Below are 115,343 nucleotides of genomic sequence, written 5' to 3' on the forward strand. Positions count from 1 at the left end.
AGTCGAACCCCTGTTTGCGGACTGAGAATCCGATGTCCTGGGCCACTAGACGAAGGGGGCGCAAACATGACGCTCGTAATTTATCGGCCGTAACTTCTTCGGAAAAGACCTGATCGCGAGATTGTTCTGTAAGTCCCTGATCCGACGGGCCTTGCGGTTTTCGCCCGCGATCGAGCCTCCCAGGAATCGACGGTGCGAATCGCCGGCTGGTTCGCGCGGAGCGCCGAAAGATCTACGGGGCGATCTGGTTTCCCCACCCGCAGGGGCCGGCGGGCGTGCGCGAGAGAACCAGGTCCTCGACCACCCGCCCTCCCAGAAGATGCTCGTCCACGATCCTGTCGAGATTGGCGGGCGACGCGGCGCCGTACCAGATGCCGTCAGGATAGACGAGCACGATCGGCCCCCCTTTGCAGACGTCGACGCAGTAGGTCGGCGTCGCGAGGGTCTTCAGATCGCTCTCGCGGCGTAGTTCCTTCAGACGTTTCTTGAGATGCTTCCAGCTTTCCAGCATCTCCCGCTTGCCGGCACACTTCGCCCGCTTGAGATCGCCGCAGAAGAAGAGGTGCCGTCGAGCGTCCGGTACGCCGAGCTTCTCCGCTTCGCGACGCGCCTTCTTCAGGCCGCCCGCTCCATGATCGTCGTGATCGCTCACGGAGTCTCCTCCCGACCCACTTCCAGCTGCGCGGGCGCTTCCTGATCCTGCTGGCTCGAAACGCCGGTCGGCTTCTTCGGAGCCCGGCCCTTCTTCTCCGCCCAGTCGAGGTTCGGTTCGATCTGATCCCTCTCGTTCTTGGAGAAGAACATCAAGTGCTGCCAGGGGAGCCGATCGAACTCCTTGACCAGGTAGAGCCCGTTCGCCTGGTACTCCTTCACGATCTGTTTCTTGGTCATCTTGTGCAGCGGCTTGATCGGCACCTCGGGATCTTCCGCTCGGTACTCCGCGAGCGCGATCAGTCCGTCCGCCTTGAGCGCGTTCCGCATCCCGGCGAGCATCGATACCGGGTGCGAAAATTCGTGATAGACGTCGACCAGCAGGATCAGATCCTGGGAGTCCGGCGGAAGCTGCGGGTCGTGGAACTTCCCCTGGATCGTGACGATGTTGTCGACCTTCTCTTCTTTCGCCCTTTGCAGAAGGAACTGCAGCATCTCGGGCTGGACGTCGACCGCGTAGACCTTCCCTTCCTCGCCGATCAGCTTGGCGATCTTCAGCGAGTAGTAGCCGTTTCCGCAGCCCATGTCGCAGACGGTCATGCCCTTCTTCAGGCCCAGGTTCGTCAGTAACAGCGAGCAGCGTTCCTCCCGCTCGCGCGAATCGCGAATCAGCCACTCCGCGCCCTGCCAGTGCATGGTTTGCGCGATCGGGCGGCCCATATACTCCGTCAGCGCGGGCGGCGCGTCGTCGGCCTCCTGAGCTCGCAGCGTCGGAGCGAAGGCCAGAGCCGTCGCGAGAACGGCGAAAACGACGAAACCGCCGGCGAGCCGCGTCCGGCGCAACAGGTCGATGAGAGTCATCAGGCAGGCTTTCTTGAGGCAGGAGCGCTGGAAGCTTCGAGTTACTTCACCATCTCGAGCGCTTCGTACATCGGTCCCAGGTAGGCGACCCAGAAGAGCCGGAAGATCAGCACGACGATCATCGCCGCGACGAGCGCCCAGACGACGAACGCCGCGATGACCGAGGCGACGCGAACGGCGGTCTTCCACCGTTCATGATACTCGCGGGAAACCTCCCGCATCGATTCGGGCACGCGTCCGGTCATCTCTCCCTGATCGAGCGCGATCAGCAGATCGTCGGAGAAGCGACCCGTGCTCGCGAGCGCGTCGTGAAAGGAGCTTCCGTTCTGGATCTGGCGGGCGATGTCGCGTTCGAGCGGCATCCAGAGCGGCTGTCGCGACGATCGCAGCGCCAGGCTCATCGCGTCCCTGGCGTCGAGACCCGCGTCGATGCCGGCGGAAAGCGTCCAGGAGAAACGCGAGACCGCCCCGCTGAGCGCTAATTCCTTCAGGCCCGGAACCCGACCCGCCACCGCGATCGGCAGCGGTCCCAGCCAGCCCCGCAGTACGGCCACCACGGGAAGCACGATCGCGGTCGTCAGCAGGCCGACGACGAGCAGGAACAGGCCTGCCGCGGAGAAGCCGTAAATGCCGAGGCCGGAAATATCGATCTTCCCCGGGGCGATGAACTCCAGCAGGATCAGCAGCCCGCTGACGATGACCAGCGCGGCGAAGAACTGGATCAAGGGCCAGGCGAGCGCGACCAGGAATTCTCGCCGCGTCCGGACGAGCATCTCGTAATAGTCGGCCAGTTGCAGCAGGGCCTCGTCCAGCCGTCCGCTGCGCTCGCCGACCTCGACCATCTCGCCGAGCAGCGGGGGAAACCAGTCTCCCTGCCCCCGCACGGCTTCCGCGAACGTGTCGCCCGCCATCAGACGGTCGTACAGGTTCGCCATCCGTTGACGATAGGTCGGCGAGACCCGGGTCGATTCGCGCTGCAGGAACGAGCGCAGATCGACGCCCGCCTTCAGCGATTCGCCGAGTCGGCGGCAGAGCGACGCCAGCGATGAATGCCCGATGCTCATGGCTGGGGTCCGCTACGCTTTCGCCGCGAGGTTCTGCGATTCCAGCGAATCGATCCAGGCGGCGAACGTTCGGGAAGCCTCGGCGAACGACGCCGCATCGTGAGATTCGCAGATCGTCTCGCGTCCGTGCCGGACCGCGATCTTCGCGTTCAGGTCCACCCTGTCCGGACCCTTCGGCAGCGACGGCTCGCGATCGAAGCTCTCCCGCGCGCGAGCGACCGCCTCCTCCACGCTTCGATTGACGCGATTCGCCAGCGGAACGGCGCTGGGCTGATCGCCGGTCAGACGCGAGACGTAATCGAAGAAGTTGTAGCGGTTGCCGGGCTTCCAGTATGCGTCGCGCAAATCGGGCCCGATCCGCGGATTGTCGAGGAGGTACCCGTCCCGGCGGAGGAAGTAATCCCGCGTCTGCTCGACCGCCATGTTGGCCATGACGTAGCCGTGGTAGTAGGCGCTCGACTCGCCTGCGAGCAGGTGCGGCACCGACAGGACGGGCCGGGGCGATCCGTCTTCGAGTCCGAGGATGCGGGTCTCGACCTGGCGGATCTCGTGCAGAATCCGCTCCGCCGTCAGTTCGTCGTCGGGAATCTCGTAGATCGCCTTCTCCGCGAACGGCACGACGAGCATCGCGCGGAGGCTCCATGCGGCGAAGGGCTGCCGCAGGCGAATCGTCTTCTCGATCAGCTCCCAGGGAACCTCGCGTTCGTCCTCGGTCCGGGCGTAGCGGCGTTGCCAGTCGGCGTCGTCGAGCATGCCGTCGAAGAACATGCTCTGCACCTCGGCGAACGCGACGGAGGTCGGGGCGAACTCCTGCGCGAAGCAGGGGGAGGGCATGTCGATGTTCGCGAAGTGAATCGCGTGGCCGCCCTCGTGGAAGAAGGTTTCCGTCGCCCGGCGTCCCGAGCCGGCGAGCCCCGGGATGGCGTTCGCCGTGAATTGAATCCGGGCCGGGTTCCACGTGCCCCGGTCGGTCCAGGCCGGCTCGGGTCCGTGCATGAAGCCGTTTTCGTACTTCCCCTTCCGGTCGACCAGATCGAGCGCCATCGCGGCGCCGCGGTAGTCGAGTCCCATCGCGGCGAACGCGCGGCCCCAGCGCTCCAGCGATTTGCTGAACGGGAAGTAGCGGTCGAATTCGTTCGAGACCTCGCCCGAGATCGCGTACGAAGCGTTCCACGGCGTCGCGGCGCTCTCCGACCCGGCGTCGCCGACCGACCGCGATCGAAGAAGTTCCACCGCCTGATCGCCTGCTTCGCGAGTTCGCTCCTCCAGATCGCCCAGCAGTTCGAAGATCTGGGCCTTGGAGACCCCCTCAGCCTGCTTCGCCTTCCAGTCGTAGTAATCCTCGCCGCCGAGCGAGCGACCGAGCTGGTTACGTTTGCGGACCAGTTCGACGAACCCGTTGTTCAGTGCGCAGGTCTCGATCGAACGGAGTCCCTTCCACGCCGCTTTGCGAAGCGCCGGGTCGGGATCGTTGCGGACCAGCAGTCCCAGCCGGACGGAGCTCGCCGGGACGAACTTCCCGCTGGCGTCTTCATAGCCCAGGTTCATCGACGACCGGGCGCGTGCGAGGCTTCCCTCGTCATGCACGATCTCTTCGGCGAGAGCCCTGGCTTCGGCAGACGGGATGACGTTCGCGGAGAAGGTCCGCTCCCAGCCCTCCAGCGCCAGTCGCTCTTCCGGGGTCAGGCCCGCGGCGAGTCCGGCGTCGCCGCCGTCGCCCGATAAACGGGCGGTCCAGCCTTGAGCCGTTTCGAGCTGCGTCGGATCCTGCAGCCAGCTCTTCAGGGCGATTTCGCGGCGGTCGAGTTCCGCTCGCGCCGCCGTCGCATCGTCGGCCAGCCCCATGTAGGCCGTCCAGAAGGCGTCTTCCTTCGCGACGTGCAGCGCCACGTAGTCGCGATTCCAGCGCTCGATCAGCGCCTTCAGTTCGTTCGCCCCTTCGCTCACCGCGCTCTCCCGCTCAGGTGTTCCGGCTCCCGCTTCGTTCGACGAGCGCATTGTATCGATCGCGGGAATGTCGCTGCGCGCGGCGACCGACATCGAAGTACAGCGACTCGCCTGAACGTGTGGGGCGCCGAAGGGGACCGGGTGCCACTCAACGCCGTGCGTCAGATGCGTAGGCGGAGCGGCTTTAGTCGCGTGGCCAGTTGAAGTTGTCTCGCGCTGGGCGGCTGGATTCCAGGCGGCTGAGGAGGGCGGTGACGTTTCTTTCGCGGGTAGGGTCGCGTCGCTTTCGGGCGCAGCCGGACGTACCGGTCCTTCTTGCAGTCGGCGAAGACGCCCGCGCAGCTTCGGCGATCGCGACAGGCTCTTCGAGGCGGAGCGGCCTTGTGCTTCCTCGGCGGCGAGCCTGCCCGAAACGTGCGTCGCACGACCTGCATCGCCGCGGCGTAAGAGACTTCCGCGGGATCGTCGCCGGCAGCGGACAGATCGCGGGCCGCCATCAGCCCCAGCAGCCAGACCCCCAGCACGCACCACGTCAGTTCCAGTTCGCATCGCGACGGCGTGCGGCTGCGCAGCGTGCGACGCTCGAGCGTCTGCTTCGTCGTGCGATAGAAGACCTCCACGCCCCAGCGCCGGTCGTAGAACGCTTCGGCCTCGGCGTCCGACACCCGGTCGTCGTCCGGCACGCTCGTCACGAGATAAATCGGAAGCTTGCCCGGCTTCCGAACGACGATCAGACGCAACTCGATCGGCGGCAGGCCGGCGTCCTGCTTGTCGGCAGGCCAGAGATAGACCGTGCGACCGGGAACGTCGCCCGGATAACGCAGGCCGTCGATCAGTCGCACGTTGCCGCCGACCCGCATCAGGAAATGGCGTCCCTTCGCCAGCAGCGCGGCGCAGAGGTCGTAGCCGACGAAGCCGGCGTCGGCGACGACGAGCGCATCGCCGGGGAGTTCGTCGACCATGTCGAGCAGATGCGTCCGTTCGCCCGCCGTCCCCGGTCCCGTGCGAAACGCCCAGGGAAGTCCCAGCCGCAGATGATAAAGAACCGTCAGCGACATCTGCGGCATGCCGTCGGGCTTTCCGACGTCGCCCAGCGCCCGCTGGTTGGCCGGCGTGCGAGGACAGGCGAGTCGACTGCCGTCGACCGCGAAAGGCTCCCAGCGTTTCTGCCGACGACCGGCTCGCGAAGCGCCTGCTTCGTCCGAAATCCCGAGCATGACCTCGCGCAAGCGGGCGACGACGCGAGGCACGAGACGCTCCCTTTCACGAGCCAGGGCGTCCATCCAGGCGTTGTACGAGTTCGCCTTTCGCCAGGCGGGACGGATCGTGCGCAGAAACGTTTCGACGACGCGAAAGCGCTCGACCGCTTCCTTCGGCTCGGCCCAGGCCATGAACAGGCCCGACCAGACCAGACGATGCGGCGTCCAGACCGAGCCGCCATGCACGATCAACGCTGAAAAAGCCGCACAGGCAGGACCTCGCGCATCGCCGCGGCCAGTCGCTCGGGATACGATGCAATCATGTTGGGGCCTCTCGATCGGATCGGAACTTTAAGCGGAACCGATGATGACCGGAGGCCCCAACTCTTCCTAGAGCAATGCCTTACCGACCCGCCCCGAGCCCTCTTCCGCACGGCGTTGGGTGCCACTGGCTCCGCCAGTGCCGCGTCTGGATCGATCGTCCAACAGGTCCAACCGAGCCGTTCGTTCCAGCACTGGCAAAGCCAGTGGCACCCTCTTGAGACTCACGATCTAAAGCGAGTGGCTGTACTACGACGAAGTCTCGTCAGCTCAGGATCTCCCGTTTCCGCTCGACGTAATCCCACAGCACGAAGCGGTCGAGATCCTTCCCGGCGGTGAAGAAGACGCGGCCCTTCGTCGACTCGGCCAATCGATAGGCGAAGCGAACGTCTTCCTCCGACTGCGACCAGCTCGGGATCAGGAACAGGTTGATCGTGATCCCTTCGCGGGCGCACAGGCGGCCCTCGCGGAGCGTCGCCTCTTCCGTGCGGGGATCCGCCGGATAGAGAAGATAAAGCTGCGTCCCCTCGAAGTGCGCCGTCGGCAGGCCGTCGGTGATCAGCACGATCTGCTTATTAGGCGTGTCCTGCGCGGCCAGCATCCTGCGCGAAAGCTGGAGCGCGTGCTGGATGTTCGTGAAGTGAGGGGGAATCGCCGACTCCGTGATGTTGGGGTCGGCCATGTCGGCCCTCAGACGCACGACCGGATCGTACAGCGTCACGGGCTTGGGCATCAGTTCCACGATCTTGTCGTTCGCGCAGGGTTTGGCGAACGAGTACATCTCCAGGAACGACAGCCGATCGCCCGGATACTCCCGGCGGATCAGCCCTTCGAGCGCGAGCGCCATGCGTTTCACGTTGACGTACTGGCCGTCGTACCGCATCGAGCCGCTCATATCCATCACCACGCAGGTCGCCGCCTTCGGCGTGTTGCGCGTGACATGGATTTCGATATCGTCCGGCGTCAGACGGATGGGAGACTTCGCACCCGGCTCGCGGATGAGCGAGTTGATGAACGACTGCGGAATGTCCATCTGGGAGACGCTGTCGCCGAACTCATAGGCCTTCGACTTCTGCGTCTCGACGGCGCCCTCGCCTTTGACGTCGTTGCGATGACGGCCCGTGCGCGAAGGCTTCAGCGCCGCGAAGATCCGTTCGAGCAGTTTGCTCTGAAAGACGCGCATCGCCTTGGGCGTCACTTCCAGGCGACCGTTCTTGTTCTCGATGCCCGCCTGCTCCAGCGCTTCGCGCTGATACTGCTCGACGATCCGTTGCAGCTCCCGCAGATGGTCGACGTCCGCCTGTTCGACGAACTCGGCCAGCGCCTCCATATCGATGATCGCGATCTGCGCGTTCTTCTCCGCCTCTTTCAACTGCTCCAGCAGGCGATCGATCTCTTCCAGTTCTTCCTTGACCTCGAGCGCCTTCTCGACCGACATCGCCTGGCGGCCGGTGAAGTCGTACTTCGCGATCAGTTCTTCCACCTGATAGACGTCGCCCAGGCGCTGCATCAGATGGAGCAGCGTCTTCGCGAAGGCGGGCTCGCTGCGATCGGCGGCATACCACAGGCGCTCGACGTCGCGATACTGCCGGGACGAAGTCGCCTTCTGAAAAGCTTCGCGCAGCTTCTTCGGCGGCTTCGTATTCTCCGCGATCTTGCTGTAGCGGGATTCGGCTTCCCCCGCTGCCGCGGACGTTTCGTACGTCTCGAGGATCTTCTTCTTCCGCTCTTCGAGCAGCTTTCGAAGCGCCTCCAGGCTGGGCCCCAGTCCCTGGATCATCGAGGGATCGATATGGATCGCCCGGGCGAGTTCTTCGGGCGTCAGCCGTCGCGTCGAGCCGTACTGGAGCAGGTGCTCCATCGCCGGCGAGACGACGTCGGAGGGAGGCTGCGTCGGGGGCGGGAAGTTCCTGGGATCGAACTTCTGATAGGTATGGACGACGCCGCCGACGGGTAGATTCTTCGAGGAAGTCATGGCCTTGTTCCTGTAGGGCAGGCGCCCCGCCTGCCGATCCGAACCACCGATCGATTCCATGGCAGGCGGGGCGCCTGCCCTACAGGAAAGGCGAACTCATTCGATCTCGTAGGAGATCCGTCCCTGCTGCTGACGACGCGAGATGCGATCGCTGGCGTAGAGTCCTGCGAGAACGAACTCGATGCACGAGGCACGCACGGCAGGATCGTCCAGTCGATTGACCTCGAACGCCTTCTCCCAGACTTCCGGCACGATCTTCGCGCGATCGGCGTAAGAGGAGGAGGGAAGCAGGTCGCCCACCTCGATCCGCACGCCCTTCGAGAAAGCGTCGGCGATCTGATCCAGGCCGTGGCGTTCGACGTACTCTTCGAACACGACGCGAATCGCCTCGGCCATGATCGCGTCGAGCGCCTGACGTTCGCTCACCTGGCTCGATCCCATGAGATCGAGTTCCAGCTTTCCCAGCGACGAGGCATACAGATGGCCCAGGTCGCTGATCCGCGGCACCGCGGGCTTCTCGCCATGCAGCACGGCCCGCTGGCGCGCGGAGGCGACCATCGTGCGATAGTTCGACATGCTGAACCTCGCGGAGACGCCGGACTGATGATCGACGTACCGCGACTTCCGCGCTTCGATCGTGATCTGCGCCACGATCTCCTTCATGAAGTAGGGCACCTGCACCGGATACTCGCCGTCGAGCGAGATGCCCGCTTCCTGTTCGACGATCTGAATGCCCGCGTCGCGCGTCTTGGGATAGTGCGTATGAATGACCGATCCGATGCGATCCTTGAGTTGCGGAATGACCTTTCCGCTGCGGTTGTAAGTCGACGGATTGGCGGAGAAGAGAATCGCCAGGTCGAGATCGAATCGGATCGGATATCCGCGGATCTGAACGTCGCGCTCTTCGAGAATGTTGAAGAGGCCGACCTGAATCAGTTCGTCCAGTTCGGGAATCTCGTTCATCGCGAAGATGCCGCGATGCATTCGCGGAATGAGACCGAAGTGCAGCGCCTCCTCCGCGGAGAGGCTCACCCCCTGGGACAGTTTGGCGGGGTCGATCTCTCCCAGCACGTCGGCGAACTTCGTGCCCGGCGCCAGGCGTTCCGCATACCGGTCCTCGGCCTTCCACCAGCCGATTCGGATTTGCGATGGCGACGCCTCCGCCAGACGGTCCCTGCCGAACTTCGTAATGGGCTTGAGAGGATCTTCGTGTACCGGACATCCCGCGATGTCGAGATACGGTAGCTCCGGATCGAGAAAGGTCGTGAGCCTGCGCATCAGGCGGGACTTGGCCTGTCCCTTCTCGCCCATGAAGAGCAGGTCATGCCCCGCGATGAGCGCGATGTTGAGCTCCGGGATGACGGTATCTTCGTACCCCACGAGGCCGGGGTAGAGATTCTCGCCCGAGGCGAGCCGGCGGAGCAGGTTCTCGCGCATCTCCTCTTTGACCGTTCGCGAACGCCAGCCGCTGTCGATCAGATCTTGCAACGTCTCAGGTCGGGACATCCGGTTTCGTTCCTGCGGGCTTCGGTCGTAACGGTCGCGTCGGGCGGGGCAGCGGCATTATACGGGCGCGTTCGAGCGGACCAGCGAAATGCCTCGGCAGCCCGACCTTCGACTTTTGCATCGGTCGAAGTCGATCCAGGCGCCGGGCACGCGCCGCCTCATCCATCTCGCAACCGCGTCAGCGTCTCACGCACAACGCCTCTTATCGCCGCGACCGGAGGAAGATCGATCCGCGCGATATGCGATCGATCGCGCGTCCCTTCGGCGCTCCGTCGTACTGAACAAGATGCCGTTCGGGCGGGCGCCTGCATGAATTTCCGCTCGAACAGGAAGGCGCTATCGAATAGTCGCCGGGCGCTTCGCCCATACTCTCTGGAATGCTGATACGCGCGTTCAGTCAGCGAATCTATTGCAGAATTAGCGCTTGCGTCGACTTTGCAAGCTGTATTCTGGGGGTTAAGTTCTCTAGTCGAGACCTATATTGCGTCTCGGCGATTCAGGGCGATTACGATCCCGTCGAGGTCGACGACAGCCGGCTCGCCTTTATCAGGAAAGCGAAACGATGGCGAAGAAGAGGGGCAACGGCGCGAACAAGTCCGAACTGATCCGTCAGGCGATGGACGCCGGGATCAACAGCCCGCGCGAGATCTCGGTCTATCTGAAGGATCAGCACGGCATCGAGGCGACGCCGGCTTACGTGTCGACCATCAAGTCGAACATGAAGCGCAAGAGCGGCGCGCCGTCGAAGACCCGCGGACCCCGCGTCCGGAAGGCTGCCGCTCAGATGTCGGACAACGGCCTGACCTCGGGCATCGAATTCATTCGCGCCGTCGGCGGTCTGGAGAACGCCCGCAAGGCGCTCGACCTGATCGAAGAAATCAAGCGGATGTAAGTCGCCGCGGAGGCGATCAGATCTCGAACGCCGTGCGAACGCGAATCCTGCGGGCGCGCGGCGTTCAACGCTTCCGGTCGCGACGTAAGGCGAGCCGGGCTCGGCAGCGCCTCTGTCTTTTCAAGGCGCGATGATGCCTTACGACGGAACGATGCGTCCGTCATGCAGCGCCGATCCGACGAGGACCGCGTCGCAGCCTGCTTTCCGTGCGGCGACCAGATCTTCCCGCGAGCGTATGCCGCCGCCCGAGATCTTGCGCCGGAAGTCAAAGAAGGGCTTCGACCCTTCCAGGCCGGCGGGCCAGGCGAACCCCCGGTCGCTGCCGACCTGGTCCAGATCGAGCGCGACGACCGAGTCGACGTTCGCCGTCTGAGCCGCGCTGATCCAATCGTCCGGCGCCGCTGCGCCGGCTGACGCCGAAGCGACAGAACCCTGCTTCGTGCGGAAGCGTCCGCGAAGGTAGTCGAGTCCCAGGACGACGCGTTCGGGCGAATCGAACGCCGCCAGGCATTCGCAGAACGTTTCGACGTCCGGCGACGTTTCAGTCGCGAGTACGAAGCGGAACCTCGACGCAGGCAGTTCCCGCCTCGCTCGCTCGACGTGCTCGGGCGCGCCGATCCCTAGGTCGAGCAGTACCCTGACGGGCAAATCCGTAATGCGGCGCAGGAGGTCGAAGTGCGGCGCCCGTTCCTGCAACGCGTCCAAGTCGGCCGCATAGATCTCGTCGAAACCGAAGCGTTCGAAGAGTTCGGCCGCGATTTCGAGGGGATGGCGCCCTCGCACGAGGACGCTTTCGAGCGGCTGGTACTCGCTTCGATTTCCTCGCACGGCCCGCACTGCCCGTCCGTCGAGCAGATCGATCACCGGAATGACGGGACAGGTCGAATCGTCGGCAGGGGGCTCACGCATGGTTGGGTTCGCCTCCCGAAGCGACCGCCCGACCGCGATCGAACCTGACGGCAATCTGTCTTAACGACGCGAGCCGCGTCGGGGAGACGCGGCTCGCGAGTCGATCAGCGGTCTGCAGGATTCGGGGGCTCTACAGCGCGAAGTCCTGCTCCGCGGCCTGCGACTTGTAAATCGGCATGTGGCGGTAGTAGACCTCGAGAATCATCGTCGCGAGGGCCGTCGAGTAGAGTCGCCCGCCGCGTTCGCTGCCATGTTCGCCGGCGACGAACCAGCTGCCCGCTTCCGGTCCGGTCTGCCCCTGACCGTCGACGAGCGCCTTGCTCATCCGGGCGTTCCACTTGTCCCACTCGGGACCGCCGTACTGCCGCAGAACCTGCGTGGCGTAGTAGTTGTAGTACATGTTCCCGTTCTGGGCCTTGGCGTCGATGATCGGGCCCGTATCGGAGAGGAACTTGACGCCGCGCATCAGAGCCGGGTTGTCTTTCTTCCAGCCGAGGTACATGCGGCAGAGCAAGCCGATGCTCGTCGTTCCGGGAGCTTTGCCGGGATCGGTGTATCCGTAATAGGCGCCCGATTCCGCCGAGACGCCGTCAAGGAACTTGATCGCTCCGCGAATCGTCGGCTCCGGCACTTCGAGGTAGCCGAGGTGACCCGACTTGAGCGCCATGATCTGCCAGCCGACGGCGGAGGTGTCGCCGGGCTGACGGGGCTGATAGCGCCAGCCGCCGCCGACCGGGTCCTGGGCGGTGACGATGAAGTTCAGCGCCAGTTGGGCCGGCTTGGCCAGTTCCTTGTCCTGCGTCATCGCATAGGCTTCGCAGAGGCAGATCGCCGCGAGACCGTGCGAGTACATGCTGCCGCCCCCTTCGTGGTACGACAGGGCGTTGCCGCGGAACTTGCCGTTCTGGAGCAGGAACTGCAGGCCGCGTCCGACGGTCTCTTTGTATTCGCCTTCGCGATGCGTCATGCCGGCGCCGAGGAACGGCAGCAGCGCCATCGCGGTGGCGCCGTTACGCGCCGTGGTCAGGTTGCCAGGGTCCGAGGACGTCCGGACGCCGGGGCCCTGGGTGTGATCGAAGTTCCACCCGCCGTCGGGAAGCTGATGCGCGGCGAGCCACTTGAGGGCCAGACCGACCGCACGCTCCGTCGCGTCGGAACCGCCCCCCTCCTTGAGCATGTTCCCTTTGACTTTGGCGTTGCTGCGTCCGCCGCCGAGGCCCGTTCCGCCGATTCCGACGCCCTGGTACAGCATGCTGGCGTCGACGGTGTTGTCGGAGAAATCGAGCAGGTCCTGCTCGATGTTGCCCGCGTCCAGCATGTCGGTGTTCGTGATCTCGATCGGATCGAGCGTCGGGTTCGTGACAGCGGCGATCTCCAGCGCCTGCTCCATGTTTTCCAGCTCTTTGACTTCCTCGAGCTGCAGCGGAATTTCGATATCCTGCAACTCCTCGACCTCTTCCTCTTCCGGTCGCTGCACGATGATCTCGCGCACGTCTTCCGAGCGAGGCTCTGGCGATCCGATCAGCGCGAGCGCAATGAGCAGGAAGAAGTGAAAGACGAGGCTGACGATCCAGCTCGGGACGGCGTTGAAAAAGATGAAGCGTCCCATCCCCCGCTTGTCCTCTTCGGGGACGTACGAAGCGCCCGGATCGGCGCCTCCTTCATCCTGGACGTGGAGGGGATCGCTCATCGGAGCGGCGTTCCGCGGATCGAAATTGGCCATAGGTCGTCGGCTCCCCGACCGTCGTAGAAACGACGTTTAGATAAGACTCGTCGGCGGCTTCCCGGCGATCGACGAGGGACTCTCGCGACGCGAACGCGTCGCGAGAGAAACGAACGGACTAGCGGCAACGTACTCACGACAATGGTAACGAGCGCTTTCGGGGGGCGCCCGGCCCCAGCGTCGCCGATCGCTGCATCCTCGGGGACCGGCGTGCGGACCGGCCCTCAACTCTTTCGACCGACGATAGTTCGGTCGCATTATTAAACCCCGCGAGCCGGGAAAAATAAAGAAGCGAGGCGCCCCGATTTTCGCCGGGAGAGCGTCTTGCCGGTCTCTCGCCGGGGGCAGTATACTACGCGGCTTTCCCGTGACGTTCGGAAGACTGCCTCAGGACCGGCCCCCAGTGCGGATCGGCCAGGGGTAGCGTGCAATTGCCGACCGGCGAGCGACGTGCAGTAAAATGGCCAAGAGCAAGAAAAAGGTCGAAGTCGTGTTCCTCGTCTGCGAGGAGACGGGCGACTACAACTACACGATCCGGCGGAAGTCGGGCGGAGAGAAGCTCCGTCTCTCCAAGTACTGCCCCCGCCTGCGGAAGCACACGCTTCACGTCGAGAAGAAGAAGTAATCTCGGCGACGTTCGGCCTGTCCGACTGGACAGGTTCGTCCCGATCGCGCCTGCCGGCCTGAGTGGCGGAGCGCCGCAGCGGACTGCCGCTGCTTGACGGATTGCTTCGTTCGCCGGAGAGGAACGGCTGTTGGCGGCGCTTCGCTGGAGAGTCGCCGCCCATGACGCGGCACGCATCGCCGCTCTGGAACGGGCGGCCCGCGTTTCCCCGCTCGTCGCTCAGATTCTGCTCGCTCGGCAGATCTCGTCGCCTGAGGAAGTTCGCGCGTTCCTCGAGCCGAAGATGGCCGACCTGCGGGAGCCGGAGTCGCTCCCGGGCATAACGCAGGCCGTCGAACGCATCATGCGATCGGTCGATGCGGGCGAGCGAATCGCCGTTTACGGCGACTACGACGCCGACGGCATGACCGCGGCCGCGATGCTGTTCGCGTGTCTGAAAAAGCTCGGCGCCGAGGCCCGGTATCACGTTCCCAGTCGGCTCGACGACGGATACGGGCTCAATTCCGAGGCGATCGAGAAGCTGGCGGCGAAGGGCGTGCGCCTGATCGTCACCGTCGACTGCGGCATCAACAGCTTGACGGAGGCTCGTCGGGCGAAGGAACTGGGCGTCGGTCTGGTCGTCACCGACCACCACGAACCGGGCGCCGAGCTGCCCGACGTCGATGCGATCGTCCATCCGCGGCTGCCTGGAGCCGATCCCGCGGTCGCCCATCTGTGCGGCGCGGCGGTCGCGTTCAAGCTCTGCTGGGCGCTCTGTCAGGAACGATCGAAGGCCAAAAAGGTATCGCCCGAGCTCCGAACGTTCCTGCTCCAGGCGCTCGGGATGGCGGCGCTCGGCACGATCGCCGACTGCATGCCGCTCGTCGGCGAAAACCGGACGCTCGTGCGGCACGGACTGACCAGCCTGAAGCATCATCCCGGCGTCGGCCTGGAGGCGCTGATGCGGGTGACGAAACTTTGCGACAAGAGCGCCCTGCAAAGCGAGGACGTCGCCTTCATGCTCGCGCCGCGGCTCAATGCGGCGGGTCGTCTCGGACAGGCGCTGCTGGGGGTGGAACTGCTGGCGACCGATTCGCCCGACCGCGCGGCGGAACTCGCCTCGTGCCTCGACGACTTCAATCGCCAGCGCGAGACGCTCGAACGCCGCGTCCACCTCTCGGCGACGAAACAACTCAAGGCTTCTTTCGATCCGGAGAACGATCCGGCGATCGTGCTGGCGGATCCGGAATGGCACCCCGGCGTGATCGGCATCGTCGCGGCGAAGCTGGCCGAGCGTTACGGTCGACCGACGCTTCTGATCGCGCTCGATCCGCTGGGCGTGAAGCCGGGACAGGGCTCGGGGCGGACGGTGCCCGACGTGGCGCTCCATCAGGCGCTGCTTGCCTGCACGGAGCATCTCGCCGGACACGGCGGTCACGCCGCCGCGGCGGGCTTTCAGATTAAAGAGTCGTGCGTCGACGCCTTTCGCCAGGCGTTTTTCGAGTACGTCGCCGGATGTCGCGACGGCTCGGGCGCCGGCGGCGATCTGGAAGTCGAGGTCGAAGCCTGCCTCGCGCAGCTCGACGTTCCGACGATTCGTGCGATCGATTCCCTGGCCCCGTTCGGCGAAGGGAATCCTCGCCCGCTCTTCTGTTCCCGCGGCGTGCGACTGGCCGAGGATCCCCGGCTGATCGGCAAGGGAGAGAATCACCTCTCCGCCTTGCTGGTGCAGGACGGCATCCGGCAGCGAGCGATCGCCTTCGGCAAAGCCGACTGGCTGCAGCCGCTCAAGGAGGCGGGGGAGTTCTCGATCGTCTATCGCCCTTCGCTGAACGAATTCCGCGGACGCGTGACGGTCGACCTGCATCTGGTCGATTGGCGCGTCGAAACGCCGTCGCCCGCCGTCATGGCCTCGCATCGCTGATCGCGTTGCGTGGGGGTAGGTCAGGCATTGCCAGACGACGCGGAAGAAGCGTTCCGCGCGACGGTCTCGGGTCGTGGGACGATGAACGCCGCAGCGCAGACTTGTCCGAAGTAGCCGTCAGGCAATGCCTGACCCACAAGACTGCAGGACTCGATCCGGCGAGTCCGGGTCCGCCTTCGTTACGTGGAAGCGGGCCCTCGATATAATGGCCCGTTCGCCTTGCCGAGTCCGCCGCCCCGCCGAAGCCCGATGTTGAAGATCGTCCATTATCCGCACCCGATTCTGAAGCGTCCTTCGAAGCCGCTGCGACGCGTCGACGACGATCTGCGGGGACTCGTCCGCGAGATGTTCGACCTGATGTACAAGGCCAAGGGGATCGGCCTGGCCGCGAATCAGGTCGACCTCCCTCTGCGACTGTTCATCGTTAATACCGAAGGCGACCCGGCCAAAGGCCAGGAACTGGTCTTCATCAACCCGGTCATCACGCGCCCTCACGGCACGGCCGAGGCTGAAGAAGGATGCCTGAGCATCCCCAGCGTCTACGGCCAGGTGAAGCGACCGAAGGAGGTCGACATCCAGGCGTACGACCTTCAGGGAAACGAAATCACGGCCAGCCTCTCGGGCATGATGGCGCGCGTGGTCCAGCATGAACTGGATCATCTCGACGGAACGCTGTTCGTCGAACGGATGTCCGAAGCGGGAAGGATGACCGTCGATCCGGAACTCGACGAGTTCCGCTGGGAATTCCAGAATCTCCGTGCGACCGGCGGCATTCCGTCCGATGCGGAACTCGCCGCGAAGTGGGCGGAGTGGGAAGCGAAGTACTGCTGAGCGGTTCGGCGCTCTTCCGTAGGGCTGGCGCCCTCGCCTGCCATCGCTGCGGGTACACGGTTCCTGGCAGGCGAGGGCGTCAGCCCTACAAAAATGCAGAGGCGACTCTTGAAGCTCGCGATGATGGGAACGGGGCCGTTCGCGGCGCCGACGTTCGCGCACCTGCTGGACGGGCCGCATGAGGTCGTCGCGGCGTTCTGCCAGCCGGAGCGTCCCGTCGTCGGCAAAAAGGCGCCGCCGGAAAGTCCGATCGCGCTGCTCGCGAAGGAGCGCGACGTACCGCTCTATCGCCCCGCTTCGATCAACTCGCCCGAGGCTCAGGAGATATTAAAGCAGCTCGATGTCGACCTCTTCGTCGTCTGCGACTACGGGCAGATTCTGTCGTCGGAGACGCTCTCGCTCGCGAAGAAGGGGGGCATCAATCTCCACGGCTCGCTGCTGCCGCGGCATCGCGGATCGGCGCCCGTGCAGTGGGCCATCTATCGCGGGGACGAGATCACCGGCGTCACGGTCATTCACATGACGCCGAAGCTCGACGGCGGGCCGATGCTGGTCGTCGAGAAGCGTCCGATCGCGCCGCGCGAGACGGCCGACCGACTGGAGCAGCGCCTCTCTTTCCTGGGGCCAGCCGCGGTCGACCAGGCGCTGGCGATGCTCGAGACGTGGGACGGCGATTCGCCGATCGGCGAACTGCAAGACCAGTCGCTTTCCACCAAGGCGCCTCGTCTGAAACGCGAGGACGGTCGCATCGACTGGTCGCGAAGCGCGGCCGAAATCGAGCGTCAGTTTCGCGCCTTTCAGCCCTGGCCGGGCGTTTTTTCCTGGGTGCGACTCTCCGACGGGCGAATCTTGCGGGCGATTCTGAACGACGTGCGACTTGACGACGTGCAACCGGACGACGGCGTCGAAGCGCCGAAGCCAGGCGCGGTCGTTTACGAGGATCGCGAGCGGATACGCGTGCGGACGGGGGAGGGAACGGTCTCGATCCGTTCGATTCAGCCTGCCGGAAAGCGATCGCTCACGCCGGCGGAGTTTCTGAACGGTTATCCGCTCAAGCCGGGCGACACGTTTCTCTCCGACGACCCGGATTCGCCTTCGGCGAATAGAGAGGAGAAGGGGACAAAGTAGAAAGTAGACGGAAAATATCGACTGCTTTCGTTCCTCTACTTTCTACTCTCTATTCCCTCCTTTCTCTCGAGGCCGGCTCGCGTTCATGGTCGTCCCGCTCCTTATCGCCTATTCGCTGGCGATCTTCTTCGTCTCGGTCGTCGGCGGAACGATTCCGCGCTGGATCGAGCTGACGCACGCGCGGATGCAGTCGCTGATCAGCCTGATCGCGGGGCTGATGCTGGGGGTCGCTTCGTTTCACCTGCTGCCGCATGCGGTGGGAGCGCTGGGGAGCCCCTTCTGGGCCTGCGTCGCGATGATGGCGGGCCTGCTGACGACGTTCATGCTGCTGCGGGCGTTCCACTTTCATCACCACGAGCCGGCGAACGTCGAACTGCGACCGGCGCACGATCCGCATCTGTCCGTTCATGAGGCGGTCGAATCGGCGTCAGCGCCCGCGACCGCCTACGCCTGCGAACATGATCACGATCACGCCGGCCATCATCATCATGGCCACGGACACGGCCATGGCGAGCACGCGCACGCCCATGGATTCGGCGGGCCTGGGTGGTCCTGGCTCGGCATCGCGCTCGGTCTGGCGATTCACACGCTGCTCGACGGCGTGGCGCTCGGATCCAGCGTCCTGATCGAGGGCGGCCCCTCAAGCTGGAATCTTCCCGCGGGCCTCGCGACCTTCCTGGCGATCATTCTGCACAAGCCGCTCGACGCGCTGTCGATCGCTTCGGTGATGAAGCGCGACCGCTGGAGCTACGCGGCGCAGAACGGGGTCAACCTGCTCTTCGCGGTGCTCTGCCCCATCGGCGCGTTCGCCTTTCTCGTCGGCATTCAGGCGGTCGAAGAGTATGCGGGACCGCTGATCGGCATTGCGCTCGCGTTCTCGTCGGGCGTGTTCCTGTGCATCTCGCTCAGCGATCTACTGCCCGAGGTGCAGTTCCATCACCACGATCGCGTGCGGCTGACCGCCCTGCTGCTGCTCGGCGTCGGCATCGCACTGGGCCTCGAAGCGCTGCATGGCAGCGCCCATCTGCCCAAGGCCCCGGAGTCCGACGCTACGGCGGACGAGACGCCCGATGCGGGCGACCCGACAAGCTAACGCACCGAGGGCGCTCCGACGGGCGGGAGCGAGCGAGGACGTTCCGCAGGCGCGGCGGCCATCATCGGCGCCGGCGGAAGCTTGAGTTCGTAGTGCTCCGGCAGCGGCGCGTCCGGCGCCGAGACCGCACGCTGGTTGAGTCGAAAGACGTCCGTCCATCGACTCGCGTCGCCGAGCTGCGTCTGGGCGACCGAGAGAGCCGTGTCGCCACGCTTCGTCCGGTAGCTGCGCAAACGAGCGACGTCCGTCGACGACGCGTCGGTCGGTACGTCCTCGGGAAAGAGTTCTCTTAACGTCGCCACCGGAGGGATCTCCAGAGACCGACCGACCGGCAGCCGATCGGGCTCCGCGATCGACGATTCATGAAAACGATAGAGCGCCTTGAAGTAGGCGCCGGTGCCGTACGCCCGCTCGGAGATCAGCCAGAAGCTGTCGCCGGGGCGGATCTCGATCGCCGTCGGGCCGTCCTTGTCTGCATACGCTGCGGTCGCGAAGCTCGCGCCGTAGTCGCCGGCTGGGCCGTTCTCCTCGTACGAGCCAGCGCTCGCGGAGACCTGCGGCGGAAGCGGAAGCCGTCCCGTCGTACCGACGCCTGCGGGGCCTGCGTCGGCAAGCGGCGGCGCCGAATGGGATCCGTCGAGCGATCGAGGCAGACCGTGAGTCGACGCGACCGACGAAGCATCCGTCGAGACGCCGGTCGGCGCAGGAGCCCAGGGGTCGTCGTTCGCGCGACCGATCTGCGGAACCGCGTAGATCGCTTCCGGAGGATGCGTCGTCGATGAAGCCGCGACGGACGGAGGAGCGGGGCCCCCTGCGACCGGCGTCGAGCCGAGGTACTTCGATTCCACGAAGCGCCAGCCGACGACCGCAACGCAGAGCGCCGCGAGCGCTCCGAGCACGCCTGCCGAGATCTTCGCGTCGGTCGTCCACCCGCCAGAGCGCCGGGGCTCGAACTGTTCGCGAGTTCTTTCGCTCGTGCGCGTCCGTTCGCCCGTGCGGGGGCGTTCGTCTCTCGATCGTCTGCCTTGCGACTGCACGACGATACCGTTCGGTAATCGGAAGAAGCCCGCAGCGCGAAGACGCTTCCGTCCGTCCGGCAAGCGGACGAACGCTAACGACGCGCGGCGACACGGAGCTTGGCGCTCCGCGAACGCGGGTTTCTACCGATTTCCTGGTCCGACGGCGAGATCGGTTTTTTGGTGAGATTCTCCCACCGATCGCGATCGCGGAAGGCGTTTTTTACCGGGCGATCTTCCAGCGAGTGAAAGCTGATCACGGCCAGGCGTCCGCCCGGCTTCAGCAGCGCGTGGAATCGCTCGAGCGCGAACTCGACCCATTCCAGTTCGCGGTTCACGGCGATGCGGAGCGCCTGAAAGGTTCGCGTCGCCGGATGGATCGGACGGCGGTCCCCCTTCGCGACACGGGCGCGGGGGACGCAGGACGCGACCAGGTCCGCCAGCGCTTTCGGCGTCTTGATCGGCGAACGCCGGCGCGTCTCGACGATCTTCCGCGCGATGCGCCGGCTGAAGCGTTCTTCGCCGTATTCGTAGATCAGGTTCGCCAGGTTCTCTTCCCGCATCTTCTCGATCAGGCGCCACGCGGGCTCGCCTTCCTCGGGATCGAACCGCAGGTCCAGCGATCCCTCCGAGGTATAGCTGAACCCTCGCTCTTCGTCCGCGAGCTGATCGCTCGAAAGACCCAGGTCGAGCAGAATGCCGTCGAGCGGGGGAAGCGAAAGTTCGTCCGCCAGGTCGGGCAGATCGGCGTAGTTCGCATGCACGACCTCGACCGGCAGTCCGGCCAGCGTCGTGCGCAGTCGCTCGGCAGCCGCGGGATCGCGATCGAGGGCGATCAGCTTTCCGCCGGGAGCGATCCGCTCGGCGATCGCGCGGGCGTGCCCTCCTCCGCCTGCCGTTCCGTCGACGATCGTCATGCCCGGACGCGGCTCGAGGCCGGCGAGCACCTCGTCCATCAGGACGGGAACGTGAACGGTGGCGTCCGACATCGCAGGGGGCAAGGGCTCAGAGGGCGAGGGAGTTCGTCGAACCTCGCATTGTCGCTGAAATCGCGTCGCTGCGGAGCGTCCGTCAGCTTGCCGATCTTTGTGCGTGTCGCACGGACCTGTAGCGTGCACGGCGCTCTGGATCAGGGCGAAACGAAAAGAGGCCGCGGCAGAACGTTCCATGTCTGCCGCGGCCTCGCAATCTGTCGCGACGGGGAAGAGCCCTCCACGCCCGGCTCCCGTCCCGTCTCTGTACCTGACGATGTCCTTGTCGCCTGGCTTGCAGGCGAACCTGCAATCCTGCCGAGTCCCGTCCTCCGCGAAGCGCTTCCGTGGCTCCGGCTTCCTGTTGGTCTCGACAAGTTGTCAACACCTTAACGGGATCATCCGGCCTTGCAAGCGCTTTTACCGGAAGAATCCCTAATCTCTATCGTAAGTTTCGACGGTTACGGAAGCTGAGCGAAGCCTCGCTCCGTGGAGAACTCGTCGGCATGTCTTCGCGCTACGATCAGGAGCCTGCGAGCGACCGATAGAGCCGGCTATAGCGCTCGACGACGACGGCAGGGCTGAAGCGCTCGATCATCCGCTGACGATTCGCGTCGCCCAGTCTTCTTCGCAAATCTCCATCGGAAACGAGCGCCGCGATTCTGGCGCTCGCCGCGAAGTAATCGTCGCCCGCGACCATCTGGCTCGCTGCGTCATCGCCCAGCGTTTCGGCGACTCCTTCAACGTCGCTGGCGACGGCCGGGAGTCCGGCCGCGAACGCCTCCAGCAGAGCGTTGGGCATCCCTTCCCACCGCGAAGGGAGCAGGAACAGATCGCTCGCCGCCAGCCATGCGGGGACGTCGCTCCGCCAGCCGACGAAGTGAACGCGGTCCGCGACGCCGAGTTCGTTCGCGAGTCGTTCCAGGCGCCGACGTTCGGGACCGTCGCCGACGATCGTCCAGTCGAGATTGGCGCCCATGTCGAGCGCTTTCGCCACCCATCGCATCCCCTGATCGAGGCCCTTCTGGGGATGGAGCCTGCCGACGGAGATCGCGCGCATTCGATCGACCGGGGCGGAGGGATAGTCCGCGGGCCGCTCCGATGTCCAGGGATCGGGAACGTCGACGGCGTTCGGAATCACGAGCAACCGCTCCGGCGGAAAGCGTCGCCGCTCGACGTAGAACTTCCGCACCGACTCGCTGACGCAGACCGCTCGATCGGCCCGTTCGAGAGAACGTCGTTCGAGCGTCGTCCGCCACCCTCGCGGGTCGGCCACGCGATAACCGGCGACCAGTTGCACGTCTCTTCCGCGCGCTGCCCAGGCGCCCAGGACGTTCGCATGAAACAGGAAGGTCTGCATCGCGTCGGGTCGCAACTTGTCGAGCAGTCGCTTCAGCCGACGCATCGCGGAGAAGACGTGCGACGCCCCGGGCGCCTCCAGCGAATGGACCGCGACTCCCGAACTCTCCAGCCGCTTCACGAGTTCGCGGCGTTCTTGCGGCAGCGGGGCGATCGAACAGACGATGGGCTCGAAGCGATCGCGATCGAGCCCGGTCGCGATCCGCGTCAGGTTCTTCTCCGCCCCGCCGTAGCCGAGTTCGGTCGCGAGAAAGAGAACGCGGATCGGCTGCGGCACGTCGGTCGAATCTCCCGGCGATCGGAGCTCGGAGCGCGCCTTGCGGTTCGCGCGCATGAGCCTGGGTGGCCCGGATTGCTTGCAATCCGGGTCGAACGAAGTTCGACAAGAGGATCCAAGGCCGGCCGCGGATCTTGATTCCGACCGCCGCTGACGGCCTCGTGCGGCTGACGCCGCCCGGATTGACGAGCAATCCGGGCCACCCTGACGATGCGGTTCGCCGAAACGGACGATCCGTCGTGAAATGACTCTGTACTACACGCGAACTCCGATGCGGTTCGCAAACCGCAAGGTGCGCTCGGCGCTCTGACAGCGTCTCCCGCCATTGGTCGAAGTTCGGCGGAATTGTAGCATGAGCGCCCGCGGTTCGACCGCGACCCTTCCGCTGACGACGATAGGCCGATGACACGGGATGCCGCCGAGGACTGGGACGACGTTCGCGCCTACGACTACGATCTTCCGCCGCGACTGATCGCGCAGCATCCGCTGGAGGACCGGACGTCGGCCCGGATGCTGGTCGTTCCGCGAGGCGACGGCAGCGTCGCGCATCGACACGTCCGCGACCTTCCGACCTACGTGCGTCCGGGCGACGCGATCGTGCTGAACGACACCCGCGTCGTTCCTGCGCGGCTGGTGGGGCGCCGCGCCTCGACCGGCGGGAAATGGCAGGGCCTGTTCCTCGAAGCCGACCCGGGCGGCTTCTGGCGGATTCTGTCCAAGACCCGCGGAAGAATGACGGCGGGAGAGCGGATCGTCCTGTTCGATCGCCAGGCGGAAGACGCGATCGAACTGGAGACCGTCGAGCGCCGCGATCGGGGCGAGTGGATCGTCCTGCCGGTCAGCGACCGTTCGGCGTGGGAGATCCTGGCCGATGTCGGGCGCGTACCGCTCCCGGGATACATTCGCGGCGGGGAGATGGGGCCCGGCGACGAGCAGCGTTACCAGACCGTCTACGGTCGTCGCGACGGCGCCGTCGCCGCTCCGACCGCGGGTCTGCACTTCACGGAGAACCTGCTGGCCGAGCTGCTCGGCCAGGGCGTCGCGATCGAGCATGTCACGCTGCACGTCGGAGTCGGCACGTTCCGACCCGTGGAGGCTCCGCGACTTTCCGAACATGCGATGCACTTCGAACGAGCGGAGTTGACGGCGGAGACGGCCGAGCGTCTGAACGCCGCGCGCGCGCTTGGCGGTCGGATCATCGCGGTCGGCACGACCAGCGTCCGTACGCTCGAAACGGCTGCCGCATCGGGGACACCTGCTTCAGGAACACTGGCCGCGTGGTCGGGCGAGACGAACCTCTTCATCCGCCCGCCGTACGAGTTCCGCGCCTGCGACGCGATCCTGACCAACTTCCACCTGCCCCGCAGCACGCTGCTGGCGCTGGTCTACGCCTTCGGCGGACCCGCTCGCATGCGAGCCGCCTACGCGACCGCCATCGCCGAGCGCTATCGCTTCTACAGCTACGGCGACTGCATGCTGATCGGGTGAGCGTTCGTGCTTCTCGTAGTTCGTAGGGTGGGTCATTGACCCACCTGCTTGAAGGAAGGGTCCGCGCCATGGTGGGTCAATGACCCACCCTACGGGTTATCGAGTCGGATTGACGGGACCGCGCGATCTGGCGAGGTTCTCGCGTGCGTCCAGGATGCTCTCAGGCCAACAGCCGCGCGATTTCGGATGTCGTAGCCCGTTGTCGAGATCGACGAACGAAGTGTGAGGCGCAAGTCGCTCCTCGAAGATCTGATCGTCCACCGCATTCACGGTCAGGTCGACGACTCGCCATTTCGTCAGCACGTGTCGCGTCTCGCTCTTCTCTTCGTCTTCGCCACGCTGCGGCAGCCAGACTCCCGGCGCGACTTCCTTGAAGTCTTCGTTGCGATGTTCGTACAGACTTCCTGGAAGTTCTTCGGCCGTAATCGTCCATGATCGAACTGCGAAGCTCATTTCAGCGTCGAGAACGATTATCTCCGTCGGAATCGGAGCGTCGGCGGGAATCGCAAGTCCGACTCTTTCCGCCGTATCGCGCGGCGGAGTGGGGTCGCCCTGTAGCGTGACGAACCGCCCCTCAGTACTCGCGATCCGATACTTCGGGTTCCTGAGCACGACTTCCAGATCGTGATGCGTCAGCATCTGACGCTGGAATTCATCGATGTTCGTGGGATCGGGAACCGCCCATCGCACGATGCTTCCGTATTGAGCGAGCGAAAACGCGAACTCGAAACAAGTCTCGCGGCGTCCGAACGACTTATGAGCGCCGTCCGTCATCCGTTGATGTCCGTGCGATCCCAGGATCGTAATGTCGTGACTCGCGGGCGACCGATCGGGAGCGAAGTTCCACTGTTCGATCCGCCGGTTCTCTCCCTTGAAGGCGAACCGCTCCACGCGAGGCTTGGCTTCTACCTTCTTCTCCGGTGCCGCGAGGTCGTGATCGACGTACTCGACTCGTACGTCGAGCGACTGGATTGCCTCGCGCGAGCGGCGAACCGCCTGACGAATCTCTTCGAGACTCTGCGCGTGGACGGCCGGGCCGGCGGCGCAAACCCCCGCGATCAGCATCGTCACGACGCCGAGACTTGACGGCGCTTTGCTCGAACCGGACATCGACGCTCCTCTTCTATCAAAAGTACAAATCCAGAAACGGATCCTGGCCCAGCGCTTTCTGCGTCTCGGCGCGCCAGCGTTCGGCGGCGAGCAATTCCTTGCGATTGCGCGTTCCGCGTCGTTCGAGCAGGCGCTGCGCCTTCGCGAAGAGGGCGGGCCAATGAGACGGCACGGTCCGCTTCGCCGCGATGCGATCCGCCTTCGCCGGTCCGAACGCCAGGGCGAGCACTTCGTCCTGGAGCGAGTGAAAGAACTGGTACGAGCCGGGATCGCCCTGGCGCCCGCAACGTCCGACCAGTTGGCGATCGATGCGAGGCGATTCGTTTCGCTCCGCGATCAGGACGTGCAGTCCGCCCGCCGCGTGTGCCCGTTCGTCGAGACGGATGTCCGTGCCGCGGCCTGCCATATTCGTGGCCACGGTCACGCGTCCCGCCTGACCTGCCTGTGCGACGACCTCCGCCTCTTCTTCCAGGCGCCGCGCGTTGATCGTGCGGGATTCGATGCCGAGTTCGGTAAGCAAGTCGGCCAGACGTTCCGAGAGCTCGATCGATCGGACGCCGACCAGGACCGGACGCCCCTGCTCGCGAAGCTCTTGAACGGACGCCGCGATCGCGTCGAGCTTCTCGCGCTCCGTCGCATAGCAGCGAGGCGGAAGCTCCACCTTTCGATTCGGACGATTCGGCGCGAGCGACGTCGTGCGCAGCTTGTAGATCGATCGAAGCTCGACCGCGGCGGATCTCGCCGTGCCAGTCATGCCGCTCAGTCGCGGGTAGCGCAGGAAGAAATCCTGCACCGAAACGCGGGCCGCCGCGCCGAGCGGGGCGCTGATCTCAAGGCCGTCGCGCGCTTCGATCGCCTGCTGAATCCCGTCTTGCCACTTCCGACCCTCGGCGAGCCGGCCCGTCGATTCGTCGACGATCACCAGTTCGCCGTCGCGGACGACGTAGCTCTTCTCCGGCAGAAAACGCCGATCGACGAACAGCGCCCGTTCGATCGCTTCGTAGAGATCCGCGACGGAGAACCGGGAGAGTTCCTGCGACGAGGGAAGCGTCCTCGCCTTCTGTCGTCCGGCGAATGTCAGCGCCGCGGAGCCCGACGTTTCGTCGATCTCGTAGTGCTCCTTCGCCGCGAAGCTGAGCCGGACGTCGGCTGCCCAGCGATAGAGAGCCTCGCGGGAGAGCGTCCGTTCGGAGGGAGGCAGGCTGATCACCAGCGGCGTTCGCGCATCGTCGATGAGCAGACTGTCCGCCTCGTCGACCAGCATCGAATGGAGCGGTCGTTGCGTCGTCGGCTGAGCGTCGGTCCAGGCATCCTGCGCCAGCGGATCCCCCTTCGCGACGGCGCCGCACAGGGCACAACCCGCTTCCGCCAGTCGATCGCGTAGGAAGTCGAAGCCGAATTCTTTCGCCGATCCGTAGGTGACGTCGCAGAGATAGGCCTGCCGTCGAGAGCGCGGCGGGGTCGCCCCTTCGATCACGCCGACCGTCAGGCCCAGCGTTTCGAAGACGGGCTTCATCGTTTCCGCGTCGCGTGCGGCGAGATAATCGTTCGCCGTCGCGAGATGAGCGCCCTTGCCGTAGAGCGCCTCCAGCGCCAGCGGCGCGACGGCGACCAAGGTCTTCCCCTCGCCCGTCTGCATCTCGACGATCGTCCGCCGCACGAGCCCGATTCCGCCGAGCAACTGCACGGGAAACTGCTGCATGCCGAGACGTCGTCGGCTCGCTTCGCGGACGAGCGCGAAGGTCTCCTCGATCAGCGAATGCGCGCTCGCGCCGCCCGCCGCGCGGTACTTCAGCGAGCGAATCTCGCGGCGGAGCGTTTCGTCGGGTTCGTCCGTCCAGAGACGTTGCCGCTCGACGATGCTTGCGATCAGCTTCGCGTCCGAACGCCATAGCTGAGCGCCGAAGCGCACGACCGGCGCCAGTCGATCGAGAGTGAGCATGAGCTGGCTACCGATCCGTCTATCGCTGAATGTCATGTTCTCCTCCGGGTGCCACTGGCTCCGCCAGCGCTTTTCCGGAGGCCGAATCGCTCGTGTTGGATGATCCTTCAAGATGCAGCACTTGCGGAGCCAGTGGCACCCGAAACGCTTCGATCAACCTGACAGAGAACGATAGACGAACTACTAGGTAACGCGGCGCCCATGCAGGAGAGCGCCGCGCGCCATCGGCCTTAACGGGCGCGCCATTGCAGCGAGTCGACGCTCGAGGTCGACGAAGAAGCGCCGCCCGTCCACGTCGAAGGAACGCCGCTCGCGGTCGGCAGCGAAGGTTGCGTCGCCGCGGCGTTCGTCGAAGGCTGTCCGTAATTGCCGCTGCCGTAGGTCGGCTGACCGTACGGGGCGGCGTTCGCTCCTGCGGCGCTCGCGGCGGCGCCGTAGTAGGTCGGCTGGCCTGTGCCGGCGGCGGGCAGATTCGGGTTCGCGATCGGCTGGTCGTAACCGACGGTGGCGACGCCTCCCTGCGGAGAGAAGCCGGCCACCGGCGATCCGTACGCCGTGCCAGGCGAAGCGAACGATCCGCCGACGCCGAACGACCCGCTGGGGCTCACGCCTGCCATGGGAGCGCCGGCGGGAAGCGGCTGCGCGGCGATGCCCGCGGCGCTCGATCCGTTCGCCGTGGAGGAAGTGCCGGGGTTGTAGTAGGCGTCGTTGCCAGTCGGGGGAAGCGTCGGAGGAACGGCTGACGACCCGCCCAGTCCGGCGCCGACGGCAGGCGTTCCGGCGGGCGCCGCTGCGGCGGGTGCGGTCGCTCCCGCGCCGGTCGGCCAACTCGGAGGGACGGTCGATCCTCCCGGGGTTCCGACGCCTGCGGCGCTCGCGCTCTTCGCCATGCCGTAGCTGCCGGTCGTCGGTGGGGCGAGACGCGTCGGCTGGAACGCGGCGTAGGGAGAGCCGGCCGGCTGCGTCTGCTGACAGCCGACGACGGCGATCGCCAGAACGGCTATTGCCCAGCGATTCATGAAGACTCTCCCTCTACCCACGAAAAAGAATGCGTGCGAGGGAGATAGCGATCGATGGCTAGCGCCGCAAGGGCGATTCGCCGGCCGGCTCTTGTAGGGCAGGCGCCCCGCCTGCCTTTGCAGCGCTAACGAGCGTCGATGGCAGGCGGGGCGCCTGCCCTACAAGACTCGTTCAATTCTCGCCTTGTAACTTTGGACGCCTGTCGTGTAATTTTTCCAATCGAGCGGCGCCTCGTCGTCTCCTTCGGCCTGACGCCGTCGATGTCGGCTGTCGTCGGAATCTCCGCGACGGTCGCGATAATCGGCTATTGGGAAAGGAATCCCATGCCCGCCTATACGGTGGAAGAACTGTCTCGGCTCGTCAGCGGACGAGTCCTCGGCGATCCGAACGTCTCCGTGACCGGAGCGGCGACGCTTCGCGAAGCGGTCGCCGGACAGATCACGTTCATTGACGACGCGAAGCGCCTGCTGGAACTGCGGGCCTGCTCCGCTTCCGCGGTCGTCGTCCCGCGCGGCGTCGTCTGCGACGATCGGCCCTGTATCGAGGTCGAAAGCGTCCATGCCGCGTTCGCCGCGATTCACGGCGCCTTCGCGCCCGTGCGGCCGCTTCCGCGTCCGGGCGTCAGCCCCGCCGCGCATGTCGACCCGACGGCGACGATCGGCGCGAACGTACAGATTCATCCGGGCGTCTACGTCGGTCCGCGTTGCGAGATCGCGCATGACGCGATCCTGCATCCGAACGTCGTGCTGCTGGGCGATTGTCACGTCGGTCCGCAGACGGTAATCTTTCCGAACGTCGTCCTGTACGAAGGGACGGTCGTCGGCGCCCGATGCCTGATCCACGCCGGCGCTTCGATCGGCGCGTACGGCTTCGGGTACTCCACGAAGCAGGGCAAGCACGTTCTCTCTGCGCAGCTCGGCAACGTCGTTCTCGAAGACGACGTCGAGATCGGCGCCTGCTCGACCGTCGATCGCGGAACCTACGGTTCGACGCTGATCGGCGCGGGATCGAAAATCGATAACCAGGTGCAGATCGCCCACAACGTCCGGATCGGACGCGGGAACATCATCTGCTCCCAGGTCGGCATCGCGGGCAGCTCCTCGACCGGCGACTATGTCGTCCTGGCGGGTCAGGCCGGCGTCAAGGATCACGTTCATCTGGGGCATCGCGTCACCGTCGGCGCCCAGTCGGGCGTGATGACCGACGTTCCCGACCAGGCCGTCTACGTCGGATCGCCCGCGCGTCCGGAGCGAGAGCACATGCAGATGCTCGCCGCGTCGCTGCGACTGCCGGAGATGCGCAAAGAGTTCAAGCGTCTGCTTCGCGAACTTCAGGCCGCGCAGGCGTGCGAAGTCGCTGCTTCCTCCCGCGAAGCGGCATGAGCCTGACCGCCGTCCTCTCGACGAACGCTTCCGTGTCCGCATCGCATGACATGACCCGCGGCGAATTGCCCGAACCCGAACTGCCGGGGCCGGGCGACCGGGTCGGCCTGATCGCCGGGTGGGGGCGCTTCCCGATCGTGGTCGCGCAGGCGCTGAAGGCTCGCGGCTGCGAAGTCTATTGCGTCGGGATCTTCGGACATTGCGACACCGAGCTGCGGACGCTCTGCGACGACTACGTCGAAATGGGCCCCGCGAAGCTGGGCGCTCAAATGCGGTGGTTCCGTCAGCGCGGCGTCTCGTGCGCCACGATGGCGGGCAAGCTCTTCAAGACGCAGATCTTCAAACACCGCCACTGGCTCTTTCATCTCCCGGACTGGGAGACGATCCGCTCGTTCTATCCGCACTTCGTGTTGAAGTCGCGCGACCTGAAGGACGACACGATCCTGCTGACCGTCATCGAAACGTTCGCTCGCAAGCAGATCCGCTTCGAGCCGGCGGTCCGCTTCGCCCCGGAGCTGCTCGTGAAGTACGGCTGCCTGACCCGCAAGGGTCTCAACGACGCTCAACGGAAGGACGTCGAGTTCGGCTGGACCGTCGCGAAAGCGCTCGGCGGACATGACATCGGCCAAAGCGTCGCCGTCCGTCACGGCACGATCCTGGCCGTCGAAGCGGTCGAAGGGACCGACGCCTGCATCCGCCGCGCGGGCGAGCTCTGCAAGATGGGCGGGTTCTCGCTCGTGAAGACGGCCAAGCCGCAGCAGGACATGCGGTTCGACGTTCCGACCGTCGGGCTCGGTACGATCGAGACCCTCCGCGCGGCCGGCGGAAAGGCGCTGGCCGTGGAGGCCGACCGCACGATCTTCCTCGACTATGACGAGACGGTCGCCTTCGCCGAGCGTCACGGCATCGCCATCGTCGCCGTCGAAGCTGGCGAGAGAGAACTTTCCATCCCCGCCGCCAATCCGGAAACCGTCGCTGCCGACGACGACGGATCCATCGAGTCGGCTGCGTGAGCGGTCGGAAAATCCTGCCGCTGAAGCGATCCTCTCCGTCCGTTCAGGCCTCTAAAGAGAGAAGAGCGCGGCGGCCCGCCTGTCCTCGCCTGATCTGAGTGAACCGGAGATCTTTCGGGGGGCGTCCGCGCTCCCTTCAAGTCCTTGCTTCAGCGAACTTTACGCTCGCAGGAACTTGTCGCGACGAAGGCGATTTTCTCTCACGATCCCCCTTGCAGCTAACCGATACAACCAATACTTTTGAACGAATCGTTACGGCGTCGTAGCCAAGTGGCTAAGGCAACGGATTGCAAATCCGTCATGCGTGGGTTCGACTCCCACCGACGCCTCTTGCGAATCAGTTGATTCGCGACGATTGACGAAAAACGCCCTTCGCTGATCGCGAAGGGCGTTTTTTCGTTTCAGGGCCTGCCGACCGTGCCGTCTCACGGCGGAGAGATGGGACGCTGGTCGCGTGATCGCTACGGCATCGACGCCGTAGCGTCGCCTTCGGGTTCCTCCAGCCGGACGAAGAGCCAGCTTTCGGTCCGTTCGGTTCCGAAGTGGGCGAACACCGGGGCCTCGTCCTGGGTCAGGTTGTAGAGCCCCGTTTCGAGTACGAAGGTCTCGCTTTCTCCGACGCGGATGGCGACCCGCTGCGTCTCGCGATCGACCTGCCCCTGCACCGCGTAGGCCTCGTCGGTCGCCTCGTTGAACATCGTCCCGCTGACGATGCCTTCGCGATCGACGGCAAGCTGGATCACTCGCGTGGGATCGACGTCGTGCTCTTCCGTCGAGACGGCGAACGTGCCGAGCGACATCCATTCCGCCTGCATCGCCTGTTCTTCGCTCTCCGGCGGCGGAACGGTCGCGAGATCCATCGCGCTCTGCACGAACTCTTCAGAGGTCGCGATCTTGGCCCCGTTCATGAACACGGCGTCGCCTTCGAAGTAGAGGTTCCCGCCCGGGCCGTAGTCGAAAAAGACAGGCTGCTGCCAGACGGTCGTGTGCTGCGGCGCCCAGACGAACCAGTTGCGGACCGAGACGAAGTTCGGCGTGCTCCACCAGAAGCTCCACGGCTGAACGGGAAACCAAATCTGATGCCGCCAGACCGGCTGGAAGTGCGGGTGACGATGCCACCAAGTCGGCGACGACCAGACGCTCGAACGGCGCGACCAGTGCACGCGGACAGAGTTGCCCCAGCCGCGTCGGACGTCGATGCGGTGGCGATGATCGACCTGCCAGTTCCGGACGCCTCCGACCTGGACGTTGATGTTGTTGCGGATCTGCGTGTTGCGACTGTTGTCGATGTTCACCCACGTCGGTCGCACGTTGATGTTCGTATTCCGCCGCGTGACGCCCGGGTTGATGGGACGTCCCATTCCCAGGAAGTCGCCTAGATCGCCGGTCGAGGGCCGTCCGCCAGAACCGGGACGATTCGGAAGGGGCGCACCGCCGGGGCCCCCCAGCGAGGGCCAACTGGGACGGTTCGGAGCGGTAATCCCTGAGCCCGGTCGGTCCGGGCGAGTGATGCCGGGACGCTCGGGAAGCGTAGTTCCGCCGCCGATGCCCGGTCGGTCCGGACGATTCACGCCGGGCCGGTTTAAGTCAGGCCGGTTCAAATCAGGCCTAGATAAGTCCGGCCGATTCACGCCGGGCCGGTTCAGGTCAGGTCGAGTCAAGTCAGGTCGATTGTCGCCGGGCCGGTTCAAGTCGGGCCGGTTGACGCCCGGCCGATCGGGCAGGGCGATGCCGCCCCCTGCGCCGGGTCGGTTCGGCAAGTTGATTCCGCTGCCGGCGCCAGGCCGGTTCGGCGCATTGCCGCCGCCGATGCCCGGTCGATCGGGCAGGGTCACGGCCCCGCCGGCGCCAGGCCGATTCGGCAGATTGGCGCCGCCGCCTGCGCCGGGACGATTCGGCGCGTTGCCGCCGCCGATACCTGGCCGCTCGGGAGCGTTGTTGCCGCCGCCTGCGCCGGGCCGATTGGGAACGTTTCCGCCGCCTCCGCCTGTCCCGGGCCGATTGGGTAGGTTCCCGCCGCCGACGTCTGGTCGATTCGGCGCGTTGCCTGCGCCGGCGCCAGGTCGGTTGGGGACATTGATTCCGCCGCCGCCCACGCCGGGTCGGTTCGGAGCGTTGCCGCCTCCTCCGCCAGTTCCCGCCCCGGGCCGATTGGGTAGATTCCCGCCGCCGCCAGGTTGGTTCGGCGCATTGCCGGCGCCGGGTCGATTCGGAACGTTGATTCCGCCTGCACCCGCGCCGGGTCGGTTCGGCAGGTTGCCAGCTCCCGCTCCGGGTCGATTCGGCACGTTTCCTGCGCCGGGACGATTGGGAACGTTGATCCCGCCGCCGCCGACTCCTGGTCGATTCGGCGCATTGCCCGCGCCTGCGCCCGGTCGATTGGGAACGTTGATCCCGCCGCCGCCGCCGGGACGGTTCGCTCCGCCCCCCGCGTTAGGACGATTGGGAGCGTTGCCGCCGCCGCCTCCTGCGCCGGGTCGATTGGCTCCAGCCCGAGAGGCAGCGGCCCGTCCGGCGGCGCCGTCCAGCCGTGCCTCCGCGAGCGGCGCGAACGCCAGCGAAAGGCCTATCGCCGCCAGTCCGATCGCGAACGTGAGTTTTCTCATTGCCCTTCCCCTTCTTCGAGAGCGCTCGGGGCGGGCGATTCTTCCGACGGCATCGCTTCCGATTCTTCGATCGCAGTTCCTGCTTCGGAACCGGCCTGCTCCTGAACGCGACGCATGGTGACCGCGTCGCGAGTCGGTTGCGGTTCGCCGTCGATCTCGTGGCCGATCAGTCGGAGCGTCGCCGTATCGTCCTCGATGCGGGTCAGCACGAACGTTCCTGAAGCGTGGCGCCCGTCGCTGAGGGTCTGGCTCGACCGGATGGTCCAGTCGTCGCCGCTGCGGATCCAGGTTCCGTCGCCGAAGCTTCCGTCGGCGTCGAACGTCCAGGAGCGAATCTGCCCCGCGCGAGGGTCCCAGCCGATGATCTGCGTTCCGCGGCGGAGCGCTTCGTCGCCGATCTGCGTCTGAAACGTCCGCAAGAGGAAGGCGCCGTCGTCGGACCATCGAAAGGCGCTTTCGATCCGCGCCTCGTCCGAATCGTCGACCCAGGTTCCGACGAGCCACTCCAGATCGCTCAGGCGATCCGTCGGCGCCGGCGCGGGATCCGTACGTTCCGTGATCGAATCGATCTGCCAGGCGCCGTCGCGCAGCACGAGCGCGGCGGAAAAGAGCGACGCGGAGGGCTCTTCGCCCGGATGCTCGATGGTCGAGCGACCGCTGACGAGCGCCGCCTCGGGCGTGAGCATGCGGATCGAATCGATTTCGCCGGAGAGCCGAGCTTCCGGACGAGTCTCGAACGCCGTCGCGAGGCCCGCGGCGATCGCCTGGCGACCCTCTTTTCGTTCGCCCGTGTCCTGGTCGACGTGTACGGCCGTTTCAGCCCACGTGGCCGCCGCCGCGGACAGGTCGTGCGCGTTGAAGGCCTCGACGTACGACGACAGCGCGGCGCGGATCGCCGGTTCGTCGCCGCGGGCGAGAGAGTGCGTCGCCAAACAGGCGGCGAACGCGAAAGCGAGCCAGCGATTCATGCCTTCCCGATCAGAAGAGGAATGCGAGCCGGGGTCCGTCCCGACGATCCGCCAGGCGGCGGACCTTCGGATCGAACCTCTGCAGCGTGCTCAGGATGCGTCGATCGATCAAGCGAACGTGCGAACAGCGTTTCGCCGGCCGCACGTTCTGTCGCGACGTCCTGCGGCGTCGCGACGCGTTCAACTCTACGTCACGGCGTCGAGGTCGTCGTCGCATCCTCAGCCGGCGGTTCCTCCAGCCGGACGAAGAGCCAGTTCTCAGTCCGCTCGGTTCCGTAGTGGGCGAGGACAGGAGCCTCGTTCTGAGTCAGGTTGTAGAGGCCCGCTTCGAGAACGAGCGATTCGCTGTCGCCGACCCGGAACGCGACGCGCTGGGTCTCCTTGTCGACCTGACCCTGGACGGCGTAGGACTGGTCCGTGCTTTCGTTGTACATCGTCCCGCTGACGATGCCCTGCTTGTCGACGGCAAGCTGAATCACCCGCGTCGGATCGACGTCTTTCTCTTCCGTCGAAACGGCGAACGTTCCCAGCGGCAGCCATTCCGCCTGCTGGGCCTGCTCCTCGGTCGCGGGAGGCGGAACCGTCGCGAGAGCCATCGCGCTCTGGGCGTATTCGTCCGCCGAAGCGATCTGCTCTCCGTTCACGTAGACGACGTCGTTGTCGTAGTAGACGTTCCCGCCCTGACCGTAGTCATAGTAGGCAGGCTCCTGCCAGACCGGAGACGTGTTCGACCAACTGAACCAGCTCGTGCATGCGGCGAACGTCGGAACGGTCCACCAGTAAGACCATCCACGGTTCGCGAAGCTGTGGCCGTAGCTCCATCCTGCCCAACTGTGATTGTGGTTGTTCCACCAGTTCGGCCCGAAACAGTCATTGCGGCGATAGTTCCAGTTGCCGCGCACGTCGTTCCCCCAGACGCCGCGGTTCGCGATGCGATTCGCGTTACCGTTCTGCCAGGTCCGCATGCCGCCGATCTGATTGCCGATGCGGTTGTCGATGTCGGCCACGCGGCTGTTGTCGATGTTCGCCCAGCTAGGCCTGTTGTTGATGACGTTGTTCTTGCGAACGTTGACGTTGTTGACGTTGATCGGTCGGTTGCGATCGGCCAGACCGACGCCCGGACCGCCTGGACGGTTGGGGCCAGGTCCGCCCGGGGTTCGATCGCCGGGACGAACGACGTCGCCAGGTCGATTCGGTCCCGGTCCGCCGGGCGTGCGATCGCCGGGACGAACGAGGTCGCCAGGTCGATTGGGAAAGTCTCCGCCGGGACGATTCGGGCCGAGTCCTCCTCCTCCGCCGGGTCGATTGGGCAGATCGATCTGCGTGCCGGCGCCTCCTTGTCCGGGCCGCATCGGACGATCGAGGCCCAGGAAGTCGCCCACGTCGCCGGGCGACGGTCGGCCCCCGCCGCCTGCGCCGGGGCGATTCGGTAGATTGCCGCCCGCACCCCCTCCAGGGCGATTCGCAAAGTCGATGCCGCCGCCGGGACGATTTCCGCCTGGCCCGCTTCCGCCCGGTCGATCGGGCAAGTCAAGTCCGCCGCCCGGACGATTGGGCAGGTTGCCGACGCCGGGACGATTTCCGCCCGGACCTTCGCCGCCGGGACGCTTCGGAAGATCGATGCCTCCGCCCGGGCGGTCGTTTCCGCCTGGCCGATTGGCGAGATTACCGCCGCCAGGACGGTTGCCGCCGCCGGCTCCGCCGCCGCCTAGCGAAGGAAGGCTCGGTCGGTTGCCGGGCGAGTTTCCGCCGCCGATGTTCGGACGATTGCCGCCGCCGGCTCCGACGCCCACATTCGGACGGTTGCCGCTACCGCCTGGCTTGAGACCGCCGCCGCCCTGACCCGGATTCGGCCGAGAAGGCGTCGACGGTCGATTCACCTGGGGCCGGCTCGCCGCCGGTCGGTTCATGTTCGGAGCGGAGGCGTGTCCTCCGCCTCCGAGGCTGCCCATGCTGGGGCGATGGGCTGCCCCTCCTCCTCCGCCGACGTTCGGCCGTCCGCCGCCGCCGCCTCCCGGTCGCGCCCCTCCGCCTCCTGCTGGTCGAGCGCCGCCGCCGGCATGCGAGCCGCCGCCGCCGCCTCGCAGGCTTGCGTCAGCGGATGAGACGAGAACCAGCGACACCAGAACTGCCGCCGAGCCGATCGCGTACGAAAGTCGTTTCATCGCTGGTTCCTCCCCGCACGAGGAGCCGGCGCCGGTATCGCTGCCGGACGAAGACCGGGAACGACCGGCGCCGGGCGCACTGCCGGGGCAGGCGCGATTTGCGGTTGCGGTAGCGGCGCCGCCGCAGGAATCGGCGCGGCCGCGGGAGCCGCTTCCGAAGCCGGCGCGACTCCCGACGGATCGCCGGAAGTCGCGTCCGTCGAAGCTTCGTCCGTCTGAACCCGTCGCATCGTCACGGGCTCGCCGGAGGCTTGCGGTTCGCCTTCGATTTCATGCCCGATCAGGCGCAGCGTCGCGGTCTGATCGTCGACGCGCGCGAGGACGAACGTGCCGGAGGCGGCGCTTCCGTCGCTGAGCGTCTGGTTCGAGCGGATGATCCATTCGCTGCCGCTCTTGCTCCACACGGCTTCGCCGAACGAGCCGTCCGAGTCGAACGTCCACGATCGGATCTGTTGTCCGCGAGGATCCCAACCGATCACCTGCGTGCCGCGGCGAGCGATCTCGTCGCCGACCTGGGCATCGAACGATCGCAGCAGAAAGGCGCCGTCGTCGGTCCAGCGGAATTTCGTGACGATCCGGACGTCCTCCGATTCGTCGACCCAGGAGCCGACGAGCCATTCCAGTTCTCGCAAAGCGGTCGCCGCCGTCGGTACGGGAGCCGCGCGCTCGGTGATCGAGTCGATCAGCCAGGCGCCTTCCTGCCGCACCAGCGTCGCCGAGAACAACGAAACGACGGGTTCCTCGCCCGGCGTTTCGATCATGGAACGCCCGGTGACCGCGGCCACGTCAGGCGTCACCATTCGAACGGTCTCGACCTCGCCGACAAGCTTCGCCTGGGGGCGTCGCTCCATCGCGGCAGAGATGTCCGCGGCGATCGCCTCGCGACCCTCGGTCGTTTTGCCCAGATCGTCGTCGACATGAACGGCCGACGGCGACCAGGTCGCGGTCACCTTCGGAAGGTCGTGCGCATTGAACGCGTCGACGTACTGCTTGATCGCAGCACGTACGGTCGGCTCGTCGGCGAATGCCGCGCCGGTCGCAGCCGCGAGGGAAACGGCGAATGCCAAAACGAAGTGGCGACTCATGCAGTCTGACTCCTGAAATGCCAACCAGCGAGACGATCGAGAGACCCTCGACCGACGCGGATTCACTCGCGGAAAAGACGTTACGAATCCGTGACGAGCGTCGCCACGAATCGGGGATCGTCGAACGACGCAGAAAGGACGAGATCGCAGAGGAGGAGCGTGATCGCGTTTCGTCGAAAACTTGTCGCGATCGTACCCGCCTTCGAATCAGCATCGCGGTCCGTCGGTGCGGAATCTACGCGCCGTCGGCAAGATTCGACGATTTTTCACGCACGGCCAATCCGTCGCTCTCGCAGGAAGCTGCGGCTCACGGGTTCGACGCAGACTCAGATCGAGCTGCCATCGACGCACTCGGCGTAGATCGATCGACCGCCATCGACCGGCAGCGCGACGCCGGTGAGGAAAGGGCCTTCGGCCAGGAAGAGGACGGCGTCGGCCACGTCCTCGGGCGTCCCTTCGCGCTTGAGCAACGACTGGCGGACGACGGCCTGACGAAGGCTTTCGTCGGCATCCTCGGGCAGCAGCGTCGGGCCCGGGAGGACAGCGTTCACGCGGACGCGAGGATTCCGGGATGCGAGTTCGACCGCCAGGCTGCGCGTGGTCGCGATCACGGCGCCCTTGGACGGAAAGTAGGCGGCGTAATCGAGGTAGGGTCGGACCGTCGCCCAGTCGCCGAAATTGACGATCGCTCCGCCCGTCGGCTGGGCGACCATCGTCAGGCCGAACGCCCGGCAGCAGAGAAACGTTCCGAGCGCGTTGATCTCGAAATGGCGACGCACGTCCTCGGGCGTGACGTCCTCGAGCTTCTGCGACTCCCAGATCGCGGCACAGTTGACGAGAACGTCCGCTCGACCGAAGCGACTCAGGACGTCGTCATGAAACGCGGCGATCTGCGCCGCATCGGCCAGGTCGGCGGCGAAGGCATCGGCGTCGATGCCTTCCGCCTGAAGCTGCTCCGCCGTTTCCCGGGCAGGATCGAGCGAACGATTCGCATGCAGCGCGACGCGATACCCGCGCGCCGCGAAACGCAGAGCGACCGTCCTTCCGAGGCGGTCCGCGCCGCTGCCGGTGATCACGGCGACGGGGGACGTCGTCCCGAAGAGCGACGTCAGGCGCTGCGGAATCGACGGTTCTACGGTCATGACGAGCGGGCGGGTGAGCGGCGAAAGACGGATCGCTCTCTAACCGCAATCGGGGCGTTGCAAGTTAACGCGTAGCAGCCGGCTTCATGATCGCAGAAGCGCGCTCACGCCTTCGGCGCCGCGTAGAACTCCTGGATCCGGTCCCACGCCTCGGCCGCGGTATCCGCGAACTCCATCAGCTCGAGGTGGGAGTCGCGGATGACCCCTTCGTCGGCGAGGTACTGGAAGTTGACCACGTTCTCCCAGTACTCGCGACCGACGAGGATGATGGGGATGACCGGCATGCGGCCCGTCTGGGTCAGCGTGAGGACCTCGAACAGTTCGTCGAGCGTGCCGTATCCGCCCGGGAACACCACCAGCGCCTTCGCTCGCAACAGGAAGTGCATCTTCCTAAGCGCGAAGTAGTGGAACTGGAAGCAGAGCTCGGGCGTGATGTACGGGTTGGGGTGCTGCTCTTCCGGAAGGACGATGTTCAGGCCGATCGACTTCGCGCCGACGTCCATGGCGCCGCGATTGGCGGCCTCCATCGCTCCGGGACCGCCGCCCGTGATGATCACGTATTCCTTCGGGTGATCGTGGAGATGGGCCTTCGAGACCAGTCGCCCGAATTCGCGGGCTTCGTCGTAATAACGGCTCTTCGCCAGGATGCGTTCGGCCTTCAGCAGTTCCCGCTGCGCGAGGAAGTCCTCCGGCGCTTTCTCGATCGCTGCGCGAGCGCGTTCCAGGCGCGTCTCCGCATCCGCTCGCTCGACGACCTGGGTGCCGCCGAACACGACGATCGTGGAGTGGATTTCCTGTTCCGTCAGCGCCAGTTCGACCTTCAGCAGTTCGAGCTGCAGCCGAACGGGGCGAAGGCCTTCGCGGTGGAGGAAATCGACGTCCTTGTAGGCGACACGGTAGCTGGGCGAGGCGATGATCGCCTTCAGGTTCGCCTGCTCCTCCGGCGTGAGCGTCCCGACCGCCGGGTCGGTCGGATAGGATCCGTCCGAAAAACCGGGTTCTGCGTTCGGGACCGTCGGCGACGGTTCTTCGGGCAGGTCGATGCCGTCGCGGCCCACCGCCTCGATATCGGAGATCGAATCGGATTCGCGTTTCGGGTCGGAACGATCTTCCATGAGCGGCAGATCCTTCTCTGGTTCGGGTAGGAGAGATTCAGCAAAGTGTAGGACGACCCGGCCCAGGAGCAGAGCGGCCGCGAAGGAAATCCACGCGATCCACCCGGGCAGATCCTCCAATCGGCGCCACGCGTCGTTCGCGAACGGCAGCGCGGCGAAGCCGACCGCCGCGGTCGCGTACCACGTCAGCGTCTGGCCGAACGGTCGCTTCGCCTCCGTCGCGCGGGCGACGAACGAGGCGACGATCTGCACCAGAATCGCCAGCAGGATCACGAGAGCCGCCGCCTGCCAGCCGCAGATCACCCCCAGCGTCGCGGCGCCGAGCGAGAAGCTTCGATCGCGTTGACCGTCGGACGGGAAGCGCGCGATGCGCGCGGCGACCGTCGCGAGCCCCCCGCCGATGCAGACGGCCAGGAACCGGTCCGCCTGCGGCAGGGGCGACGAGAATCCGAAGTCGAGCGCCTGAATCCTCGGATCCCATGCGACGGCGACGACTGCGGCCAGGAGTATCGGAATCCAGATCCATGCGGAGGCGAACTTGCCGTCCCGGCGGATCATGCCGACCGAGAATGCCGTCGCAAGCCATCCCAGGTGTAGAAGACCGCCTGCCCAGAGCATCGCGAGCGGCAGCCGAGTCCTTTCGTTCCCCAATGTCATCAGCGGCTGATCCGCGACGATTTCTACGCCGGCCACGATCGCGAACGTCAGCGCCAGGATCGCTTCGACGATCGGGTAACGCGGCGAGATCTCGAGGCCGCAGTCGCGACAACTTCCGTGCAAACGTATCCAGCCGAGAATCGGAACGTTATCCGAAAGCCGGATGCGATGTTCGCACTTCGGACAACGGGAAGGCGGATAGAAGAGATTCAGGCCTGCCGGAACGCGGTAGATCACCACGTTCAGAAAGCTGCCGATGCAGGCTCCGAGACAGAAAAACCAGAAGACGAAAAACGTCGGGAGCGCGTACGGAACGGTCAGTTCCAGCCAGCGCGCGAGTTGGACGTCGTCGGGGAAGAACATGAACGCGAAGCGAGGCGGACAGACGCGGAGCGAGAGCGGCGCGTCCTCGAAAGCGGTCAGTATAGAGGGATGCCGCCGCTCCAAGTCTGACCGAGACTTCCGTGCGCGACCGCTCGAACGCTAGTCAGTTCGCTCGACGACAAGTTCCCGGGGATCGATGCAGCGATCATGCGGGTTTTGCGGCCGAGCGACGACTTGTGTGCCATGGCTGACCTGGCCAGCCGTGCCGAATTGCAAGCACGGCTGGACGAGCAGCCATGGCACACGCGAAGAAGCCAGGGCGGTCTCAGTTGGCCGCGGTTTCTTCCGCGTCGAGTTCGGAGATTGCCAACTCCGCCGACCCCTCCAGATCGAATGACAGCGTCGTCGCCTGGCGTTCGATCATCTGGCGATAGACGCCGCGGCGGGCCATCAGGTCCCGATGCGTCCCCTGCTCGACGATGCGACCACGATCGAGCACGAGGATTCGGTCGGCGTGCAGGATCGTGCTCAGACGATGGGCGATAACGAAGCTCGTCCGACCCTGCATGAGCGTCTTCATGCTCTCCTGAATCGCCCGTTCGCTCTCGGTATCGAGATTGCTTGTCGCCTCGTCCAGGATCAGGATCCGCGGGTCGGCGAGGATCGCCCGAGCGATCGCCAGCCGCTGACGCTGCCCCCCGGAAAGGCGCACGCCCCGCTCGCCGATGACGGTGTCGTATCCCTCGGGCAACTCCCGAATGAACTCGTCGGCGTAGGCGGCTTCGGCGGCGACGACGACTTCGCTTCGCGTCGCGCTCCGCGCGGCGTACTTGATGTTGTCCTCGATCGTTCCGTCGAAGAGAAAGACGTCCTGTTCGACGACGCCGAGCAGCCGGCGGAACGACGCCAGGTCGATTTCCTTCAGCGACGTGCCGTCGAGTTCGACGACGCCGGACGTCGGATCGTGAAAGCGGGTCGCCAGGTTGCAGAGCGTGCTTTTGCCCGCGCCGCTGCGCCCGACGAGCGCGATCATCTGCCCCGGCTCGGCGCGAAGGTTGATGTCCTCGAGCACGAGCTGTTCTTGCCCGGGATAGCGGAACGAAACGTCGCGGAAGACGATCTCGCCCGCCACCTCCGTAGGCCGAAGCACGCGTCCGCCCGTTTCGCCCTGGAACTCCTGATCCTCTTCGAGCAGATCGAGCACGCGATCGAGCGCGGCGAGCTGCGTTTGGAACGAGGCGGCGCTCGCCGCGAGGGTCGCCAGCGGTCCCAGCAGCATGCCGAGATAGACCAGGAACATCGCCAGCTCGCCCAGCGTCAGTTCGCCCTTGAGGACCAGCGTCCCGCCGTAGATCAGCAGCGCGATCGACGCCGCGGGAACGACCGTCTCCCACACCAGTTCGATCAGTCGCGACCACCACCAGGCCAGCAGTTGCTGGCGGACCATCACGTGGTTGCCGGTGACGAAGCGGTTGCGTTCGCTGGTCTCGCGACCGAAGGCGCGGACCACTCGCATGCCGGCGAAGGCTTCGGTCGCGTTGCCGTCGACCTGCTCGCGTTTGGCTTTGATGCGGCGATGGACGGGGCGAATCCGGGCGATCCAGGTGCGATGCGAGAAGTAGACGATCGGCAGGAGCGCGATGCCCCCGACGAGCAGGCGCCAGTCGACGATCGCCAGCACGATCATCGACCCGACGAGCTGAATCACCGCTCGCCAGGGATTGTAGATCATGCTGAAAATCAGCTCGGCGACGCTGCCGGCGTCTTCGCGCAGCAGCGACGCCACGCCGCCCGACTTGATCTGGGAGATCTTGTGCAGCGGCAGACGCATGGCGTGATCGAACGCTCGCTTGCGGAGCGCGACGGTCACCTTGTTCGTCAGCAGCGTCGCATGCCAGCGACCCCACAAGCCGACGCCGATGCCGAGGAACGTCACCAGCGCCGTGACCGCCCCGATCTGCCAGAGCTGCGTCGTCGGGTCGGAGGAGATCGGCAGCCGGCGAATCAAGTCCGGGAACGGCTGGTCGCCCAGGACGTTGTCGATCGCCAGCTTCGTCGCATAAGGCGGAACGAGGCCGATGACCGTGGCGACGGTCAACGCCGCCAGCGTCGCCGCCATGGCGCCGCGAAAGCCCCGAAGCTGTCCCCAGAACTCCGCGAGGAGTTGCTTGATCGAGCGATGTCGACGCAAACGACGGTTCGGATCGTCCCCCTTCTTGGCCGAGCCGTGGCCCGAATGGCCAGAAACGTCGAGCGGCGCGGCATGAGGAGAGCCGCCGGGGCGAAGCTTCGCCTCCTTGCGGACTTCCTCCAGGAAGCGGCGGAACTGGGACTTGCTGCTGGTTCGCTGCATCGACACGCAAGGCGAAGGGGGAGATCACGATCCGTGCAGGGTCGTAAACTCGACTCGCCCGCCGCGGCGCAGGATTATACGCGGCAGTCCTGCTTTCGGACGAAAATCCGCCGTAACGTTCGGAACGGAAAGCGATTCGGGCGACGCTGACTCTTCGTCTGACTCGTCGATCCTTCTGAGCGGGGGGTGTGAACTCCCCGAATTCCGGTCGATCGGTCGCTTGAAGACTCGGGGGGTTCACACCCCCCGCTCAGAACGAAGATGCAGCCGCTCACATCGAGCCGGCGACTCCGCTGCGCCCTTCGGCGCCGAGGGCGAAGCGAATCCAGGAACTGATCGCCCCGGCCGTCCACGCCGGCGCCTGTCGATCGCCGACCAGCAGGTGGTCGGCGCCCTCCAGCGTGAACAGCGATTTCGACCCGCCCGCCGCGTCGAACAGCTTGAGCGCGTGTTCGTAGTCGACCGTCTCGTCGCTCGGCGAATGAAGGACCAGGAGGGGCCGCTGAAAAGCGCTCAGCGACGCCAGCAGATCGTGCCGGCCCAGATCCTCGAAAAATTCGTCGCGAAGGCGATACGCGATGCCGCCCACCTCGATCTGCCAGAGCCCCTCGCCCGCCGGTTTCCGCAGGGAGACCTGAAACCGCTGGAGCGCCGTCGTCGTGCTCGGCGCGGCGAGCGTGATCAGACCGCGGACGTCGTCGTTCGTAGAAGCCGTCAGAATCGATGCGGCTCCGCCCAGGCTATGCCCCAGCAGGAAGAGAGGCGCGTCGACCAGCGATCGGGCGTAAGCGATCGCCCGGGAAAGATCCTGCACGTTCGTCGACAGCGACGTCCGCGAGAAGTCGCCGCGACTTTCGGCCAGACCTGTCATGTCGAAGCGGAAAGCCGCGATGCCGGCGTTCGCGAGTTCCGCGGCTATCCGCTTGATCGCCTTGTAGTCCTTCGAGCAGGTGAAGCAGTGGGAGATGACGACCAGCGCCGCCGGGTCTCCCTCTTCCGGCGTCTCCAGCCGCGCAGCCAGCAGCGAGTCCTGATGGCCGGTGAAGAACTCGCGGCGACTGAGGTGGGGCATTCCTACCGACTTCCCGCGGTCGACTCTTCGCGGCGCTTCAGCATGGCATCACGGAATTGACGGAAGAGGTAGCGGCTGTCGTGCGGGCCGGCAGAACTCTCGGGGTGGTACTGCACGCTGAAGGCAGGCAGTTCGCGATGGCACAGGCCCGCGACGGTGTCGTCGTTCAGATGCCGATGCGTCACGCGGAGCTCGGGCGGCAGCGTCGCTTCGTCGACCGCGAAACCGTGATTCTGCGCGGTGATCTCGACCTTCCCCGAATCGAGATTCTGAACCGGCTGATTCGCTCCGCGGTGACCGAACTTCAACTTGAACGTCTTGGCGCCGCAGGCCAGGCCGAACAACTGATGCCCGAGACAGATGCCGAAGATCGGCTGTCTGGGCAAAAGGTCCCGGATCGTTTCGATGGCGTAGTCGAGAGGTTCCGGATCGCCGGGGCCGTTCGAGAGGAATACGCCGTCGGGGTTATGCGAGAGTACTTCTTCCGCGCTCGCGGTGCCGGGAAGAATCGTGACGCGGCAACCTTCGTCGTAGAGGTGCCGCGCGATGTTCCACTTCATGCCGAAGTCGAGCGCGACGACGTGCAGCTCTTCTTCGCCGTTCGATCGGGGCGTCGTTTCTCCCTGCAGCAGGGCCCATTCGTTGAGCGAATCGGACCACTGTCGCGCCTGGGGCGTCAGGACTTCGCGAACCAGATCGCGTCCGACGAGCCCCGGGCTTTTCCTGGCCTTCTCGACGAGCGAGGCATCGTCGAGATCGACCGAGGAGATCACGCCCTTCATCGCCCCCTTCGTGCGAAGCAGTCGCACCAGAGCTCGCGTGTCGATCCCTTCGAGGCCGACGACGCCATGCTTCGCGAGGTAATCGTCGAGCGAGCCGGCGCTGCGAAAGTTGCTCGCGACGCGGCTGTTCTCGCGGACGATGAACCCGGCCATGTGCGGGCGATCGGATTCGACGTCCTCGGCGTTGACGCCGTAGTTGCCGATCATCGGATAGGTCATCGCGACGATCTGCCCGCGATAACTCGGGTCGGTCAGGATTTCCTGATACCCGGTCATCGACGTGTTGAAGCAGACCTCGCCGTCCGCTTCGCCGCTGGCGCCGAAGGCGCGACCGACGAAGACGCTGCCGTCTTCGAGCGCAAGCTTGGCGATACCCGTCATTCGCTGTTCGATCCCTTAGAGCGTGGAGTCTCTATTTCGATGCCCCGCAGGGCTGCGTCGTCGCCAGGTTGTGCGTCGATATTCGTTCGGCCCGTCCCGCCCTTCTTCGTCGCTTCCTGCGACGAACGCAGTCTGGCTGCGCACTGCAGCAGACTGCCTGATCCTGGAGATTCGGGGGAATTGATACGAGCGGAGCCGGAGAGTTCAAGTCCTCGACCGCCGACAGCCGATCTCCGCTATGCGGTTGTAGCGCTGAAGACATCGTTGCTTCAGCAGAAGGGCTTTCGGAGCGGCGTCCGAAGGCCCTTTTTCTATTTGATCGAGGCGCTTCGGCCTTGGAGGTTCGGTCGTCGAAATTCGACGCAGCATAACCCGGCCCCGCTGGCGCGAAAAGGCGCTCCGTCGCTCGCAAGACGGCGCGTCGCCGCTAGCTCCTCCGCGCGCCGCTTGGCTACAATCGGCCTCGACCCGGCAATCCATCGGATCTCGCCGTCGCCACGGAGCCCGAATCACGGGGGACCGATTCCCCCGTCGGTCGGACCTCCATGCGATCGCGACGCCGATCGCATGGAGCCGCTTTCGTCAGTAACGCCGCTCTCCTTCCGCTTTCGACGAGCGCCGAGATGACCCACCGACGCTACCGATCCGCTCTCGCATCGCTCTTCTCCGTGGCATTGCTGTCGAGCGCACTGGTCGCCGCCGCGGCGCCGTTCGACGACGCCACGCCGGTCGAATCCATTCGCGTTCCCGAAGGCTTCCAGGTCGAGCGACTTTACGTCGTGCCGGGCGAATCGCAGGGTTCGTGGGTCAGCATGACCGTCGATCCGATGGGACGACTGATCGCGTCGGACCAGGCGGGCGGCCTCTACCGCATCACGGTTCCGGAGGAGGAAGGCGCCCAGGCGAGCGTCGAGAAGATCAGCGACAAGGTCGGCCACGCCCAGGGGCTGCTCTATGCGTTCGACAGTCTGTACGTGATGAGCCAGCCGCCTAATTCGCGGGGCGAAGGTCTTCTGTACCGTTTGACGGACGTGGACGGCGACGACGTTTTCGATCGCGCTGACGTCATCCTGAAGACGCGCGGTACGCCGGGCGAGCATGGCCCGCATGCGCTCGTGCTCGGACCGGACGGTCAGTCGATCTATCTCTGCGCCGGCAATCACACGGACGTGCCGCAGCTCTCGCAGAGCTACGTCCCGCGGATCTGGCAGGAAGATCAGTTGCTGCCGCGGATGTGGGATGCGCGCGGCCATGCGGTCGGCATCCTCGCGCCGGGCGGATGGATCTGCCGCCTGAACCCGGACGGAACCGACGTGACGCTGGTCAGCATGGGCTACCGGAACAGTTACGACTTCGCGTTCAACGACGCCGGGGACATCTTCACCTATGACTCCGATATGGAGTGGGACATCGGCACGCCATGGTATCGCCCCACGCGAATTTGCTTCGCGATGAAGGGGAGCGATTTCGGTTGGCGCGGCGGAAGCGGAAAATTCCCCGCGATTTATCCGGACACGTTGCCGGCGGTCGCGGACGTCGGCCCCGGTTCGCCTACCGGAGTCGTTTACGGCAGCGGCGCGAAATTTCCGGCGAAGTACCAGCGGTCGCTGTTCGCCGCCGACTGGAGCTACGGCACGATCTACTCCCTGGAGTTGCAGGCCGACGGAGCGGGCTACGTCGCAACGCCGGAGATTTTCTGCAGCGCGTCGCCCCTGCCGGTCGCGGACATGGTGATTCGCCCGCAGGACGGCGCCCTTTACTTCGTCATCGGCGGACGCGAGACGCAATCGGCGATCTACCGCATCCGCTACGTCGGATCTGAATCGACCGAACCGATCCCGACGGAGGTCGCGACCAACCCCGCGGCGGACCTTCGCCGAGAGTTCGAGGCGGCGCTGCTCGATCCGACGGCGGAGGTCGTCGAGAAGGCGCTCGGCGAACTCGATTCCGAAGATCGATACCTGCAGTACGCGGCCAGAACGCTGCTGGAAGCGTCGCCCAAGTCGCTATGGATCGAGAAGATCGGAGAGCTTTCTCCTGTCGCCCGGATTCAGGCCTGGATCGCGCTGGCGCGATCGTGGAACGGCGCAACCGCGCAAAGGACGCAGGTCGCCGCCCGCGGAGTCGCCTGGCTCTCGACGATCGACTGGACGACGCTTTCGCAGGACCAGCAGATCGACCTGCTCCGCGCGTACGGGCTGATCTTCGCCCGCCTCGGCGCTCCGGATGCGACTTCGCGGCAGTCCGTGCTCGACCAGGTCGCGGCGAGCTATCCGTCGAACGATCCGCCGCTGAACCAGGAATTGTGTCGCCTGCTGGTCTACCTGAACGCGCCGAACGTCGCGGAGACGACGCTCGACCTGATGGAACGCACGGCGTCGCAGGAAGAACAGATGCACTATGCCTATTGCCTGAGGGCGCTGGAGCAGGGCTGGACGCCGGCGACGCGGGAACGGTTCTTCGCATGGTTCAACGAAGCAGCCGCGCTCCGGGGCGGCATGTCGTTCGAAGGCTTCCTCGGCAACATCAAGCAGGAAGCCGTCGATCGCCTGCCCGCTGACGCGAAGAACGCTTTACGTCCGATCCTGAACGCGAAGATCGCCGCGGCGGAGCCGACCCTCGTGCCGCAGAATCGCGAAAAGGTGCAGACCTGGACGACCGACTCGCTCGTCGCCGCGCTCGCGGGCCTCGAAGGCGAACGGAATCTCGAACGGGGGCGAGCGATCTACGCGGAAGCGTCCTGCTTCAAGTGTCACCGCTTCGAGAGCGTCGGCGGCGTCGTCGGTCCCGACCTGACCGCAGCGGGCGGACGCTTCAGCGTGCGGGATCTGGCGGAGGCGATCGTCGACCCGGACAAGGTCATCTCCGACCAGTACGCCACGCAGCAGTTCGTTCTCGACGACGGACGCGTCGTCAGCGGTCGCGTCGTGAACCTGAAGGGCGAAAACCTGCGGGTGCTCACCAACCCGCTCGATCCGTCGACGATCGTCAACGTCGACCGGAGTACGGTCGAGCAGTCGCTGCCGGGCAAGACGTCGATGATGCCCAGCGGTCTGGTCGACTACTTCACCGCGGAAGAACTCGCCGACCTCGTCGCCTACATCCGCAGCGGCGCCGTGAAGACGATCGCGAAGAATTAGCGCAGCGGGGAATTCGTTTCTGTAGTCTTCGTAAGGTGGGTCAATGACCCGCCTGAGGCGAATTCGGTCAGGGGCTGACGACTGAACGCCCTGCTTCGATAGCTCCGACGAGGTGGGTCAATGACCCACCCTATTACAGCCACTCGCTTTAAATCGTGAGTCTCAAGAGGGTGCCACTGGCTTTGCCAGTGCTGGAACGAACGGCTCGGTCGGACATGTTGGACGATCGATCCAGACGCGGCACTGGCTGAGCCAGTGGCACCCGATCCCCTGCGGCGACCCACACGTTTAAGCGAGTCGCAGTACTACGAAGAGTACGAACAGCCCGTCGCACCGAACGCGTCCCTCAACCCGGCAGCGTGCCGTCGGCGATCTCGCGTTCCCACTCGTCCATCAGCGGCCACTCGACGGCGCAGGTGCCGAAGTCCGGCATCTTCTTGTAGATCTCCAGTCGATCGATGGCGGAGTCGAGAAGCGCGTCGTCCTTCTTGAAGATCGGGCCGTGGCTGGGGAGCAGCCACTCCGCGTCGCTCGCCTTGATCCGCTTCAGCGACTGAATGAAGTGCGGAATGTTGCTGCCGTGATGAGCGTCGATCGCGCCGACGCCGCCGTCGCGATAGATGTTGTCGCCCGAGAGCAACAGGTTCCGCGTCTTGAAGCAAAGCTGACTGTCGGTATGACCGGGCGTCAGCCAGACGCCCAGTTCGACGCCTCCGACGCGAATGACGTCTCCCTCTTCGAGCATCTGCTCGACTTCGACGGGCGGCATCTCCAGGTCGATCCCCTGCGCCGCGATCTCCGCGAACGTCAGCAGGCGATCCCCTTCGCGCAAGGCTCGCGCCGCCTTGGGATGCGCGGCCACGGGGCACTTCAGCAGCGCCTTGGCCTTGGCCAGGCCCTGGCTATGGTCGACGTCCGCATGCGTAGCGACCAGCATCTTGCATCGCGACAGGGGGAAATCCATCTGCCGGATCAGTTCGATGATGTCGTCGACGACGTCCTCGTACCCGATGTCGATCAGGATCCATTCATCGGCGTCGTACACCAGGTAGACGTTGCATCCGAGCAGTCGGCCCGCCTGGAAATTGAGCTCGATGACGTTGGGGAAAATCGGCTTCCGTTGAATCATGAAACATCCTGATCGCGTGCGTGTCGCACTGTCGGATAGCGTTCGCGGCGGTTTGCATCGTCGCCGAAACGGCGCTCAAACCGCTACCGTTTCGCGGGATGCGATCCTGGCGCTTGCGCGGCGAACGGATTGTAGGCGCCCCCTGCCAGAGTCACAACCGACGGTCGGCGTTAAGGTCAACCGCCGCAAGAAGTTGAGACGGAATCTCACCTGCACTTGAAAGTCGAAGGCGTCGTCGTTCGCCGTAACTTCATGGACAAGGGCTAAGATCGACTTCTCTCGCGTCGGCCGCCTCCCCGCTGCTTCGAAAGCGCCTCGCCCATGATCGTCGCCCGGAACCGTCGATTCGCCCTGCTCTGCGGGCTTTCGCTCCTGACGCCGCTCGCTTCGATCGCGTCAGCCCAGCCGTCCTCGGCGCCCGCGTCCTCGGTTCGGAAGCCGCAGGAACGGGTTCGAACGCTCGGCGGCGGATGGAAAGAGACCCGCCGCCTCTCGACCAAGTATGCGACGCAGGGGGCGGCTGCGGACAATGAGTTCGTCTACGGCATCTCGAACGGCGGCGTGGCGAAGCTCGATCGATCGACGGGGGAGCTTATCGCCCGAAGCGAAGGCGAGACCGTCCATCTCAATGCCGGATTCTTCCTCGACGGCAAGCTGATCCTCGCCCACTCCAACTACCCGAAGCGGCCGGAGTCGAGCGAGGTCATGGCGCTCGACCCCGAGACGATGAAGCTGACGGTCGTCCACGACTTCGGCGAATCGGACGGCAGCCTGGTCTGGATCCTGCGACACGACGGACGGTGGTGGGCCAACTTCGCGTTCTACGGGGACGAGAATGCGAAGTCCTATCTCGCCAGTTTCGACGACGACTGGAAAGAGTTGCGACGCTGGACCTATCCGCAGGAACTGCTCGAGCAGCTTCACGAAGCGAGTCTTTCCGGCGGCGTCTGGCGCGACGGCGAACTTCTGGCGACGGGCCACGATGACGAGAAGCTGTTTCGACTGCGCGTGCCGACGGAGGGTAAGCGACTGGAACTGCTCGGCAGCGAGGAGATCGCCTTCACCGGCCAGGGCTTCGCCGAAGATCCCGTCACCGGCGGTCTGATCGGCATCGATCGCGCGAAGCGGCAAATCATTTTCGTCGAGCGGGGCGAATGACGCTGCCGGCGCTTTTCGTAATCGCGATCACGTGCAGAGCGTCTCGCGAACGTGCCGCTTGAACCGCTCGAGCAGCTTGCTCTGAAAGCGGTAGGGGTTCCAGACGAACGCGATCGTCCTTATCGGCTTGGGCCCGGCGATCGAGCGGTAGATCCTTCGGTCGGAATCGTCGACCGCGCGGGCCATCGCCGGGATCAGCGAGATGCCGTGCCCCAGCGAGACCAGTTCCTGCACAGTCGCGAGCTGACTGGTCCGTTCGACCGCGAGCGGCTGAAACGACTTTCGGCGACAGAACGAGACGACGCTGTCGGTCAGGCAGTGCGCTTCGTCCAGCAGCACGAAAGGGTACGCCTGAAGGTCTTCGATGCCGATCCGCTTCTTCTCTGTCAGAGCGTGACCGGGCGGCAGCACGAGCAGCAGTTCCTCGTCGAACAACCTCTCGACCCGCAGGTGAGGCGTCGAGATCGGAAGCGCCAGCAGGGCGACGTCGACCTGACCCTGGCGACATCGTTCGAGCAGCCGCTCGGTGACGTCCTCCGTCACGAGCAGGGACGCTCCCGGATGCTCGATGCCGAAACTGCGAAGCACGCGGGGAAGCGCGTAGGGCGCGACCGTCGGGATGGCGCCGACGCGAATCGTCCCGGTCTCCCCGTCATCGGCGATTTCCGCCTTCGCGTCGTCGACCAGCGCCAGGATCCGCTCCGCCCGCGACGACAGCGATCTTCCTGCGTCGGTCAGTTCCACCGAGCGCGTCTGCCGTTCGAACAGGGGCTGGCCCAGCTCCTCTTCGAGGCGCGCGATCGAGCGACTGAGCGCCGACTGCGAGATGAGCAGATCCTCCGCCGCGCGGGTGAAGTTCTTCCGCTCGGCGACCTTCAGAAACTGCCGAAGCTGTTCGAATTCCATCGCCCGTGCGGTTAAAGATCGAATGCGACCGCGCCCGACCCGTCGGAAGCGGTTCGCTGACTGCGATGCGTTTCGTGCATCGATTGTATCTCATCAATGCATTGGATGTATCGCCCTCAGTCTGCGATGATGCACGAAAGCGGGAGACGCCTCGGTTCGCGTCCTCTCCCCGCAACTTCCCGGCGCGACGAGTCGCGCTCGCTTCTTCAGGAGTTCGATCCATGACGCTCGGACGTTTCGCGTTCGTCCTCGCAGTCGCCGTCGGCGCCGCGAGCGCTTTCGCACAGGAGCCGGCCCCCCGGCTCACGCAGGACGGCGGACAGCCGGTCGGCGACAACCAGAACTCCCGCACCGCGGGACCGAACGGCAGCGCGTTGCTGGACAATTTCCACCTGATCCAGAAGCTGGCCAGGTTCGATCGCGAGCGCATTCCAAGTCGCGTCGTGCATGCCCGCGGCGTCGGCGTCCACGGAGAGTTCGTCAGCTACGGCGACTTCTCCGAACATACGAAGGCGAAGCTCTTCGCCGAGGAAGGCAAGCAGACGCCGGTCTTCGTGCGATTCTCGACGGTCATTCATCCGGACGGATCGCCCGAGCAGCTTCGCGATCCCCGCGGGTTCGCGGTGAAGTTCTATACGGAGGAAGGAAACTGGGACCTGGTCGGCAACAACCTGCCGATCTTCTTCATCCGCGACGCGATGAAGTTCCCGGACATGGTCCATTCGCTGAAGCCGTCGCCGATCACGAATCAGCAGGATCCGAACCGGTTCTTCGACTTCTTCAGCCATGTGCCGGAGAGCACGCACATGCTGACGATCCTCTACTCGGATCAGGGGACGCCGGCGAGCCTGCGGAAGATGGACGGCTTCGGCGTGCATGCCTTCAAGTGGGTGAATGCCGAAGGCAAGGTCACCTACGTCAAGTTCAACTGGCGCAGCCAGCAGGGTCATGAGCGCTATACCGCAGCCGAGGCGCAAAAGGCCGCCGGGATCAACCAGTCGGGACTGACGGAGGAACTCTACAGCGCCATCGGACGGGGCGAGTTCCCGTCGTGGGAATTGGGGGTGCAGATGCTCTCGCCCGAGCAGCTTGACGACTTCGACTTCGACCCGCTCGATGCGACCAAGATCTGGACCGGCGTCGAGGAGATCAAAGTCGGCAAGATGACGCTCAATCGCGTTCCGTCGAACTTCTTCCAGTTCACCGAGCAGGTCGCCTTCGCGCCCGGCATGGTCGTTCCCGGCATCGAGCCCTCGGAAGATCGCCTGCTGCAGGGGCGGCTGTTCTCGTACGCCGACACCCAGCGCTACCGCATCGGGGCGAACTACCTGACGCTGCCGGTGAACCGTCCTCTCAGCCCGGTCGGGAGTTTCAATCAGGACGGCGCCATGAACTTCGGCGAGACGGCCAGCGACGTGAACTACCAGCCGAGCGTCGTACCCGGCGCCTACGTCGACGATGCGCAATTCAAGGAGAGCCAGGCTCCGCTGACGGGTTCCGTGCAGCAGGCCCGGATCGAGAAGACGCTGAACTTTCAGCAGGCGGGCGAGCTTTACCTCTCGTTCACCGACGAGGAGCGAACGAACCTGGTCAGCAACTTCGCGGGCGACCTGGGCAAGGTCCAGAACCGTCAGGTGAAGCTGCGCATCCTGAGCTTCCTGTTCCAGGCGAACGAGGACTTCGGCACGCGCGTCACCGAAGCGGTCGGCGAAGACCTCGCCGCGGTGAAGACGATGATCGAGACCAACCGCGACGTCGAGCCGACGAAGTGGAAGGTCGCCGAAGTCGCCGCGCCGGCGCCGCCCGAGCAGATCGTGCTGTCGAATTCTTCGGCGACGCCGATCCGCTATCGGACCCGCAGCGACGGCTCGGACTGGAGCCCGATCTACACGCTGCTGCCTGCGAAGACGCACAAGTTCGATCGCGAGTCGCTGGAGTTTCATCTCCTCGGCGACGAAGCCAACGTCACCACGCTGAAGCCGGGCGAATCGAGCGACCTCGCGACGCTGCCGCAGCAGAGCACCGCGCTGAGCGCGAAGTAGTTCGGCGGAAGCGCGAGCGTCCATGAACCGCGGGAGACGCGAGTCTCCCGCGGCTATGTGTTTCGAATGCTGAACCCGATCGAGACTCGATCATGCGAACCTGGCTCAAACGTATCGGCATCGGCTCGGCGCTATCGGTCGTCGCGTCGATGCTGCTCGCCGGAACGTCGTATGCTCTGCTGCCGACGCCGAAGTCGGAGCCGCTGGTCGATCGCCAGGGCGTGAAGCTCGACGCGGAGACGGAACGCAAGCTGGTCGAGATCGTTTTCGAAGCGGCGCGGCAGAACGACGAGCGGACGATCGACGAGTATCTAAGCGAGGGCTTCTCCCCGAACGTCCGCAGCGATCGCGGCGATACGTTGCTCACCGTCGCCGCGTATCGAGGCAGTGACCGCGTCGTGACGCGGCTGCTCTACGAGGAGTCGCTCGACCTGGAGGCCCGAAACCGCATGGGCCTCACCGCGGTGGCGGCGGCGTCGTTTCAGGGTCACGACGCCATTCTGGAAGAACTGCTGCGGTGCGGCGCCGACCCGAACGCGGGCAACGGTCTCGGGCAAACGGCGGTCATGTTCGCCGCGCTCGCGGGGCAGACGAGCGCGATCCGCATTCTCTCCGAAGCCGGCGCCGATCTCGAAGCGCGCGACGCCCACGGCAATACGCCCGACTCTCTCGCTCGCGGACAGAGCGGCGACGACGTCGCGGCCTTCGTGCTCGATCAGCGGGAGAAGGCCGACAGCGAACGATAAGAAAGCGGACCAGTACGTCCGTGTGCCACGGCTGGCTTGCCCAGCCGTGCGAGGCCTGCGGTTCGTTCACCCACTACAGAGATTCCGCTAGCAGACGGAACCGCGACGATCAGCCGTTTCGACGAGAGCCGGATCAGTTCATCGGGCCGTCTGTCCAGCAGAGTTCGACACGGCTGGACAAGCCAGCCGTGGCACACAGCAAGCTTCAGCGCTTGGGCGTCGCTCTCGCCCGAGGCGCAGCAGGTCGGGGAGGAGCAGGAGGACGCTGTTCGATCTCCACGCCGGGGATCGGAGCGTTCGGCTCGATCGGCTGGCCCTCCCAGTAAACGACCCCGTCCTTGAGTTCGACCAGCCGGGGCTTGCTGCCTGCCATCGGCGCGGCGTCGGACTCCGGCAACCAGTGCGCGAGTCGGTCGATCGCTTGGCGCGATTCGGGCCTGCCGGCCAGGTTGGTCAGTTCCTCGGGATCGGACGACAGGTCGTACAGTTCTTCCGAACCGTCGGCGTAGCGGATGTAGCGCCAGCGTTCGTCGCGGACGCCGTGGTTGCTCGGCCCGTGCGTCGTGATCGCCGGCGCCTCGCGAGGGACCTTCGCATCGCGCAGTTGCGGCGCCAGGGAGAGTCCTTCGAGCCCCTTCTGCGGCGGCAGCCCGCACAGTTCCAGCAACGTCGGATAGAGATCGAGCAGTTCCACCGCCTCGTCGCACTGAGCGCCCGCCTCGACGCCCGGGCCGGCGAACAGAAACGGCACGCGGGTCGACGGCTCCCACAGCGTGTTCTTTCCGGTGATCAGCTTCTCGCCCAGATGCCAGCCATGATCGGACCAGACGACGACGATCGTCTCCTGTTCCAGGCCTGATTCCTTCAGCGCCGCCAGCACGCGACCGACCTGCGCATCGGTGTAGGCGAGACTCGCGAGATAGGCCCGGACCAGGCTCTTCCGTTCGCCCGCTTCGTCGAGCCACTTCAGTCGCGGCTCGGGCAGATCCCAGTGCAGGTACCACGAGAACCGGGGCGTATCGTCGCGATCGTCGGCCGGGGCGTCCGGCACGATCAGGGTCTCCTCCGGAAAGAGATCGAAGTACTTTTGCGGCGCATAGCACGGAACATGCGGGCGCCGGAATCCGACGCAGAGGAAGAAGGGCGCCTCGGGCGGGTTCTCGAGCTGCTCGATCGCCCAGTCGGCGACCTGGTACTCGTGCAGACCCTCGTCCGACTCGGGGAACGGACCCCAGTCGACGAGCTTGTTTCCGCCGGGGGTCTTCACGAACGGTTCATCCGGAAAGGCCCTGTACCCGCCCGCAAATCCCCACGTCGTGAATTCGACGCCGTCCCTGCGATCGGCGGCTGGGGGATAGGCGTCGTGATAGTTCTTGCCGCAGGCGAGCGTGACGTAGCCCTGCCGCTCGAACGCCTGCGGCAGCGTGACGAAGTCGGCGTACTTCGCCTCCTGACGGAACCAGGGGTTCAGCGCATAGACGCCGGTCGTCGACGGTCGCAGACCCGTGAAGACGCTCGTCCGCGACGGATTGCAGAGCGGCGACTGGCAGTGGGCGTTCGCGAAGGACGTTCCCCGCGCGGCGATCGAATCGAGATGCGGCGTCTTCGCCTGCGGATGCCCCCCCAGATGCCCGACCCAGTCGTTCAGGTCGTCGATCGAGATCATCAGGACGTTCGGTCGCTTCGGCTTAACGGAATCTTGTTCGGCGCCGAAGGCGACGGAAGCTGCCGAAGCGAGAAGCATCGCGGCGAACGTGAAGAGGCGCATGCGACCGGCTCATCGTCGAAGGCGGAGAAGTCGAGGAGGCCCGTATTGTAAACTGCACGGATCGTCCGCCTGCGTCCCCTCTTTGCCTTCCTCGTCCGGACCGACCGTCATGCGAATCTCGGCGACCCGCGGCTGTCTCCTGGCGTTCCTCGTTTCGCTGACGGCGCTCGCGACGGGCGACGCGAGGGCGGAACGACTCGTCGTCTGCGGATGGGACGAGGTCTTCGTCATCGACGCGAACGATGCCGAGCGGTCGCCGGAATCGGGCGAGATCAAGAAGCTCTGGAGCTGGCGGGCGACGGAGAGCGAAGGTCTGCCGGAAGGGCTGCGAAAGAAGTTCGGCTCGACCGACGAGTGTAAACCGACCGACGACGGCAAGTCGCTGCTGATCGCATCGTCGGGCGGCGCATGCGCACTGGTGGAACGCGAGACGGGAAAGACGCTCTGGTACGCCAGCGTCCCCAACGCCCATTCGATCGAAGCGCTGCCCGGCGGCCGGGTCGTCGCGGCAGCCTCCACCGCCGCGGAGGGAAACCGGCTGATCCTGTTCGACCTTTCGCAGCCCGAAAAACGGCTGTGGGAAGGCGAACTTTATTCCGCGCACGGCGTCGTCTGGGACGAAGCCCGACGCAGCCTGTGGGCCCTCGGTTTCGACGAACTCCGCCGGTACGAACTGGTCGACTGGGAGTCGTCGGCGCCGTCGCTGAAGCTGGTCCAGACGTTCGACCTGCCCGACGAAGGGGGGCATGACTTGCAGGCGGTTCCCGCAAGCGACGATCTGGTTCTCTCGACGCACGCGGGCGTCCGGCGCTTCGATCGCGAGAAAGGCGAGTTCCGACCTGTCGACTCCTTCGCCCAGGCGGCTCACGTCAAGTGCGTGTCGCACCATCCGACCAGCGGGCGCGTCGCCGTCGTGCAGGCGAGCGAGGAAGCCTGGTGGTCCGACACGATTCGACTGAGGGAGCCGGAAGGAAAGATCGTGCTCCCGGGCGAAAAGATCTACAAGGTCCGCTGGCTCGTCGAAGAGACCGTCGACGCGGACGAGTGACCGCCGATCACCCGCCGGCTCGTTCGACGATGCGGCGGCAGGCCCGCTCGGCCGATTCGAGCGCCCCCTCCATGTAGCCGGTGAATCGAAACGAGGCGTGTTCGCCCGCGATCACGATTCGCCCGCTGCCGGAATCGAGCAGCTCGCCCAGTTCCACGATCTTCCCGATCTGGGCGGAGGAATAGGCGCCGTCGAAGAAGGTCTCCTTCGACCAGTCGGTTTTCGTCCAGCTCTTCTCGTGCGACTCGGGCTGATAGCCGAGGTCGGCGACGATTTTCGCCAGACTTCCGCGACGCGCGTTATCCTCCGTCGCGACCTGCGTCTCCGCCGCGGTCGACGAACTGAACAGGGTCATCGCGCGCGTCGCGTCGTCGTTCGTAGGCGCCGGATAGACGCCGCCTGACAGGACGCTGAGACTCGCGCGGCGATCGGAATTCGGACGGGGCTGCTCGCCGATGCGCAGGAACTCCTTCGTCGCCGCTCCGCAGAAGAGCGCCTGCAGGGGCTGCAACTCCTGCGGCAGGTCGATCGTCCGAAGCTGCGAGGCCGGAATCGCGAGCACGAGCCAGTCCGCCGTCACGGTCGGACCGTTCGCGAGCGTGACCTCGACGAACTCCGTCGTCTGACGCACGGCCGCGAGGGGCCGATTGACCGAGATGCGATGGTCCGGAGACGCGCCGTCCTCGACGATCTTCACCGCCAGACGGACCGCGAGCTCCGCGGCTCCGCCCTGCACGCGATACGCCTCCGTCTCTTCCCAGTAGCGTTCGAGGCCGTGCCCCTTGATGACGGTCAACTGCCCCAGCCAACTGATCGTCCGCGGATCGGCGGCCTCCGACTGTTCGAACTCCGCGAGCAGCAGACGCTTGGCGGCGTCGCTTCCCGTCAGCTTAGTCCGAACGCCGTCGTGCAGGGAAAGCTGGTCGAGTTCGACGGCGTTCGGCGTGAGCCAGGGGCGCTCGTCATCGACGCCCGCGGCGAACTCCGTGATCTGGCGCCGCAGCGGCTCCGCTTCCTCGAAGAGCCTGGCCAGCGCGTGGTCCTGAAAGACTTCGCCGTCGAGCTCGCGGAACAGCAGTTCGGACTCGCGAACGGGTTCCAGCGCGACGCCCAGGTCCTCCGCCAGCGCTGCGACGCGGGGATGGTTGCTGCCGACGAACTCGCCTCCCCGTTCGATCGCGACGCCCGGTAGAAAGTCCCGATCGCTGCGCGTCCGTCCGCCGACGGCGGCGCTCGCCTCGAAGACCTTGACGTCGAAACCCAGCCGCAGAAGTTCCCGTGCGGACGCCAGCCCCGCGAGTCCCGCTCCGACGACGATAGCGCGCTTGCCGACCCTGCTCCAGCGGGCCTCGGAGTCGTCCTTCGCTTCGCTCATGTCGCCGAATGGTCGAAAGGGAATCGAATCGCTATCGTGGAGCAGTCAGGTTCGTCGGCCTCGCGCTTCCGCGGCCGCTCGACGAAACCATGGTATCGAGGCTGACCGGACACGGAGGTAACTGCATGCGTTTCGCCCGTCTTTCGATGACGTTCGCCCCAGCGGCGTTCGCGCTTTCCGCACTGATCGCTTCCGTGGGAACTCCCTCGCAAGCCCTGTCCGCGGCCGAGCCGGTGGAGCTGATCCCGCGGGAAAAATTCTTCGGCAACCCGGAGAAGGCCCGCGCCCGGATCAGTCACGACGGCAAGCAGGTCGCGTTTCTCGCACCGCACGAAGGCGTGCTCAACGTCTGGGTCGCCGAACTGGGCGATCTGGAAAATGCGAGGCCGGTCACGAACGACCGGGGCCGAGGGATTCGCGAGTTCTTCTGGGCCTACACGAACGAGCACCTGCTCTATTCGCAGGACAAGGACGGCGACGAGAACTTCCACCTCTTCATCGTCGATCTCAAGAACGGCGGAGAGCCGCGCGACCTGACGCCCTACGAAGAGACGACCGCCGAGGTGATGGAGGTCGACGAGAAGTTCCCGACGAAGATCCTCGTCGGCCTGAACGACCGGGCGCCGCACCAGGTCCACGACGTTTACGAGATCGACCTGCTCTCGGGCGAACGAAAGCTCATCCAGGAGAACCCGGGCTTCGCGGGATTCCTGACGGACGACGACTACCGCGTGCGAATGGCGATCACCTACACGCCCGACGCGGGGCAGTTGCTGCTGCTGCCCGACGAGGAGGCCGAGAACGGCTGGAAGCCCTACATCGAGATCGGTCCCGAAGACGCGATGACGACCGGTCCGGCCGGCTTCGACAAGAGCGGGAACGTCCTCTACATGCTCGACAGTCGCGGGCGGAACACGGCCGCGCTCAAGACCGTGAACCTGGAAACAGGCGAGGAAAAGCTGATCGCGGAGGACGATCGGGCGGACATCTCGGACGTCGTGCTGCACCCGATCGAGAAGACCGTTCAGGCCGTCTCGTTCACCTACGATCGTCAGACCTGGAAGTTTCTCGACGAAGGTTTCAAGAAGGATATCGACTTCCTGTCGAACGTCGCCCGGGGCGAGATCCAGGTCACCAGCCGTTCGCTGGACGACAACATCTGGACCGTCGCGTTTCTGACCGACGACGGGCCGGTGAAGTTCTACGTCTACGATCGCGCGGCCCAGAAGGCGGACTTCCTCTTCACCAGCCAGCCCGAACTGGAAAAGCTGCCGCTGGTGCAGATGCATCCGCGGGTGATCCCGGCGCGGGACGGGATGAACCTGGTCGCCTACCTGTCGTTGCCGAAGCATACGGACGAGGACGGCGACGGCGTGCCGAACGAGCCGCTGCCGATGGTGCTGCTCGTGCATGGCGGACCCTGGGCCCGCGATAGCTGGGGCTTCGACCCGGAACATCAGTTGCTCGCCAACCGCGGCTACGCCGTGTTGAGCGTGAACTACCGCGGGTCGACCGGCTTCGGCAAGGAATTCCTGAACGCCGCCGACAAGGAATGGGCGGGCGACATGCACAACGATCTGCTCGACGCCGTCGAGTGGGCCGTGAAGGAGAAGATCGCCGTCAAGGACAAGATCGCCATCATGGGCGGCAGCTACGGCGGCTACGCCACGCTCGTGGGCCTGACGTTCACGCCGACGACCTTCGCCTGCGGCGTCGATATCGTCGGTCCGTCGAGCCTGGTGACGCTGCTGGAGAATCCGCCTCCCTACTGGGCGCCCTTCATGCCGGTCATGAAGCGTCGCGTCGGCGACTGGACGACCGACGAAGGTCGCGAATTCCTGCTCTCGCGTTCGCCGTTGCAGATCGTCGAGAAGATCGAGCGTCCGCTCCTGATCGGCCAGGGCGCTCAGGACCCCCGCGTGAAGCAGGCCGAGGCGGATCAGATCGTCGAAGCGATGGCCGAGAAGAAGATCCCGGTAATCTACGTCCTGTTCCCGAAGGAAGGCCACGGCTTCGCCAAGCCCGAGAACCGCTTCGCCTTCTACGCCATCGCCGAAGCGTTCCTGGCCGAGAACCTCGGCGGACGCTTTCAGGCGATCGACGACGCCTTCGCCGGCGCCGAGTTCGAGATCCCGCAAGGCGAGGATGACGTGCCGGGATTGAAAGAAACGCTGGAAGCGAAGTAGCGTCGCTGCGTCGACTCCTTTCTGAGCGGGGGACGTCAGTCCCCCGAGGCATGAGCTGTTCGTAGCGATCGATTCAGAGGGTCGACGTCCTCCGGTCAAGAACGAGCGCACCGCCTCCGTTCCTCCGGCTTTTGCCGACGGCCCCTTCGAGCCGATGGTCGATTTCTCCGAGTTTTCGCTCTTCGTCAACCTAGCGATCTTCGCAGGCGGCGCGCTGGTCGTCTGGATCGCAGGCACGAAGCTGAGCGGCTACGTCGATACGTTCGCCGATCGAACGAAGCTGGGGCATGCCTTCGCGGGCGCCCTGTTCCTCGGGGGCGCGACGAGTCTGCCGGAACTGGCCACGACGCTTACGGCCTCTTTCTCCGGCGCGACGAGACTGGCGGGGACGAACCTGCTCGGCGGGATCGCGATGCAGGTCGCCGTACTGGCGGCGGTCGACGCGTTCTTTCTGCGCGGCCGGGCGCTGACCGCGTTCTCTCCCCACGCGTCGATTTTAATGACGGGGGTGATGTCGATCGCCCTCCTCGCGCTGGCGTCGGCCGCGATCGTCAGCGGCGAGTTGTTCAGTTTCGCCGGGATCGGCGTCTGGCCGATCCTGCTCTTCGTCGCTTACGCCGCCTCGCTGTGGATCGTGTATCGCTACGAGAGCCGTTCGCGGTGGGAACCGAAGGGCGAGGTTGCCCGTCCCCCGGAGTCCGCGCGCGATCTAAAGCAAGTCCGCGACGAGCGATATGAAAGCGTCTCGACCGCCCGCATCGCCGGCTACTTCGCTCTCGCATCGTTCGCCGTTCTCTGCGGCGGATTCCTGGTCGCGAAGACAGGCGAGGCGATCGCCGCCCAGTCAGGTCTCGGCCAGAATTTCGTCGGGGCGACGCTGGTAGCGATCGCCACCAGCCTGCCCGAAGTCAGCACGACGATTTCCGCCGTTCGCTACGGTTCCTATTCGATGGCTGCCGCGAACATCCTAGGGACGAACAGCATCTCGATCGCACTGTTTCTTCCCGCGGAACTCGCCTCCCGTAGCGGCCCCGTGTTCGACGCTCTCGATCCGTCGGCCTCGTTCCTGGCCTCGGTCGGCATCGTCGTCACCAGTCTCTATCTCTGGGGCATTCTCGAACGACGCGACCAGACCGTCCTGGGGATGGGATACGACTCGGTCGCCGTGCTGGTCGTCTACTTCGCCGGCATCGCGGTTCTTTACACGCTTTGACGCGGGGAACGGGCGCGGAGCCTCTCGGGTCGCAGTTCATTCGCTCTGCGGGGCCGCGATCCGGATCGGCGCCGCGGTGCAGATGATCTTGCCGTCGCGGCTGACGATGCAGCGCAGGTAGCAGTCGCCGACGGCGTCTGCGGGAAGGGCTAGTGCGAGCTTGTTCGTCGCCCGGTCGAGCGACAGGTTCCACGTCTCCCACGACTTGTCGTTCGCCAGTTCGTGGTTCCGCGTCCAGTCGCTCCAGTCGGAGGCGTAGACGTCGCCGCCGCGATAAGGGACGTCATGCCGGCGTCCGTCCCGCTTGGCGACCAGTTCCAGCCGGCAGACGTCGGCGGGGAGCAGGTCCGCCGCGATCTCGATCGTCGCCCCGGGAGCCGCTTCCGCCGGCGCGGCCAGCTTCAGCGATTCCTGTCGGGGAAGTCGCAGCAGCGGATCGCCGAGCAGATGGAACAGGGCCTGGTGCTCGTCGAGTTCGGCCTGAAGCTCGTCCCGGTGAGGACTCATCGCCCGCGCGAGCGTGTCCATCAGCTTCCGCGTCTCGTCGGGGTTCTCGACCGGCGCGGACATCTGACGCTTGGCCGCCAGCAACAGTTCCCCCAGCGTCTGATCGCCTCCCGAGAAGCGCTCGTGCATCATGCCGCGGGCGAGCACGCTCATGGCGTACGGCATCGCGACGCGGGAGGAGGCGATCACCGCGACCGGACCTTCCTCGTCGCGCAGCATCGACTCGGCGAGGCAGTCCTCCTCATGGTCGAACGCCCCGGCGAAGCAGGCCAGCAGCACCGCGATCGAGCGCCCCGGCGCCTGGCCGCGAAAGTCGCAGGTCGTCTCGTCGAGAATCGGAAAGTGATCCCCCTCGACGTGCAGACGGTCGAGCGTCCGGCGATGGCCATGCCCCACGTAGACCCAGAACAGGGGACCGCTTTCGATTCGCGAAACGACCCGCTCGCCGAACGCCCTCGGATCGGGGCAGAAGGGGCTGCGCCAGTTGGCGTACGTCACGCGGACGTCGTACTCCGCAGGGATCTCTTCCACGAGGAGCTTCTTGGTCACGTCCTCCAGCAGCTTGTCGACCAGCCAGCCGAACCCCCCCACGCCGCAGACGACGTCGATCTCCCGCTGCCAGGCGGTCTCTTCGAACGAACCCTGATCGAGCCGGCTCTCGTAGGCGAGCGAGCGCCGGACGTACGTCGCGACTTCTTCTGGCGAATCGACCGGCCAGCGACCGAGCGCGAGGTCCGGGACGCCGTCGTCGTCGACGTCGGCATAAGGAAGATCGGTCCCGATTTCCGGCGTCGAACCGAAGCGGACGTTGATCCTGGCGGGAATCGTGAACGAGGGAACGCCGGCGCGGTTGCGCGAGGTCGCTTTCTCGTCGGGTACGTCGCCGACGATCAGGAGCGTCTTCAGACCGCCCGCGGCGTGACGCGCGCGGATCTCCGCCTGAAGGTCGGTCGCCGAGGAGGGATTCGCGGCGAAGGCGAGCACATGCCCCTGGGTGGCGCGATATTCGAGCCAGGGGCGCAGCGCCGCGCGGTAGGCCGGCGGAGAGACGACCAGAACGTCCGCGTTCGCCGCGACGGGCGGGACAGGTTGCCAGGCGAGAGCGGTCGTCAGAATGAGCCAAGCCGCCATTGCGTATCCGCCGGAGAGTTTGGCGCTCGCCCAAGGGGGCGAACGCTATTGGACCGGGAGTCCCCTATCCGTCATCTTAAAGCGATCGCACGCTGCGGCCCAAGAGAAGTCCCGCTGCCGGCACGACATGAGCCGGGAGCTCGGATGCGATCGGCGCCGCCGGAAGAGCGCGCTGGACGAGGCCGTCCTGGTCTAAGGAGCGCCAGTTCGATGTCGGAGAACGATTCGCGATCGTGGAAGCCAGTTGTCGCGACACTTGCGGCGATCTTCCTGCTGGCCGGAGCCTACATTTCGGCCTGGGTCTACACGATTCGTTATGCGGGATTGACGGCGTCGCGCACGTCGCCAGCTCCGTTCGTCGTGGTCGAGCGGCAGAACGGAACGCTCCAAGGACTCGAGGGGAACAAACTCGTCCTGTTGCCGTTCCATCGGTTCGTCGTCTTCCTGTGGTGCGGAGGCGCCGAGGTCGAGGTCACGTCGCACATGGATTATCGGTGAGTCGGCGGCCGCGAAGGGCCGAAGAAAAGTGTCGCTTTTCAGGACCCTCCGCGCGTAACCTTCTTTCAGCCGGGGCGGGTTGCAACTTCGTCCTGGTCGCAGGCGCTCTGGCCTCAGAAGGCACAAGCGCTTGTCCGTTCGCGGGAACCGGCGCCGAACCCTCGGCGACCGCCCCGCGAACTGCGGAAAGTCGGATGACGGAGCGACGAGGCAGGCACATGCGCTGCCCGGACGACTCCGCTTGAGAATCGTTCGGCGACAGGACTCGCCGGTCACGTTGGGAGATCTGCCCCGATCGACGGGCCGGAACCGAGAACGCGGACGGGATGATGCCGCCGCGATCTGGGTTCTTCCGCCGACCGTACGCGAGACGCAAACCGGTCCCTGCGTCTCCAAGAAGCCGACGCCCGCACGACGCGGTCTCCGCCGGCCCGGTAAACCTCCCCGACGATTCCGAAGTCAGGCTCCAGCCGGCAGCGCGAGCCTGTTTCCCGACGAATCCGTGACGGACGAGCGAGAGCGCAGGCAAGACGACGTCGTCTTTTTTCGAACAACGACATCATCGCTTCACGACACGGCGACTCGAACTCGGCGAGAGAATTCCAGTCGAACGGAGCGACGCCAACTCTCCCTTTGTTCCGAAATCTGTCGATCGTCGATGCGAAGCGAACACGGAGGGCTGACACCCTCCGCTCGCCTGGGACTTCGGCGACTCCGCCTACGAAAAAAGCCCGACCTGACAGGCCGGGCTCGTGGACTCTCGCGTTCCGCCGCGTCGGATCGACGCGGATGCGAACTACTTCGCTTCGGCTTCGCCGACCTTGAAGGCCTTGGCGAAGGCTTCGTCGCTGAAGGTCTTGGCGAGCAGGTCTTCGGCCGAGGCGGCCTTCGCCTTCGCTTCGCAGTTGCCGCAGCAGAAGACGACCGAGACGCCGGCGACGTCAGCCTTCTTCTCCGCGTTCAGCTTGCCGCCGGTAAAGGGGCAGGCGACCTGCGTGGCCTGGTCGGTCAGCGCGAGCTGATGGTTGGCCTTGACCGCGAACTTCGCCGGATCGGCGCTGAACGCCTTGGGGCAGTTCGGGCAGCAGAACTGCGTCTTGCCGCCCTTGTAGTCGACCGTGTGCTCGGCCTTCGCCGGCTGACCCGAAACGGGGCACGCGACCTTGGGAGCCTTGGCTTCGTCGGCGGCGAACGCCATCACGGCGACGAAGGCGAAAGCGGCGACGGCGAGATTAGCGACGAGTTTCTTCATGGGGGGATCCTGAGAGAGCGGGGGCGATCATGGATGCGATTGTTTCGTCGCCATTGGAACGGTGGGGAGAGCCGATTGCAACGATTCAGCGCTTTTTTCCGGGGAGTCTGTCTATCGACCCTGGAGAGCCAGCTCTCCAGTCAAGGGGAAAGAGGTCGCCGGAAAATCCCGTTTGCGAGTCGCCGACGCCCGCTCCGCGGGTGTAGGATGATACTTCTTATGCAACCCTTCCCGCCCTCAGGAGCCTCCCCGATGAGACGCGACCGCCGTCGATTCCTGGAAGACTCGATGTTCGCCGCGGCAGCCGCCGCTGCCGTCGCATCGACGCCCCGACTGATCCGCGCCGACGAACCGACCGGCGACAAAGGTCCGAATTCCCGACTGCACGTCGCCGTGATCGGCGTCAACGGCCGCGGCATGAGCCATGTCGGCGGCTTCCTCGAACGCGAAGATACGGTCGTCACGCACGTCTGCGACGCGGACACGAACGTCGGCGAAAAGCGTGCGGAGGAAATCTCCAAGCGGCAGGGTTCGCGCGTCGAGTACGTGCAGGACATGCGGCAGCTCTTCGACGACGACACGATCGACTGCGTCTCGGTCGCGACGCCGAACCACTGGCATTCGCTCTCCGCGATCTGGGCCATGCAGGCCGGAAAGCACGTCTACGTCGAAAAGCCGGTCAGCCATAACGTTTCCGAAGGACGACGCTGCGTCCAGGTCGCGCGGAAGTACGGCAAGATCTGCCAGGCCGGAACGCAGTCCCGCTCGAACCCGGGGCTTCGCGAAGCGATGACCTGGCTCCACGACGGCGGGATCGGCGAACTGACGCTCGCCCGCGGACTCTGCTACAAGCCCCGCGGCTCGATCGGGCCGCGCGGCGAGTACCAGCCGCCGGAATCGGTCGACTATTCGCTCTACCTGGGCCCCGCCCAGATGGAGCCGCTGACCCGGCCGAAGTTCCACTACGACTGGCACTGGCAGTGGACTTGCGGCAACGGCGACCTGGGCAACCAGGGCATCCATCAGGTCGACATCGCCCGCTGGGGTCTCGGCGCGAACGCCCTTTCCGAGAGCGTGTTCTCCTACGGCGGACGCTTCGGCTACGAAGACGCCGGCGAGACCGCGAACACGCAGGTCTGCATCTACGGCTACGGTCCGAAGAGCCTGGTGTTCGAAGTCCGCGGTCTGAAGACCGACGCCTACAAGGGCGCGAAGGTCGGCGTCATCTTCGAAGGCGAGAACGGCTACATGGTCGTCCCGAGCTACTCGAACGCGACCGCCTTCGACAAGGACGGCAAGGAGATCAAGTCCTTCAGCGGCGGCAGCGACCAGAACCACTACGACAACTTCGTCAAGGCGGTCCGGTCGGGCAAGCACGAGGACCTGAACGGCGACATCCTGGAGGGTCACCTCTCCAGCGCGCTGTGCCACACGGGCAACATCTCCTATCGCCTGGGCGAAGAGATGTCCGGCGAGGCGGCGCTGGAGGCGATCAAGGCAGTGAAGTCGACCGACGACAACGCCGCGACGATGGAACGCTTCGCCCAGCACCTGAAGGACAACAACGTCGATCTGACCAAGACCAAGATCGGCGTCGGCCCGATCCTGGCCATGGATCCGGAGACGGAGACCTTCAAGAACAACGCCGACGCGAACGAGATGCTCACCCGCGATTACCGCGCGCCGTACGTCGTTCCCAAGGAAAGCGAAATCTGACGAACGGGGCTCGCCGTCCGGGCGGGCCGCGCGAATCAGAATTCCAAGCGGGCGCCCGAGTCATTCGGTCGCCCGTTTTTCGTATTCGAGTTCCGGGCCTCGCGCGGGAGAATGGCGGATTGTCCGAGCAAGGGCCAGCAGTTGTCCGACAGCGAAACCTTTCGCTCGTCGGCAGAGTAAGACGGATCGTCAGTACGGACTTCCGAAGGATCGCTTCATGCAACGCCTTTCCCGCTTCTTCGTTCTAGCGATCCTCCTGGTCACGCTGTCCGGCGTTTTCGACGATCGGGCGGTTGAAGCCGACGAAGTCGGCGTCGCAGCGGCCTCCGATCCCGTCGCGGAAGTGAAGCCTGCCATCGATTTCGCCCTCGTCGATCTGGCCGGAAACGGACGCGATCTTCGGCAGAACGATGGCGCCCGCGTTCGGGCGTTCGTGTTCCTGTCGACGGAATGCCCGATCGCGAACTCCTACGTCCCGACGCTGAATCGTCTGCACGAGGCGCTCGACGCGGAGCGGGTCGAACTGCTCGGCGTCGTTTCCGATCGCTCGATTACGCGAGCCGAAGCGGAACGCCACTTCGACGAATACCAGGCGAAGTTCCCGATCCTGTTCGACTCTTCAGGTCAGCTGCAGGAAGCCCTGGGCCCGACGCACGTGCCGGAGGCGTTCGTCCTCGACGCGGACGGAGCGCTCGTCTATCGCGGCGCGATCGACGACGTCTGGGGCGAGATCGGGCGCCGGAAGCCGCAGGCGACGAAGACTTGGCTGGCCAGCGCGATCGCCGCGGCGGTCGAGGGCAAGCCGGTCGACGAAGCACGCACGACTCCCGTCGGATGCCTCGTCGAAAAATGGTCGCCCGCGGATGGCGAAGCGGAGGTCACCTACTGTCGCGACGTGGCGCCGATCCTGCGAGCGCGGTGCGTCGACTGCCATCGCGCAGGTCAGGTCGCTCCCTTCCCTCTGGAGTCGTACGAGGACGCGGCCAAGCGGGCGGGCCAGATCGTCGAGGTCACCCACGACCGGATCATGCCGCCGTGGATTCCGTCGGCCAGTCACGGCAAGTTCGTCGGCGATCGCCGACTGACCGAGGCCGAGCTTTCCATCCTGAAGCGCTGGGCCGACGGCGGACGGGCCCTCGGCGACGAAGCCGATCTGCCCCCCGCGCCCAAGTTCGCGGTCGGCTGGCGGATGGGCGAGCCGGACCTGGTGCTCGAAATGCCGTCGGACTTCGAGATTCCCGCGGACGGGCCGGACATCCTGCAGAACTTCGTGCTGCCGATCGAAGGACTGACGGAGGACAAACTCGTCGCGGCGATCGAATTCGTCCCGGGCAATCCCCGCGTGGTCCATCACTGTCTGCTGTTTCTCGACGACAGCCAGCGGGCGCGTAAACTCGACGCGGCGACGCCCGAACTGGGATACGGACGCTTCGGAGGACCCGGGTTCGCACCGTCCGGCGGTCTCGGCGGCTGGTCGCCCGGCAACACGCCCCGACCGCTGCCGAACGGCATGGGTCGCCATGTGAGGAAGACGTCCGACGTCGTGATGCAGATTCACTATCACCCGACCGGCAAGCCCGAGACCGATCGCTCCCGCGTCGGGATCTACTTCGTCGACGAGCCCGTGTCGGAGGCGCTCAAAAAACCCAACCGTTTGGTGGCGACGATCTGGGCGTCGGACTACGGCCTGGACATTCCCGCGGGCGAAAGCGACTACCGCCGGACGACCTCGTACGTCCTGCCGCGCGACGTCACGATGGTCGGCGTGGTGCCGCACATGCACCTGCTCGGCAAGTCGATGAAAGCGAAGGCCATTCTTCCCTCGGGCGAAGAATTCACGATCATCGACGTCGAAAACTGGGTCTACAACTGGCAGGACGAGTACTACTTCGAGCGGCCCTTCAAGCTGCCGAAGGGGACGCGACTGGAGGCGACGGCTTCGTTCGACAACTCCGAGGGGAACCCGTCGAACCCGACCTTGCCGCCGAAGGACGTGAAGTGGGGGGACGAGACCGACGCGGAGATGATGTTCTGTTTCTTCCTGATCACGACCGAGGAACCGGCGACGCTGATCCAGACGATCGTCGATAACCTGCTGCACGATCGGGACGGACGGAAAGCCGCGGGCATCATCCGGTAGGGAGGCGGCCGGTCGACAGCGTCGTGCGACGGGACTACCCTCGTCGCCTGTCTGAGTCACCGCCTGCCGCCGCCCTCTCGATCGCCTCCGTCCGATGCAGCCTGAAGGTTTCTCGATCCTGCTGGAGGACGGGCCGGTCCTGGTCGTCGACAAGCCGGGCGGTCTGCTGACGCAGGCGCCTCCCGGCATCGATAGCCTGGAGACGCGGGTCAAGAAGTTCCTGAAGACCCGCGACGAGAAGCCGGGAAAGGTTTACCTCGCGGTCACGCACCGGCTCGATCGACCCGTCTCGGGAGCGATCATTCTGGCCAAGCACGTGCGAGCGGCGCAGCGGATCGGGAAGCAGTTCGAGGATCGCCGGATCGAGAAGGTCTACTGGGCCGTCGTCGAGGGCGAGATCGCCGAGGAATCCGGAACCTGGTCCGACTATCTCCGGAAGATCCCCGATCAGCCGCGGAGTGAGGTCGTCCCCCACGATCATCCGGAGGGGAAGATCGCGATTTTGAACTATCGCGTGCTCGGTCGCGCGCCCGGTCGAACCTGGCTGGAGATCGAACTCGTCACCGGACGCACGCACCAGATCCGCGTGCAGGCCTCCACTCGCGGCACGCCCATCCTCGGCGACTTCTTCTACGGCGCGGCCACCGCCTTCGGACCCGCGTCCGACGACGAGCGCGAGCGGCTCATCGCCCTTCATGCTCGCCGCACCGCGTTCGAACATCCGATGACGAAGGAGCCCATTCGCCTCGAAGCGCCGCTGCCCGAGGCGTGGCAGGAACTGCCTTTTCCAGGCATGCAGCCATAGCTTCGCGCCTTCCGGTCAGGCGAATTCGCAGGAGAGTTCGTGGCGGACGACTCCGCTCGCCCGCTAGCCAATCGGGCCTGATTCTCCCAAAATGGCCGCTTTCCGTCCCTTCGTTCGTCGAGGGGTCGGACGCCGTCTTCGCGAAAACCGTCGCACTCGTCCTCGGGAGCCCCTCATGCGTTCGATCGTCAACATCCACGGCCGCCAGATTCTCGACAGTCGCGGCAACCCGACGGTCGAGGTCGACGTCACCCTGGAAGACGGTTCGTTCGGCCGCGCGGCCGTTCCGAGCGGCGCCAGCACGGGTAAGCACGAGGCCTGGGAGCTGCGCGACAAGGACGACAAGACCTACAAGGGCAAGGGCGTTCTCAAGGCGATCGAAAACATCAATGGTCCGCTCGCGGAAAACCTGATCGGCTGGGACGCCCTCGATCAGGCCGGGCTCGACCTGCGGATGTGCGAACTCGACGGCACGCCGAACAAGAAGAACCTCGGCGCGAACGCGATCCTGGGCGTGTCGCTCGCGACGGCGAAGGCTGCCGCGGAGTTCACCGGCCAGCCGCTGTATCGTTACTTGGGCGGCGTCGGCGCGACGCTGCTTCCCGCCCCGATGATGAACATCGTCAACGGCGGCCAGCACGCGGATAACTCCGTCGACGTGCAGGAGTTCATGGTCATGCCGCTCGGCTTCGAGCGGTTCAGCGACGCGCTTCGCGCGGGCGTGGAGATCTTCCACGAACTGAAGGGCGTGCTGAAGAGCAAGGGCCTGAACACGTCGGTCGGCGACGAAGGCGGCTTCGCGCCCGATCTCGGCAGCAACGGCGAGGCGCTGGAGCTGATCGCGCAGGCGGTCTCCAAGGCGGGCTACAAGTTCGGCGAGCAGATCTTCATCGCCCTCGACGTCGCGGCGACCGAGTTCTACGACGAACACAAGGGCGTCTACACCATCGACGGCAAGAAGGACAAAGCCCGGGGCAAGCAGCTCAAGCGCGAAGAGATGGTCGACCTGCTCGTCGACTGGTCGAACAAGTACCCGATCTGCTCGATCGAAGACGGCTGCTCCGAAGACGACTGGGCCGGCTGGAAGCTGCTGACCGAGAAGCTGGGCGACAAGGTGCAACTGGTCGGCGACGACCTGTTCGTCACCAACACGACCCGCCTGCAGGAAGGGATCGACAAGGGGATCGCCAACAGCATCCTGATCAAGGTCAACCAGATCGGCACGCTGACCGAGACCGTTCAGGCGATTCAGCTCGCGAGCCGGAACAAGTACTCCAGCATCTCGAGCCATCGCTCGGGCGAGACCGAGGACAGCACGATCGCCGACCTCGCCGTCGCGATGTGCACCGGTCAGATCAAGACCGGCTCCGCCTCGCGCAGCGACCGGATGGCGAAGTACAACCGCCTGCTCCAGATCGAAGAAGAACTGGGCGCAGCCGCCCGCTACGGCGGCCCCTTCTTCCCGATGAAGAAGTAGTCACGCGACCTTGTCGCTGTCTTTCTGAGCGGGGGACGTAAGTCCCCCGAGTCTTCCGCGTCAAGCGATCGAGCTGCGAACGATTGCACAAGGAGCGACCAGCGATGTCGGACGCTCCCGCCGGAACGTGGACCGTCGAAACCGTCGGCGGCCATCCCTGCGACGTCTTCGAGCCGGCGAAGCGTCGCGAGAGCGGCGAGGTTCTGCTCTACCTGCACGGCGTCCACCTGCAGCGCCTGGTCGACAAGCCGAACTACTGCTCGCAGTTCGCGCGATACGGCCTGCCGGTCGTCGCGCCGGTGACACAGCGGAGTTGGTGGACCGATTGCATTTGCCCGGAGTTCGATCCGCAGGTCACGGCCGAGCGGCACTTGCTCGACCGCGTGCTCCCCTGGATCGAGGAACGATTCGGCGCGAAGCCTCCCCGGATGGGGCTCTTCGGCACGTCGATGGGGGGGCAGGGAGCGTTGCGGATCGCGTACAAGCATCCGCGGACGTTCCCGGTCGTGGCCGCCGTCTCGCCCGCGCTCGACTTCCAGAACTGGTGGAAGAAGGGGGACGCCGTTTTGCGGTCGATGTACCGCGACGCGGAAGCGGCGAGGCAGGAGACGGCCCTGCTGTTCATCCACCCGCTCGACTATCCGCGGTACCAGTTCTTCTGCTGCTGTCCGCAGGACGAGGAATGGTTCGAGGGCGCCGATCGCCTGCGGATGAAGCTCGCCTCGCTCGGCGTGCAGTTCCAAGCCGATCTCGAGTCGCCCGGCGCCGGCCACGGCTTCGCGTACTACGAGACGATGGCGGAGAAGACGATCAGGTTTCTGGTCGAGTCGCTGGAAGAGAACGCGCGGCGACTTGTCTGAAAGTCGAAATCGCCGTGCTGAGGCGGGTTGTCGGCTGACTACGTCGGTCGGCGGGTCCACGGATCTCTGAGCATCCACGACAGGAAGTAGCGGCAAGCTTCTTCCTCGCTCGCGAAGCGTTTCAGCAAGTTCTTGTTGCCGCGTTCGCTGTAGTATGTCATCCAGCTTCCATCGACGTCTTGAAGGATGCAGTACGTGTCATCGAGGCGGTCGAAGTTGATCGAGTAGCTGGACCTCCTCACGCCATGGGCTTCCAGCTCCGCGAGCAGATCGTTCGTATCCAATTTCAGTCGGTCCCTCCGAACAGGTTCAGCGGCGCCGGTCGCCTTCGCGCTCCGCTAAGGCAATCGCCACGCCCGCCTCAACGTCCAGTCGACGCTCAGCAGTCCGAACAGGACGAGGAACATGAGCCACGCGTCGGGCCAGCCGTCGCCGAGGCGCCACGTGGTTTCCACCTCGATCTCGGTCTCGATCGGACGCGCGAGAAGTTCCTGCAGCAGAGGCTTCAGTTCTCGCGGCTCGATCGCGCGTCCGCCGGCTTCGCGGGTGAAGTCGGCCAGGCGCGCGAGGGCCTCCGGGTCGGCGGCGTCGGCGGCCAGTTCGACGTCGTGATCGAAGACCAGGAACGACGTCTCGACCGGTTCCAGTTCGCGGTCGCCCGCCTTCGCCGTGACGCGCAGGCGATACTCGCCCGGCGCCGACGTGCGGACGACCTGCCCCGCGAGACTCTCCCCGTCGCGACGCAGTTCGATCGACTCGCTTGGCCCTTCGGGCGGAACGACCTCCGCCTGGAGCGTCACGTTATCGAGCGACTCGCCGAGCGCGTCGCGAACGCCGGCGCGAAAATCGACGACCGTTCCCTGCGCGACGCGACGAGACGGAAGCGAGATCCATAGCTCTTCCTGATCGGCGTCTTCCTTTCGCGCGAGCCAGAGCGCGGCCTGCCGCCAGAAACGACGGTAGGCGTCGTCGTTTCCCTGCAGCGGCCACTGCCAGGTCGAATCGCCGGCGAAGGCGAGCACGCGGCCGCGGCCGTACTCCGACGCGACCAGCATCGGGTCGCCCCCTTCGGACGCCAGCAGCACCCGGGCGGAAGGCTTCAGCGCGCCGAACTCGTTCGCGCCCAGCAGCGGCGGCAGCTCCGACCAGGCGGCGGCGTTATCCGAATCCGACAGACGCGTGACGAAGCTCGGTTCGACGGGCTGCAACGCGATCGGGCCGGGAAGATGAAACTCCGCGACCGGCGGAGCGTCGAAGTCCTGCTTCGCGAGGGCGTTCATCCGCATCGGATAGACCGCGTCCAGCGGCGTGCGCGCGTAGCCGCCCGGGTCGAAGGCGTGATAACCCCCGAGCGCGAGCAGACCCTTGCCCCGGTCGATGGCCGCACGCAACGCTTCTAGCGTCGCCTCGTGTCGACCCTTCTGATGCAGGGCGATCGAATCGACGTCGCCTAGGATGAAGACGTCGTACGTCGGATCGGAAAAGAGGCTCGCCAGATCGACCGGCCACTGATCGCGTTTCCGCTGATCGAGATAGATATATTCGACGTCCAGATCGCGAGACGCTTCGAGCGTCCGGCGGAGGAACTTCTGCTCCATCCGCAACTCGCCCTCGATATAGGCGACGCGAAGGCCCCCTTCGCGAACGGTCAGGAACGCGGAGAGCTCGTTGTTCTTGACGATCCGTTCCTCGGGCTGCTGCGGCACGCGCACGGTCAGCACGTATCGCCCCGGCTCCGCGGGCGTGATGATTTTGGAGACGGCGTACGTCGAATCGGGCTGATCCGGACGAGGCGTGACCGACGCGAACGGCTGCTTCTCGATCTCGCCGGTCGCCTCGTTGCGGATCTCGAGTTCGACCGGGATGTCTTTGCCGTCGTAGCCGACCGCACGAACGGCCGCTTCGATCGACAGGTCATTCTTCGCGAAGCTGAAGTATTCCGCCGGCAGGTTCTCGACCGAGACGTCGCGCGTTCGCGCGGATTCGCCCGGTTCTCCGAAGGCGACCGTATAGAGGGGCCGCCCGTCGCGGGCGAGCTGCTGCGCGACCTGGTCGAGCGAGACCCGCGGAGAAGGAACCGTTTGTCTGCCGTCCCCGAGCCAGAAGTAGGCCAGAGGTCGGCGGCCCCGCTCGCGCAGCAGAGCGTCATACAGCGGCGACCCGACGTCCGACTGCGATCCGTCGGGCGACTCCGGCAACTCCGGGAAGCCTTCCTTTTGCGGCAGAACTTCCAGGTCGTCGTCGTAAGCGACGAACTTGATTTCGAACCGCCGCGACAGGCGTTCGAGTTCGGGGCGGACCTCTTCCAGCGACTCCTGCAGCGCGGTCCAGCGGTCGGTCGAGCCCGTCCGATCGGGCAGCGTCATGCTCCGCGTGCGATCGATGCCGAAGACGATCTCCGCCGTCTGCCGTCGCGAATCGGTGCGTACGCAGGAAGGTCGCAGCATCCCCATCGTCAGCACGAACACGATCATCGCCTGCACGACGCCTAGCAGCAGTCGCTTCCAGGCCGGGACCGATCCGAGCGACGATCCGTAGCGCAGACCGAACAGACCGATCGCCGCGAGCGCAATCGCGACCCCCGCCAGCGCAAGCCAGCCCCACGCTTCGTCGCCGAAGACGGGTTCGAGATGAAAACGACGCCAGGGAAACACGCCGGACTCCGTCAGGCCGATTCGAACGCTGCGCGGGAAGAGGTCGCCGCGGGAGCTTTACGCGAGGAGGGCGCCTGCGCGCCGTAGAACCAGTGCGCGAGCGTCCGCTCGAGAAGAAAGCAGAACGCGACCAGCCCGAGCAGCCAGGGATAGGCCTCGAACGTTCTTCGCATCCCCGTGCCGCGCCGGGGGAGTTCGTCCGCTCCGCGCACGACGAGGAAAGCGTCTTCCGCGAACCACGTCGCCAGGGCTTCGTCGTCCAGCCGCGCGAGGTCCCCTTCGTTCGTTCCGGGATTCACGCTGAAGCCGCGGAGCGTCGAGGGGCCTTCGACGCCGCGAATGCGGTAATGCCCGGGGCGCTCCATCCCGGAGAGCGAGAGTCGTTCGTTCTCCGCGTAGAGCGGCTGTGCGATCGGGGCGCCGCTCGGCGTGGCGTAGAAGAGTCGGTACCGCGTGGGATAGGGGGGCACCGGATTCTCCAGCGAGACCGGTTCGTGCGTGAGGTAGTTGCGTGACTCCTCGCCCGCCCGCGCGAGGAAGTCGACGGTGCGGTTCACCAGCACGAAGTAGGGCCAGGGATCTTCCGCCGTTGCGAGCGAGTTCCAGGGCGCCGGCTGGCCGGGGCGCTGCGGCGGGTCGGAGATGGGGCTCGTCCACAAAACGGTCCGCCCTTCGCCGACGCGACGCTCCAGAATCAGCGGCTCGGCCACGCTGAGCGCGAGCACCAGGATCGAGTTCGGTTCCGGATCGACCTGCCAGAACCGGTCCACGGGATAACGTCCCCAGGGAACGCGATCGGCGGCCGCCCTCAACGGCGCGACGATCGGGTGGGAGGTCGCCGTCGGAGCGATCACGGCGCCGTCCGCCGCACGAAACTCGCGAGCGGGAATCGCAGGCAAGAGATTCTGCGCCTCCGGCAGTCGGAACGACGGATCGGGACCGTCGCGCCCGCGAGCGCGTTTGCCGAGGAACACGGCCAGGCCGCCGCCTCCTTCGACGAAGTCCGACAGGCGTTTCCATTCCGCCTGGGTCAGCGGATCGGGATCGACCAGGCAGATGACGCGGAAGTCTTCCAGTCGCTTCCGCAGGGCGTCCGCTTGCGGAAGAACCTCCGCGTGATAACGCGTTCGCTCGTAACCCGTCGGCGCGACGGCGGCGACCAGCGGCGTGACGTCGACCCCCGCGCCTCCTGCGACCAGAATCGGCCAGGCGGGCTCGACCTCGAACGTGAAGAAGAACTCGTCGTCCGCGGGCCAGCCGTCCGCTTCGACCGTGCGGACGCTCCCGTGATGCAGGCCGGGCGAAAGCTGCGACAGCGAAAACTGGACGCTCGCGACGCCGTTCTCCGGGATCGTGACGGGGCGCCGACCGACCACCTTGCGAGGCGGCGTCTTCAGTTCGCCGTTCTCGATGACCGGCAGCGACGCGTCCTGATCCTCGAGCGTGATCTCGACCGTCCGTTCCGCCTGCGGACCGGTTCCCTGAAGCGTGGCCTCGACGGTCAGCGTTTCCGACGGCGCCAGACGCGTCTGCGATAGCGTGATTTCGCGGAAGCCGGCGTTCTGCGGTTCGTCCGCGCCGACGTCGACGATCACGACGGGGACGTTCGTTTCCGCCGACGTCTGGGCGATCTTTTCGCGATCTCCGTCGGTCCACGCGCTGCGGGCGAGATCGGTGAAGACGTAGATCTCGGACGGCTTATCGGTCCGCCCCTGAGCCTGGGCGAAGGCTTCCGCGACGAGATCGGAGAGGGGCCGGGCGTCGAAGCGGGTCGGCAGTCGCTCGATCGTCTCGAACGCCGCAGAGAGATCGACCGGTTCGATCCAGCCTTCGTCGCCGCCGCCGGAAACCAGGATCTCGCTGTCGGCAGGCAATCGGGCGAGCGCTTCGTTCGCGGCTTCGCGGGCACGCTCGATCGCCGTTCGGTTCGCGGAGCGATAGGTCATCCGTTCGGCCGTGTCGATCGCGAAGAAGGCGACGACGGGGCTGTCGTCGGTCGCGATCGGCGGACCCGACGGGGTCGTCGCGGCGACGGCGGCGCTCCACGTCGTCGCGCCGCCCAGGGCGAGCGCGATCAGCAGGAACATCAGCGAAAGGGGCAACGGGCGTCGCGTAACGAACGACGCTACGGCCACGAAGGCGGCGACGATCGTGGCGATCGCCGCGACGGCGGCCACGCCCCAGTCCGACGCCGCGCCCGCGGGAGCCTGCCATGCCGCGAGCGCGAAGGCTGCGGCGATCGCGAAAACGAGCAGCGTCCTGAGCGCGAGCAGCGCCAGATGCCGCAGCTTCATCGTGCGCTGCGTCCGCTTCTCGCCCGGGCGGACGAAACGGATAGCGGGAAAGGCATACCGCTTCGGCTTCTCTTTCAGAAGAAGATGGATCACGAAGGGCGCCGCCGAAGCGATCGCGCCGGCCGCGAGCAGCGACCAGATCACCGCTCCCATCGTGCCGTCCGTTTCTTGATTATCGTCCGCCTAGCCATCTCGTGTCGTCTGAATCGACGTCCCTCCATGTGCCATGGCTGGCTTGTCCAGCCGTGCCTTCCCTTGTACCCGTCTTCGGTCAGAACCTCGCCCTTCGACTGACGAGATACTCCGACAACGCCTTGTCGAAGGGCATGCTCGTATCGAGCGGGACGTAATCGATGCCCGACTGGGCGCACTTCCGCTTCCAGTCCTCGCGAAAACGCGAGACCTCCTCCAGGTAGGACTCGCGAAAGTCGCGGGCGTCGACCTCGACCATGTCGTCGCTTTCGGGATCGATCAGTTCGACCGACCCGTCGAACGGGAACGTCACCTCGGCCTCGTCGAGCACGTGAAACAGGATCACGTCGTGCCCGCCATGCCGCAGGCGGAGCAGCGCTTTGTAGATCGCCTCTTCGTCGTCGAGCAGGTCGGAGAAGAGCATAATCAGGCTCTGCCGCTTGAGCAGACCGGCGACCTGTTGCAGGCTCTTCGGCGTCTGCGTCTTTCCTGCCGGCTTCATCCGCGAAAGCTGGGCGAGAATGTTGCCGAGCTGCTTTCGCTTCGATTTCGGCGCCAGGCAGGACGTCATCGCCTCGCCGTAAGTGACCAGTCCGATCGCGTCGTTCTGGCTCGTCATCAGGTAGGCGAGCGCCGCGGCCAGACACAGGCAATAGTCGAACTTCGTCAGATCCTGCCGGTGCGTGTAGCCCATCGAGGAACTGAGGTCCATCACCAGGTAGCCCTGGATGTTGGTCTCGGCCTCGAACTTCTTGACGTAGTACTTGTCGGTCTTGGCGAAAACGATCCAGTCGATGTCCTTGGGATCGTCTCCTGCCGCGTACTTGCGGTGCTCGCTGAACTCGACCGAGAAACCGTGATAGGGGCTCGCATGCAGGCCCTGCATGAAGCCTTTGACGACGAACTCCGCGCGCAGATCCAGCCGCTTGATCCGGCGGATCACGTCAGGCTTGAGATAGCTTTCGGCGGAGGACATAGGGAGGATAAGCGGTTAACGCAGCAACCCGACATCGAACCGCGGAAGACTCGGGGGACTTACGTCCGCCGCTCAGGAAGACTTTGTCGTCACGCCTATCGGCGGCTTCCAGGCGGCGGGGGCGGAACGGCGGGCTTCGCGGCCGCGGGGGTCGGCGAGGCGTAACTGATGCCCGGATCGCCCGATTCGTACTTGGGCGAATCGGGTTCGGGGATCGACTTCACCAGACGTTGCACGATGTGATCGTTGGTCATCCCCTCGGCTTGGGCCTGGAAGTTCGTCGCGATGCGATGCCGCAGGACGGGCACGGCGCAGCGTCGAATGTCGTCGAACGAGACCGAGAAGCGCCCGTCCATCGCGGCCATAGCCTTGCCGCCCGCGATCAGGAACTGTCCCGCACGCGGACCCGCGCCCCAGTCGACCAGCTCGCGCACGAAGTCAGGAGCCTCGCCCCCGCGCGGTCGCGTCGCGCGAACCAGCCGCGCGACGTACTTCACGACGTAGTCGCTCACCGCGATCGAAGCGACCAGCTTCTGCACCGAAAGAATGGCCTTGGCCGAGAGAACTTTCTTCACCTCGGGACGTTCGTTGCGGCTGCTCGCGACGAGGATCCGTTCTTCTTCGTCCAGCGACGGGTAGTCGACCTTGATGTTGAACATGAACCGGTCGAGCTGCGCCTCGGGCAGCGGATACGTTCCCTCCTGCTCGATCGGGTTCTGGGTCGCGATCGTGAAGAACGGGTCGGGCAGTTCGTACGTGTTGCGCCCGACCGTCACTTCCCGCTCCTGCATCGCCTGCAGCAGGGCCGCCTGCGTCTTGGGCGGAGTGCGGTTGATTTCGTCGGCGAGCAGAATGTTCGAGAAGACCGGCCCTTCGACGAAGCGGAACTGCCGGCGACCGTTTTCGTCTTCGTCCAGCACGTTCGTGCCGGTGATGTCCGACGGCATCAGGTCGGGCGTGAACTGGATCCGCTTGAAGCCGACGTCGAGGATCTTCGCCAGGGTGCTGACCATCAGCGTCTTGGCCAGCCCCGGCACGCCTTCCAGCAGGCAGTGCCCGCGCGTGAAGATCGCGGCGAGAAGTTGCTCGATCACCTCGTCCTGGCCGACGATGACCTTCTGCAGCTCGTGCTGCATGTGGACGCGGGTCTGGCGGAACTCCTGCAATACGTCGCGAAGGCGGTGACGCGGGTCGGGCTGAGTCGAATCCATCGGCGAATGCGTCCCCGCGGCGTCCTGAAAAGGCTCGATCGAAGCCTGGGCCTGTGCTCCGACTCCAAGTCGGCTCGTCGCAAGGCGTTCCTGCGTTCCGATTCTACGGGCGGCGGAACGGGGCGACAATCGAACGGGCGGTCGCGGCGCTCCCCTCACGCGAGGAACCCCTTCCGATCGTCGGGACGTAGGGGTCGTGCGGCGCGTCGCCGGTTCCATCGGTTCGATTCTGCCGCCCCGTCGCCCAGAGACCGCTAAGATAGATCGTCAGCCTCGCATTAGCCGGGAAGCCAAGGGGCTCGGATCAGGAAGCGTCGAATGCGTTCTTTCGAATCGCGATCGGTCGCGATCGCCACGGTCGCGATCGGGATTCTGCTCTCGGCGTGCTTCGCGCCGAATCGCTGCGCTGCGCAGGTCTCGCCGGAGAAGGTCAACGCCGCGATCGACAAGGGAGTCGACTTCGTTTTCAGCCGGCAGGAGAACGACGGCCACTGGCAGGATCTGACGGGCTATCGCGGCGGCGTCCCGGCGCTCTGCACGCTGGCGCTGCTGAACGCCGGGATCGAATCCGATCATCCGAAGATGCAGAAGGCGCTGGAAAACCTGCGGCGACTGTATGTTTCCGGCGAAGTCGACAAGACCTACGTCATCGCGCTCTTCGCGTCCGTATTCGCGGCCGCGGATCCCGCGCGCGATCGCCTGATCCTGGAAAAAGCCGTTGCGTGGCTCGAAGAGGCGCAGATCCAGGGCGGTCCGCGAATGGGATCCTGGGCCTACTCGAAGAACTCGGGTCAAGGCGACAAGTCGAACGCCCAGTTCGCGGTCCTCGCGCTTTACGACGCCCAGTGCGCCGGCATCGACGTCAAGAAGGAGACCTGGCAGAGGGCCGCGATGTACTGGCTGGCCACCCAGCAGGCCGACGGCGGCTGGTCGTACGTCGACGGCACGCCCAGCACGGGGAGCATGTCCACCGCGGCGATCTCCTCGCTGATCATGATCCGCAGCATGCTTTCGGCGGAAGCGTCCGAGAACGCGGCGATCGACTGCTGCGGCGGGGAACTGGAACTGGCCGAGTTGACCAACGCCATCGAACGCGGGATGCGGTGGCTCAACGCCGATCACTTCACCGTCGAAGCGAACATCGGCAGCAGCGACAACTACCTGTACTACCTCTACGCGCTCGAACGCGTCGGGCGTCTCTCCGGCGAGCGCTTCTTCAAGCAGATCGACTGGTATCGCCAGGGCTCGGAGCGACTGCTCGACGAGCGGATGCGCGACACGATCAGCGGATCGTGGACCGAGCGTCGCGGCGCCGGCGCGGGTCCGCTGACCGGAACTTCGTTCGCTCTGTTGTTTCTCTCGAAGGGTCGGCGGCCGGTCCTCGTCGCGAAGCTCGACCATCGAGCGGAAGAGGGTCGCACGCCGCGGGCGGCCTTCGATCCGCATCCCGAGGGCATCCCGAACCTGATGTTCTCGATCGAGAAGCGCTGGAAGCAGTACCTCTCCTGGCAGACGATTCCGATCGCGAAGGCGTCGGTCGAGGACCTGTTGCAGTCGCCGGTGCTGTTCATGTCCGGACCCTCGATTTCGCTGGGCCTGGAAGAGAAACGCAAGCTGAAGGAGTACCTGGAGCAAGGCGGATTCCTCTTCGCCGAAGGGGGGCGCGGCGACGACTGCCCCGCGACGCCGTTCCACGAGCAGTTCACGGCGCTGATGCAGGAACTCTTTCCGGACAGCCAACTGAAGCCTCTGCCGCCCGAGCATCCGATCTGGTTCGCCGAGCGGCCGGTGACTCCGTCGCCCGAGTATCCGCTGCTGGGGCTCGAGACCTGCTGCCGGACGTCGGTCGTCTACTGTCCCGGCAACCTGAGCTGCTATTGGTCGCGATACTTTCCCGGCTCGGGCGAGAAGGCGCCGCCGCGAATCCGGGATCTGATCGAGCCGCGGGTGTTCGTCGGCCAGAACGTGCTCGCCTACGCGACGAACCGCGAACTGGACGAAAAGCTCCGGCCCAAGACGTTCGCGGGCGAAACGACGGTCGACGCCGGCGCTCGCGGCACGCTTCGCATCGCCGGCATCGCCCACGGCGGCGGCAGTTCCGAAGCGCCGAGCGCGCTTCCGAACCTGCTCAAGACTGTCCGTCGCGAACTGCCGCTGACCGTCGCTCCGTTCGACGAGGACGTGGCCGCGACGGAGGATTCGCTGGCCCAGTTTCCGATCCTGTTCGTGCATGGCCGCGAGGACTTCCGCCTGTCCGACGACGAACGGGAGGCGCTGAAAACCTATCTCGAACGGGGCGGGTTTATCTTCGGCGATTCGATCTGCGCGAGCGCCGCGTTTACGGAGGCGTTCCGCCGGGAAATGAACGCGCTCGTTCCGAAGTCGCGACTGCAACCGGTGCCCGCGGAGCATCCGATGTGGACCACGGAGTTCGGCGGAGCGAACCTCAGCGCCGTCGAACTGCGACGGCCTTCGCGGCTGGGCGACGAGGGGGTGAAGATCGCCTCCTCCCGAACGGCGCCGCAGATGGAGGGCCTGTTCGTCGACGGACGCCTGGCCGTGGTCTTCTCCCCGTTCGATCTGTCGTGCGTGCTGGAAAACGGCTACTCGCTCGAATGCCCCGGCTACGCCCGCGAAGACGCGTTCCGCATCGGCACGAACATCCTGCTCTACGCGCTGCAGCAGTGAGCTCGGGATACAAGCTACAGCAAGATCCTTGATCCGTACCGTGCCCGCAGGACTTCCCGCTGAGCGGCGGAGAGGTCGTTGCCGGAGAGGTCGAGCTGCTCGATGCGGTCGAGGCGATCGGTCTCGGCCAGAACGTTGCAGGCGACGACCTTATCCGCGAAGCCGGCGGTTCGCCCCAGAGGAGCCAGGCAGCCCGCGAGCGACAGGCGCTTCAGTCGGGGCCAGTCGGCATACCACGCGATCGCCCGCATGCCGGAACGGGTGAAGCGACCGTCGAGGAATCGCAGGCTCTTCAGGTTTTCGAGATAGGGCGACTCGACCACCGCCCGCAGGCCCTCGTCGTCGAGAAACGCGAGCGAAAGCGACTCGACCCGCAGCATCGACGGTTCTTCCAGAATCCGCGTGAGGCGTTCGGGTCGACCTTCGAGCGTCACGTCACGAATCGGATGCTCGTCGAACAGCAGCTCCGCCCGCTCGTGGAACTTGCCGTAGGGGAGCGCGATCCGCTCGACGAATCCTCGCCGACGCTCGAACGAAGAGACCCACGTCGGCAGCGTGCCGTCCCATTCGGGGCCGTACTCGTGCAGCAGGTTCCACTCTTCCAGACGCAGTTCGACGTACCGCGAGCCTTCCGCCTCCAGACGCGCCAGTTCGCACTGAATGCGGATCAGCGCGCCGAACGGATCGCCCCGCTCTTCGAGCCAGTCGGCATAGATCAGCCGCGGAGCGTCGTCTTCCGGCGCCGCGACGATCTCGCGAAGAAAGCAAAGCGACTCGTCCGTGGTCATCGCCGGGGAGTGGGGTTCGGTTAAAGCGCGGGGCCGCCGCGAGCGATCTGGCGGCGACGTTCGGCCTTGGGGACAGGGATCGCCGGCAGATCGTCCGGGACGGCGCGAATCGCCTCGGCGCTGATCAGAATGCGCAGGTCCGGATGGCGAAAGGGCGAATCGGCGAGGAAGTCGAATCCCATCCGCGTGACGCGGTTCTCCGTCAGATCGAGCAGTCGCACCGACGACAGGCCGTGCCAAGTCGACAGCGCCTGCATGCTGTCCTCTCGCATTTCGCATCCCGAAAAGCCCAGGCACGAAGGCGCGAAGCCTTCGCCCGCCGTGTGCAGTTCGCGGAAGAACGGCGCGGAGAGTTCGCTCGATTCCAGCGACAGCGTTTCGATCCCCATCGTCGCCAGTTCGGCGAACGTCCGCTTCCACTCGCCGACGCCGAGCGAGCGGAAATGCGACAGCGCGACGACGCGCGGTCGAATCTCGAACTCCCGCAGCCAGGCGACCATGCGGTAGATGTCGAGCGCCGAGCTGTCGTACGTGAATTCGCAGGCGAGTCGCTCGATCCGCCGCGCGACGCCGGCGTCTTCAAGAGCCTCGTTCCAGCCGCGGGCCCAGCGAAACTCGAACCCGCGGACCGGCAGCCTGCGGAACGTCTCTTCCGGAAGTTGATTCAGAACCGCGGGCGAGTCGAAGGCGAGGTTCTCGACGAAGCCTCCCCGACGGCTGTACCGGACGGTCGTGCCGTCCCAGCGGGAGTTGCCGAGCCAGTCCGCGACGGCGGTCGGCCGCGGCGGGGCGAGTCGATCCGACCAGAAATCGGTCGCTTCGAGCGGCGATCGTTCCGCATCGCTGATCGCGGAAGGCGCCGCCAGCGATGCGGCCACCTCGTCGATCGGCGTGCCTTCCCAGACGGGCTGCCAGCGCTTCCAGGGGGCGAGCAGGTAGCCGAGGCCGAGTTCTGCTCGGCGATGCTCCTCCCCGCACTGAAGGCGGATCGTCTCCGCACGCGGATCGCCGCGTTCTTCGAGCCAGTCGGAGAAGACCAGGCGCGGAACGTAATCCGCGGGCGATTCGCAGATCGCCTCGACGAACGCGATCTCTTCCGGCGTGGGATCTTCGAACAGGAACTCGGACATGCGACCGTTGGGGAGGTTCGACCGTACGGACGCGTCCGCCGATCGGACCGCCTCCGTGCCGATGCATTATCGCTGCCCGTCGCGTCCGCGGCGAGGGTCGCAGAGGAGAGTTGCGTCGATAGAGCGCACCCTGCGGTTTGCAATCGGCACGAAAGTTGGCCGACCCGATGACGGAATCATCGCGCCCGGGTGGCGCTGGTTGTCCCAACCAGCGTCCGCGCAGCGGATCGGAGGCCTCAGGTGCGCGACGGAATCCTCGCAGCCGGGCTCGTCGAAGTTTTCTCTCGATGGGGAACAGCGACCTCGCGCCGAATTCGCTCGGAGGCCTCCGACGGGCTGCGCCCGCGCCGGTTGAGGCAACCGGCGCCACCCGGGAAGGGTCGCCAGCCGCAAACTGCGAGATGCACTCGCGTCGCGATCGCGGCAGTCGACGGCATCGACGCGGGCTTCGCCTGCGGACGTTTCGCGTCAGACCGCGGAAACGTAGGTCTCGCAGGCGAGAACCGACTCCACCAGTTCGATCTGCCCTTCCTGCTGATCGCGGATGCGAGGGGCGCTGGCAGCGTAGATGGCGAAGCGGGCCGCGTAGCGCGCCGTCGTGTGGACCGCGAACGAAGCCGCGTGACCCGCCGACTGGCAGATCCGTTCGCCCAGCATGGCGTCGTCGCCGAAGAGCGTATGGTAGGGAACTGCCGACGCTCGTCGACTGCGGACCTGAGTGCGGGCCGTCTCCGATTCGACTCGGATCGTCTCGGACAGGCGAAAGGCGCTCTTCCGCTTCGAGACAAGTTCCTCGTCGTCCAGTTCCCGCGCGAGCCAGAGTCGCTTCGCCTCCATCGCGAGACGCGGTTCCGGTCGATCGGGATACCGCTCTTCGAACGCAGGCAGCGCCTGCTCGGCGAAGTCGGTGGCCAGTTCGTGCGCCAGCCTGGCGGGGAGTACGCCGAGCACCACCTGGAACCGGCTGAAGCGGTCGCCGTAGGGTTTGATCCGCGGCTCTCCCTGTTCTTCCAGGAAGTCCCCCAGCGCGGCAGCGGACTTCGGTTCGCCCTGCAGGTAGGCCAGCAGGAGCGCAGCGCGGAAAGCGTCGTCCTGTCGCATATCAGGTTCCTGGCTGTCGTTCGTTGTCGAATCGCCTCCGGCTTGTCGCCGCCCGAGGCCCGAACGCCGTCATTCTAGGCCTTCTCGCCGCCCCGCGCAGCGAGGATTTCGCTCGCCGGGACGAACTCTTTTCGGCCCTCGCATGCTACCCGCGGGCGCCGCGTAACCTCCCCCGCCCTCGGCGCATCAGATAAAAGGTTGATATGTAAACTAAATGCCGTCTGCGGCGAAAGGAGCGAGCGATGATCTACGTCAGGAGAGCGGAGGAGCGGGGAAGGTTCGACCACGGGTGGCTCGACACGCGACACAGCTTTTCGTTCGGCAGCTATCGCGATCCGAAGTTCATGGGCTTCCGGTCGCTGCGCGTGATCAACGAGGACTTCGTCGCGCCGGGACAGGGGTTCGGAACGCACCCCCACCGGGACATGGAGATCTTCACCTACGTCCTGTCGGGCGCGCTGGAACACCGGGACAGTCTGGGGAGCGGCGCCGTGCTGCGACCGGGCGAGTTTCAGTACATGTCCGCCGGCTCGGGGATCGAGCATAGCGAGTTCAACCCTTCGTCCGACGAGCAGGTCCATCTCTACCAGATCTGGGTCCTGCCCAACGAACGATCGGCGACCCCGCGGTACGACCAACTGAATCTCGACCCGTCGGAGAAGCTGAACCGCCTGCGCATCGTCGCTTCGTCTGACGGGCGCGATGGATCGCTGGCGATTCGTCAGGACGCGACGATCGGGCTGTCTCTGCTCGAAGCGGGACAGACGCTGGCCGTTCCGATCGCCGCGGACCGTCACGCCTGGTTGCAGACGCTGTCCGGCGAGTTCGTCGTGAACGGCGAGACCGTCCGGCCCGGCGACGGCGCGGCGATCTCGGAGGAGAGCGAGTTGCGGATCGAAAGCCGCGAGACCGGAGAGTTCCTGCTCTTCGACATGGCGTAGCGGCGAGAACCAGGAATGGGGGGCGACGGTCACCGGGCCCCGCCCCGTTCGACGGTCGTGCTGGCCCGCGCGGCCCCTACAATCGGTTTCACCGGACCTTGTTATCGCGTGAGCTAAACTTCGGCGTTCCGCGCCTCGAACCAGCCGCAGCATCCTGCGCCGCGAAGGTCGAGTGCGCACGTCGTCCGTCGCTCGCGAGACTCTGACGTGTCCGTTTCGACCGCCGATTCCCTTGCCGCGCACGAACTCTCCATGTCCGACGCCCCGCGATCGGGAGCCGCGCCGTCGTTCGTCCAGGGCGACGACGTCGCATCGCCGGCGCTCGACGATGCATCGCGGATCACGGAGTCGTGGGAGATCGAGGCCGGCGCGCTGGGCGTGTTCGACGCCTCGTCGGCCGCATCGACTCGACTTTTCGCGCTGGGCTATGCGACGACGGTCTTCCTGAGCGCGTTTCTCCTGTTCCAGGTGCAGCCCCTGGTCAGCAAGGCGATCCTGCCGTGGTTCGGCGGAGCGCCGGCGGTCTGGACCACCTGCATGCTGGTCTTCCAGGCGCTCTTGTTCTTCGGCTACCTGTACGCCCATCTGATGAAGGGCTTCGGGGCGAAGACGCGGACGATCGTCCATCTCGCGATTCTCGGCCTCGCGATTCTGTCGCTCCCGATCCTGCCGGGCGACGCGTGGAAGCCGGAGAACGTCGATGCGCCGGTCACGGCGATCATGGCCATCCTGCTGGTCTGCGTCGGCGTCCCCTTCTTCGTGCTCTCGACCAGCGGTCCGCTGCTGCAGGACTGGTTCCGCCGGACGCATCCAGGGCGCTCGCCCTATCGGCTCTACGCCCTGTCGAACGCCGGTTCGCTGCTCGCGCTCGTTTCCTATCCGTTCGTGATCGAGCCCGCCTTCTCGCTGCCGATGCAGTCGTGGATCTGGTCGATCTCCTTCGGTCTGTTCACGGCGCTCTGTGCGACGCTCGGCATCGCCGCGCTAAGGAAACAGACCGCCGGGCATGCGTCGCCCGACGAGCCGTCGAAGTCGTCCGAAGCGGCAGAGAGAAAACCCCTCTCGTTCGGCCGAGCGGTTCTCTGGTTCGGACTCGCGGCGGTTCCGTCGGCCATGCTTCTGGCGACGACGAACCAGGTTTGTCTCGACGTGGCGGCGGTGCCCTTTCTGTGGGTCGTTCCGCTGTCGCTCTACCTGCTGACGTTCGTGATCTGCTTCGACGCGCCGAAGCGCTACTCGCGCACGGTCGGGCTCGCCGCGCTCGTGCTTTCCACGCTGGCGATGACGGCGGCATTCGTCGGGGCCCAGAACGCTTCGATCGGCTTTCAGGCGTTCGCCTTCTTCTTCGGCCTATTCGCGTGCGCGTACTTCTGTCACGGCGAGCTCGCCCGGCTGAAGCCGGAACCCGCCCGGCTGACGACTTACTTCCTGATCATCGCCGCCGCGGGTCTGGCGGGGGGAGCGTTCGTGAGCCTGCTCGCTCCGGCCATCTTCACGACGTTCCTGGAAATCCACGTCGCGATCGCGGCGACGCTCCTGCTAGCGCTGATCGTGCTGTTCCGTCGCGATCCGAATTCGCCGGTCGCCGCCAGGCCGATCTTCGTCCCGGAAGGGTTCGAGGTCCGGCGACCCGACCTGACGCGAGCGTCCGCCCCGAACGTCGACGGCACGACCTGGATGTGGGGCATGCTTCTCAGCGCCGATCTGATGGTCGTCGCGTTCATCGGCTACCAGTCCGCCGGCTTCGCGCACCCCGAACTACTCGAATCGCAGCGGAACTTCTTCGGCGTACTGCGAGTGCGCACGAGAAACGCGGACGACCCGGAAGAGGCCATGCTGGAGATGATGCACGGGCGCATCGCACACGGGTCGCAGTTCCTCGACGAGAAGCGGGCGAAGACGCCGACCTACTACTACGGTCCGAACTCCGGCGTCGGCCTGGCGCTGCGGCATCATCGCGCGGAAGAGCCGCGAGATGCTAGCGAGGCAGAGCCGCAGGAATCTGGCGCGGCCGAGCCGCGGCGCATCGCCGTCGCGGGGCTCGGCGCCGGGACGCTTGCTCTGTACGGCAAGCCTGACGACTTTCTGCGGTTCTACGAGATCAACCCTGCCGTCGTCGAGCTTGCGCAGGAGCGCTTCACCTACCTTCCGACTTGCCAAGCCGAGTGGGACGTCGTCGTCGCCGACGCGCGGCTGGCGCTGGAACGAGAGGTCGCGCGGGACGAAGGGCCGTACGACGTGCTCGTCCTGGACGCGTTCGCCGGCGACTCGATTCCGACGCACCTGCTGACGACCGAGGCGCTCGCGATCTATCTCGATCGTCTGGCGCCGGACGGCATCCTGGCGGTCCATATCTCGAACCGGCACTTCGACCTGGTCCCGGTCCTCGCCGCAGCGGCGGAGCGTTACGAACTGGCGACGCGATCGATCGAAACGAAGAGCGATTCGCAAGGCGCCTCGGCTGCGTCGTGGATGCTGCTCTCCCCGAGCGAAGCGACGTTCGACGCCCCTGCGTTCGCCAGCTTCCCCGCGATTCCGTCCGACCGGCAGGTGGTCTGGACCGATCGTCGCTGCGATCTCTTCAGCGTGTTGCGCCCGATCCGCTGGAGCGACTTTCTCTACGCCGGCGCGCACGACGATCACTGACGCGTCGCGCTATCGTCCCACCCCCGCGGGTCGTTCGGCTGCGATCGCATCCGAGTTTGACTTCGGACGGTAGCGATAGAACGACTCCAGGCAGAGCGTCGCCGTCGCGGTCGTATAGACGCGACCTCCGTAGCCGCCCCAGACGCAGTCGGCGTTCCAGCTTCCGCGATAGGCGCCCGAATCGACCTGTCGCTCCAGAATCGCCGGCACGAGCGCGGCGCTCCAGGTCGCGAACCGTGCGTCGCCGCTGCGATGCAGGGCCAGCGTGGCGTAGTACCAGTAGTAGTAATTCGCCTTGCCCGACGCCGAAGGCAACTCTTCCATCACGTAGTCGAAGCCCTCCTGTTGGGCCGCGTCGCCGAGGCCGGTGTCTAACAGATAGCGGCACCACCACGACTCCGCCGTCATCGTGCGGGACGGTCCGTCGTTCGCGCGGTAGCGGGCCTGTCCGCCGTGGCGTCCGTACGAGACGCTGTTGAGAAACGCCTTCATGCGCTCGATGTTGGCGGCAGGCACCGGGATGCCCGCGTAGTCGGCGTTCTTCAGCGCCATCACCTGCCAGCCGAACTGGCTCATGTCGCCCGGATCGCCCGGCTGATACCGCCAGCCGCCGAGCGGATGCTGCGAAGCGAGGGTGTAACGAACGGCTTTCTCCACCGTGGGACGCAGGGCCTTGTCGCCCGTCATGCCGAGCGCTTCGGCCAGCGCCATCGCCGACATGCCGTGGCAGTACGTCCGTTCGAAGAGCGCCGCGTCGCCATGCAGCGATCCGTCCGAACCTTGCACGCGAATGAGGTAAGCGAGACCCGCTTCGACGGTTCGGCGATGATCGCCTTCCAGATGGGTGCATCCGGCGCCGAGGAACGCCAGGAGCGCCAGTCCCGTCACGCCGACGTCTGCCGACGAGCCGGCGCCTTTGCGATCCTGGCCCAGGACGCGATGCTCTTCGCCGGCGCCGAAGCGTCGGGCGCTCCAGCTTCCGTCGCGTTCCTGAACGGAGGCGAGCCACTCCAGCGCCCGGCGAATGGCCTCTTCCGTCTCTTCGCTGCCGCCTGACGCCGCCGCGATCTCCGGGCGATTCTCCGACAGGCGCCAGCGATAAGGCTCGGGCATGATCTCCCCGTCGCCCAGCCGCCGGGTCGGCGCCTCGTTCAGATAGCGCTCCAGCAGGACTTCGCGCGGAACGGCCACGGGTTCCGTCGGCGACTGCTCGACCGGCAGAAGCGCCGGGGGCGTCACCGAGGGCGCGAGCGCGGCTAGCTCCGACGGCGTCGATCCCATCGCCGTCGCGTCGGGCGTTTCGAGTTCCAGCGCTTCCATCGATTCGAGCGTCCGCGGCGACAGCGCCTCCAGCGGCGGTCGCGCAGGCTCCCAACGAGGAACCTCCGGCATCAGCGGCGGAGGCATCTTCTCGGCCAGTCGCGCTTCCTGAGGCTGCTTCGGTTCCATCGCGGCCGGGGGAATCAGCGGCGGCGCCGTCGCCGGCAGAGCCAGACGTGCGGCCGGGAGCGTCGGCGCGCCGGCCGTTTCTGTGCGATCCGAAGGCGCGGGACCTTCATCCGGCGTCGTCGACTTCACGGGGGGAAGCTCGACGGTCGACTCGGCAATCTTCTCCGAGAGGGGCGCCGTCGGCAGTTCCAGCGGTTCGCGTTCGCTCGCCCCTTCGATCGGCGACGGAGGCTCCGGCGCGGGACGTTCCGGCGTGGGGAGGGGCGGTTCGACCGTCGAGGCGATTTCGGTCTCTTCCCATGGCTGCGCGTCGCTCGCATGCGCTGACCTGGATTGGGCCTCGCCCTCTTCGACCAGCGACAGCTTCATCTCTCCGCCGTAGCCGGGCGGGAGGGGTTGCGGCTGAAGAAGCTGCGTTCCGTACGCGACGAATACCAGCAGCAGATGGGCGATCACCGAGATGATGACGCAGTTCGTCATCGCCCGGGACTGACCCCACCGCGTGACGAGCGTCACCAGCAGCAGAATCGCGACGGCGAGCGCCCCGACGAGCAGCACGATCGCGAGCGCACGCTCCTGAATCCAGTGGATCCAGGTCGTCTCCGCCAGGAGAAGAAAGTCGCGTACGTCCAAGTTCGTCCCGTTCCGATTCGGTCGTCGTCAATACTGTTCCGCTAACGAGCTTATCGTCGCGTCGCTCCTGTTTCCGCCGGTCCGCCGTCGGCGATGCGGACCGTGATGCCCAGGTCGGAGATGCCGGCTTCGCGGCAGGCGGCCAGCGCGTCGGCGACGTTCTGGAACGACCCCTGGCCGTCGCCGCGCACGACGACGCCGGTCATCGGATATTCCTGAATCGCCTGGGCGAGCGCGGTTCTGAGTTCGTCGCTCGTGACTTCGCGTTCGTCGAGCGCGATCGAGCCGTCGCGGCGCACGTGGACCGTTCGCTTGTCCGGCGGAGGCGTCATCGCGCCCGCGCTCTTGACCGTCGGAACCTGCAGTTCGATGTTCCGTTCGGCGTCGGCGAAGCGGGTGGCGACCATGAAAAAGATAAGCAGCAGGAACACGACGTCGATCATCGGCGTCAGGTTCATCGAAGGCTGCTCGTCCCGGAGCGTCTTGAGCGGCATGGCGTCCTGTCCCTGTTCCTTCGCGATCCTTCGCTGCATGCCCCCGCTAGCCGTTTCGCCCTATCGGGCGGCGAGACGATCAGGCGGCAGCGGCCTTGCTCCGGCGCCTGGTCTTCTCGGTCGAGACCTTCTCCCACCCGTCCGACGCGATGATGCCGACGACTTCCTGACCGAGCGAATCGAGCTCGACGACCATGCCGTCGACCTTGCCGACGAAGAACAGGTACGCGATCAGCGCGGGAATCGCGACCGTGAGGCCGCCTGCCGTGGTGATCAGCGCTTCGCCGATGCCCGCGGCGAGCAACTCCGGCTTGCCCATTCCCGAGGCCGACGCGATCGAATTGAACGAGTGAATCATGCCGTACACGGTCCCGAGCAGACCGAGCAGCGGCGTCAGAGTCGAGATGCCGTTGAACAGCCGCAGGTACCGCCTTAGGCCGTTCGCGACGCGTTCGCCTTCGTCGAGAATCGCCTGTTCGACCTCGACCGCGGGCTTGCCCCAGCGACGCAGCGCGCCGGCGAAGATGGTCGAGATCGGGCTCTTGTTCTCCTGACAGAGTTCGAGCGCCGATTCCTGATCGAGCTGGCCTTCGCGAAGCTGTTCGAGGAACCGCTTCACGAACGGGCGCGGAATGACCCGGCCCCGGCGTAGCATGATGAAGCGCTCGAAGACGAAGACGCAGAGCAGAAACGAACAGCCCAGGATCGGGACCATCATCGGCCCGCCGGCGTAGATGATCTGCAACAGGTTCCGCGAAGGAGGCGCCGCCGCGATTTCTCCGGCCGCGGCATCGAGCCCCTCGGGCTGCGGGCCGTCGACTTGCGCCGCGCCTGCATCGACTGCCGCGGGAGTTTGCGCGGCGGCGGAACTGGATAGCGTCGACGAGATCGCCGCGATTGCGACGAGCGCGATCGAAGCGGCGACGATCGTCGAAACGGCTCGATAGGAGTGACGCATCGCTTGCCCTCTTATTTCAGTTCCGCGTGGCGAAGCGCCTGACGCGGACGATTCGACGTGGTGCGCAGACGCTTGCTCGCTTCTTCGGCGAGCGGCGTCTGGCCGTAGTTCTTGATCAGGTAGGCGTAGTTGCGAGCCGCTTCGTCGGACTTGTTCAGACGTTCGTAGCACTTCCCGGCCTGCAACAGCGCGGTCGCCTGCCACTTCGGAAAGTCGTACTTCGCCTCGACCAGGTCGTACGCGGCGATCGCGTCCTCGAACCGCTCCTGATGGAAGTAGGTCTCTCCGATCATCCACTGGGCCATCGCGGCGATCTCGCCCGCGCTTCCCCAGGGAGATCGAATCGCGGCGTCGAACGCGGCGCGGGACTCTTCGAACCGTCCCAGCCGCGCGAGACATCGTCCGCGGAGATAGTCGACCTCGTGTCGCTGGCGGAAGTCAGGGAAGCTCTCGTCGAACGACGACAGCAGCGCGAGCGCGTCGGCGAACTTCGACCCCGCGGCGAGGATCTGCGCCCGGCGGAGCGGGATCATTCCCTTCCATGCCGGTTCGTTCTCGCCGAGCTTTCCGGACAGATCATCGAAGCGAGCGCCGGCGCCGGCGAAGTCCTTCTGCCGGAACTTCGCCTCGGCGATCCAGTACTCAGCCTCGAAAGCGAGAACGCTTTCCGGAGCCGCGGCCAGCAGCGTCTCCATCGACGAGACGACGCGATCCCAGGCCTCCTCCCGCGCGGCGTTCTGCCCGCGAAGGTACCAGGCGTGCGACGCCAGCTCCGATCGCGGATTCCGCGCGAGCAGATCGGCGAGCGCCTGCTCGCACTCTTCCGTTCGCTCCGCCCGATACGCCGCTTCCGCCAGTCGATAGGCCGCGTCGGCTCCGACCGGCGAATCGGGAAACTCGGCGACGATTCGCGCGAACGCCTCGGTCGCGTCGGCGTCCTGTTCGGATTCCGTCAGCCGCTCCGCCAGGTCGAAGAGCGCCAGCGGAAGGAGCGCGGTCCGCGTTTCGGCATTCGCATCCGTTTCGTCGTCGTCGAGCTGAGCGATCAGGCGCTTCAGTTCCGCGGCGCTTTCGTTCACGTCGCCCGACGCGTGAAGCGCGCGGGAACGGAGCAGACTCGCCTGCCGCAATCGGTCGTCGTCGCTTTTCAGATTCGTCAGTCGTTGAATCTGGGCATCGACCGCCGCGAGATCGCTTTCCTGCACGGCTGCTTCCAGCAAACCCCAGGCGGCGTCGCGAGCGATGGGACCTTCCGGCGCCAGTCGCAGCGCCGTTTCGAACGATTTCTTCGCGCTCGTCACGTCGCCCTCTGCGATCGCGGCGAAACCCGCTTCGATCTGCGTGCCGGCGCGCACGGCATCCGGCGCAGCGGCTGTCTGACGCAGTCCGTCGAATTCGGCGAAGAGAGGCGGATCGCTCTTCTGGGCACGCGTCAGAAAGCGATCGAGAGCTTTCCAGAAGAAAGCGTCCGCTTCGTTCGTGACCTTCAGCGAACGGAGCAGGCGCGCGGCCTCGGCATCGTCGCTCCCCTGGTTCGCGACCGCGACGAACAGCCTGCGGCGAACGCCTTCCGGCGGAGCGACTTCGTCGAGCGATTCGTATCGCCGGAGATACTCCTCCGCCAGCGTCCAGTCGCCGGCATAGGTCGCCGCATCCGCTGCCGCGAGGGCGATCGCTTTGGCGAGGTCCTTAGGCGCCTCGGTCGGGGCCTGGCCGAACGCTTCGAGCGCTCGCTGCGGCTGATCCTGCTTCGCGCAGGCGACGCCCAGATCGTAGAGCAGATACGCCCGCGATTCCTGGGACAGCCCCTCGATCGCGAGGCACTCCCGCAGGAGGCTTTCCGCCTTTTCGGGAACGCCGGCATCCAGATGCTCGCGAGCGATCCGCGAGCGAAGCGCGGCGTCGGGATCAGCGAGGGGCAGCAGGTCCGCATGCTTGTCGCAGAGCGACAGCGCCTGCTCCGCATCGCGGGCCTCGAACGCGGACAGCGCGAGCCGGCGAAGCGCTTCCGCCCGGAACGACGCGGCGAACTGGCCCTGCAGCAATCGCCGTCGAACTTCTTTGGACTCTTCGGGCCGCGACAGCCGATCGAGCGCGTCGGCGTAGCGTTCCAGCGCCGCGGGCGACTTCTCCAGCGCCGACTTGCCGGCTTCCGACGCGGCGAAATCGCACAGCGCCTGCCAACTTTCGGCCCGATGCTGGGCCTCGACGCGGCGTTCGGCGATCGGCGTCCGCGCGGCGGGATCGTCCGTCGCGTCGAACGCTGCGGCGAACGCTTCTGCCGCGTCGGCGAATTCCTCGGTCGCGAAGCGGCACTCGGCGAGTTCCAGCCGAAGCAGGGCGCTCTCGGCGTCCGCCGGCAGCGTCGATAGAACGGTCTCGTAGAAGCGGACGGCGTCGGCGTACCGATTCAGCGCGGCGTAGGTCCGCGCAAGGGCGACCCGAAACTCCTGGGCGACGTTCGGTTCGGTCGATCGCGTCAGGCCGTCGCGATACGCCGCCTCAGCGTCGGCGAAGGCGCCTCGTTTCCAGTAAGCGTGTCCCGCCTGCATCGCGGCGCTCGACACGAACGCGTGCGTCGGATGAGCCTGCACGAAGTCGGAGTAGGCGGCGGCGGCATCGTCGTAGCGTTCCTGCCGGAAGGCGATCTCCGCCAGCCGGAACTCCGCGTGGGCCAGCCGATCCGCCTCCGGCGATGCTTCCGCGACGGCTTCGAAGGCTGATTGCGCGACTTCCAGAGAATCCGCCGCGAGCGCGGATTCGCCCTGAAAGAATCGGGCGTCGGCGACGCGGGGGTCGTCGGGGAAGGCTTCGGCGAACTGCCCGAAGCTCTCGGCGGCCCGTTCATACCAGCCGCGGGAATAGTGGGACGAGGCGACCTCGAATCGCTCGTCGGCCGTCTGGGCGCAGAGCGGGAGGGCGACGCCGTATGCGACGACGACGCAACTCCAGGCAGCGTAACGCGCCAGTCCGTCCATGAACTTTCGCCTGATCTGACGTCGAATCCGTCCGACGTCGTGTCGCGTCCAATTCGCGGAGCCAGGTACGGCCCGCCAGCCTTCATCCTATGCCGGACTTTCCGCCCGGACCAAGACGGATCCGGGCCGTCGAGTCCGGCGACCGCGTCGGCGCACGGGCAGACGATCCGCCGGCGTCGCCGCAATTGTAGTTATCGGCGGGGCGAACGCCGCTGCACCGCTCTCGCCGCAAGAGACGGGCTAGGCGATTTTGGCAAACGGCGACGATGGGGCAGCGACGACCGGATGATTCCGCACGGCGACGTCGTCCGACCGTAGCAGCGAACCCTCTCGTTAGGGGGGCTATTTCAGCGGCTGGGTCGCGCGCAGGTCGAGATTCCGGAGGATCTCCGACGTCGCGTGCGAACGGTTCAGCACGTAGAAGTGGACGCCCGGAACGTCGGAATCAAGCAGTTCCTGCACCTGCTGCGTCGCGAACTCGATCCCGATCGCGGCCTGACGCTCTTCGTCCCCTTCCGCCGCGGCCAGTCGTTCGCAGAACGCCGCGGGCAGCTTGGCGCCGCAGAGCGAGGCGATGCGGTTGATCTGGGCCAGGCTCGTGACCGGCAGGATCCCGGGGACGAGCGGCGCCTTGATGCCCGCGGCGTCGTAACGCTCGCGGAACTCGAAGAAATCGGCGTTGTCGTAGAAGAGCTGGGTGATGACGACGTCGGCGCCGGCGTCCACCTTGGTCTTCAGATTCCGCAGGTCGTCGTCGGTCGACGTCGCCTCCCGGTGCGTCTCCGGATAGGCTGCCACGGCCACCCCGAACGAGGGGAACTCCGCCGCGATCAGGGAGACCAGTTCGTTCGCGTACCGAAAGCCGCCGTCGATGGGGCGGAAATGCGGATCGCTCTTGGGCGGATCTCCGCGGAGCGCCACGATGGCGTCGACTCCGCGATCTCGGGCCGTTCCCAGGTAATCGCGGAGGCCGTCCACGGTCGTGCCGACGATCGTCAGGTGCGACGCGACGGGGACGCGGAACTCCTTCTTCAGCCGGGTGACGATGTCGAGCGTCTTGTCCCGCGTCGAACCGCCCGCCCCGTAGGTGCAGGTCAGATAGTCGGGCGCGAACTCCATCAGCCGCCCGACCTGCTCCATGAGCTGATCGACCCCCTCGTCCGTCTTCGGAGGGAAGAGTTCGAAGGAGATCCCGACTCGCCCGGGACGATAGGTCTGCTGCAGCATGGAGAGAATGGTCGCGTGATTACGAGGGGAACGCAGGCGGGATCAACTTCATCGGATCGTGCTTCCCGCCGACTTATCCTAACTGAAGCGGTCGAAATCGTCGCCGCCGATCCTGCTCAAGCTGACTTGAATCAGATTCAAGTCGTCCGGGTCGGAGGGCGAGTTCGCCCGCGCCGGTCACAGGGAGAGGGGTTCGCCGGCGATTTGTCGCTCGTCGCGGGTCAGGTCGTACATGTCGTGGAGCAGCCGGACGTCGTGGTCGCGCTGCTCCACGTTCCGCCGCGCGAACATCCGCTTCTGCGTAGAGACCATCACGTCCACGGGCAATTCCGTCACCTGACCGAACAGCCGGGCGTAGTTCACGAAGCTGGGGACGTTGGTGGTGACGAAGCCGTACACCATGCTGCAGACGCCGACGGTCTTGCCGGTGAAGATGCCCGTGTTGATGGCCGACTTCGAATAGTCGCCGATGACGCAGCCGATGAACTGCATGCCGGTAGAGACCTTTTTACCGCGGTACTCGATCTTGACCTCGCCGTAGGTGTTCTTCAGGTCCGAATTGCACGTCCCGGCGCCGAGGTTGATCCAGCTTCCCAGATAGCTGTGCCCCAGGAAGCCGTAGTGCTGTTTGTTCGTGTACGGCTCGATGACGCTGGCTTCGACTTCGCCGCCCACCTTGGTCGTATGGCCGAGCGAGACGGAGTCCTTGATCGCGGAGTGCTCGATGACGCGGGCGCCCCGACCGATCACGGCAGGTCCCCGCAGAAAGCAGTAATGGCCGACGGACGCGCCCGCTTCGACGACGATCGGGCCGGCCGCGCAGTCGACGGTCAGGTACTCGCCGAGCTTCACGTTCTCCGCCACGAACAGACCGTCCTGAAGCTGCCGGTAGGCGCCGCGGGCGATACGGGCCTCGACGTTCTCGCCGAACGCGGAAAGGTTGTGCCGCACGACGTCATGGGGATACTCGAGCATCGGCCAGGCGTCGACATCGCCGTTCGATCCGGAGGCCGCAGGCTCTGACGCTGCGGCGCCTTTGACGCCGGCCAGTCGAAAGAAGTCGCCGATGCGGGCGGCCTCGATCGGCGACGGAGGCTTCTTCCCGACGGCGAGTCCGCAGGCGACCTCTTCGCCGCTCCAATGCACGCAGTCGCGGCCGTCGGCGACGATCTGCGACAGCCGGCGAAACGTGCTGGCCGAGGGGACGAGGCGCGCGTTGACGAAGAGCGTCGGCCCCGCTCCGTCGAGCGAGGCCGAGCCCGAAGCGACGTTCCAAGCCGGTCGATCGAACGCGGCGACCGCCTGCAGATGAGGCCGGACGAGCGCGACGACTCGCTGCGACGGCAGTCGGTCGAGCCAGTCGGCGAGCGTCTCGCCCGCGCAGCTCAGCGAGTACGCAGGACGCGCACAGGACGAGGGATAGAGGCGATCGACGCGTCGATCTTCGAAGACCAGGATCTGCATGATCGATCTGCCGTCCGTGTTGTGCGGTTCGTTCGTCGCGACGCTTACGATTCTAGGGACTGCCGGGATCGCGCCGCGAGATCCTTGCCAGGACGGTCGAAGCGGCCACGGCCTCTCGCCGCGTCGGCCATTCCGGATACTGGATCAGGTCGCGGGCGCTCTTTCCGTACTAGACTGAACCATACCGCCTCCCGCGTGCGCGCCCTCTTCCGCAGACGGGGGCGAAGAAGCGATTCGGCATCCGACGTCCAGTCGTTTCGGAAATAACGACCGGGCGGCGCTCCGCAGTCGTTCGCTCGCCCGATTCGCGCCGCATTTTCGGAAAGTCCTCCTGCCTTGCCGACGAACGCCGACGTTCTGGTGACCGCTCTCGCTCTCGGCGCCGTCGGCGGAGCCGGGCTGCTGCTGGCTGGTCTTGCGCTCGGTTTCTGGCTGGGCCGGTCTGTCAGGATCGCGTCCGATCCGCGACCGGCCGCCGAACTCGACGAGGTCGCGAGTAAGGGACTGGCCTCGCTCCAGAGCCACGCGGAAGAGTTGCAGCGGCTCGTGGCAGAACACCGCCAGGCGATGCAGGGCTGGGAGGCGACGCTCGCTCAGGGATCCAAGCCCGACGCCGGCGCGATCGCCCGCGGAGTTCCCTCTGCCGACGAGGCGGCGATGCGACGCCGGCACGCGGAGCTCAGCCGCAAGATCGCGCATACCGAAGCACAGCTTCACGAGCAGACCGTCGCCTTGACGGAGGTCCTGCGCCAGGCGCGGACCGACGCGCTGACGGAAGTCGCGAACCGTCGTTCGCTGGACGAAGCTCTGGCCGTCGAATCGGAACTCTGGCGTCGCAGCGGTCGCCCCTTCGCGATCCTGATGATCGATCTCGACCGGTTCAAGAACCTCAACGACGTCTTCGGCCATCCGATCGGCGACCGGGCGTTGCAGCATGTCGCGGCCCTGCTTCGGTCGGTCGTCCCTGAGGACTCGCTGCTCGCCCGATACGGCGGCGAGGAGTTTTCCCTGCTCGTCACGAACGCGAAGGTCGCCGACGTCAGGACGCTCGCCCGGAAGGTCCGCGTCGTCGTCGAATCGAACCCGCTTCCGTTGCCGGACGGACGCGAACTGCGAATGACCGTCAGCATCGGCGCGGCGATCTCCATGGCCAGCGAGATCGGCGACCAGACGCTCGCCCGAGCCGACGCGGCGCTTTATGCGTCGAAGAAGGGGGGCCGCAACTGCGCCCACTGGCACGACGGCGAACGCTCGCGACTGGTGGACGTCGGCATGGATGACCCGGACGACAACTCGCCCGACGGAAGCGGCGACGCCGCAGAGCAGGCGAACGCGTCGCTCGAACGCCTCGGCCGCAAGACGCTCGAACTGCTGCGGATGGCGTGAGTCGCCGCTGGACCGGCACGCCTCGCCTCAGGAACCAGCGCGCTCAAGGAGCGTTCGGGCTGCGATCGCGCCAAGCGTAGAGCGCGGCGTTGTCGCTCAGCTTTTCCTTGATGAACTTGCCGATGCTGCGTTCCAGGCCGAGCCGCAGCCGCGGATCGATGAGCTGGGCGCCCTGAACCTTGGTCGGGACTTCGATCTGCACCAGCGTCTTGCGGCTGTCGTCCCCTTCCGCGTCCGGCGGAGCAGGATGCGACTTCTCGAGTTGTGCATAAAACTTGTCCGCTTCGGAGGCCGCGCTGCGCGTCTCGGCTCCGACCGCGATCAGGAAGGACATGAAGCCCGTCGACGGATGGGTCAGCGCTGCCGTGCAGTTGATCGTTTCCCACTTCCGTTCAGGCGACAGCAGCACGAGAGCCTTGACGTCCTTCCCCTGCTTGCGGTTAAGCAGATCGGGCCAGCTCCAGTCCTGGACGGCCCAGTTCAGCGCGGCGGCGGAGGATTCGCCGGCGGCGATGATGGTGAGCATTTCGATATTCAGCTCGCCCGCGTTGTTGCGGTCCCGCAGGAAGCGCTTCGCCGCTTCGATGTCCTGCGAAACGATGCCGAGCCAGTCGGGCCCGCGGAACTTCTCGTGATCGATCTTCAGGGACGGATTGAGCGCGGAGCTCGTCGACTGGCCGAATCCGCGCACGTCGATAGCCAGCGCGGCGTGACCCTGGAGTTGCAGGTACTTCGCCAGCGGCGTCATCTGCGTACGGTTGCCGCGACCGTCGTGCAGCAGAATGATCGGCACGGACTGCTTCCCCAGCGAGCCGGGAAACCAGGTCGCACGCAGCAGAACCCGGTCGTCCGTATCGAGCGTGATCTCCTCGGGCGCAGGGATCTTCGGCTCCTCGTCGCTCGGCTGAGCCGTCACGGGCTGCCCCGGTTGCGGCTTGACCGGAGTCGTATCCGGCGGCTTGACCGGATCGGTCGTCGCAGGAGGGGCTTCGGGGCGAGTCGCGGGGGGCGGAACCGCAGGACGGCGACCCGGAGGTTGAGCGACGAGCGTGATCGAAAACGCCGACGACGCGAGCGCGACGCCGCAGAGAATGCGGGAGAGACCGAGGGACATGACGCTTCTCTGGCGGACGAAACGTTCGGCGAAGAACGAGGGAACCGTCGCGAACGTACCTTACGGCGACAACCCCATCCTAAAAACGGACGGGCGGGCGGTCAACGAAGCCGTTCCGCTGCGGGAGCAGTTTCCGGGTCGGAAACGCGCAGGTTCGGCGTCGCTTCATCCGAAGAATCGTCGATCGATCGAACGACGGGGGACGGCTCGGCAGGCCGAGTCGGATCGGACGCCTGGTCGAGCGCGCTCAGCCCGGTCAGCAGGATCGTCGTGGCGTTGAGCGCGAAGTGGGCGACGACGCTCGGCGTCAGACGCCCCGTCTGCCGATAGAGATAGCCCAGCATCAAGCTGAACAGGAACAGCGGAATGGGCGCCGGACCCTGACCCAGATGGAGCAGGGCGAACACCGCGGAACTCGCCACGACCGGGAAGGATCCGATGCCGGAGACCGTTCGAAAAAAGCCTTCGCGCAGCGTTCCGCCTCGCTGGCGGAATTCGAGCGGCGATTCGCAGGTCGGCCTCTTCTCGGCTTCGTCCGGCTGATCCTGCGGCGAGCCGATATCGCCGAAGAGCCCGCGGATCCATGGTCCCGGAAGGCCACGGCGAACCTGTGCGAACGCCGTCAACAGAAAGCCGCGGAAGACGATCTCTTCCGTCAGCGGCGCGGCGATCACGGCGGCGAACGCGGCGGCGGCGAAGATGCCAGGATCGATGCCGCTTTCCAGACGGTCGATGACCGCGTGCCGCTGCGGGTAGACCTGCATCAGGAGCGCCTGCAGGCCGTACACGGGCGTCGCCGAGATCGCGAACGCCCAGAAGCCCAGCCCGACGTCGGAGCCGAACGTCGAGATCCTGTTCGAGCCTGCAAGCGCACGCGGTCCGCGGTCGAGCACGAACCGCCACAGAACGTAGATCGCCAGCACGGCCAGAAGAGCGCCGGCCGAGGCTCCGACCAGCGTCGGCACGTCGAGACGCCGGGCGGACGCGATCTGGGGATTCGCGTCGTCGAGGGCTTGAGCAGCGACGACGGGAGTCGCGGGTCCGGCGCCCAATCCGGCGAACCAGCTCGCGACGCTGACGCCGACGAGCTGCCCCGCGAGGAGCGCGGCGAACGCGACGACGAATTCGAGCAGGCCCGTCTTCGCCCGCGGACCGGGCTGATAGGGGACCAGCTCTCCCAGCGTCGCCATCCGTCGCGCGGCGATCGCAGCCGTGACGGCCAGCGAGAACGCGAGCGCCGAAAGCAGTATCCCCGCGGCGACGAGCTGCTGGGTCGACACGGCGGAAGGTTCTTGGCAGGGACGAGAAACGTTCGACGGGACAGGGCCGGCGACCGGCGCTCAATCGCAGTCAGGGAGCCGGGCGCGAAAGCATCTTCGCCGCGCTCACGACGTAGACGAGCCCCGAGTAGACCGTCGATCCGATGGCGAGCCAGACCAGAACCGCGACGGTCCAGCCGAGCCACGGGGGAACTATTCCGTCAGCTTCCGGAATCTGACTCCAGGAGAGCGCGACCAGACTCGCGACCGCGGCGGCGCACTGAAAAACCATCTTCAGCTTGCCCGACATCACGGCGGAGAAGTCGCCTCCCTCCTTCTCGATCACGCTGCGTAGCGCGGTCACCAGCAGCTCTCGCGAGAGCACCGTCACCGCCATCCACGCAGCGACGCCGGAGCCGGGAATCGCGGCCAGATAGACGAAGACGCCGCAGATCAGGAACTTGTCGCAAAAGGGATCGAGAATCCGCCCCAGCTTGCTGACCTGGCCGGTCTTCCGCGCGAGCCAGCCGTCGACCCAGTCGGTGCCTGCGGCGATCACGAAGCAGACCGTCGCGGCCAGGTAATGCTCGAAGGAGAGCAGCACGAAAACGGCGATCGCGACGAAGAACCGCGCCCAGGTGATCAGATTCGGCGCGGTCGTCGCCTGCTGCAGGATCGTCAGGTCGCGAGCGGAAGGAGACGTCATCGCGAACCTGCCTGATCGTGCTGCAACGAATCCCGTAGAGCAGGCGCCCGCCTGCCGTTTAGTTGCTTGCCGACGCGACGGCAGGCGGGGCGCCTGCCCTACAAGAATCGAACTACCGCGACGATCCGACCGCGGCGCCGATGAGGTCGTAATCCTGATACGCGACGATCTCGGTCGGAACGATTCGTCCCGGGGCGAGTTCCTCGTCGGTTTCGGTGACGAAAATCACCGCGTCGACGTCGGGAGCGTCGGAGCCGGTCCGTCCCAGCCAGACGCCGCTTTCGCCGGGCACGCCCTGATCCAGGATCACGTCGACGGTTTGACCGATCAGGCGATCGTTCCGCGCGAAGACGTGTTCCTGCTGCACTTCCATCAGCGCCTCGCGACGCGCGTCCTTCACGTCCTCGGGCAGGTGACCGTCCAGCCGCGCGGCGGGCGTATCGGGCTCGAAAGAATACGTGAAGACGCCCGCGTGTTCGAACGCCTGCTTCTCGACGAAGCGCTTCAGCGTCTCGAACTGCTCGTCGGTTTCGCCGGGGAAGCCGGTGATGAACGTCGTGCGGAGCGTCAGGTTCGGAATCCCCTTGCGGAGGTCGTCCATCAGTTTTTCGGTCGCCGCACGCGTGACGCGACGGCTCATCCGCCGCAGCATCGTGTCGTCGATGTGCTGCAGCGGCATGTCGATGTAGGGCAGGATCTTGTCGCTGGCGCCGATGGTCTCGATCAGCGGCTGATCGATGTACATCGGATAGAAGTACATCAGCCGGATCCAGTCGAGCCCCGCCACCTGTTCCAGCCGCGTGAGCAATTCACGCAACCGCGGTTCGCCGTAGATATCGATCCCGTAATAGGTCGTATCTTGCGCGACGATCACTAATTCTCTAACGCCCGAGGCGGCGAGTTCCTCCGCTTCGGCGATGACCGCCTCGATCGGCTTCGAGGCGTGCTTGCCGCGCATCTTCGGAATCGCGCAGAACGTGCAAAGCCGATCGCAGCCTTCCGAGATCTTCAGATAGGCGAAGTGCTGCGGCGTGATGCGCAGACGATTGGCGTCGGAGAGCGCCCGGATCGGAGCAGGGCGAAAGATCGAGCGCTGTTCTTCCTGCAGACCGAGCAGCCGGTCGGCGATCTTGGTCACCTCGTCCCGACCGAAGACGCCGATCAGCGAATCGATGTCGGGCCGCTCGTCGAGCAGGGCTTCCTTCTGCCGCTCGGCCAGACAGCCCGAGACGATGACGCCCTTGATCTTCCCCTGGCGCTTCAGTTCCAGCATCTCGTCGATCGCGGCGAACGACTCGGTCCGGGCGCGTTCGATGAAGCCGCAGGTGTTCACGATGACGAAATCGGTACCCGGCGTCGGCTCGGCGACCAGCTTGTAGCCGTCGATCTGGAGCAGTCCCAGCATCTTCTCGCTGTCGACCAGATTCTTGGGACAGCCGAGACTGACGAAGGCATAGGTTCCCTTCGTCCCCCCAGCGGAGATCTGCGGAGCGGGGGAGGAAATGACGGGGAGTTGGGTCATCAGCAGCGACGGACAGCGACAGGGAGCGGCGAATCGCCGGCGGGGGCGCGATCCACAATCGTACCCCTGTCCCCTCCCTTCGCGAAGGGCTTCCTTGATCGAACTTTCGCTTTAATCCCGGCAGGGGCAGCGTTTAGGAGGCGAAGGCCGTCACCGCTTTCCTGCCCCCATGGCTCAGTCGCCGTGCTTCTGCCGCAGTCGGGCGCTCGTGCGGAGCATCCACTGGATCCGTTCGATTTCCTGAAACCACTCGGCCAGCGTCGCCGAGAGAAGTTCATCTTCGGGGCCGAACAGACCCGTCGAACAGCCCGCGCCGGGGAGATGGGCCCCGGTAGCGCCGTCGAGCTTGGCGACCAGCGTCCGGTACTTGGCCAGCGTCCGATCGCCGTAGCGACCGACGAACTGCCCCTCTTCGTCCAGGAAGACGACCTGCGGCACCCGGGCGCCGCCGCAGAGAGACATCTCCGTCTTCAGCGCTTCGTCCGCGTCGCGATCGACGAAGCGGAGGTCGATCGTCGGCGTCGCTTCGGCGATCTTCTGCAGCAGGGGGCACTGATCGACGCAGTCGCCGCACCAGGCCCCGGCGAAGCAGAGAACCTGCATCCGCCGCTTGAAGCGAGCCAGCGTCGCCTGCTGTTCGGTCGTCAGCTTCGCCCGGTCGTAGACGGCTCGCCAGTTATCGCGTTGCGGCGGCGTGCCGTACTTCTCCAGAAAGTCCGCGTAAGGATAAGCCGCGTCGAAGTAGGGGGCGAAGTTCACGCAGTGTCTCTTTTGTGCTGGGTCTGTTCGTCATCAGTTCCGCTCTTCTCGGGTGGCACTGGCTCCGCCAGTGTGCAGCGGAAACCGGTTCATCCAGCAGGTTGAGCCTGAACAGGGACGACACTGGCAGAGCCAGCGCCACCCGAAGGAGAAGATACTGAACCGCGCTGTCAGACTCTAGCGCGAGGCCTTCTTCGTCACGCTCTTCTTCGGAGCCGCCTTCTTGGCCGAAGCCTTCTTCACGGGCGCGACCTTCTGGGTCGTCGGCTTCGCGGCGGCGGCCTTCTTCGGCGCGGCCTTGGGGGCGGTCTTGGGGGCGGTCTTCTGCGTGACGCTCTTCTTCGCGGGCGCGGCGGCGGAAACCTTCTGCGTCGTCGACTTCTTCGGCGCGGACTTCTTCGCCGACTTCTTGGCGGGCGTCGGCGCGGTCGCCTTCTTCGCGCCTCCGAACGCCGATTCCCAACCGTTGGCGAACTTCTGATTGCTGCCCGTACGCACGATGGTCATGTCTGAACTCCTGTTCGACGTCGAATCCGTTTCCAGCCGCGTCGTCGCCCGCCAATTCAGCGTCGGCGCCGGCGCCTGCCCGATAGCTAATCGCAGCGACGAAACATGGTCAAGGCGCCGCAAGGCTCGATCGCTCGCTTCCGGGCGAATTTCTGCCTCGTTCGACTTCGAGGAGGCCTCATCGCGTACGAGAGCGACGCGAACGCTGCTTCTCGGGACCGGCCGCCTTCTCGAGCGCAAGCGTCATCCGACGGACGCGGTCGATCAGCTTCTCGCTCGAAAGCTTCTCCCGCAGACGATCGACGGTCAGCGGAAAGCTGAGGGGCGAGAACCGCGGCGGCGTCCTGAGCAGGATCTCCGACTGCCGCATCGCGGCCAGCGTCAAGGCGAGCCGCGAGCGTTCAAGCTGCTGCTCCATCACTTCCTTGCGGGACTGACGCAGCAGCAGATTGTCAGGGTCGTAGTTGGCGAAGACGTCGTACAAGAGGCCCGTCGACGCCTGCATCTGACGCGAAGTCATCCGCGTGCCGGGGTAACCCTGAAAGACGAGGCCGGCGATCCGGGCGACCTCGCGAAACTGGCGCTTCGCCATCTCCGTCTCGTTCAGACTTCCCCGCAGATCGTCGTCGAGTCGGTCGCTCCCGAACCAGTCCGCGGCCAACGCTTCGTCGACGGGAGGATCCTGATCCGAAAGCAGTTCCATGCCGTAATCGTTGGCCGACATCGTGAACGTGATCGCGCGAATCCGCGACACGCGATAGGCGAGCAGCGCGGCCAGCCCCTCATGGACCAGCCGACCGGCGAACGGAAAGACGAACAGGTGAAAACCTTCCCGCGACTCGGTCTTTTCGATCAGAAGCTGATTCGTGCCCGGGATGGCCGACCACTCGGCCTGCAGTTCCAGAAGCGGCTGAACGGCCCGCATTTCCGGCTCGGCGTAGATTCCCTGCCGGGCGAGTTCCAGCAGATCCCGCATGGCCGACGCGAGTTGCGAGGAAAGGGGCATCCGACCCCCCATCCAGCGCGGAACCGACGTTCCCTTGTTTTTCGCCGCGCGGACGTAGACCTTCATGTCCCGGACGTAGGCCAGCTCCAAGTGACGCCCCGCGAAGGTGAAGCGATCGCCCGGCTTCAGCCTGGCGACGAAGGATTCCTCGATCGTACCGAGGCGTTTCCCGCCGACGAACTGCACCGACAGCGCGGCGTCGCTGACGATGGTTCCGATCGAGAGTCGGTGGCGCTTCGCGACCTGCGGATCGTCGACGAAGTAACGCCCCTCGCGGAGGACGAGCTTGCGATACTCCGGATACGCGGTCAACGCCGAACCGCCCGTCACCAGAAACTGAATGACCCAGGCCCACTCATCGCGCGTCAGATCGCGATAGGACCAGGTCGAGCGGACTTCGTCGAAGGCGCTCGCCTCGTCGAAGCCTTCGCCGACCGCCAGCGTGACCAGATGCTGGGCCAGCACGTCCAGCGGCGAACGAACGCCTTCGCGTCCTTCCAGCTTGCCGGCGATGGCCGCCGTTCGCGTCGCGGCGGTCTCGATCAGTTCCAAGGCGTGCGTCGGAACGCAGGTGACTCGACTGACGGCGCCGGGGCGGTGACCGCTTCTGCCCGCCCGCTGGACCAGCCGGGCGACGCCCTTAGGGCTGCCGATCTGCAGGACCCGTTCGACGGGAGAGAAATCGACGCCGAGATCGAGGCTCGACGTGCAGACGACGGCCTTGAGCGATCCGGCCCGGAGGCCGTCCTCGACCCAGGCACGCACTTCCGGATCAAGCGAGCCGTGATGCAGGGCCAGCCGACCTGCCCAGTCGGGGCGCCGGGCCAGGATCTGCTGGTACCAGATCTCCGTCTGCGAACGGGTGTTGGTGAAGACGAGCGAGGTGTTCGCATCGTCGATCGCGGCGACCACTTCCTCCAGCAGGCGAATCCCCAGATGCCCGGCCCAGGGGAAACGCTCCATCGTCTTCGGGATGATCGAATCGATGACCAGCTTTTTCTTGACGTGGCCATGGACCAGAACCGCCCGGCGCGGCAGCGGACTGCCCTCGCTGGCCGGGTCCGATCGCTCGGCTTCTGTCTCTTCGGGAGCGTCTTCGTCGTGGACGATCGCGTCGGGGCCGAGCAGAATCCTCGCGGCTTCGCGTAGATTGCCGAGCGTGGCGGAGAGCCCCCAGATCTTCAGTTCGGGTCGCCAGCGCTTCAGCCGGGCCAGACAGAGTTCCGCCTGCACGCCCCGTTTGCTCGCGAGGAGTTCGTGCCACTCGTCGACGACGACGGCCTGCAGCGTCGCGAACTTTTCCCGTGCGTCGGGGCGGGAAAGCAGCAAGCTCAGGCTCTCGGGCGTCGTGATCAGCGCCGTCGGCAGGCGTTCGCGCTGACGATTGCGCATCGAAGAGGAGGTGTCGCCCGTGCGGGGCTCGACCGTCCACGGGAGGCCGAGTTCGTCGATCGGACGCTTCAGCGCCTGGAGCGTATCGAGCGCGAGCGCTCGCAGCGGCGTGAGCCAGAGGACGCGGAGCGGTTCGGACGCGTTCTTCCCGCTCGGCATCTCGCCCGACCAGGTATCGAGCCACTCGGCGACCGGCCCGAGCCAGACGGCGTAGGTTTTGCCGCTGCCCGTGGAGGCGTGCAGCAGGCCGCTGTTACCGGACGCGTACGCGTCCCAGACCCGACGCTGAAACGGGAACGGCTTGTAGCCGTGCGACGCGAACCAGCCTTCGACGGCGCGGCGACCTTTCGCTGCCGATCCCTTCCCGCGTCGCATGGGCGTCCGGACAGTCCTGAGAACGTGACTTGTTCGACAGCGTAGAAGCTCTTCCACGGAGGGCTTACACCCTCCGCTCGCCATGCCGGATGGGTTACGCCGTTCCCTCGCTCGCGACGCCCGAGGGTCCGTCGGGCAGCATGCTTTTCACCGTATCGAGGAAGTCGGCCTGGTCGGGCGACTTGTCCTTCCGCCAGCGGAGGATCCGCGGGAAGCGGACGGCGATGCCCGACTTGTGACGGGTCGAATGCTGGATGTTCTCGAACCCGAGTTCGAAGACCAGTTCCGGCTTCACGCTCCGGACGGGGCCGAACTTTTCGACCGTATGCTGGCGGATGAACTTGTCGACTTCGCGAATCTCGGCGTCGGTCAGTCCGGAGTAGGCCTTCGCGAACGGAACCAGGCGATGGTTCTCCCAGACGCCGAAGGTGTAATCGGTGAACAGGTTCGCCCGGCGCCCGTGTCCCTTCTGCGCATACAGCAACACGGCGTCGATCGTGTAGGGCTCGATCTTCCACTTCCACCAGTTGCCGGTCGTACGCCCCGCGTCGTAGGGCCCGTCGAGCCGCTTGAGCATCAGCCCCTCGGTCCGTCGCTCCCGGCTCTCCCGGCGAAGTTCCGCCAGCGCGTCCCACGATTCGCCGACCGCGACGGGCGAGAGGCGGAAGCGCTCGAACGTCTGCGACGCGAGCAGTTCTTCCAGCTTCGCGCGGCGTTCGCGTAAGGGTCTCTGGCGCCAGTCTTCGCCGACGTACTCCAGCAGATCGAAGACGAGAAACGCCATCGGCGCCTCGGCGAGCAGCTTCTTGCCGACCGACTTTCGACCGAGCCGGCGCTGCAACGTGCCGAAGGGGAGAGCGGCGTCATCTTTCCAGGCCAGCGCTTCGCCGTCGAGCACCGTGCCGATCGGGAGCCGTTGCAGATCGGCTGCCAACTCCGGGAATTGTTCCAGCACGGGCTCCTCGCCGCGCGACCAGAGGAAGATCTCTCCGCGACGGTGAATGGCCTGCGCGCGAATGCCGTCCCACTTCCACTCTGCCAGCCAGCCGCCGACGTCGCCGAGAATCTCAGGTTCTTCCTGCAGCGGATGGGCCAGGCAGAACGGATAGGGCCGGCTGATCTCGACGTCGCCGGAATCCTCCGAGAGCAGGCGCTTGTAGAACGCGGGCGTCGGCTCCCACGGACCCATCATCCGATGCGCCACGTCGGCGATGTCGAGCCCCGCGTTCTCCGCCAGCGCGCGCGTCACCAGTCGCTGCGACACGCCGACGCGGAACTCGCCTGTGAGCAGCTTGTTCCAGACGAAGCGCTGTGACCGGTCCATGGCCCGCCAGGCTCGTTCGATGGCGTCGCCTCGCGCGGACTCGTCCAGATGCCGCAGCCCGGAGATTTCATCCTCGACCCATTCATGGAGCGGCCGGTCGCTGGTCCGTTCTTCGAAGGGGAGCAGCAGGGCAATCGTCTCCGCCAGGTCGCCGACCGCGGCGTACGACTCTTCGAACAGCCAGTCCGGAAGTTCGGTCACGCGCCGGCAACGATCGACCAGATCGCGGGTCGGCAGCACGCGTTTGATCTTGCGCCCCGACAAAAAGTAGATCGCCCACGCGGCGTCCTCGGGCGGCGCCTCGGCGAAGTAGGCCTTGAGCGCGTCGACCTTCGCGTTGGTCTTCGTCGTCGCGTCGAGATCGCGATAGAGCCGGCTGAAGCGTTCCATAACTTCAGGTCTCTTCGCGGTCGGCGGAGGAGTCGGCCGCTTCGGCAGCAACATCGCCAGCCCCATCGCCGGGCGGAACGTCCGCGTCCGCCGCGCCTTCGCTCTCTTCGGCTTCGCCCGAGTACTCGGTCTGTAGCGCGCTGGCGTCGATGCCCTTGTCGGTGAAGAAGCGGCTCGCCACGTAAGTAGAGCCGTGCGTGAACAGAACCCGCTCGGCGCCCGATTCCTTCACCGCGATTTCCAGACCGGGCCAGTCGACGTGGTCCGACAGGACGAAGCCTTTGTCGACGTTCCGTCGCCGCCGCATGCCACGGACGGCCATCCATCCGGAGGCGAAGGCGGTCGAAACCTCGCCGAAGCGTCGCATCCAGGAGGAGCCGAGCGCCGACGGCGGCGCGACGACCAGGGCGCCCGCCTCGGCCTTCTTCTTGTCGTACGTCCCGGCGTATTCCGTCGGCGGTAGCGGAATGCCGGCGGCGCGATAATCGGCGTTCAGGGCCTGCACCGAACCATGGCAGTAGATGGCGCCGAGCGAAGGATCGACGCCCGCGAGGAGCCGCTGCGCCTTTCCGAGCGAATAGCCGAACAGGACGCTCACCCGCCCCTGATCGCGGTTGCGGCGGCGCCATTCGTCGATCTCGGCGAAGACGGCACGCGAATCGGACCAGCGATAGATCGGCAGGCCGAAGGTGCACTCGCTGACCAGCGTCCGGCAGGGGACCGGTTCCCAGGGCGTGCAGGTCGGATCGGGTTCGATCTTGTAGTCGCCGGTTACGCACCAGACATCGCCGCCGCTTTCGACCCGCACCTGGGCCGACCCCAGGATGTGCCCCGCCGGATGGAGCGAAACCGTCGCGGATCCGATGGTGACGGTCTGCCCGTAGGGGACCGTCTCGATGACGGCGTCGCGTCCCATGCGGCGGGCGAGGACGCCGCGACCTTCGTCGGTCGTCAGGTACGACCCGCAGCCCCAGCGGGCGTGGTCGGAATGAGCGTGCGTCACGACGGCGCGCGGAACCGGGCGCCACGGGTCGATATAGAAATCGCCTGCCGCGCAGTAAATTCCGCAGTCGTTGACCTTCAGCAGTTCGCTCATGCCGGGAGAATTCTAGGCATCCCGCCGGCAATATGAAGCCTCGTGCCGATTCGCGAATCAGGCGATCGCGGGGTGGAGGAGCGCGTCTTCGATCCGTTCGAGGTCGTCTGCGGCAACGGGCTTCGCGAAGTAGAAGCCCTGGAGCAGGTCGGCGCCGCAGTCGATCGCGGCCGCGGATTCTTCCGCCGTCTCGACCCCTTCGGCCAGCGCGAGCTTGCCGTGCTCGTGCGCAAGTTGCACCAGCATCCGGCAGATCGTGGCGTGCCAGGGAGACCGCGGGGCGTTGCGCACGATTTCCCGGTCGATCTTGATCAGGTCCGGCTTGAGCGCGGCGACCAGTTCCAGTCCGGCGTAACCGCTCCCCATGTCGTCGAGCGCCGCGCCGAAGCCCATGCGACGGTACTCGTCGATGATGCGGGCGAGATGTTCGAAATCCGTCAGCTTCTCCGACTCGATGACCTCGAAGATCACCTTTCGCGATTCCAGACCGAACCGCTTCGCCGCGGCCATCGTGCTCCGCAGGCAGAACTCCGGCTCGTAAATGGCGGTCGGCAGGAAGTTGATCAGCGCCTTCAGTTCGCGCCCGGCAAGCAGTCTGCTGGCGCGCTCGATGTGTCGCTCGCGACAAACGCGGTCGAGCATGAAGATCAGGTTCTCCCGCCGCGCCCATTCGATGAGCTGCGCGGGGCTGATGCGGGCGCCGGCGTCATCCGTCGCGCGCATCAGGCATTCGAAGCCCCAGACGTCGCCGGCAGCCGTGACCACGGGCTGCACGAACGTGTCGATCCGCCGCTGTTCCAGAATGGACAGGAGCGGCGTCGCCGGCGCCGGGCGCTCGCCGATCAGCGGCTCGGCGTGCATCAACGCACGGACCTGATCGACCAGCGGAAGCCCCGGCTGCAGCGCCGCGCATCGCAGGCGGGCCAGTCGCGCCGGTTCGACCATCCCGCGGCAGAGGTTTTCGAGCTCGCACCGCGACTTGATCGGGCTGTCGGGACCGAGCGGCACGACGACGGCGTCCATGTCGGGCGCCAGTTCCCAGCCCGCCGTCGCGGCGTATTGAGCGACCTCGGAGAAGTCGTCGAACAAATTGGCGGCGACGATCGCAAGCGTGCGATTGCCGGTCTTGCAGGCACAGCCCATTCCGATCCCGTCTCAGTCAGGCGGAGGGAAGTCGTCGACCCCATACTCCGCAGAAAGCGAACGGCTCGTGCGAGTATCGGCGATGTCGCGCGTCGCCGAGCCTCGGAAGAATGCGCCCCCCGTCGTGCCCGTCAAGAAAGAGCCGCTTCGCCCGGAAAAGAATCAGGCGAAACCATCCGATCGAGGGGTCACTCCCACTCGATCGTCGCGGGCGGCTTGCTGCTGATGTCGTAGCAGACCCGGTTCACGCCCCGGACTTCGTTGATGATCCGCGTCGAGATCTCCGCAAGCAGCTCGTACGGCAGGTGCGACCAGTCGGCGGTCATGAAGTCGTCCGTGTTCACGCACCGGACGGCGACCGTGTTTTCATACGTTCGGGCGTCGCCCATCACGCCGACGCTCTGGACGGGGAGCAGCACCGCGAACGCCTGCGACGTGCTGCGATAGAGGCCCGCGGCCTTGATCTCTTCCACCACGATGGCGTCGGCTTCGCGGAGCACGTCGAGCTTCTCCCGCGTCACTTCGCCCAGGCAGCGTACGGCGAGCCCTGGACCCGGGAACGGATGCCGCCAGACGATCTCTTCCGGCAGGCCCAGTTCCAGGCCGAGCTGACGGACCTCGTCCTTGAACAGATCGCGAAGCGGTTCGACCAGTTCGAAGCCGAGCTGCTCGGGCAGACCGCCGACGTTGTGATGCAGCTTGATCGTCGCGGCAGGACCGTCGACCGCGGCGCCGCTCTCGATCACGTCGGGATAGAGCGTCCCCTGGGCCAGGTACCGGGCGCCTTCGATCTTCTCCGACTCCTGCCGGAAGCATTCGATGAACGCGTGCCCGATCCGGCGGCGCTTCTCCTGCGGTTCGGTGATTCCCGCGAGCTGCTGCAGGAAGTATTCCTCCGCCTTCACGACGTGCAGGTCGGTCTTGAAGTGGCCCGTGAACTCGGCGACGACGGTCTCCTGCTCCGACTTTCGCAGCAGGCCGTTGTCGACCAGGATGCAACTGAGCTGCTTGCCGATGGCCTTGACCAGCAGCGCCGCGGTGACCGCCGAATCGACGCCGCCCGACAGACCGCAGATCACGCGCCCGTCGCCGATCCGTTCCCGCATCGCGGCGATCGTGCGCTCGGCGAAGTCGGCTAGCTTCCACGTGCCGGTGCAGCCGCAGACGTTGAACAGGAAGTTGCGTAGCAGCGCCTTGCCGTGCGGCGTGTGCGTCACTTCCGGATGGAACTGCAGGCCGTAGACCGGCAGCCGGCGGTGCTTGACCGCGGCGAAGGGGCAGGTCTCCGTCCTGGCGAGGGCCTCGAACTCTTCGGAGATCAGCGTGACCTGATCGCCGTGGCTCATCCAGACCTGGCTCGATCGCGGGAAGTTCGCGAACAGCGAATCGGGCGTCGTCACGTTGACGGTGGAACGTCCGTACTCGCGAGCCGGCGCGCTCTCCACCTTGCCGCCGAGTTCGTCGCAGGCGAGCTGCATCCCGTAGCAAATGCCGAGGACCGGGATCCCCAGATGGAAGAGCCTCGCGTCGCAGCGCGGCGCGCCCTCCTCGTTCACGCTCGCAGGGCCGCCCGAGAGGATGATGCCGGTCGGCTTTCTGGACTCGATCGCGCTGACGTCGATGTCGTGCCGGACGATCTCGCAGTAGACCTGCTGTTCGCGGACGCGCCGCGCGATGAGTTGGGCGTATTGCGACCCGAAGTCGAGCACCAGCACGCGCTCGGCGGAGAGTTCCTGGGCGACGGACGCGGCAGCGGTCGACGTCATGGCGGCAGTCTTTTCGGCGCGCACGCCACGAAGGCGCGCGACCTGTGCGGCGCAGGGCGCGGGCGCCGGATCGATCAGGAGCGACACCGGGCCGCCGGGGGCGATTTCAGGTCGCCCGGGACGCTCCCCCCCGATACCGCATCGGGCAGACGCCGCCGTCGATCGACGCTCGCGGCAAGCAGCGCCGCGAAACGAAAAAACCCGCCCAGGTCGGGGCGGGAGGAAAGCAGATTTCTAACAGAGCCTCGTTCCGCCGTAAAGCCGGCGGAAGCGCCGGCTCGAATCGGACTCTTTCCGAGAGTCCGGAAATAGGTCGCGTTCGGAGTCTCTATAGAAAATACTCGTTCTGGATCTGCATCGCCCAAATCGTGAGCTTCTGGATGATGACTTCGTGGAAGACGTAGAGGAAAACGATCGCTCCTACGAGCGCCCAGAGCGCCTTTCGTTCGTACCACCGCTCGGACACCGCGGCTCGCTGAGTAGAGGTCGCGGTCGATTCAAGGTCAGCGTAAGGATTCTCGCGCTCGTCCACGTGCTGTCCTCGCGATTGACTGCCACGTCTGGATTCGAATCGGCGACAAGAGCCGACGACAAAAACTCCCTTCACCCGGCCATCACGATCGCGGCGGCTTTCCGGCAAACTTCGCTGCATCTCGCCTCGGTCGGAAACTCCGCGATGATGCGCACGATGGGCTCAGTATTGCTGGGCCGGAAGAGCAACCAGCCGTCCGGCCAGTCGAGCCGCAAACCGTCCAGTTGGCTCGCCGAGGCCTCCGGGTGAGCCGCGATCAGCCTGTCGATCGCCGGCTGTACCGCCTCGGGGGGGAGCGTCAGTTTCGACTTGAGGATGGAGTAGGCCGGCAATTCGCCCGCCAGTTCCTGGAGCGACTTGCCCGACTCCGCCATGCGGTCGAGGATCAGGGCCATGCCGACGAAGCTGTCGCGGACCAGCACGACGCGGGGATCGATCGGCCCGCCGTTCCCCTCGCCTGCGAAGATGGCCTGCTCGGCGAGCATGCGGTCGACGACGTTCGCTTCGCCGACGGCGCTGCGGAAACAGGTCGAACCTGGAATCGAGGCCGCGACGTCCTCGGTCATGCGACTCGTCGCGCAGTTGATGACGACCGGGCCGGGCCGCTGCGACAGGACGTGCTTCGCACACAGGGCGACGGTGTATTCTTCGCCGACGTAGTCCCCCTCCGCGTCGAGCAGCGCCAGCCGGTCGGCGTCCGGATCCTGACAGAAGCCGACGTCGAACTTCGCCGGCAGCGATTTCAGTCCCGCCAGGTTCTCCGCCGTCGGCTCGGGCGGATGGGCGAACTGGCCATCAGGCGCTGCGCCGAGGACGGTCGTCTGGCAGCCGAGCGCTTCGAGCAGGCGTCTTCCCAGCAGCGCGCCCGCGCCGTGATTCGCGTCGAGCAGAACGCGAAACGCCTTCGAGCGGATGGCGTCGACGTCGACGCAGGCCAGGACGCGGGCCAGATGAACGGCATGCGGATCCTCCATCGTCGTGACGTCGCCCGTGCGGGAAACGGGCGCCCAGACGGAGCCGAAGTCGTTCTCCGTATAGCGCTTCAGAACGCGTTGCCCGACGCGGGCCGGAATGACCCGTCCCTCCTGGTTGAACAGTTTCAGCCCGTTGTATTCGGGCGGATTGTGGCTGGCGGAGATCTGAATGCCGCCCGCCGCTTGAAGGTGATCGACCAGCACGCCGATCGTCGGCGTCGAGGCGATTCCGGCGTCGAGCACATGACGCCCCGTCGCGGCGATCGTCCCCGCGATCAGCCGGGCGATCCAGGGACCGGAAACCCGGCTGTCCCG

Annotated in this window: 83 protein-coding genes and 2 tRNA genes (2 of these 85 only partly in view); 27 read left to right on the forward strand and 58 right to left on the reverse strand. The window is 65.8% G+C overall.

Annotated features, from left to right (window positions below):
- The 8 genes from SH602x_RS06090 to SH602x_RS06125 form a co-directional block, all read right to left on the reverse strand.
- Positions 1-60: transfer RNA gene (locus SH602x_RS06090), tRNA-Glu, on the reverse strand (it extends 13 nt beyond the left edge of the window).
- Between the two features lie 172 nt (positions 61-232).
- Entirely contained in the window at positions 233-652 is a 420-nt protein-coding gene (locus SH602x_RS06095; protein WP_479475937.1) for a (2Fe-2S) ferredoxin domain-containing protein, read from the reverse strand.
- A complete protein-coding gene (locus tag SH602x_RS06100) occupies positions 649-1,512 on the reverse strand; it encodes a class I SAM-dependent methyltransferase (protein WP_479475938.1) in 864 nt (287 codons plus the stop codon). Before SH602x_RS06100 ends, SH602x_RS06095 begins: the two co-directional genes overlap by 4 nt.
- A 41-nt stretch (positions 1,513-1,553) precedes the next feature.
- Positions 1,554-2,576, reverse strand: coding sequence for a type II secretion system F family protein (locus SH602x_RS06105; protein WP_479475939.1), 1,023 nt, complete (start codon positions 2,574-2,576; stop codon positions 1,554-1,556).
- 12 nt (positions 2,577-2,588) lie between these two features.
- The gene (locus tag SH602x_RS06110) at positions 2,589-4,574 is read right to left on the reverse strand and encodes a M3 family metallopeptidase (protein ID WP_479475940.1); all 1,986 of its coding nucleotides are present in this window, start codon (positions 4,572-4,574) and stop codon (positions 2,589-2,591) included.
- Positions 4,575-4,684: 110 nt separating this feature from the next.
- Positions 4,685-5,968: an IS4 family transposase gene (locus tag SH602x_RS06115; protein ID WP_479475941.1), complete on the reverse strand. Its 1,284-nt coding sequence runs from the start codon at positions 5,966-5,968 to the stop codon at positions 4,685-4,687.
- A 340-nt stretch (positions 5,969-6,308) separates the two neighbouring features.
- The gene (locus tag SH602x_RS06120; RefSeq protein WP_479475942.1) at positions 6,309-8,018 is read right to left on the reverse strand and encodes a vWA domain-containing protein; all 1,710 of its coding nucleotides are present in this window, start codon (positions 8,016-8,018) and stop codon (positions 6,309-6,311) included.
- 96 nt (positions 8,019-8,114) lie between these two features.
- On the reverse strand, positions 8,115-9,524 hold the full coding sequence (locus SH602x_RS06125) for a magnesium chelatase ATPase subunit I (RefSeq protein ID WP_479475943.1): 1,410 nt from the start codon (positions 9,522-9,524) through the stop codon (positions 8,115-8,117).
- A 562-nt stretch (positions 9,525-10,086) separates the two neighbouring features.
- Between SH602x_RS06125 and SH602x_RS06130 the strand changes: the two genes are divergently transcribed.
- On the forward strand, positions 10,087-10,416 hold the full coding sequence (locus SH602x_RS06130; RefSeq protein ID WP_479469328.1) for a hypothetical protein: 330 nt from the start codon (positions 10,087-10,089) through the stop codon (positions 10,414-10,416).
- 138 nt (positions 10,417-10,554) lie between these two features.
- Here the strand turns inward: SH602x_RS06130 and SH602x_RS06135 are convergent, their stop codons facing one another.
- The gene (locus SH602x_RS06135; protein ID WP_479475944.1) at positions 10,555-11,325 is read right to left on the reverse strand and encodes a HisA/HisF-related TIM barrel protein; all 771 of its coding nucleotides are present in this window, start codon (positions 11,323-11,325) and stop codon (positions 10,555-10,557) included.
- A gap of 130 nt (positions 11,326-11,455) precedes the next feature.
- Positions 11,456-13,015, reverse strand: a complete 1,560-nt coding sequence (locus SH602x_RS06140) for a prenyltransferase/squalene oxidase repeat-containing protein (protein ID WP_479475945.1) — start codon at positions 13,013-13,015, stop codon at positions 11,456-11,458.
- A gap of 493 nt (positions 13,016-13,508) precedes the next feature.
- Here SH602x_RS06140 and rpmG point away from each other — a divergent pair, with 493 nt between their 5' ends.
- From rpmG to SH602x_RS06165, 5 genes are all read left to right on the forward strand, one after another.
- Positions 13,509-13,673, forward strand: a complete 165-nt coding sequence (gene rpmG / locus SH602x_RS06145; protein WP_479469325.1) for a 50S ribosomal protein L33 — start codon at positions 13,509-13,511, stop codon at positions 13,671-13,673.
- Between the two features lie 130 nt (positions 13,674-13,803).
- Positions 13,804-15,576, forward strand: coding sequence for a single-stranded-DNA-specific exonuclease RecJ (gene recJ / locus SH602x_RS06150; protein ID WP_479475946.1), 1,773 nt, complete (start codon positions 13,804-13,806; stop codon positions 15,574-15,576).
- Between the two features lie 249 nt (positions 15,577-15,825).
- Positions 15,826-16,407, forward strand: coding sequence for a peptide deformylase (gene def / locus SH602x_RS06155; RefSeq protein ID WP_479475947.1), 582 nt, complete (start codon positions 15,826-15,828; stop codon positions 16,405-16,407).
- A 108-nt stretch (positions 16,408-16,515) separates the two neighbouring features.
- Entirely contained in the window at positions 16,516-17,535 is a 1,020-nt protein-coding gene (gene fmt / locus SH602x_RS06160) for a methionyl-tRNA formyltransferase (protein WP_479475948.1), read from the forward strand.
- 85 nt (positions 17,536-17,620) lie between these two features.
- Entirely contained in the window at positions 17,621-18,628 is a 1,008-nt protein-coding gene (locus tag SH602x_RS06165) for a ZIP family metal transporter (RefSeq protein WP_479469247.1), read from the forward strand.
- Here the strand turns inward: SH602x_RS06165 and SH602x_RS06170 are convergent.
- The 3 genes from SH602x_RS06170 to SH602x_RS06180 all read right to left on the reverse strand — a co-directional run bounded on the left by SH602x_RS06170 (position 18,625) and on the right by SH602x_RS06180 (position 22,251).
- Complete coding sequence (locus SH602x_RS06170; RefSeq protein WP_479475949.1) at positions 18,625-19,665, reverse strand: LysM peptidoglycan-binding domain-containing protein; 1,041 nt, start codon at positions 19,663-19,665, stop codon at positions 18,625-18,627. The genes SH602x_RS06165 and SH602x_RS06170 overlap by 4 nt on opposite strands.
- Positions 19,666-19,739: 74 nt before the next feature.
- A complete protein-coding gene (gene rsmH, locus SH602x_RS06175; protein ID WP_479475950.1) occupies positions 19,740-20,633 on the reverse strand; it encodes a 16S rRNA (cytosine(1402)-N(4))-methyltransferase RsmH in 894 nt (297 codons plus the stop codon).
- Positions 20,634-21,138: 505 nt separating this feature from the next.
- Positions 21,139-22,251: a glycosyltransferase gene (locus SH602x_RS06180; protein ID WP_479475951.1), complete on the reverse strand. Its 1,113-nt coding sequence runs from the start codon at positions 22,249-22,251 to the stop codon at positions 21,139-21,141.
- A 402-nt stretch (positions 22,252-22,653) separates the two neighbouring features.
- Here SH602x_RS06180 and queA point away from each other — a divergent pair, with 402 nt between their 5' ends.
- A complete protein-coding gene (gene queA / locus SH602x_RS06185) occupies positions 22,654-23,739 on the forward strand; it encodes a tRNA preQ1(34) S-adenosylmethionine ribosyltransferase-isomerase QueA (RefSeq protein ID WP_479475952.1) in 1,086 nt (361 codons plus the stop codon).
- Positions 23,740-23,835: 96 nt separating this feature from the next.
- Here queA and SH602x_RS06190 read toward each other — a convergent pair whose 3' ends face one another.
- The 3 genes from SH602x_RS06190 to SH602x_RS06200 form a co-directional block, all read right to left on the reverse strand.
- A complete protein-coding gene (locus SH602x_RS06190; protein ID WP_479475953.1) occupies positions 23,836-24,849 on the reverse strand; it encodes a hypothetical protein in 1,014 nt (337 codons plus the stop codon).
- A gap of 16 nt (positions 24,850-24,865) precedes the next feature.
- Complete coding sequence (locus tag SH602x_RS06195) at positions 24,866-26,791, reverse strand: preprotein translocase subunit SecA (protein WP_479475954.1); 1,926 nt, start codon at positions 26,789-26,791, stop codon at positions 24,866-24,868.
- Positions 26,792-27,021: 230 nt separating this feature from the next.
- On the reverse strand, positions 27,022-27,810 hold the full coding sequence (locus SH602x_RS06200; protein ID WP_479475955.1) for a hypothetical protein: 789 nt from the start codon (positions 27,808-27,810) through the stop codon (positions 27,022-27,024).
- Positions 27,811-28,134: 324 nt separating this feature from the next.
- On the opposite strand from SH602x_RS06200, the gene lpxD reads away from it, so the two are divergent.
- The 3 genes from lpxD to SH602x_RS06215 all read left to right on the forward strand — a co-directional run bounded on the left by lpxD (position 28,135) and on the right by SH602x_RS06215 (position 30,535).
- Positions 28,135-29,193, forward strand: a complete 1,059-nt coding sequence (gene lpxD, locus SH602x_RS06205) for a UDP-3-O-(3-hydroxymyristoyl)glucosamine N-acyltransferase (protein ID WP_479475956.1) — start codon at positions 28,135-28,137, stop codon at positions 29,191-29,193.
- Positions 29,194-29,225: 32 nt separating this feature from the next.
- Entirely contained in the window at positions 29,226-30,206 is a 981-nt protein-coding gene (locus SH602x_RS06210; RefSeq protein ID WP_479475957.1) for an LpxI family protein, read from the forward strand.
- Between the two features lie 256 nt (positions 30,207-30,462).
- Positions 30,463-30,535: transfer RNA gene (locus tag SH602x_RS06215), tRNA-Cys, on the forward strand.
- A 132-nt stretch (positions 30,536-30,667) separates the two neighbouring features.
- On the opposite strand, the gene SH602x_RS06220 is transcribed toward SH602x_RS06215, so the two are convergent.
- The 9 genes from SH602x_RS06220 to carA all read right to left on the reverse strand — a co-directional run bounded on the left by SH602x_RS06220 (position 30,668) and on the right by carA (position 44,856).
- A complete protein-coding gene (locus SH602x_RS06220; protein WP_479475958.1) occupies positions 30,668-32,812 on the reverse strand; it encodes a mu-protocadherin- cell-suface protein in 2,145 nt (714 codons plus the stop codon).
- Positions 32,809-33,780 (reverse strand): SgcJ/EcaC family oxidoreductase, encoded by a 972-nt coding sequence (locus SH602x_RS06225; protein WP_479475959.1) that lies wholly within the window; start codon positions 33,778-33,780, stop codon positions 32,809-32,811. Before SH602x_RS06225 ends, SH602x_RS06220 begins: the two co-directional genes overlap by 4 nt.
- 191 nt (positions 33,781-33,971) lie before the next feature.
- Positions 33,972-35,945, reverse strand: coding sequence for a mu-protocadherin- cell-suface protein (locus SH602x_RS06230; RefSeq protein ID WP_479475960.1), 1,974 nt, complete (start codon positions 35,943-35,945; stop codon positions 33,972-33,974).
- The gene (locus SH602x_RS06235) at positions 35,942-37,030 is read right to left on the reverse strand and encodes a YybH family protein (RefSeq protein WP_479475961.1); all 1,089 of its coding nucleotides are present in this window, start codon (positions 37,028-37,030) and stop codon (positions 35,942-35,944) included. The genes SH602x_RS06230 and SH602x_RS06235 overlap by 4 nt, the downstream gene beginning before the upstream one ends.
- 326 nt (positions 37,031-37,356) lie before the next feature.
- Positions 37,357-38,172, reverse strand: coding sequence for an SDR family NAD(P)-dependent oxidoreductase (locus SH602x_RS06240; RefSeq protein ID WP_479475962.1), 816 nt, complete (start codon positions 38,170-38,172; stop codon positions 37,357-37,359).
- 104 nt (positions 38,173-38,276) lie between these two features.
- Positions 38,277-40,391, reverse strand: coding sequence for a prepilin peptidase (locus tag SH602x_RS06245; RefSeq protein ID WP_479475963.1), 2,115 nt, complete (start codon positions 40,389-40,391; stop codon positions 38,277-38,279).
- A 202-nt stretch (positions 40,392-40,593) separates the two neighbouring features.
- Positions 40,594-42,621 carry an ABC transporter ATP-binding protein gene (locus SH602x_RS06250; protein ID WP_479475964.1) on the reverse strand — a complete coding sequence of 676 codons (2,028 nt, stop codon included), beginning with the start codon at positions 42,619-42,621 and terminating at the stop codon, positions 40,594-40,596.
- Between the two features lie 271 nt (positions 42,622-42,892).
- Positions 42,893-43,693, reverse strand: coding sequence for an alpha/beta hydrolase family protein (locus SH602x_RS06255; protein WP_479475965.1), 801 nt, complete (start codon positions 43,691-43,693; stop codon positions 42,893-42,895).
- Between the two features lie 2 nt (positions 43,694-43,695).
- Positions 43,696-44,856: a glutamine-hydrolyzing carbamoyl-phosphate synthase small subunit gene (gene carA, locus SH602x_RS06260; RefSeq protein WP_479475966.1), complete on the reverse strand. Its 1,161-nt coding sequence runs from the start codon at positions 44,854-44,856 to the stop codon at positions 43,696-43,698.
- Between the two features lie 623 nt (positions 44,857-45,479).
- Here carA and SH602x_RS06265 point away from each other — a divergent pair.
- Positions 45,480-47,996 (forward strand): L-sorbosone dehydrogenase, encoded by a 2,517-nt coding sequence (locus tag SH602x_RS06265; RefSeq protein WP_479475967.1) that lies wholly within the window; start codon positions 45,480-45,482, stop codon positions 47,994-47,996.
- A 346-nt stretch (positions 47,997-48,342) separates the two neighbouring features.
- On the opposite strand, the gene SH602x_RS06270 is transcribed toward SH602x_RS06265, so the two are convergent.
- On the reverse strand, positions 48,343-49,125 hold the full coding sequence (locus SH602x_RS06270) for an MBL fold metallo-hydrolase (RefSeq protein ID WP_479475968.1): 783 nt from the start codon (positions 49,123-49,125) through the stop codon (positions 48,343-48,345).
- Between the two features lie 321 nt (positions 49,126-49,446).
- Between SH602x_RS06270 and SH602x_RS06275 the strand changes: the two genes are divergently transcribed.
- Positions 49,447-50,283: a hypothetical protein gene (locus tag SH602x_RS06275; protein ID WP_479475969.1), complete on the forward strand. Its 837-nt coding sequence runs from the start codon at positions 49,447-49,449 to the stop codon at positions 50,281-50,283.
- Positions 50,284-50,310: 27 nt separating this feature from the next.
- Here the strand turns inward: SH602x_RS06275 and SH602x_RS06280 are convergent, their stop codons facing one another.
- Positions 50,311-51,189: a LysR family transcriptional regulator gene (locus tag SH602x_RS06280; protein ID WP_479475970.1), complete on the reverse strand. Its 879-nt coding sequence runs from the start codon at positions 51,187-51,189 to the stop codon at positions 50,311-50,313.
- A gap of 221 nt (positions 51,190-51,410) precedes the next feature.
- Here SH602x_RS06280 and SH602x_RS06285 point away from each other — a divergent pair, with 221 nt between their 5' ends.
- Together SH602x_RS06285 and SH602x_RS06290 are read left to right on the forward strand one after the other, a co-directional pair.
- The gene (locus SH602x_RS06285) at positions 51,411-53,231 is read left to right on the forward strand and encodes a catalase (RefSeq protein WP_479475971.1); all 1,821 of its coding nucleotides are present in this window, start codon (positions 51,411-51,413) and stop codon (positions 53,229-53,231) included.
- A gap of 92 nt (positions 53,232-53,323) precedes the next feature.
- Complete coding sequence (locus SH602x_RS06290; protein ID WP_479475972.1) at positions 53,324-53,977, forward strand: ankyrin repeat domain-containing protein; 654 nt, start codon at positions 53,324-53,326, stop codon at positions 53,975-53,977.
- A 205-nt stretch (positions 53,978-54,182) separates the two neighbouring features.
- Here the strand turns inward: SH602x_RS06290 and SH602x_RS06295 are convergent, their stop codons facing one another.
- Complete coding sequence (locus SH602x_RS06295; RefSeq protein ID WP_479475973.1) at positions 54,183-55,721, reverse strand: sulfatase; 1,539 nt, start codon at positions 55,719-55,721, stop codon at positions 54,183-54,185.
- Between the two features lie 133 nt (positions 55,722-55,854).
- Between SH602x_RS06295 and SH602x_RS06300 the strand changes: the two genes are divergently transcribed.
- Positions 55,855-56,793, forward strand: coding sequence for a DUF6528 family protein (locus SH602x_RS06300; RefSeq protein WP_479475974.1), 939 nt, complete (start codon positions 55,855-55,857; stop codon positions 56,791-56,793).
- 7 nt (positions 56,794-56,800) lie between these two features.
- Here SH602x_RS06300 and SH602x_RS06305 read toward each other — a convergent pair whose 3' ends face one another.
- Positions 56,801-58,168 carry a flavin monoamine oxidase family protein gene (locus SH602x_RS06305; RefSeq protein WP_479475975.1) on the reverse strand — a complete coding sequence of 456 codons (1,368 nt, stop codon included), beginning with the start codon at positions 58,166-58,168 and terminating at the stop codon, positions 56,801-56,803.
- 125 nt (positions 58,169-58,293) lie between these two features.
- On the opposite strand from SH602x_RS06305, the gene SH602x_RS06310 reads away from it, so the two are divergent.
- Together SH602x_RS06310 and SH602x_RS06315 are read left to right on the forward strand one after the other, a co-directional pair.
- Positions 58,294-60,354, forward strand: coding sequence for a S9 family peptidase (locus SH602x_RS06310; RefSeq protein WP_479475976.1), 2,061 nt, complete (start codon positions 58,294-58,296; stop codon positions 60,352-60,354).
- A gap of 154 nt (positions 60,355-60,508) precedes the next feature.
- Positions 60,509-61,567: a sodium:calcium antiporter gene (locus SH602x_RS06315; RefSeq protein WP_479475977.1), complete on the forward strand. Its 1,059-nt coding sequence runs from the start codon at positions 60,509-60,511 to the stop codon at positions 61,565-61,567.
- Positions 61,568-61,603: 36 nt separating this feature from the next.
- On the opposite strand, the gene SH602x_RS06320 is transcribed toward SH602x_RS06315, so the two are convergent.
- Complete coding sequence (locus SH602x_RS06320) at positions 61,604-63,205, reverse strand: C25 family cysteine peptidase (protein WP_479475978.1); 1,602 nt, start codon at positions 63,203-63,205, stop codon at positions 61,604-61,606.
- Between the two features lie 210 nt (positions 63,206-63,415).
- Here SH602x_RS06320 and SH602x_RS06325 point away from each other — a divergent pair, with 210 nt between their 5' ends.
- Complete coding sequence (locus tag SH602x_RS06325; RefSeq protein ID WP_479475979.1) at positions 63,416-63,703, forward strand: hypothetical protein; 288 nt, start codon at positions 63,416-63,418, stop codon at positions 63,701-63,703.
- Positions 63,704-64,499: 796 nt separating this feature from the next.
- On the opposite strand, the gene SH602x_RS06330 is transcribed toward SH602x_RS06325, so the two are convergent.
- On the reverse strand, positions 64,500-64,955 hold the full coding sequence (locus SH602x_RS06330) for a hypothetical protein (protein ID WP_479475980.1): 456 nt from the start codon (positions 64,953-64,955) through the stop codon (positions 64,500-64,502).
- A gap of 252 nt (positions 64,956-65,207) precedes the next feature.
- On the opposite strand from SH602x_RS06330, the gene SH602x_RS06335 reads away from it, so the two are divergent.
- From SH602x_RS06335 to SH602x_RS06355, 5 genes are all read left to right on the forward strand, one after another.
- Entirely contained in the window at positions 65,208-66,671 is a 1,464-nt protein-coding gene (locus SH602x_RS06335; protein WP_479475981.1) for a Gfo/Idh/MocA family protein, read from the forward strand.
- Between the two features lie 217 nt (positions 66,672-66,888).
- Positions 66,889-68,811, forward strand: coding sequence for a redoxin domain-containing protein (locus SH602x_RS06340; protein WP_479475982.1), 1,923 nt, complete (start codon positions 66,889-66,891; stop codon positions 68,809-68,811).
- Positions 68,812-68,905: 94 nt separating this feature from the next.
- Positions 68,906-69,616, forward strand: a complete 711-nt coding sequence (locus tag SH602x_RS06345; RefSeq protein WP_479475983.1) for an RluA family pseudouridine synthase — start codon at positions 68,906-68,908, stop codon at positions 69,614-69,616.
- Positions 69,617-69,791: 175 nt separating this feature from the next.
- Positions 69,792-71,093 carry a phosphopyruvate hydratase gene (gene eno / locus SH602x_RS06350; RefSeq protein ID WP_479475984.1) on the forward strand — a complete coding sequence of 434 codons (1,302 nt, stop codon included), beginning with the start codon at positions 69,792-69,794 and terminating at the stop codon, positions 71,091-71,093.
- A gap of 104 nt (positions 71,094-71,197) precedes the next feature.
- A complete protein-coding gene (locus tag SH602x_RS06355; protein ID WP_479475985.1) occupies positions 71,198-71,953 on the forward strand; it encodes an alpha/beta hydrolase-fold protein in 756 nt (251 codons plus the stop codon).
- A gap of 38 nt (positions 71,954-71,991) precedes the next feature.
- Here SH602x_RS06355 and SH602x_RS06360 read toward each other — a convergent pair whose 3' ends face one another.
- The 5 genes from SH602x_RS06360 to SH602x_RS06380 form a co-directional block, all read right to left on the reverse strand.
- Positions 71,992-72,237: a hypothetical protein gene (locus tag SH602x_RS06360; protein ID WP_479475986.1), complete on the reverse strand. Its 246-nt coding sequence runs from the start codon at positions 72,235-72,237 to the stop codon at positions 71,992-71,994.
- Positions 72,238-72,291: 54 nt separating this feature from the next.
- Positions 72,292-74,607, reverse strand: coding sequence for a glutamine amidotransferase (locus tag SH602x_RS06365; RefSeq protein ID WP_479475987.1), 2,316 nt, complete (start codon positions 74,605-74,607; stop codon positions 72,292-72,294).
- 11 nt (positions 74,608-74,618) lie between these two features.
- A complete protein-coding gene (locus tag SH602x_RS06370; protein ID WP_479475988.1) occupies positions 74,619-77,045 on the reverse strand; it encodes a BatA domain-containing protein in 2,427 nt (808 codons plus the stop codon).
- A 127-nt stretch (positions 77,046-77,172) separates the two neighbouring features.
- Positions 77,173-78,069, reverse strand: a complete 897-nt coding sequence (locus SH602x_RS06375) for a DUF58 domain-containing protein (protein ID WP_479475989.1) — start codon at positions 78,067-78,069, stop codon at positions 77,173-77,175.
- A gap of 95 nt (positions 78,070-78,164) precedes the next feature.
- Positions 78,165-79,280, reverse strand: a complete 1,116-nt coding sequence (locus SH602x_RS06380) for an AAA family ATPase (RefSeq protein ID WP_479475990.1) — start codon at positions 79,278-79,280, stop codon at positions 78,165-78,167.
- Between the two features lie 318 nt (positions 79,281-79,598).
- Between SH602x_RS06380 and SH602x_RS06385 the strand changes: the two genes are divergently transcribed.
- Positions 79,599-81,968, forward strand: a complete 2,370-nt coding sequence (locus tag SH602x_RS06385) for a DUF4159 domain-containing protein (protein WP_479475991.1) — start codon at positions 79,599-79,601, stop codon at positions 81,966-81,968.
- Between the two features lie 14 nt (positions 81,969-81,982).
- Here SH602x_RS06385 and SH602x_RS06390 read toward each other — a convergent pair whose 3' ends face one another.
- The 3 genes from SH602x_RS06390 to SH602x_RS06400 all read right to left on the reverse strand — a co-directional run bounded on the left by SH602x_RS06390 (position 81,983) and on the right by SH602x_RS06400 (position 84,987).
- Positions 81,983-82,756 carry a TIGR02996 domain-containing protein gene (locus SH602x_RS06390; RefSeq protein WP_479469380.1) on the reverse strand — a complete coding sequence of 258 codons (774 nt, stop codon included), beginning with the start codon at positions 82,754-82,756 and terminating at the stop codon, positions 81,983-81,985.
- 20 nt (positions 82,757-82,776) lie between these two features.
- Entirely contained in the window at positions 82,777-83,886 is a 1,110-nt protein-coding gene (locus SH602x_RS06395) for a TIGR02996 domain-containing protein (RefSeq protein ID WP_479475992.1), read from the reverse strand.
- A gap of 468 nt (positions 83,887-84,354) precedes the next feature.
- A complete protein-coding gene (locus tag SH602x_RS06400) occupies positions 84,355-84,987 on the reverse strand; it encodes a hypothetical protein (RefSeq protein ID WP_479475993.1) in 633 nt (210 codons plus the stop codon).
- 242 nt (positions 84,988-85,229) lie between these two features.
- Between SH602x_RS06400 and SH602x_RS06405 the strand changes: the two genes are divergently transcribed.
- Positions 85,230-85,928: a pirin family protein gene (locus SH602x_RS06405; RefSeq protein ID WP_479475994.1), complete on the forward strand. Its 699-nt coding sequence runs from the start codon at positions 85,230-85,232 to the stop codon at positions 85,926-85,928.
- Between the two features lie 252 nt (positions 85,929-86,180).
- On the forward strand, positions 86,181-88,574 hold the full coding sequence (locus SH602x_RS06410) for a spermidine synthase (RefSeq protein WP_479475995.1): 2,394 nt from the start codon (positions 86,181-86,183) through the stop codon (positions 88,572-88,574).
- A 9-nt stretch (positions 88,575-88,583) separates the two neighbouring features.
- On the opposite strand, the gene SH602x_RS06415 is transcribed toward SH602x_RS06410, so the two are convergent.
- From SH602x_RS06415 to SH602x_RS06440, 6 genes are all read right to left on the reverse strand, one after another.
- The gene (locus SH602x_RS06415) at positions 88,584-90,656 is read right to left on the reverse strand and encodes a prenyltransferase/squalene oxidase repeat-containing protein (RefSeq protein WP_479475996.1); all 2,073 of its coding nucleotides are present in this window, start codon (positions 90,654-90,656) and stop codon (positions 88,584-88,586) included.
- 50 nt (positions 90,657-90,706) lie between these two features.
- The gene (locus SH602x_RS06420) at positions 90,707-91,189 is read right to left on the reverse strand and encodes an ExbD/TolR family protein (RefSeq protein WP_479475997.1); all 483 of its coding nucleotides are present in this window, start codon (positions 91,187-91,189) and stop codon (positions 90,707-90,709) included.
- A 40-nt stretch (positions 91,190-91,229) separates the two neighbouring features.
- Positions 91,230-92,108, reverse strand: coding sequence for a MotA/TolQ/ExbB proton channel family protein (locus tag SH602x_RS06425; RefSeq protein WP_479475998.1), 879 nt, complete (start codon positions 92,106-92,108; stop codon positions 91,230-91,232).
- Positions 92,109-92,119: 11 nt separating this feature from the next.
- Positions 92,120-95,086 carry a tetratricopeptide repeat protein gene (locus SH602x_RS06430; RefSeq protein ID WP_479475999.1) on the reverse strand — a complete coding sequence of 989 codons (2,967 nt, stop codon included), beginning with the start codon at positions 95,084-95,086 and terminating at the stop codon, positions 92,120-92,122.
- Between the two features lie 342 nt (positions 95,087-95,428).
- A complete protein-coding gene (metF, locus tag SH602x_RS06435) occupies positions 95,429-96,313 on the reverse strand; it encodes a methylenetetrahydrofolate reductase [NAD(P)H] (protein ID WP_479476000.1) in 885 nt (294 codons plus the stop codon).
- A 177-nt stretch (positions 96,314-96,490) separates the two neighbouring features.
- On the reverse strand, positions 96,491-97,777 hold the full coding sequence (locus SH602x_RS06440) for a putative sugar nucleotidyl transferase (RefSeq protein ID WP_479476001.1): 1,287 nt from the start codon (positions 97,775-97,777) through the stop codon (positions 96,491-96,493).
- 336 nt (positions 97,778-98,113) lie between these two features.
- On the opposite strand from SH602x_RS06440, the gene SH602x_RS06445 reads away from it, so the two are divergent.
- A complete protein-coding gene (locus tag SH602x_RS06445) occupies positions 98,114-99,163 on the forward strand; it encodes a GGDEF domain-containing protein (RefSeq protein WP_479476002.1) in 1,050 nt (349 codons plus the stop codon).
- Between the two features lie 43 nt (positions 99,164-99,206).
- On the opposite strand, the gene SH602x_RS06450 is transcribed toward SH602x_RS06445, so the two are convergent.
- The 13 genes from SH602x_RS06450 to SH602x_RS06510 all read right to left on the reverse strand — a co-directional run.
- Entirely contained in the window at positions 99,207-100,277 is a 1,071-nt protein-coding gene (locus SH602x_RS06450) for a hypothetical protein (RefSeq protein ID WP_479476003.1), read from the reverse strand.
- Between the two features lie 101 nt (positions 100,278-100,378).
- On the reverse strand, positions 100,379-101,557 hold the full coding sequence (locus tag SH602x_RS06455; protein WP_479476004.1) for a CPBP family intramembrane glutamic endopeptidase: 1,179 nt from the start codon (positions 101,555-101,557) through the stop codon (positions 100,379-100,381).
- 70 nt (positions 101,558-101,627) lie between these two features.
- Positions 101,628-102,242 (reverse strand): CDP-diacylglycerol--glycerol-3-phosphate 3-phosphatidyltransferase, encoded by a 615-nt coding sequence (gene pgsA, locus SH602x_RS06460; RefSeq protein ID WP_479476005.1) that lies wholly within the window; start codon positions 102,240-102,242, stop codon positions 101,628-101,630.
- Positions 102,243-102,354: 112 nt separating this feature from the next.
- Positions 102,355-103,764: a 30S ribosomal protein S12 methylthiotransferase RimO gene (rimO, locus tag SH602x_RS06465; RefSeq protein WP_479476006.1), complete on the reverse strand. Its 1,410-nt coding sequence runs from the start codon at positions 103,762-103,764 to the stop codon at positions 102,355-102,357.
- Positions 103,765-103,938: 174 nt separating this feature from the next.
- On the reverse strand, positions 103,939-104,523 hold the full coding sequence (locus SH602x_RS06470; RefSeq protein ID WP_479476007.1) for a thioredoxin family protein: 585 nt from the start codon (positions 104,521-104,523) through the stop codon (positions 103,939-103,941).
- 177 nt (positions 104,524-104,700) lie between these two features.
- Entirely contained in the window at positions 104,701-105,030 is a 330-nt protein-coding gene (locus SH602x_RS06475) for a hypothetical protein (RefSeq protein WP_479476008.1), read from the reverse strand.
- Positions 105,031-105,208: 178 nt separating this feature from the next.
- Complete coding sequence (locus SH602x_RS06480; protein ID WP_479476009.1) at positions 105,209-107,803, reverse strand: ligase-associated DNA damage response DEXH box helicase; 2,595 nt, start codon at positions 107,801-107,803, stop codon at positions 105,209-105,211.
- A gap of 94 nt (positions 107,804-107,897) precedes the next feature.
- Positions 107,898-109,517 carry an ATP-dependent DNA ligase gene (locus tag SH602x_RS06485; RefSeq protein WP_479476010.1) on the reverse strand — a complete coding sequence of 540 codons (1,620 nt, stop codon included), beginning with the start codon at positions 109,515-109,517 and terminating at the stop codon, positions 107,898-107,900.
- A gap of 4 nt (positions 109,518-109,521) precedes the next feature.
- Entirely contained in the window at positions 109,522-110,613 is a 1,092-nt protein-coding gene (locus tag SH602x_RS06490) for a ligase-associated DNA damage response exonuclease (protein ID WP_479476011.1), read from the reverse strand.
- Positions 110,614-110,670: 57 nt separating this feature from the next.
- The gene (locus SH602x_RS06495; protein WP_479476012.1) at positions 110,671-111,756 is read right to left on the reverse strand and encodes an EAL domain-containing protein; all 1,086 of its coding nucleotides are present in this window, start codon (positions 111,754-111,756) and stop codon (positions 110,671-110,673) included.
- A 188-nt stretch (positions 111,757-111,944) separates the two neighbouring features.
- Positions 111,945-113,522 carry a glutamine-hydrolyzing GMP synthase gene (gene guaA / locus SH602x_RS06500; protein ID WP_479476013.1) on the reverse strand — a complete coding sequence of 526 codons (1,578 nt, stop codon included), beginning with the start codon at positions 113,520-113,522 and terminating at the stop codon, positions 111,945-111,947.
- A gap of 328 nt (positions 113,523-113,850) precedes the next feature.
- The gene (locus SH602x_RS06505) at positions 113,851-113,988 is read right to left on the reverse strand and encodes a hypothetical protein (RefSeq protein ID WP_479476014.1); all 138 of its coding nucleotides are present in this window, start codon (positions 113,986-113,988) and stop codon (positions 113,851-113,853) included.
- A gap of 137 nt (positions 113,989-114,125) precedes the next feature.
- Positions 114,126-115,343, reverse strand: partial view of a phosphohexomutase domain-containing protein gene (locus SH602x_RS06510; protein WP_479476015.1) — the 3' portion only. 129 nt of this gene lie beyond the right edge of the window; 1,218 of the gene's 1,347 nt are visible here — the last part of the coding sequence; the start codon falls outside the window, past its right edge; the stop codon is at positions 114,126-114,128.

This window comes from Lignipirellula cremea, assembly GCF_056501455.1.

Excerpts from the sequence above, each read along its gene's own strand:
- SH602x_RS06305 (WP_479475975.1), bottom strand. The coding sequence starts at position 58,168 with ATGAGCGAAGCGAAGGACGACTCCGAGGCCCGCTGGAGCAGGGTCGGC.
- SH602x_RS06120 (WP_479475942.1), bottom strand. The coding sequence starts at position 8,018 with ATGACTTCCTCGAAGAATCTACCCGTCGGCGGCGTCGTCCATACCTAT.
- SH602x_RS06310 (WP_479475976.1), top strand. The coding sequence starts at position 58,294 with ATGCGTTTCGCCCGTCTTTCGATGACGTTCGCCCCAGCGGCGTTCGCG.
- SH602x_RS06315 (WP_479475977.1), top strand. The coding sequence starts at position 60,509 with ATGGTCGATTTCTCCGAGTTTTCGCTCTTCGTCAACCTAGCGATCTTC.
- SH602x_RS06235 (WP_479475961.1), bottom strand. The coding sequence starts at position 37,030 with ATGAGTCGCCACTTCGTTTTGGCATTCGCCGTTTCCCTCGCGGCTGCG.
- SH602x_RS06345 (WP_479475983.1), top strand. The coding sequence starts at position 68,906 with ATGCAGCCTGAAGGTTTCTCGATCCTGCTGGAGGACGGGCCGGTCCTG.
- SH602x_RS06200 (WP_479475955.1), bottom strand. The coding sequence starts at position 27,810 with ATGAATCGCTGGGCAATAGCCGTTCTGGCGATCGCCGTCGTCGGCTGT.
- SH602x_RS06340 (WP_479475982.1), top strand. The coding sequence starts at position 66,889 with ATGCAACGCCTTTCCCGCTTCTTCGTTCTAGCGATCCTCCTGGTCACG.
- SH602x_RS06480 (WP_479476009.1), bottom strand. The coding sequence starts at position 107,803 with ATGCGACGCGGGAAGGGATCGGCAGCGAAAGGTCGCCGCGCCGTCGAA.
- SH602x_RS06285 (WP_479475971.1), top strand. The coding sequence starts at position 51,411 with ATGACGCTCGGACGTTTCGCGTTCGTCCTCGCAGTCGCCGTCGGCGCC.
- SH602x_RS06130 (WP_479469328.1), top strand. The coding sequence starts at position 10,087 with ATGGCGAAGAAGAGGGGCAACGGCGCGAACAAGTCCGAACTGATCCGT.
- SH602x_RS06105 (WP_479475939.1), bottom strand. The coding sequence starts at position 2,576 with ATGAGCATCGGGCATTCATCGCTGGCGTCGCTCTGCCGCCGACTCGGC.
- rimO (WP_479476006.1), bottom strand. The coding sequence starts at position 103,764 with ATGACCCAACTCCCCGTCATTTCCTCCCCCGCTCCGCAGATCTCCGCT.
- eno (WP_479475984.1), top strand. The coding sequence starts at position 69,792 with ATGCGTTCGATCGTCAACATCCACGGCCGCCAGATTCTCGACAGTCGC.
- SH602x_RS06255 (WP_479475965.1), bottom strand. The coding sequence starts at position 43,693 with ATGCCCCACCTCAGTCGCCGCGAGTTCTTCACCGGCCATCAGGACTCG.
- SH602x_RS06430 (WP_479475999.1), bottom strand. The coding sequence starts at position 95,086 with ATGGACGGACTGGCGCGTTACGCTGCCTGGAGTTGCGTCGTCGTCGCA.
- SH602x_RS06125 (WP_479475943.1), bottom strand. The coding sequence starts at position 9,524 with ATGTCCCGACCTGAGACGTTGCAAGATCTGATCGACAGCGGCTGGCGT.
- SH602x_RS06385 (WP_479475991.1), top strand. The coding sequence starts at position 79,599 with ATGCGTTCTTTCGAATCGCGATCGGTCGCGATCGCCACGGTCGCGATC.
- pgsA (WP_479476005.1), bottom strand. The coding sequence starts at position 102,242 with ATGACGTCTCCTTCCGCTCGCGACCTGACGATCCTGCAGCAGGCGACG.
- lpxD (WP_479475956.1), top strand. The coding sequence starts at position 28,135 with ATGCCCGCCTATACGGTGGAAGAACTGTCTCGGCTCGTCAGCGGACGA.
- SH602x_RS06405 (WP_479475994.1), top strand. The coding sequence starts at position 85,230 with ATGATCTACGTCAGGAGAGCGGAGGAGCGGGGAAGGTTCGACCACGGG.
- SH602x_RS06325 (WP_479475979.1), top strand. The coding sequence starts at position 63,416 with ATGTCGGAGAACGATTCGCGATCGTGGAAGCCAGTTGTCGCGACACTT.
- SH602x_RS06440 (WP_479476001.1), bottom strand. The coding sequence starts at position 97,777 with ATGCAGATCCTGGTCTTCGAAGATCGACGCGTCGATCGCCTCTATCCC.
- SH602x_RS06295 (WP_479475973.1), bottom strand. The coding sequence starts at position 55,721 with ATGCTTCTCGCTTCGGCAGCTTCCGTCGCCTTCGGCGCCGAACAAGAT.
- SH602x_RS06165 (WP_479469247.1), top strand. The coding sequence starts at position 17,621 with ATGGTCGTCCCGCTCCTTATCGCCTATTCGCTGGCGATCTTCTTCGTC.
- SH602x_RS06395 (WP_479475992.1), bottom strand. The coding sequence starts at position 83,886 with ATGTCCGAGTTCCTGTTCGAAGATCCCACGCCGGAAGAGATCGCGTTC.
- SH602x_RS06450 (WP_479476003.1), bottom strand. The coding sequence starts at position 100,277 with ATGTCCCTCGGTCTCTCCCGCATTCTCTGCGGCGTCGCGCTCGCGTCG.
- SH602x_RS06380 (WP_479475990.1), bottom strand. The coding sequence starts at position 79,280 with ATGGATTCGACTCAGCCCGACCCGCGTCACCGCCTTCGCGACGTATTG.
- guaA (WP_479476013.1), bottom strand. The coding sequence starts at position 113,522 with ATGACGTCGACCGCTGCCGCGTCCGTCGCCCAGGAACTCTCCGCCGAG.
- SH602x_RS06375 (WP_479475989.1), bottom strand. The coding sequence starts at position 78,069 with ATGTCCTCCGCCGAAAGCTATCTCAAGCCTGACGTGATCCGCCGGATC.
- SH602x_RS06230 (WP_479475960.1), bottom strand. The coding sequence starts at position 35,945 with ATGAAACGACTTTCGTACGCGATCGGCTCGGCGGCAGTTCTGGTGTCG.
- SH602x_RS06475 (WP_479476008.1), bottom strand. The coding sequence starts at position 105,030 with ATGACCATCGTGCGTACGGGCAGCAATCAGAAGTTCGCCAACGGTTGG.
- SH602x_RS06300 (WP_479475974.1), top strand. The coding sequence starts at position 55,855 with ATGCGAATCTCGGCGACCCGCGGCTGTCTCCTGGCGTTCCTCGTTTCG.
- SH602x_RS06110 (WP_479475940.1), bottom strand. The coding sequence starts at position 4,574 with ATGCGCTCGTCGAACGAAGCGGGAGCCGGAACACCTGAGCGGGAGAGC.
- SH602x_RS06240 (WP_479475962.1), bottom strand. The coding sequence starts at position 38,172 with ATGACCGTAGAACCGTCGATTCCGCAGCGCCTGACGTCGCTCTTCGGG.
- rsmH (WP_479475950.1), bottom strand. The coding sequence starts at position 20,633 with ATGTCGGACGCCACCGTTCACGTTCCCGTCCTGATGGACGAGGTGCTC.
- SH602x_RS06195 (WP_479475954.1), bottom strand. The coding sequence starts at position 26,791 with ATGCTCACTCTCGATCGACTGGCGCCGGTCGTGCGCTTCGGCGCTCAG.
- SH602x_RS06420 (WP_479475997.1), bottom strand. The coding sequence starts at position 91,189 with ATGCAGCGAAGGATCGCGAAGGAACAGGGACAGGACGCCATGCCGCTC.
- SH602x_RS06335 (WP_479475981.1), top strand. The coding sequence starts at position 65,208 with ATGAGACGCGACCGCCGTCGATTCCTGGAAGACTCGATGTTCGCCGCG.
- SH602x_RS06140 (WP_479475945.1), bottom strand. The coding sequence starts at position 13,015 with ATGAGCGATCCCCTCCACGTCCAGGATGAAGGAGGCGCCGATCCGGGC.
- SH602x_RS06275 (WP_479475969.1), top strand. The coding sequence starts at position 49,447 with ATGATCGTCGCCCGGAACCGTCGATTCGCCCTGCTCTGCGGGCTTTCG.
- SH602x_RS06490 (WP_479476011.1), bottom strand. The coding sequence starts at position 110,613 with ATGAGCGAACTGCTGAAGGTCAACGACTGCGGAATTTACTGCGCGGCA.
- SH602x_RS06290 (WP_479475972.1), top strand. The coding sequence starts at position 53,324 with ATGCGAACCTGGCTCAAACGTATCGGCATCGGCTCGGCGCTATCGGTC.
- SH602x_RS06190 (WP_479475953.1), bottom strand. The coding sequence starts at position 24,849 with ATGTCCGGTTCGAGCAAAGCGCCGTCAAGTCTCGGCGTCGTGACGATG.
- SH602x_RS06265 (WP_479475967.1), top strand. The coding sequence starts at position 45,480 with ATGACCCACCGACGCTACCGATCCGCTCTCGCATCGCTCTTCTCCGTG.
- SH602x_RS06485 (WP_479476010.1), bottom strand. The coding sequence starts at position 109,517 with ATGGAACGCTTCAGCCGGCTCTATCGCGATCTCGACGCGACGACGAAG.
- SH602x_RS06390 (WP_479469380.1), bottom strand. The coding sequence starts at position 82,756 with ATGACCACGGACGAGTCGCTTTGCTTTCTTCGCGAGATCGTCGCGGCG.
- SH602x_RS06225 (WP_479475959.1), bottom strand. The coding sequence starts at position 33,780 with ATGAATCGCTGGCTCGCTTTCGCGTTCGCCGCCTGTTTGGCGACGCAC.
- SH602x_RS06410 (WP_479475995.1), top strand. The coding sequence starts at position 86,181 with ATGTCCGACGCCCCGCGATCGGGAGCCGCGCCGTCGTTCGTCCAGGGC.
- SH602x_RS06320 (WP_479475978.1), bottom strand. The coding sequence starts at position 63,205 with ATGGCGGCTTGGCTCATTCTGACGACCGCTCTCGCCTGGCAACCTGTC.
- SH602x_RS06280 (WP_479475970.1), bottom strand. The coding sequence starts at position 51,189 with ATGGAATTCGAACAGCTTCGGCAGTTTCTGAAGGTCGCCGAGCGGAAG.
- SH602x_RS06355 (WP_479475985.1), top strand. The coding sequence starts at position 71,198 with ATGTCGGACGCTCCCGCCGGAACGTGGACCGTCGAAACCGTCGGCGGC.
- SH602x_RS06495 (WP_479476012.1), bottom strand. The coding sequence starts at position 111,756 with ATGGGCTGTGCCTGCAAGACCGGCAATCGCACGCTTGCGATCGTCGCC.
- SH602x_RS06400 (WP_479475993.1), bottom strand. The coding sequence starts at position 84,987 with ATGCGACAGGACGACGCTTTCCGCGCTGCGCTCCTGCTGGCCTACCTG.
- SH602x_RS06135 (WP_479475944.1), bottom strand. The coding sequence starts at position 11,325 with ATGCGTGAGCCCCCTGCCGACGATTCGACCTGTCCCGTCATTCCGGTG.
- rpmG (WP_479469325.1), top strand. The coding sequence starts at position 13,509 with ATGGCCAAGAGCAAGAAAAAGGTCGAAGTCGTGTTCCTCGTCTGCGAG.
- SH602x_RS06220 (WP_479475958.1), bottom strand. The coding sequence starts at position 32,812 with ATGAGAAAACTCACGTTCGCGATCGGACTGGCGGCGATAGGCCTTTCG.
- SH602x_RS06330 (WP_479475980.1), bottom strand. The coding sequence starts at position 64,955 with ATGAAGAAACTCGTCGCTAATCTCGCCGTCGCCGCTTTCGCCTTCGTC.
- def (WP_479475947.1), top strand. The coding sequence starts at position 15,826 with ATGTTGAAGATCGTCCATTATCCGCACCCGATTCTGAAGCGTCCTTCG.
- SH602x_RS06270 (WP_479475968.1), bottom strand. The coding sequence starts at position 49,125 with ATGATTCAACGGAAGCCGATTTTCCCCAACGTCATCGAGCTCAATTTC.
- carA (WP_479475966.1), bottom strand. The coding sequence starts at position 44,856 with ATGACGGGTATCGCCAAGCTTGCGCTCGAAGACGGCAGCGTCTTCGTC.
- SH602x_RS06100 (WP_479475938.1), bottom strand. The coding sequence starts at position 1,512 with ATGACTCTCATCGACCTGTTGCGCCGGACGCGGCTCGCCGGCGGTTTC.
- queA (WP_479475952.1), top strand. The coding sequence starts at position 22,654 with ATGACACGGGATGCCGCCGAGGACTGGGACGACGTTCGCGCCTACGAC.
- SH602x_RS06425 (WP_479475998.1), bottom strand. The coding sequence starts at position 92,108 with ATGCGTCACTCCTATCGAGCCGTTTCGACGATCGTCGCCGCTTCGATC.
- SH602x_RS06250 (WP_479475964.1), bottom strand. The coding sequence starts at position 42,621 with ATGCAGCGAACCAGCAGCAAGTCCCAGTTCCGCCGCTTCCTGGAGGAA.
- metF (WP_479476000.1), bottom strand. The coding sequence starts at position 96,313 with ATGCTGCAGCAGACCTATCGTCCCGGGCGAGTCGGGATCTCCTTCGAA.